Annotated in this window: 119 protein-coding genes, 2 tRNA genes and 4 pseudogenes (1 of these 125 only partly in view); 66 read left to right on the forward strand and 59 right to left on the reverse strand. The window is 59.9% G+C overall.

Going from position 1 to position 110,846, the window contains the following annotated elements; translation table 11 throughout:
• Nucleotides 1–211: 211 nt before the first annotated feature.
• The 3 genes from JFU58_RS28570 to JFU58_RS28580 all read right to left on the reverse strand — a co-directional run bounded on the left by JFU58_RS28570 (nt 212) and on the right by JFU58_RS28580 (nt 2,696).
• Nucleotides 212–1,147, reverse strand: coding sequence for a FecR domain-containing protein (locus tag JFU58_RS28570; protein WP_201142908.1), 936 nt, complete (start codon nt 1,145–1,147; stop codon nt 212–214).
• On the reverse strand, nt 1,144–1,662 hold the full coding sequence (locus JFU58_RS28575; RefSeq protein ID WP_063029981.1) for a sigma-70 family RNA polymerase sigma factor: 519 nt from the start codon (nt 1,660–1,662) through the stop codon (nt 1,144–1,146). Before JFU58_RS28575 ends, JFU58_RS28570 begins: the two co-directional genes overlap by 4 nt.
• Nucleotides 1,663–1,754: 92 nt before the next feature.
• A complete protein-coding gene (locus tag JFU58_RS28580) occupies nt 1,755–2,696 on the reverse strand; it encodes a LysR family transcriptional regulator (protein ID WP_093197183.1) in 942 nt (313 codons plus the stop codon).
• Nucleotides 2,697–2,812: 116 nt separating this feature from the next.
• Here JFU58_RS28580 and JFU58_RS28585 point away from each other — a divergent pair, with 116 nt between their 5' ends.
• The 8 genes from JFU58_RS28585 (at nt 2,813) to JFU58_RS28620 (ending at nt 10,733) form a co-directional block, all read left to right on the forward strand.
• Nucleotides 2,813–4,108, forward strand: a complete 1,296-nt coding sequence (locus tag JFU58_RS28585) for an MFS transporter (RefSeq protein WP_201142909.1) — start codon at nt 2,813–2,815, stop codon at nt 4,106–4,108.
• Nucleotides 4,109–4,123: 15 nt separating this feature from the next.
• A complete protein-coding gene (gene rhmD / locus JFU58_RS28590) occupies nt 4,124–5,308 on the forward strand; it encodes an L-rhamnonate dehydratase (RefSeq protein WP_063029975.1) in 1,185 nt (394 codons plus the stop codon).
• An 11-nt stretch (nt 5,309–5,319) separates the two neighbouring features.
• Complete coding sequence (locus JFU58_RS28595; protein ID WP_201142910.1) at nt 5,320–6,120, forward strand: HpcH/HpaI aldolase family protein; 801 nt, start codon at nt 5,320–5,322, stop codon at nt 6,118–6,120.
• 10 nt (nt 6,121–6,130) lie between these two features.
• The gene (aldA, locus tag JFU58_RS28600) at nt 6,131–7,564 is read left to right on the forward strand and encodes an aldehyde dehydrogenase (protein WP_201142911.1); all 1,434 of its coding nucleotides are present in this window, start codon (nt 6,131–6,133) and stop codon (nt 7,562–7,564) included.
• 70 nt (nt 7,565–7,634) lie between these two features.
• On the forward strand, nt 7,635–8,540 hold the full coding sequence (locus JFU58_RS28605; protein ID WP_201142912.1) for an amidohydrolase family protein: 906 nt from the start codon (nt 7,635–7,637) through the stop codon (nt 8,538–8,540).
• Complete coding sequence (rhaM, locus tag JFU58_RS28610; protein ID WP_177027553.1) at nt 8,516–8,836, forward strand: L-rhamnose mutarotase; 321 nt, start codon at nt 8,516–8,518, stop codon at nt 8,834–8,836. The genes JFU58_RS28605 and rhaM overlap by 25 nt, the downstream gene beginning before the upstream one ends.
• A gap of 40 nt (nt 8,837–8,876) precedes the next feature.
• A complete protein-coding gene (rhaT, locus tag JFU58_RS28615; RefSeq protein ID WP_177027554.1) occupies nt 8,877–9,935 on the forward strand; it encodes an L-rhamnose/proton symporter RhaT in 1,059 nt (352 codons plus the stop codon).
• A 27-nt stretch (nt 9,936–9,962) separates the two neighbouring features.
• The gene (locus tag JFU58_RS28620) at nt 9,963–10,733 is read left to right on the forward strand and encodes an SDR family NAD(P)-dependent oxidoreductase (RefSeq protein WP_201142913.1); all 771 of its coding nucleotides are present in this window, start codon (nt 9,963–9,965) and stop codon (nt 10,731–10,733) included.
• A 554-nt stretch (nt 10,734–11,287) separates the two neighbouring features.
• On the opposite strand, the pseudogene JFU58_RS28625 reads toward JFU58_RS28620, so the two are convergent.
• Nucleotides 11,288–11,898: pseudogene (locus tag JFU58_RS28625) on the reverse strand (LpxA family transferase).
• A gap of 114 nt (nt 11,899–12,012) precedes the next feature.
• Between JFU58_RS28625 and JFU58_RS28630 the strand changes: the two are divergent.
• Nucleotides 12,013–12,978: a threo-3-hydroxy-L-aspartate ammonia-lyase gene (locus JFU58_RS28630; RefSeq protein WP_201142914.1), complete on the forward strand. Its 966-nt coding sequence runs from the start codon at nt 12,013–12,015 to the stop codon at nt 12,976–12,978.
• On the forward strand, nt 12,975–13,352 hold the full coding sequence (locus JFU58_RS28635; RefSeq protein ID WP_093197208.1) for a RidA family protein: 378 nt from the start codon (nt 12,975–12,977) through the stop codon (nt 13,350–13,352). The genes JFU58_RS28630 and JFU58_RS28635 overlap by 4 nt, the downstream gene beginning before the upstream one ends.
• 1 nt (nt 13,353) lies before the next feature.
• Here JFU58_RS28635 and JFU58_RS28640 read toward each other — a convergent pair whose 3' ends face one another.
• Complete coding sequence (locus JFU58_RS28640; protein ID WP_093197212.1) at nt 13,354–13,980, reverse strand: helix-turn-helix transcriptional regulator; 627 nt, start codon at nt 13,978–13,980, stop codon at nt 13,354–13,356.
• Nucleotides 13,981–14,967: 987 nt separating this feature from the next.
• Here JFU58_RS28640 and JFU58_RS28645 point away from each other — a divergent pair.
• The gene (locus JFU58_RS28645; protein WP_201142915.1) at nt 14,968–16,371 is read left to right on the forward strand and encodes a sodium:solute symporter family protein; all 1,404 of its coding nucleotides are present in this window, start codon (nt 14,968–14,970) and stop codon (nt 16,369–16,371) included.
• Nucleotides 16,372–16,408: 37 nt separating this feature from the next.
• A pseudogene (locus JFU58_RS28650) lies at nt 16,409–17,329 on the forward strand (pyridoxal-phosphate dependent enzyme).
• A 32-nt stretch (nt 17,330–17,361) separates the two neighbouring features.
• Here the strand turns inward: JFU58_RS28650 and JFU58_RS28655 are convergent.
• From JFU58_RS28655 to aldA (JFU58_RS28670), 4 genes and pseudogenes are all read right to left on the reverse strand, one after another.
• Nucleotides 17,362–18,972 (reverse strand): GMC family oxidoreductase, encoded by a 1,611-nt coding sequence (locus JFU58_RS28655; RefSeq protein WP_201142916.1) that lies wholly within the window; start codon nt 18,970–18,972, stop codon nt 17,362–17,364.
• Nucleotides 18,973–18,999: 27 nt separating this feature from the next.
• Nucleotides 19,000–20,216, reverse strand: a pseudogene (locus tag JFU58_RS28660) (mandelate racemase/muconate lactonizing enzyme family protein).
• Nucleotide 20,217: 1 nt separating this feature from the next.
• Entirely contained in the window at nt 20,218–21,528 is a 1,311-nt protein-coding gene (locus JFU58_RS28665) for an MFS transporter (RefSeq protein WP_063029951.1), read from the reverse strand.
• A 76-nt stretch (nt 21,529–21,604) separates the two neighbouring features.
• A complete protein-coding gene (gene aldA, locus JFU58_RS28670; RefSeq protein ID WP_063029949.1) occupies nt 21,605–23,029 on the reverse strand; it encodes an aldehyde dehydrogenase in 1,425 nt (474 codons plus the stop codon).
• Between the two features lie 208 nt (nt 23,030–23,237).
• On the opposite strand from aldA (JFU58_RS28670), the gene ccoN reads away from it, so the two are divergent.
• Together ccoN and JFU58_RS28680 are read left to right on the forward strand one after the other, a co-directional pair.
• Complete coding sequence (ccoN, locus tag JFU58_RS28675; protein WP_063029947.1) at nt 23,238–24,665, forward strand: cytochrome-c oxidase, cbb3-type subunit I; 1,428 nt, start codon at nt 23,238–23,240, stop codon at nt 24,663–24,665.
• Complete coding sequence (locus JFU58_RS28680; protein ID WP_063029945.1) at nt 24,665–24,886, forward strand: cbb3-type cytochrome c oxidase subunit 3; 222 nt, start codon at nt 24,665–24,667, stop codon at nt 24,884–24,886. The genes ccoN and JFU58_RS28680 overlap by 1 nt, the downstream gene beginning before the upstream one ends.
• A 105-nt stretch (nt 24,887–24,991) precedes the next feature.
• Here the strand turns inward: JFU58_RS28680 and JFU58_RS28685 are convergent, their stop codons facing one another.
• Nucleotides 24,992–25,486: a hypothetical protein gene (locus JFU58_RS28685; protein WP_093197233.1), complete on the reverse strand. Its 495-nt coding sequence runs from the start codon at nt 25,484–25,486 to the stop codon at nt 24,992–24,994.
• A gap of 126 nt (nt 25,487–25,612) precedes the next feature.
• Between JFU58_RS28685 and JFU58_RS28690 the strand changes: the two genes are divergently transcribed.
• Nucleotides 25,613–26,308, forward strand: coding sequence for an aspartate/glutamate racemase family protein (locus JFU58_RS28690; protein WP_201142917.1), 696 nt, complete (start codon nt 25,613–25,615; stop codon nt 26,306–26,308).
• Here JFU58_RS28690 and JFU58_RS28695 read toward each other — a convergent pair.
• The 3 genes and pseudogenes from JFU58_RS28695 to JFU58_RS28705 form a co-directional block, all read right to left on the reverse strand.
• A complete protein-coding gene (locus JFU58_RS28695) occupies nt 26,305–26,817 on the reverse strand; it encodes a GNAT family N-acetyltransferase (RefSeq protein ID WP_201142918.1) in 513 nt (170 codons plus the stop codon). The genes JFU58_RS28690 and JFU58_RS28695 overlap by 4 nt on opposite strands.
• 77 nt (nt 26,818–26,894) lie before the next feature.
• Nucleotides 26,895–28,039, reverse strand: a pseudogene (locus JFU58_RS28700) (glycerate kinase).
• 91 nt (nt 28,040–28,130) lie between these two features.
• Nucleotides 28,131–29,237, reverse strand: coding sequence for a sugar diacid recognition domain-containing protein (locus tag JFU58_RS28705; protein ID WP_201142919.1), 1,107 nt, complete (start codon nt 29,235–29,237; stop codon nt 28,131–28,133).
• A gap of 160 nt (nt 29,238–29,397) precedes the next feature.
• Here JFU58_RS28705 and JFU58_RS28710 point away from each other — a divergent pair, with 160 nt between their 5' ends.
• Both JFU58_RS28710 and JFU58_RS28715 read left to right on the forward strand, forming a co-directional pair.
• On the forward strand, nt 29,398–30,708 hold the full coding sequence (locus tag JFU58_RS28710; protein ID WP_201142920.1) for an MFS transporter: 1,311 nt from the start codon (nt 29,398–29,400) through the stop codon (nt 30,706–30,708).
• 231 nt (nt 30,709–30,939) lie between these two features.
• Nucleotides 30,940–31,287 carry a hypothetical protein gene (locus JFU58_RS28715; protein WP_167410156.1) on the forward strand — a complete coding sequence of 116 codons (348 nt, stop codon included), beginning with the start codon at nt 30,940–30,942 and terminating at the stop codon, nt 31,285–31,287.
• A gap of 66 nt (nt 31,288–31,353) precedes the next feature.
• Here the strand turns inward: JFU58_RS28715 and JFU58_RS28720 are convergent, their stop codons facing one another.
• Nucleotides 31,354–32,058 (reverse strand): SDR family oxidoreductase, encoded by a 705-nt coding sequence (locus tag JFU58_RS28720; protein ID WP_201142921.1) that lies wholly within the window; start codon nt 32,056–32,058, stop codon nt 31,354–31,356.
• Between the two features lie 100 nt (nt 32,059–32,158).
• On the opposite strand from JFU58_RS28720, the gene JFU58_RS28725 reads away from it, so the two are divergent.
• The 3 genes from JFU58_RS28725 (at nt 32,159) to rarD (ending at nt 35,165) form a co-directional block, all read left to right on the forward strand.
• Entirely contained in the window at nt 32,159–33,061 is a 903-nt protein-coding gene (locus JFU58_RS28725; RefSeq protein ID WP_093197250.1) for a LysR family transcriptional regulator, read from the forward strand.
• A 75-nt stretch (nt 33,062–33,136) separates the two neighbouring features.
• Nucleotides 33,137–34,147 carry an aldo/keto reductase gene (locus JFU58_RS28730; protein ID WP_093197256.1) on the forward strand — a complete coding sequence of 337 codons (1,011 nt, stop codon included), beginning with the start codon at nt 33,137–33,139 and terminating at the stop codon, nt 34,145–34,147.
• Nucleotides 34,148–34,283: 136 nt separating this feature from the next.
• The gene (rarD, locus tag JFU58_RS28735; RefSeq protein WP_201142922.1) at nt 34,284–35,165 is read left to right on the forward strand and encodes an EamA family transporter RarD; all 882 of its coding nucleotides are present in this window, start codon (nt 34,284–34,286) and stop codon (nt 35,163–35,165) included.
• Between the two features lie 60 nt (nt 35,166–35,225).
• Here the strand turns inward: rarD and hppD are convergent, their stop codons facing one another.
• Together hppD and JFU58_RS28745 are read right to left on the reverse strand one after the other, a co-directional pair.
• Entirely contained in the window at nt 35,226–36,302 is a 1,077-nt protein-coding gene (gene hppD, locus JFU58_RS28740; RefSeq protein WP_063030425.1) for a 4-hydroxyphenylpyruvate dioxygenase, read from the reverse strand.
• A 245-nt stretch (nt 36,303–36,547) separates the two neighbouring features.
• Entirely contained in the window at nt 36,548–37,471 is a 924-nt protein-coding gene (locus JFU58_RS28745) for a DMT family transporter (RefSeq protein ID WP_177026565.1), read from the reverse strand.
• A gap of 77 nt (nt 37,472–37,548) precedes the next feature.
• Between JFU58_RS28745 and JFU58_RS28750 the strand changes: the two genes are divergently transcribed.
• From JFU58_RS28750 to JFU58_RS28760, 3 genes are all read left to right on the forward strand, one after another.
• Complete coding sequence (locus tag JFU58_RS28750; protein ID WP_201142923.1) at nt 37,549–38,421, forward strand: LysR family transcriptional regulator; 873 nt, start codon at nt 37,549–37,551, stop codon at nt 38,419–38,421.
• A 124-nt stretch (nt 38,422–38,545) separates the two neighbouring features.
• Entirely contained in the window at nt 38,546–40,090 is a 1,545-nt protein-coding gene (locus JFU58_RS28755; protein ID WP_177072092.1) for an EAL domain-containing protein, read from the forward strand.
• Nucleotides 40,091–40,286: 196 nt separating this feature from the next.
• Entirely contained in the window at nt 40,287–40,652 is a 366-nt protein-coding gene (locus tag JFU58_RS28760; RefSeq protein WP_017480385.1) for a histone-like nucleoid-structuring protein, MvaT/MvaU family, read from the forward strand.
• Between the two features lie 169 nt (nt 40,653–40,821).
• Here JFU58_RS28760 and JFU58_RS28765 read toward each other — a convergent pair whose 3' ends face one another.
• A complete protein-coding gene (locus JFU58_RS28765) occupies nt 40,822–41,358 on the reverse strand; it encodes a DUF4946 domain-containing protein (RefSeq protein ID WP_177026568.1) in 537 nt (178 codons plus the stop codon).
• Between the two features lie 194 nt (nt 41,359–41,552).
• Here JFU58_RS28765 and gloA point away from each other — a divergent pair, with 194 nt between their 5' ends.
• A complete protein-coding gene (gene gloA / locus JFU58_RS28770; protein ID WP_017480383.1) occupies nt 41,553–42,074 on the forward strand; it encodes a lactoylglutathione lyase in 522 nt (173 codons plus the stop codon).
• Nucleotides 42,075–42,125: 51 nt separating this feature from the next.
• Here the strand turns inward: gloA and ahpF are convergent, their stop codons facing one another.
• The 3 genes from ahpF to JFU58_RS28785 all read right to left on the reverse strand — a co-directional run bounded on the left by ahpF (nt 42,126) and on the right by JFU58_RS28785 (nt 45,446).
• The gene (ahpF, locus tag JFU58_RS28775; RefSeq protein ID WP_063030435.1) at nt 42,126–43,679 is read right to left on the reverse strand and encodes an alkyl hydroperoxide reductase subunit F; all 1,554 of its coding nucleotides are present in this window, start codon (nt 43,677–43,679) and stop codon (nt 42,126–42,128) included.
• Between the two features lie 127 nt (nt 43,680–43,806).
• Entirely contained in the window at nt 43,807–44,370 is a 564-nt protein-coding gene (gene ahpC / locus JFU58_RS28780) for an alkyl hydroperoxide reductase subunit C (protein ID WP_003173835.1), read from the reverse strand.
• Between the two features lie 149 nt (nt 44,371–44,519).
• Nucleotides 44,520–45,446: a site-specific integrase gene (locus JFU58_RS28785; protein WP_201142924.1), complete on the reverse strand. Its 927-nt coding sequence runs from the start codon at nt 45,444–45,446 to the stop codon at nt 44,520–44,522.
• Nucleotides 45,447–45,607: 161 nt separating this feature from the next.
• Here JFU58_RS28785 and JFU58_RS28790 point away from each other — a divergent pair, with 161 nt between their 5' ends.
• Nucleotides 45,608–46,615 (forward strand): DNA-binding protein, encoded by a 1,008-nt coding sequence (locus JFU58_RS28790; protein WP_201142925.1) that lies wholly within the window; start codon nt 45,608–45,610, stop codon nt 46,613–46,615.
• Here the strand turns inward: JFU58_RS28790 and gorA are convergent, their stop codons facing one another.
• Nucleotides 46,616–47,974 (reverse strand): glutathione-disulfide reductase, encoded by a 1,359-nt coding sequence (gene gorA / locus JFU58_RS28795; RefSeq protein ID WP_201142926.1) that lies wholly within the window; start codon nt 47,972–47,974, stop codon nt 46,616–46,618. It abuts the gene before it with no gap.
• A gap of 103 nt (nt 47,975–48,077) precedes the next feature.
• A complete protein-coding gene (gene galU, locus JFU58_RS28800) occupies nt 48,078–48,917 on the reverse strand; it encodes a UTP--glucose-1-phosphate uridylyltransferase GalU (RefSeq protein WP_003212579.1) in 840 nt (279 codons plus the stop codon).
• Between the two features lie 307 nt (nt 48,918–49,224).
• On the opposite strand from galU, the gene JFU58_RS28805 reads away from it, so the two are divergent.
• Together JFU58_RS28805 and JFU58_RS28810 are read left to right on the forward strand one after the other, a co-directional pair.
• Nucleotides 49,225–49,410 (forward strand): hypothetical protein, encoded by a 186-nt coding sequence (locus JFU58_RS28805; RefSeq protein WP_003212580.1) that lies wholly within the window; start codon nt 49,225–49,227, stop codon nt 49,408–49,410.
• A gap of 145 nt (nt 49,411–49,555) precedes the next feature.
• Nucleotides 49,556–49,840, forward strand: coding sequence for a hypothetical protein (locus tag JFU58_RS28810; protein ID WP_003212581.1), 285 nt, complete (start codon nt 49,556–49,558; stop codon nt 49,838–49,840).
• Here the strand turns inward: JFU58_RS28810 and JFU58_RS28815 are convergent, their stop codons facing one another.
• The 4 genes from JFU58_RS28815 to JFU58_RS28830 form a co-directional block, all read right to left on the reverse strand.
• Nucleotides 49,841–50,071: a hypothetical protein gene (locus JFU58_RS28815; RefSeq protein WP_003212582.1), complete on the reverse strand. Its 231-nt coding sequence runs from the start codon at nt 50,069–50,071 to the stop codon at nt 49,841–49,843.
• A gap of 63 nt (nt 50,072–50,134) precedes the next feature.
• Entirely contained in the window at nt 50,135–51,046 is a 912-nt protein-coding gene (locus tag JFU58_RS28820; RefSeq protein ID WP_201142927.1) for a c-type cytochrome, read from the reverse strand.
• On the reverse strand, nt 51,043–51,693 hold the full coding sequence (locus tag JFU58_RS28825) for a c-type cytochrome (RefSeq protein ID WP_242488344.1): 651 nt from the start codon (nt 51,691–51,693) through the stop codon (nt 51,043–51,045). The genes JFU58_RS28820 and JFU58_RS28825 overlap by 4 nt, the downstream gene beginning before the upstream one ends.
• A gap of 195 nt (nt 51,694–51,888) precedes the next feature.
• Complete coding sequence (locus JFU58_RS28830; RefSeq protein WP_017480375.1) at nt 51,889–52,239, reverse strand: hypothetical protein; 351 nt, start codon at nt 52,237–52,239, stop codon at nt 51,889–51,891.
• A 211-nt stretch (nt 52,240–52,450) separates the two neighbouring features.
• Between JFU58_RS28830 and JFU58_RS28835 the strand changes: the two genes are divergently transcribed.
• From JFU58_RS28835 to ada, 5 genes are all read left to right on the forward strand, one after another.
• Entirely contained in the window at nt 52,451–52,753 is a 303-nt protein-coding gene (locus JFU58_RS28835; RefSeq protein ID WP_003212586.1) for a DUF1883 domain-containing protein, read from the forward strand.
• An 11-nt stretch (nt 52,754–52,764) separates the two neighbouring features.
• Nucleotides 52,765–52,929, forward strand: coding sequence for a hypothetical protein (locus JFU58_RS28840; RefSeq protein WP_167410147.1), 165 nt, complete (start codon nt 52,765–52,767; stop codon nt 52,927–52,929).
• Nucleotides 52,930–53,011: 82 nt separating this feature from the next.
• Entirely contained in the window at nt 53,012–53,728 is a 717-nt protein-coding gene (locus JFU58_RS28845) for a 2OG-Fe(II) oxygenase (RefSeq protein ID WP_201142928.1), read from the forward strand.
• On the forward strand, nt 53,718–54,398 hold the full coding sequence (alkB, locus tag JFU58_RS28850) for a DNA oxidative demethylase AlkB (RefSeq protein ID WP_201142929.1): 681 nt from the start codon (nt 53,718–53,720) through the stop codon (nt 54,396–54,398). The genes JFU58_RS28845 and alkB overlap by 11 nt, the downstream gene beginning before the upstream one ends.
• Before the next feature lie 76 nt (nt 54,399–54,474).
• Nucleotides 54,475–55,539 (forward strand): bifunctional DNA-binding transcriptional regulator/O6-methylguanine-DNA methyltransferase Ada, encoded by a 1,065-nt coding sequence (ada, locus tag JFU58_RS28855; RefSeq protein ID WP_201142930.1) that lies wholly within the window; start codon nt 54,475–54,477, stop codon nt 55,537–55,539.
• A gap of 6 nt (nt 55,540–55,545) precedes the next feature.
• Here the strand turns inward: ada and JFU58_RS28860 are convergent, their stop codons facing one another.
• Nucleotides 55,546–56,130 carry a CGNR zinc finger domain-containing protein gene (locus JFU58_RS28860; protein ID WP_063030453.1) on the reverse strand — a complete coding sequence of 195 codons (585 nt, stop codon included), beginning with the start codon at nt 56,128–56,130 and terminating at the stop codon, nt 55,546–55,548.
• A 177-nt stretch (nt 56,131–56,307) separates the two neighbouring features.
• Here JFU58_RS28860 and JFU58_RS28865 point away from each other — a divergent pair, with 177 nt between their 5' ends.
• The 7 genes from JFU58_RS28865 to JFU58_RS28895 all read left to right on the forward strand — a co-directional run bounded on the left by JFU58_RS28865 (nt 56,308) and on the right by JFU58_RS28895 (nt 63,036).
• Nucleotides 56,308–57,186, forward strand: a complete 879-nt coding sequence (locus tag JFU58_RS28865; RefSeq protein ID WP_201142931.1) for an alpha/beta fold hydrolase — start codon at nt 56,308–56,310, stop codon at nt 57,184–57,186.
• Nucleotides 57,187–57,296: 110 nt separating this feature from the next.
• Nucleotides 57,297–58,361 (forward strand): NAD(P)H-dependent flavin oxidoreductase, encoded by a 1,065-nt coding sequence (locus JFU58_RS28870; protein WP_201142932.1) that lies wholly within the window; start codon nt 57,297–57,299, stop codon nt 58,359–58,361.
• 127 nt (nt 58,362–58,488) lie between these two features.
• A complete protein-coding gene (modA, locus tag JFU58_RS28875; protein ID WP_242488345.1) occupies nt 58,489–59,256 on the forward strand; it encodes a molybdate ABC transporter substrate-binding protein in 768 nt (255 codons plus the stop codon).
• Entirely contained in the window at nt 59,257–59,937 is a 681-nt protein-coding gene (gene modB / locus JFU58_RS28880; protein WP_063030461.1) for a molybdate ABC transporter permease subunit, read from the forward strand. It abuts the gene before it with no gap.
• Nucleotides 59,937–61,022, forward strand: a complete 1,086-nt coding sequence (gene modC, locus JFU58_RS28885; protein ID WP_081253150.1) for a molybdenum ABC transporter ATP-binding protein — start codon at nt 59,937–59,939, stop codon at nt 61,020–61,022. The genes modB and modC overlap by 1 nt, the downstream gene beginning before the upstream one ends.
• Before the next feature lie 203 nt (nt 61,023–61,225).
• Nucleotides 61,226–62,254, forward strand: a complete 1,029-nt coding sequence (locus tag JFU58_RS28890) for a DNA topoisomerase IB (protein ID WP_201142933.1) — start codon at nt 61,226–61,228, stop codon at nt 62,252–62,254.
• Nucleotides 62,255–62,331: 77 nt separating this feature from the next.
• A complete protein-coding gene (locus JFU58_RS28895) occupies nt 62,332–63,036 on the forward strand; it encodes a YoaK family protein (RefSeq protein ID WP_093197326.1) in 705 nt (234 codons plus the stop codon).
• Nucleotides 63,037–63,177: 141 nt separating this feature from the next.
• On the opposite strand, the gene JFU58_RS28900 is transcribed toward JFU58_RS28895, so the two are convergent.
• Entirely contained in the window at nt 63,178–63,531 is a 354-nt protein-coding gene (locus JFU58_RS28900; RefSeq protein ID WP_003212599.1) for a hypothetical protein, read from the reverse strand.
• A 109-nt stretch (nt 63,532–63,640) separates the two neighbouring features.
• Between JFU58_RS28900 and JFU58_RS28905 the strand changes: the two genes are divergently transcribed.
• Nucleotides 63,641–63,901 (forward strand): hypothetical protein, encoded by a 261-nt coding sequence (locus JFU58_RS28905; RefSeq protein WP_017480362.1) that lies wholly within the window; start codon nt 63,641–63,643, stop codon nt 63,899–63,901.
• A gap of 262 nt (nt 63,902–64,163) precedes the next feature.
• Here the strand turns inward: JFU58_RS28905 and JFU58_RS28910 are convergent, their stop codons facing one another.
• From JFU58_RS28910 to JFU58_RS28920, 3 genes are all read right to left on the reverse strand, one after another.
• Nucleotides 64,164–64,475 (reverse strand): AzlD domain-containing protein, encoded by a 312-nt coding sequence (locus JFU58_RS28910; protein WP_063030469.1) that lies wholly within the window; start codon nt 64,473–64,475, stop codon nt 64,164–64,166.
• Nucleotides 64,472–65,167 carry an AzlC family ABC transporter permease gene (locus JFU58_RS28915; RefSeq protein ID WP_093197331.1) on the reverse strand — a complete coding sequence of 232 codons (696 nt, stop codon included), beginning with the start codon at nt 65,165–65,167 and terminating at the stop codon, nt 64,472–64,474. Before JFU58_RS28915 ends, JFU58_RS28910 begins: the two co-directional genes overlap by 4 nt.
• 72 nt (nt 65,168–65,239) lie before the next feature.
• Nucleotides 65,240–65,455, reverse strand: a complete 216-nt coding sequence (locus JFU58_RS28920; RefSeq protein WP_003212603.1) for a hypothetical protein — start codon at nt 65,453–65,455, stop codon at nt 65,240–65,242.
• Nucleotides 65,456–65,632: 177 nt separating this feature from the next.
• Here JFU58_RS28920 and JFU58_RS28925 point away from each other — a divergent pair, with 177 nt between their 5' ends.
• The 10 genes from JFU58_RS28925 (at nt 65,633) to JFU58_RS28970 (ending at nt 75,374) form a co-directional block, all read left to right on the forward strand.
• Entirely contained in the window at nt 65,633–65,989 is a 357-nt protein-coding gene (locus JFU58_RS28925) for a metalloregulator ArsR/SmtB family transcription factor (RefSeq protein WP_063030473.1), read from the forward strand.
• Between the two features lie 18 nt (nt 65,990–66,007).
• Nucleotides 66,008–67,291 (forward strand): arsenic transporter, encoded by a 1,284-nt coding sequence (locus JFU58_RS28930; RefSeq protein WP_063030475.1) that lies wholly within the window; start codon nt 66,008–66,010, stop codon nt 67,289–67,291.
• A gap of 13 nt (nt 67,292–67,304) precedes the next feature.
• On the forward strand, nt 67,305–67,775 hold the full coding sequence (locus tag JFU58_RS28935; RefSeq protein ID WP_201142934.1) for an arsenate reductase ArsC: 471 nt from the start codon (nt 67,305–67,307) through the stop codon (nt 67,773–67,775).
• Nucleotides 67,776–67,855: 80 nt separating this feature from the next.
• Nucleotides 67,856–68,647: an AraC family transcriptional regulator gene (locus JFU58_RS28940; RefSeq protein WP_177072077.1), complete on the forward strand. Its 792-nt coding sequence runs from the start codon at nt 67,856–67,858 to the stop codon at nt 68,645–68,647.
• A 74-nt stretch (nt 68,648–68,721) separates the two neighbouring features.
• Nucleotides 68,722–69,333, forward strand: coding sequence for a LysE family transporter (locus tag JFU58_RS28945; protein WP_063030481.1), 612 nt, complete (start codon nt 68,722–68,724; stop codon nt 69,331–69,333).
• Nucleotides 69,334–70,529: 1,196 nt separating this feature from the next.
• The gene (locus JFU58_RS28950) at nt 70,530–70,823 is read left to right on the forward strand and encodes a hypothetical protein (RefSeq protein WP_093197355.1); all 294 of its coding nucleotides are present in this window, start codon (nt 70,530–70,532) and stop codon (nt 70,821–70,823) included.
• Between the two features lie 246 nt (nt 70,824–71,069).
• Entirely contained in the window at nt 71,070–73,784 is a 2,715-nt protein-coding gene (mgtA, locus tag JFU58_RS28955; RefSeq protein ID WP_201142935.1) for a magnesium-translocating P-type ATPase, read from the forward strand.
• 59 nt (nt 73,785–73,843) lie between these two features.
• On the forward strand, nt 73,844–74,047 hold the full coding sequence (locus JFU58_RS28960; RefSeq protein WP_207198547.1) for a hypothetical protein: 204 nt from the start codon (nt 73,844–73,846) through the stop codon (nt 74,045–74,047).
• Between the two features lie 31 nt (nt 74,048–74,078).
• The gene (locus tag JFU58_RS28965; protein ID WP_201142936.1) at nt 74,079–74,426 is read left to right on the forward strand and encodes a DUF2493 domain-containing protein; all 348 of its coding nucleotides are present in this window, start codon (nt 74,079–74,081) and stop codon (nt 74,424–74,426) included.
• 144 nt (nt 74,427–74,570) lie between these two features.
• Nucleotides 74,571–75,374: a hypothetical protein gene (locus tag JFU58_RS28970; protein WP_201142937.1), complete on the forward strand. Its 804-nt coding sequence runs from the start codon at nt 74,571–74,573 to the stop codon at nt 75,372–75,374.
• Between the two features lie 166 nt (nt 75,375–75,540).
• Here JFU58_RS28970 and JFU58_RS28975 read toward each other — a convergent pair whose 3' ends face one another.
• Nucleotides 75,541–76,260: a tellurite resistance TerB family protein gene (locus JFU58_RS28975; RefSeq protein ID WP_063030491.1), complete on the reverse strand. Its 720-nt coding sequence runs from the start codon at nt 76,258–76,260 to the stop codon at nt 75,541–75,543.
• A gap of 124 nt (nt 76,261–76,384) precedes the next feature.
• Here JFU58_RS28975 and JFU58_RS28980 point away from each other — a divergent pair, with 124 nt between their 5' ends.
• Nucleotides 76,385–76,912 carry a DinB family protein gene (locus tag JFU58_RS28980; RefSeq protein ID WP_063030493.1) on the forward strand — a complete coding sequence of 176 codons (528 nt, stop codon included), beginning with the start codon at nt 76,385–76,387 and terminating at the stop codon, nt 76,910–76,912.
• A gap of 1 nt (nt 76,913) precedes the next feature.
• Here JFU58_RS28980 and JFU58_RS28985 read toward each other — a convergent pair whose 3' ends face one another.
• The gene (locus JFU58_RS28985; protein WP_063030495.1) at nt 76,914–77,369 is read right to left on the reverse strand and encodes a GFA family protein; all 456 of its coding nucleotides are present in this window, start codon (nt 77,367–77,369) and stop codon (nt 76,914–76,916) included.
• 210 nt (nt 77,370–77,579) lie between these two features.
• Here JFU58_RS28985 and JFU58_RS28990 point away from each other — a divergent pair, with 210 nt between their 5' ends.
• On the forward strand, nt 77,580–77,864 hold the full coding sequence (locus tag JFU58_RS28990; protein ID WP_201142938.1) for a hypothetical protein: 285 nt from the start codon (nt 77,580–77,582) through the stop codon (nt 77,862–77,864).
• A 1-nt stretch (nt 77,865) separates the two neighbouring features.
• On the opposite strand, the gene JFU58_RS28995 is transcribed toward JFU58_RS28990, so the two are convergent.
• The 13 genes from JFU58_RS28995 to JFU58_RS29055 form a co-directional block, all read right to left on the reverse strand.
• Complete coding sequence (locus tag JFU58_RS28995) at nt 77,866–78,501, reverse strand: LysE family translocator (protein ID WP_201142939.1); 636 nt, start codon at nt 78,499–78,501, stop codon at nt 77,866–77,868.
• A gap of 207 nt (nt 78,502–78,708) precedes the next feature.
• The gene (locus JFU58_RS29000) at nt 78,709–78,900 is read right to left on the reverse strand and encodes a hypothetical protein (RefSeq protein ID WP_023658809.1); all 192 of its coding nucleotides are present in this window, start codon (nt 78,898–78,900) and stop codon (nt 78,709–78,711) included.
• 149 nt (nt 78,901–79,049) lie between these two features.
• Entirely contained in the window at nt 79,050–79,751 is a 702-nt protein-coding gene (locus JFU58_RS29005; protein WP_242488346.1) for a hypothetical protein, read from the reverse strand.
• Between the two features lie 112 nt (nt 79,752–79,863).
• A complete protein-coding gene (locus tag JFU58_RS29010; RefSeq protein WP_201142940.1) occupies nt 79,864–80,268 on the reverse strand; it encodes a TonB family protein in 405 nt (134 codons plus the stop codon).
• Nucleotides 80,269–80,329: 61 nt separating this feature from the next.
• Complete coding sequence (locus JFU58_RS29015) at nt 80,330–81,028, reverse strand: HAD family hydrolase (protein ID WP_017477634.1); 699 nt, start codon at nt 81,026–81,028, stop codon at nt 80,330–80,332.
• A 32-nt stretch (nt 81,029–81,060) separates the two neighbouring features.
• Nucleotides 81,061–81,483, reverse strand: coding sequence for a hypothetical protein (locus JFU58_RS29020; protein ID WP_201142941.1), 423 nt, complete (start codon nt 81,481–81,483; stop codon nt 81,061–81,063).
• Nucleotides 81,484–81,587: 104 nt separating this feature from the next.
• Nucleotides 81,588–81,956, reverse strand: a complete 369-nt coding sequence (locus JFU58_RS29025; protein WP_063030510.1) for a VOC family protein — start codon at nt 81,954–81,956, stop codon at nt 81,588–81,590.
• Between the two features lie 88 nt (nt 81,957–82,044).
• Nucleotides 82,045–83,226: an MFS transporter gene (locus JFU58_RS29030; protein ID WP_342215325.1), complete on the reverse strand. Its 1,182-nt coding sequence runs from the start codon at nt 83,224–83,226 to the stop codon at nt 82,045–82,047.
• A 70-nt stretch (nt 83,227–83,296) separates the two neighbouring features.
• A complete protein-coding gene (locus tag JFU58_RS29035) occupies nt 83,297–83,485 on the reverse strand; it encodes a DUF1737 domain-containing protein (protein WP_081253153.1) in 189 nt (62 codons plus the stop codon).
• A gap of 47 nt (nt 83,486–83,532) precedes the next feature.
• On the reverse strand, nt 83,533–83,949 hold the full coding sequence (gene arr, locus JFU58_RS29040; protein WP_017477629.1) for an NAD(+)--rifampin ADP-ribosyltransferase: 417 nt from the start codon (nt 83,947–83,949) through the stop codon (nt 83,533–83,535).
• 103 nt (nt 83,950–84,052) lie between these two features.
• Nucleotides 84,053–84,370 carry a hypothetical protein gene (locus tag JFU58_RS29045; protein WP_177071767.1) on the reverse strand — a complete coding sequence of 106 codons (318 nt, stop codon included), beginning with the start codon at nt 84,368–84,370 and terminating at the stop codon, nt 84,053–84,055.
• Between the two features lie 5 nt (nt 84,371–84,375).
• Entirely contained in the window at nt 84,376–84,537 is a 162-nt protein-coding gene (locus tag JFU58_RS29050) for a hypothetical protein (RefSeq protein ID WP_167410158.1), read from the reverse strand.
• Nucleotides 84,538–84,676: 139 nt separating this feature from the next.
• Nucleotides 84,677–85,699 (reverse strand): alpha/beta hydrolase, encoded by a 1,023-nt coding sequence (locus JFU58_RS29055; protein WP_063030516.1) that lies wholly within the window; start codon nt 85,697–85,699, stop codon nt 84,677–84,679.
• A gap of 281 nt (nt 85,700–85,980) precedes the next feature.
• Here JFU58_RS29055 and JFU58_RS29060 point away from each other — a divergent pair, with 281 nt between their 5' ends.
• On the forward strand, nt 85,981–86,412 hold the full coding sequence (locus JFU58_RS29060; RefSeq protein ID WP_093197396.1) for a hypothetical protein: 432 nt from the start codon (nt 85,981–85,983) through the stop codon (nt 86,410–86,412).
• Nucleotides 86,413–86,542: 130 nt separating this feature from the next.
• On the opposite strand, the gene JFU58_RS29065 is transcribed toward JFU58_RS29060, so the two are convergent.
• The 4 genes from JFU58_RS29065 to JFU58_RS29080 all read right to left on the reverse strand — a co-directional run bounded on the left by JFU58_RS29065 (nt 86,543) and on the right by JFU58_RS29080 (nt 89,094).
• Nucleotides 86,543–87,190 (reverse strand): hypothetical protein, encoded by a 648-nt coding sequence (locus JFU58_RS29065; protein WP_201142942.1) that lies wholly within the window; start codon nt 87,188–87,190, stop codon nt 86,543–86,545.
• 175 nt (nt 87,191–87,365) lie between these two features.
• Nucleotides 87,366–87,452: transfer RNA gene (locus tag JFU58_RS29070), tRNA-Leu, on the reverse strand.
• Nucleotides 87,453–87,806: 354 nt separating this feature from the next.
• Entirely contained in the window at nt 87,807–88,094 is a 288-nt protein-coding gene (locus JFU58_RS29075; RefSeq protein ID WP_093197406.1) for a helix-turn-helix domain-containing protein, read from the reverse strand.
• A gap of 391 nt (nt 88,095–88,485) precedes the next feature.
• Nucleotides 88,486–89,094, reverse strand: coding sequence for a LysE family translocator (locus JFU58_RS29080; RefSeq protein WP_093197411.1), 609 nt, complete (start codon nt 89,092–89,094; stop codon nt 88,486–88,488).
• A 210-nt stretch (nt 89,095–89,304) separates the two neighbouring features.
• On the opposite strand from JFU58_RS29080, the gene JFU58_RS29085 reads away from it, so the two are divergent.
• From JFU58_RS29085 to JFU58_RS29095, 3 genes are read left to right on the forward strand one after another with little or no spacing between them, the layout of a single operon-like run.
• Entirely contained in the window at nt 89,305–90,444 is a 1,140-nt protein-coding gene (locus tag JFU58_RS29085; RefSeq protein WP_063030671.1) for a hypothetical protein, read from the forward strand.
• Nucleotides 90,444–91,631: a DUF6384 family protein gene (locus tag JFU58_RS29090; RefSeq protein WP_063030672.1), complete on the forward strand. Its 1,188-nt coding sequence runs from the start codon at nt 90,444–90,446 to the stop codon at nt 91,629–91,631. The genes JFU58_RS29085 and JFU58_RS29090 overlap by 1 nt, the downstream gene beginning before the upstream one ends.
• Before the next feature lie 4 nt (nt 91,632–91,635).
• A complete protein-coding gene (locus tag JFU58_RS29095; RefSeq protein WP_201142943.1) occupies nt 91,636–93,009 on the forward strand; it encodes a hypothetical protein in 1,374 nt (457 codons plus the stop codon).
• Nucleotides 93,010–93,043: 34 nt separating this feature from the next.
• On the opposite strand, the gene JFU58_RS29100 is transcribed toward JFU58_RS29095, so the two are convergent.
• Nucleotides 93,044–93,367 (reverse strand): helix-turn-helix domain-containing protein, encoded by a 324-nt coding sequence (locus JFU58_RS29100; RefSeq protein ID WP_017477617.1) that lies wholly within the window; start codon nt 93,365–93,367, stop codon nt 93,044–93,046.
• A gap of 167 nt (nt 93,368–93,534) precedes the next feature.
• Here JFU58_RS29100 and JFU58_RS29105 point away from each other — a divergent pair, with 167 nt between their 5' ends.
• Both JFU58_RS29105 and JFU58_RS29110 read left to right on the forward strand, forming a co-directional pair.
• A complete protein-coding gene (locus JFU58_RS29105; protein ID WP_201142944.1) occupies nt 93,535–94,491 on the forward strand; it encodes a glycoside hydrolase family 6 protein in 957 nt (318 codons plus the stop codon).
• Between the two features lie 95 nt (nt 94,492–94,586).
• The gene (locus tag JFU58_RS29110) at nt 94,587–94,814 is read left to right on the forward strand and encodes a hypothetical protein (RefSeq protein WP_093197426.1); all 228 of its coding nucleotides are present in this window, start codon (nt 94,587–94,589) and stop codon (nt 94,812–94,814) included.
• Between the two features lie 98 nt (nt 94,815–94,912).
• Here JFU58_RS29110 and JFU58_RS29115 read toward each other — a convergent pair whose 3' ends face one another.
• The gene (locus tag JFU58_RS29115) at nt 94,913–95,053 is read right to left on the reverse strand and encodes a hypothetical protein (protein WP_157721253.1); all 141 of its coding nucleotides are present in this window, start codon (nt 95,051–95,053) and stop codon (nt 94,913–94,915) included.
• Here JFU58_RS29115 and JFU58_RS29120 point away from each other — a divergent pair.
• Complete coding sequence (locus tag JFU58_RS29120) at nt 95,052–95,432, forward strand: DUF1090 family protein (RefSeq protein WP_093197431.1); 381 nt, start codon at nt 95,052–95,054, stop codon at nt 95,430–95,432. The genes JFU58_RS29115 and JFU58_RS29120 overlap by 2 nt on opposite strands.
• 54 nt (nt 95,433–95,486) lie before the next feature.
• Here the strand turns inward: JFU58_RS29120 and JFU58_RS29125 are convergent, their stop codons facing one another.
• Nucleotides 95,487–96,431 carry a GlxA family transcriptional regulator gene (locus JFU58_RS29125; protein WP_063030677.1) on the reverse strand — a complete coding sequence of 315 codons (945 nt, stop codon included), beginning with the start codon at nt 96,429–96,431 and terminating at the stop codon, nt 95,487–95,489.
• Nucleotides 96,432–96,616: 185 nt separating this feature from the next.
• On the opposite strand from JFU58_RS29125, the gene JFU58_RS29130 reads away from it, so the two are divergent.
• From JFU58_RS29130 to JFU58_RS32485, 4 genes are all read left to right on the forward strand, one after another.
• Entirely contained in the window at nt 96,617–97,549 is a 933-nt protein-coding gene (locus JFU58_RS29130) for an alpha/beta fold hydrolase (RefSeq protein WP_242488347.1), read from the forward strand.
• A gap of 377 nt (nt 97,550–97,926) precedes the next feature.
• On the forward strand, nt 97,927–98,232 hold the full coding sequence (locus JFU58_RS29135) for a DUF6124 family protein (protein WP_201142945.1): 306 nt from the start codon (nt 97,927–97,929) through the stop codon (nt 98,230–98,232).
• Nucleotides 98,233–98,426: 194 nt separating this feature from the next.
• Nucleotides 98,427–99,119, forward strand: a complete 693-nt coding sequence (locus JFU58_RS29140; protein ID WP_093197435.1) for an SOS response-associated peptidase family protein — start codon at nt 98,427–98,429, stop codon at nt 99,117–99,119.
• Between the two features lie 27 nt (nt 99,120–99,146).
• Nucleotides 99,147–99,437, forward strand: a complete 291-nt coding sequence (locus tag JFU58_RS32485; RefSeq protein ID WP_331717200.1) for a hypothetical protein — start codon at nt 99,147–99,149, stop codon at nt 99,435–99,437.
• A gap of 1,916 nt (nt 99,438–101,353) precedes the next feature.
• Here the strand turns inward: JFU58_RS32485 and JFU58_RS29155 are convergent.
• Both JFU58_RS29155 and pvdQ read right to left on the reverse strand, forming a co-directional pair.
• Nucleotides 101,354–101,427 (reverse strand) — tRNA-Cys (locus tag JFU58_RS29155).
• Between the two features lie 214 nt (nt 101,428–101,641).
• On the reverse strand, nt 101,642–103,939 hold the full coding sequence (pvdQ, locus tag JFU58_RS29160) for a bifunctional acylase PvdQ (protein ID WP_201142946.1): 2,298 nt from the start codon (nt 103,937–103,939) through the stop codon (nt 101,642–101,644).
• A gap of 244 nt (nt 103,940–104,183) precedes the next feature.
• Here pvdQ and JFU58_RS29165 point away from each other — a divergent pair, with 244 nt between their 5' ends.
• On the forward strand, nt 104,184–104,561 hold the full coding sequence (locus JFU58_RS29165; RefSeq protein ID WP_063030685.1) for a hypothetical protein: 378 nt from the start codon (nt 104,184–104,186) through the stop codon (nt 104,559–104,561).
• Nucleotide 104,562: 1 nt separating this feature from the next.
• On the opposite strand, the gene JFU58_RS29170 is transcribed toward JFU58_RS29165, so the two are convergent.
• Nucleotides 104,563–104,757 carry a hypothetical protein gene (locus tag JFU58_RS29170; protein WP_010171562.1) on the reverse strand — a complete coding sequence of 65 codons (195 nt, stop codon included), beginning with the start codon at nt 104,755–104,757 and terminating at the stop codon, nt 104,563–104,565.
• A 173-nt stretch (nt 104,758–104,930) separates the two neighbouring features.
• Here JFU58_RS29170 and JFU58_RS29175 point away from each other — a divergent pair, with 173 nt between their 5' ends.
• Together JFU58_RS29175 and JFU58_RS29180 are read left to right on the forward strand one after the other, a co-directional pair.
• Nucleotides 104,931–105,068, forward strand: coding sequence for a hypothetical protein (locus tag JFU58_RS29175; protein ID WP_010171564.1), 138 nt, complete (start codon nt 104,931–104,933; stop codon nt 105,066–105,068).
• A 146-nt stretch (nt 105,069–105,214) separates the two neighbouring features.
• Complete coding sequence (locus JFU58_RS29180; RefSeq protein ID WP_242488348.1) at nt 105,215–108,739, forward strand: membrane-targeted effector domain-containing toxin; 3,525 nt, start codon at nt 105,215–105,217, stop codon at nt 108,737–108,739.
• A 47-nt stretch (nt 108,740–108,786) separates the two neighbouring features.
• Here the strand turns inward: JFU58_RS29180 and JFU58_RS29185 are convergent, their stop codons facing one another.
• The 3 genes in view from JFU58_RS29185 to JFU58_RS29195 are tightly spaced (at most 14 nt apart) and all read right to left on the reverse strand, a layout consistent with a single transcriptional unit that may run on beyond the window.
• Nucleotides 108,787–109,539 carry an ABC transporter permease gene (locus tag JFU58_RS29185; RefSeq protein ID WP_172834573.1) on the reverse strand — a complete coding sequence of 251 codons (753 nt, stop codon included), beginning with the start codon at nt 109,537–109,539 and terminating at the stop codon, nt 108,787–108,789.
• Between the two features lie 14 nt (nt 109,540–109,553).
• Nucleotides 109,554–110,753: an ABC transporter substrate-binding protein gene (locus tag JFU58_RS29190; protein ID WP_063030691.1), complete on the reverse strand. Its 1,200-nt coding sequence runs from the start codon at nt 110,751–110,753 to the stop codon at nt 109,554–109,556.
• Nucleotides 110,740–110,846: the final stretch of an ABC transporter ATP-binding protein gene (locus tag JFU58_RS29195; RefSeq protein WP_201142947.1), read on the reverse strand. It continues 697 nt past the right edge of the window; only the last 107 of its 804 coding nucleotides appear in the window; its start codon lies off the right edge, out of view; the stop codon is at nt 110,740–110,742. Before JFU58_RS29195 ends, JFU58_RS29190 begins: the two co-directional genes overlap by 14 nt.

Raw genomic sequence — 110,846 nt, forward strand, 5'->3', positions numbered from 1 at the left:
GGATGGCCCGTCGCGGCGGCCCGCGGAGCCGAGCCGGAGTGCGGGCATGCCGAGCCTAGGCGAGGCACCGAGTGGTGGGGCAAAGACCTTTTGGTTACTTTTGGGGCGTTTGCCAAAAGTGACCCGCTGTAAGAGCGGAACCCTAAGTCGCCGTTACCGCAGCAACGGATATGTACGCAGCGCAACGCAACAGAGTCCTACACAGACCGCATCAAACAACCGTCTTGCGCGGCACCAGCGTCACCCAATACCGCGTACGAAACTGCACCTCCAGCGCCATCGTCGACGCCAGCAACGCAAGAATGCGATCCGTATCCGCCAACTGAAAGCTCCCAGTCACCCGCAACGTCTCCAGGCTCGAGTCCCAACGCATCACCCCTGGCCGATACCGCTCCAACTCCCGCAAAAAATCACCCAACAGCTGGTTCTGCGCAGTCAGCACACCGTCGCGCCAACCCAATTGCAACGCATCAAACCCCACCGCAGCACCCATCCCCGACGCCTGCAATCGAGCCTGCTGCCCACCGTGCAATGTCGCCATCTGCCCACGCAGGTCCTGCACCTGCACTACGCCCTTGAGCACCGACACCAAACACCCGGATGACAGCTGCCGCACACACACCTCAGCCTGGCTGACGATCACCTGGCCATAACGCGTCTGCACCGTCAGCGCGCCAGCCCCCGGCACCGTCAACGCCATCTCCCCTTCCACCAGCGTCACACGGCGCCGGGCCGCATCCACATCCACCGCACTCGCGGTATTGAGTTGCAGGCTGCTGCCATCCGCCAGCGTCACCCGCTTACGTTCGCCGGTGGCGGTGTGCAAGTCGGCGCGCCATGCATCGATCGGCAATTGCCGGCTAAGCAACCACGCAGCCGGCACCAACGCCGCCACGCCCAACGCACGCTTGAGCACCGCACGCCGCCCCGGTTGCGGGCGATCGAGGCTGGCCATGGCCAATGCTGGAGGCAAGTCGGTAAAACGCTGGCGCAGTAACTGGGCTTTTTGCCAGATCTGTTCGTGTTGAGGATGGCTGTCACGCCACTGCTGCAGGCCGGCATGATCACGCTCGGTGGCGGTACCGGATTCCAGCAACGCCAGCCAGTGCGCCGCCGCACGAGCCAGATCCGGTGCAGTACGGCTCACAGTTCCACCAGCAGGCAATGCTCATAGGCCTGGGCCATGTAGCGCTTGACCGTACGCTCGGACACCTTGAGCCGCTCGGCGATCTCGCGGTAGCCCAGCCCTTCCAGCTGGCTCCAGAGAAACGCGCGACGCACCACCGGTGGCAAACCGTCGAGCAGCTCATCCAGGGCTTGCAGGGTTTCCAACAGCAGCCAGCGCTGCTCCGGCGACGGCACGCAAGCCTCCGGCAACTGCATCAACGCATCGAGATACGCCTGCTCCAAGCTGCGCCGCTGGTGAAAATTCACCAGCAAGCGCTTGCCCACGGTCACCAGATAGGCCCGGGGTTCCTGCAATTGCGCAATCGGCTGGGCGCTGGCCAGCACCCGCAGGAACGTGTCCTGGCTCAGGTCTGCGGCATCCCAGGCGTTGCCCAGACGGCGCCGCAACCAGCTTTCCAGCCAGCTGCGGTGGTCGCGGTACAAAGTGTGAAGCGTCGGTTCAGCGCGGTGCGTCGGCAATACAGCATCATTCATGGCAAGTAACCTGCGCGGCGCGAGTCAGTCTCAAATGAGATTCATTCTATTTAATATCCCGCCGGCATACCACGTTCTTTTGCACAGGATGTTTAAAGCATCGCCGCCTTTTGCCTGAGCATTTCGATAAACATCCCTAGCTCGCGACTCACCGGGTCACCCCGGCGCAGCAGCATGCCGAACGGCGCGAGCTGCACCTCCAGCGCCACCGGCAGTGCGACCACCAGGCCCATTTTCAGGTAATCCCGCAGGGCGCTTTCCGAGAGCACCATGATTGCGTCGGTCAGTTGAATCAGTTGCTGCATGGAATACACCGAGCTGCATTCGATGATGTCTGCCGGCTGCGGTAACGCAAGGCGTTGCAGCGCTTCGTCGAAGCCGATGCGCGCCGGGCTGGTTTCCGGTTGCAGGATCCACGGCCAGTCGCTGACCAGCTCCGTCAACGCCAGGTCATCACGCTGGGCCAGGGGATGGCCGGCGTGCACCACCACCAACAAACGCTCGTTGCCCAAGGGTTCGAAGGTGTAATGCTCGCTGTCGGTGGCGGCATTGCGCCGCGCGATGGCCAAGTCGATGCGGCCTTGTTCCAGCAACTGGATCACCTGGTCGCTGGTGTCGCCCATGATGCGAATGCGCAGTTGGGGATTGAGTGTCTTGATCTGGGCGATGGAGTCCATCACCAGGTCCGGGGCCGCGCCCATGATGGTGCCAATCGACAAGTAGCCATAGCCGCCCTGTTGACGTGCCATCAGGTCTTCGGCGCAGCGGTCGAGGCCACTCAGCGCCGACTCGGCAAAGCGGATCAGTTCCTTGCCCAGCGCCGTCGGGCGCATGCCCCGGGGCAGGCGCTCGAACAGGTCACAGGCAAACATGTCCTCGATCTCGCGCAACATGCGCGTCGCCGCCGGCTGCGACATGTTCAGGCTTTGGGACGCACGGTGCAGGTTCTGGCTGGAACTCAAGGCCACCAGCATGTGCAGATGCTTGTAGCGCAGGCGGTTGAACAGGCTGCGGGAGATCAACGGACTACTCATTTTTATCCTTGTTATCGATACCCTGAGGTTATCAGTTGTAAGCGAGATTCGATTTGTAGCGCATGGATTGAGCGCCGTACAGTCCTTCCCATAAGAACAAAACACCGGACTGAACAATGAAAACCCTGCCCGCACCTCTGCTCGCCAAAATTTCCTGGCGGCTGCTGCCCTTCCTGCTGTTGATGTACATCATGGCCTTCCTCGACCGCGCCAACGTCGGGTTCGCCAAGCAAACCTTCCAGGCCGACACCGGCCTCAGTGACGCCGCCTTCGCCTTTGGCGCCGGGGTGTTTTTTGTCGGCTATGCGCTGCTGGAAGTGCCGAGCAACCTGATCATGCATCGCGTCGGTGCCCGCCTGTGGATGTGCCGGATCATGGTCAGTTGGGGCCTGGTGTCCGCCGCCATGATGTTTGCCCACAACGAAACCAGCTTCTACGTGTTGCGCTTTCTGCTGGGCGTGGCCGAGGCCGGGTTTTTCCCCGGGGTGATTCTCTACCTCACCTACTGGTTCCCCTCCGCCGTGCGCGGCAAGGCCATGGGCTTCTTCTACTTTGGCGCGCCCTTGGCCTTCATCTTCGGCAGCCCGCTGTCCGGCCTGTTGCTGGAGCTGGACGGTTTCTCCGGGCTGCATGGCTGGCAATGGCTGTTTGCGGTGGAAGGCTTGATGGCCACCGCGGTTGGCATTTGGGCCTACTGGTACCTGGACAACCGCCCCGCCGATGCCAAATGGCTGAGCGTTGCAGAGCGCCGCCAGATCCAGGACCTGCTGGACCGCGAAGACCAGCAAAAAACCTCCCACGGCCGCAGCCTGCTCACGGTGTTGTGCCAGCCCAGCGTGCTGTACCTGTGCCTGGTTTACTTGCTGATCCAGGCCAGCGTGTACGGCGTGGTGTTCTACTTGCCAACCCAAGTCGGCGGGCTGCTGGGGACCAAGGTCGGCTTGATGGTGGGCCTGGTCTCGGCGATTCCCTGGGTCTGCGCACTGTTCGCCGCGTGGTGGATTCCCGGCTACTCCGACCGCACCGGCGAGCGCCGCAAAACCGCTTCCCTGACCCTGTTGATGGCCGCCGCCGGGATCGCCTGCTCAGTGACCTTCGCCAACCCGCTGCTGGGCATGCTCGCCCTGTGTTTTGCCGCCTCGGGTTTTATCGCTGTACAACCGGTGTTCTGGACCTTCCCGTCCAGCTACCTGGCCGGCAGCGCAGCGGCGGCCAGCATCGCCCTGATCAACTCCTTCGGCGCCCTCGGCGGGTTTATTGCCCCGGTGCTGAAGAACTGGGCAGAAACCGCCTTTCACTCCCCTGCGGCCGGCCTTTACCTGCTGTCCGCCACCACCGTACTCGCAGCGTTGCTGGTACTCGGTATCCATTCCCCAGGCCAAAAAGCGACGAACACGCCGGCCACTGTTTAATCAAGGAGTCACACCATGGGCAACCTCACTATCAAGCACGTCCGCGCCTTTGTGCTGCGCGGCGGCGGCGCGGACTACCACGACCAGGCAGACGGCCACTGGATCGACGATCACATCAGTACCCCCATGAGCAAATACCCCGAGTACCGCCAGAGCCGCCGCAGTTTCGGGATCAACGTACTCGGCACACTCGTGGTGGAAATCGAGGCCAGCGACGGCACCGTCGGGTTCGCCGTGACCACCGGTGGCGAGCCCGCCGCGTATATCGTCGAGAAGCACCTGGCGCGCTTCCTGGAAGGCGCCCGCGTCACCGATATCGAGAAAATCTGGGACCAGATGTACCAGTCCACCCTGTACTACGGCCGCAAGGGCCTGGTGATCAACACGATCTCCGGTGTCGACTTGGCGCTGTGGGACCTGCTCGGCAAAATTCGCCAGGAGCCGGTGCACCAGTTGCTCGGCGGCGCGGTGCGTGACGAATTGCAGTTCTACGCCACCGGCGCCCGCCCCGACCTCGCACAGAAGATGGGCTTTATCGGCGGCAAGATGCCCCTGCACTACAGCCCATCGGAAGGCGAAGAAGGCCTGCGCAAAAACCTCGAGGAACTGGCGACCATGCGCGAACGGGTCGGCCCGGACTTCTGGCTGATGCTCGATTGCTGGATGAGCCTGGACCTGAACTACGCCACCAAACTGGCGATCGGCGCCCATGAATACGGCCTGAAATGGATCGAAGAAGCGCTGTCGCCCGACGACTACTGGGGCTATGCCGCGCTGCGCAACAACGTGCCCAAAGGCATGTTGGTCACCACCGGCGAACACGAAGCCACCCGCTGGGGCTTTCGTATGCTGCTGGAGATGGGGTGCTGCGACATTATCCAGCCGGATGTGGGCTGGTGCGGCGGCCTCACCGAGCTGGTGAAAATCTCGGCACTGGCCGATGCCCATAACGCGCTGGTGGTGCCTCACGGCTCGTCGGTCTACAGCTACCACTTTGTTGCGACCCGCCATAACAGCCCGTTCGCCGAATTCCTGATGATGGCGCCCAAGGCCGATGAGGTGGTGCCGATGTTCCACCCGCAACTGCTCGGTGAACCGGTGCCGGTGAATGGCCGCATGCGCCTGTCGGTGCTCGACAAACCCGGGTTTGGCGTGGACCTCAACCCCGATTGCCAACTGCATCGTCCGTATAACCGCTGAGGACTCCTGCCATGAACATGCCCCACAACGCTTTCAAGGCTGCGCTGCGTAAAGACGCTGCGCAATACGGGATCTGGGCCGGCTTCGCCACCGCTTACGCCGCCGAAATCGTCGCCAGCACCGGTTACGACTGGATGCTGATTGACGGCGAACACGCCCCCAACACTGTGCCCAGCGTGCTCAACCAGCTCCAGGCCGTGGCGCCCTACGCCACTGCGCCGGTGGTGCGTGCGGTGAGCAGCGACGCCAACCTGATCAAGCAACTGCTGGACGTCGGCGCGCAAACGCTGATGATCCCGATGGTCGAAACCGCCGAGCAAGCCCAGGCCCTGGTGCGTGCGATGCGTTACCCGCCTCACGGTATTCGTGGCGTTGGCGGCGGCCTGACCCGCGCCACCCGCTGGGACGGCGTGGCCGACTACCTCAATACTGCCCATGAACAGCTGTGCCTGATCGTGCAGGTGGAGTCGCGCCTGGGCGTTGAAAACGTCGCGGCGATTGCGGCGGTGGAAGGCGTGGACGCGGTATTTATCGGCCCCGCCGACCTGTCCATCGGCCTCGGTCACGCCGGCAATCCCGGGCACCCCGAGGTGCAGGAACGCATCCAGCACGCGGTCAACGCCACGCTGGCGGCCGGCAAGGCCTGCGGCATTCTTGCGCCCAACGAAGACGATGCTCGCCGTTATCAAGCCTGGGGCTGCCAGTTCATTGCGGTGGCCATCGATATCAGCCTGCTGCGCCAGGGTGCCATGGCGACCCTGGCCCGCTATCGCCCCGCCGCAGACACCAAAGCACCGTCACGTACTTACTGAGGAGCCAAGCATGTCATCCGTACCGGTCTACCAGAACTTCATCAACGGCCGCTTTACCTCCAGCGATGCGCACCTGGATGTATTGAACCCGGCCACCGGCGCCCTGTTGTCGAAGGTCCCGGCGTCCACCTCCGAAGACGTCGACCAAGCCTTGGCTGCCGCACGTCATGCGCAAAAAGACTGGGCGCGCAAACCGGCGATCGAACGTGCCGGGCACTTGCGCCGCATCGCCGCCAAGCTGCGGGAAAACGTCGCCCACCTGGCGCGCACCATTACCCTGGAGCAAGGCAAGGTCAGCAGCCTGGCGGAAGTGGAAGTCAACTTCACCGCCGACTACCTCGACTACATGGCCGAGTGGGCGCGCCGCATTGAAGGCGAGATCATCACCAGTGACCGCCCCAACGAAAACATCTTCCTGTTCCGCAAACCCCTGGGGGTGGTGGCCGGTATCCTGCCGTGGAATTTCCCGTTCTTTTTGATCGCCCGCAAGATGGCCCCGGCATTGCTGACCGGCAACACCATCGTGATCAAACCCAGCGAAGAAACGCCGAACAACTGCTTCGAGTTCGCCAAATTGGTGGCCGAGACGGACCTGCCAGCCGGGGTATTCAATGTGGTGTGCGGCGATGGCCGAGTCGGTGGCGCCCTCACCGCCCATAAGGGCGTGGACATGATCAGCTTCACCGGCAGCGTCGCCACCGGCTCGCGGATCATGGCTGCTGCGGCACCGAATATCACCAAGCTCAACCTGGAACTGGGCGGCAAGGCACCGGCCATTGTCCTCGCCGATGCCGACCTGGACCTCGCGGTAAAAGCCATTCGCGACTCGCGGATCATCAACAGCGGCCAGGTGTGCAACTGCGCCGAACGGGTGTACGTGGAGCGCAAAGTCGCCGACCAGTTTATCGAGCGCATCAGCGCCACGATGGCCGCCACCCGCTACGGCGACCCCATCGCCCAGGCCGATGTGGAGATGGGTCCGCTGATCAACCGCCAAGGACTGGACAGCGTCAATCGCAAGGTACGCACCGCCTTGAGCCAGGGTGCATCGCTGGTCACCGGTGGGCAGATCGCCGATCTGGGCCAGGGGTTTCACTTCCAGCCGACGGTATTGGCCGGTTGCCACGCCGACATGGAAATCATGCGCGAAGAAATTTTTGGCCCGGTGCTGCCGATCCAGATTGTCGACGACCTGGATGAGGCGATCGCCATGGCCAATGACTGCGACTACGGCCTGACGTCCTCGATCTACACCCGTGACCTGGGCAAGGCGATGCAGGCGGTGCGCGAATTGTCGTTCGGCGAAACCTACGTCAACCGCGAGAACTTCGAGGCGATGCAAGGCTTCCATGCCGGCGTGCGCAAATCCGGAATCGGCGGCGCCGACGGGAAGCACGGCCTGTATGAGTACACCCATACCCATGCGGTGTACCTGCAGGGCTGAGGTGGTGCAACGGGCCCTGGCGCGGTAGCGTGCGGGCCCTTCCCTATCCATTGTTCCGAAGGATTGCGCTATGCCTCTTACCCCTTACAGCGGCCCGATCATCGACAGCCATTTGCACCTGTTCGACCCGCGCCGCCCCCAGGGCATTCCCTGGCCCGAGCCGGGCAACGCGCTGTATGCCGCGCATTTGCCGGCGGACTATTGGGGGCTGGCAGGCGAACATAACGTGATCGGCGCCATTGCCGTGGAAGCCAGCCCATGGCGCGACGACAACCGCTGGTTGCTGGAGACCCTGCGCAGCGACCCGCGCATGCTCGGTTTCGTCGGCAACCTTGACCCGCTGCACGGTGACTTTGCGGCAGACCTTGAGGCCTTGGCCCAGGAACCCCTGTTCCTCGGTTTGCGTTACGGCAACCTGTGGGACCGCGACTTGCTCGAAGACCAGACCCGCCCCGGCTTCATCGATGGCCTGCGCCGGCTTGCCAAATGCGGGCGTGGCCTGGACAGCGCCAACCCCAATCCGCGCCTGATCAAAGGGCTGCTGCACCTGAGCGACGCCTTGCCCGAGCTGCGCATCATCGTCGATCACCTGCCCAATGCCAGCGTGCCCGCCGGCGAAGAATCCGCGTATCACGCCGACCTGATGCGCCTGGCAGAGCGGCCGAATGTGTTTGCCAAACTGGCGGAAATCCCCCAGGTCGGTCCACGTGGATTGATCATCGACCCGGCGTTCTACAACGACCGCCTGGCTGTGCTGTGGGAAGCCTTTGGTGAAGACCGCTGCTTCTTCGGCAGCGACTGGCCCAACAGCGATCATCTGGCCAGTTTCGCCACCACCCTGGACCTGGTGAAAGCCTGCATGGCGGGCAAACCCGAGGACGTACAGGGCAAGTTCTTCCTGCACAACGCGGTGCGCATCTATAGCCCCACGCCCCCCCACGGAGGTCAGTCATGCAGACCCGAGCCTTTCGCATGAACCTCAACCCTGGCCAGCACGCCGAGTACCGTCGACGTCATGACGAGATCTGGCCCGAACTGGCCCAGGCCCTGCGCGATGCCGGGGTGGTGGATTACCGGATCTTCCTCGACGAGGCCAGCAACGCCTTGTTCGCCGTGATGACCCACGAACACCAGCACGGCCTCGACGCGTTGCCGGGCACCGCGCTGATGCAACGGTGGTGGCAGTACATGCAAGACATCATGCCCAGCCATCCGGACGCCTCGCCCGTCAGCGTGGATTTAATCCCGATGTTCAGCCTTACCCCAGGCTGAAACAGCGCGCTACCACAACAATAAAAAAGGATTCGACTACGTGGAAATCATTCTCTTCGGTGTGATCCTGCACTTCATCGGCGGCTTCGCCTCCGGCAGTTTCTACATCCCTTACAAGAAGGTCCGTGGCTGGGCGTGGGAAAGCTATTGGATCACCGGTGGCCTGGTGTCATGGCTGATCGTGCCGCTGATTGCCGCGCAACTGACCGTGCCCGGCTGGGTCGACATCCTGCGCCAGGCCGACAGCAGCACCTTGCTCTGGACCTACCTGTTCGGCGTGCTCTGGGGCATCGGCGGGCTGACCTTTGGCCTGACCATGCGCTACCTCGGGCTGTCCCTGGGCATGTCGCTGGTACTGGGCCTGACCTCGGCCCTTGGCGCCTTGATGCCGGCGCTGTACCGCGACCTGTTCACCGACGCCACCGAAGGCACCCTGACCTCGATGCTCGCGTCTCAGGGCGGGCATTGGGTGCTGTGGGGTGTAGCGGTTTCACTGGTGGGCATCGCGGTGTGTGGCAAGGCCGGGTTGATCAAGGAGCGTGAAGTGCCGGAGGCGGTGAAGTTTGCCAGCATCAGCGAGTTCTCGGTGGCCAAGGGCATGCTGGTGGCGGTGATCTCCGGCGTACTAAGCGCGTGCTTCAGCTACGGCATTTCCGCCGGTCGCCCCTTGGCCGCAGCGGCCGTGGAGCACGGCGCCAACAGCCTGTTCCAGAACAACGTGACCTTCATGGTGATCATGTGGGGTGGCCTGACCACCAACGGCCTCTGGTGCCTGTGGCTGAACTGGCGCAACCGTACGTTCCACAACTACACCGACCGCAGTACGCCGCTGCTCGGCAACTACCTGCTGGTGGCGTGCGCTGGCACCCTGTGGTTCCTGCAGTTTTTCTTCTACGGCATGGGCGAAAGCCGCCTGCAGAACGACGCCAGTTCGTGGGTGTTGCACATGTCTTTCATCATCATCGTATCCAACTGCTGGGGCCTGTATTTCCGCGAATGGCAGGGCACCAGCGCCACTAACAAAGGCGTATTGGTCGCGGGTATCGCGGTCATTCTCGGTGCTATCGCCATGGTTGGTTACGGCAACTATCTCGGCTGAGGCCGCTTTTTTTCCAGGAGTCCACTTATGTTACTTGCAGACAAAACCGTGATTATTACTGGCGCCTCCCGTGGTATCGGCCGCGCCGCCGCCCGGGAATGTGCACGCCAGGGTGCCCGTGTGGTCATCGGCCACAGTGGTAGCGGCCAGGGTACTGAGGCGGCGCTTTCGTTGATTGAGGAGATCAAGGCGTTCGGTGGCCAGGCGGTGGAAGTGGGCGGCGATGCGGCTGATCCGGACACCGGCGACAAACTGGTGGACGGCGCGCTCAAGGCGTTCGGCAGTGTGGATGTGTTCGTCAACAACGCCGGGATCTGTCCGTTCCACTCGTTCCTCGACATGCCGCGGGAGGTGTATCTGAAGACGGTCAACACCAACCTCAACGGCGCCTACTTCGCCGTGCAGGCGGCGGCGAACCAGATGAAAAACCAGGGCAAGGGAGGCGCGATCATCGCGGTCAGTTCCATCAGTGCGCTGGTGGGTGGAGGGATGCAGACGCACTACACGCCGACCAAGGCCGGGCTGCATTCGTTGATGCAGTCCTGTGCGATTGCGCTGGGGCCTTATGGGATTCGCTGTAATTCGGTGTTGCCGGGGACGATTGCTACCGACATCAACAAGGAGGATTTGGCGGATGAGGAGAAGCTGGCGTACATGACTTCGCGTACGCCGCTGGGGCGCCTGGGTGAACCCGACGATGTTGCGGGGCCCATTGTTTTTCTTGCTTCGGATATGGCGCGGTATGTGACCGGGGCTTCGTTACTGGTGGATGGGGGGTTGTTTGTCAACTTGCAGTAGCTTTCGGGGGGCATATCCGTTATTTGGGTGATGGCTTGTATTGGTTCCGCTCTTACAGCGGCTCACTTTTGAACAGCGCAAAAGTAAGCAAAACGCTCTTGCCCCACCACTCGGCACCTCGCCTAGGCTCGGTGTGCCCTCACTCCGGCTTTGGACCGTGGGCCGCCGTCATGGGCCATCCTTGGCCCAGGACGGCTAACCTGGCGTCCTGCCAGGTTACCCACGCTCCAAAGCCTGCGTTCGGCCAGCGTGGTTTAACGGGGCGCCTAAGATCAAAAGCAGATCAAGAGCACAGCGGCCTACCGGCCGGCTTGAGTGTTGAAGAGCTACATCAAAAGCTAAAGCGGGCATGGTCAAATGTGGGAGCAGGCTTGCCTGCGATGGCATCACCTCGGTGTATCTGAAAAACCGAGTTGTCTGCATCGCAGGCAAGCCAGCTCCCACAGAAAAGCAGAGCCACCCCGCCCGTAGCAGCTGTCGAGCTGCCAGCGAGGCTGCGTGCTTTTGATCTTGATCTACGGGCCCCATTACCGCAGCAACGGATATGTACCCCCTTACTCCTCACAATCAAAAACCTCCCCCGCCTGACCACACTACCCGCCGCAAGCAACGCCCCCGGTGCCAACACCCCATTGGCACCCACCCGACACTGATCCCCCAGCAACGCGCCAAACTTGTCACAACCAGTACCCTGCAACTGCCCGTCAACGCGCACCTGCACCTCCTTGTCGTCACGCTCGTTCCGGTAATTGGCGACGATGCTGCCGGCCTCCAGGTTAACCCCGCGCCCCAGAACCGAATCGCCGACAAAGTTGAAGTGCGCCAGCTTGCTGCCGCTGAACACGAAGGACGTCTTGAGCTCTGCACCAGGCCCGAAGATGCAATATTCATCCACCCAGCAGCCGCCGCGAAGGTAAGCACCGGCGGCGATAAAACAGTGGGCACCGATGATCAGCGGGGCTTTTAAAACAGCGCCCGCTTCCACAACAGCAGTACGGTGCACCGCAATCTCATCATGAATCTCATAGTCATCATCAGAAAGCCCCGCCAACAACTGACGCACGATGCCAGGCGCTTGGGTGACCAGTTCCCAGGGCGCAAGATCAGCCCAGGGTGACAGCGGCGAACGGGAAAAGTCAGCGATGTAATCGGTGAGTCGAATCAATGTCGAGCCCTCTACAGATCAGAGAAGCCCGAAACGCTAGCATGAAATGCATCTTTACAGTTTGTATAGATATGGATATTTTATCCACAACAAGACATTCGAGAGATCCCTTCCATGCAACTGTCTTCGTACCAAGACGTGATCAACGCCGCCGAACGCCTGGAGGGCTTTGCCAACCGCACGCCGGTGTTCACCTCGCGCACCCTCGATGCCGAGACCGGCGCCCAGGTGTTTATCAAGTGCGAGAACCTGCAGCGCACCGGCTCGTTCAAGTTTCGTGGGGCGTTCAATGCGCTATCGCGGTTTGATGAGCAGCAGCGCAAGGCTGGCGTAGTGGCGTTTTCCTCGGGCAATCATGCGCAAGGCATCGCGCTGGCCGCACGGTTGTTGCAGATGCCGGCAACCATCGTCATGCCCACAGACGCCCCGGCCGCCAAGGTCGCCGCCACCCGTGAGTACGGCGCGACCATGGTGTTTTACGACCGCATCACCGAAGACCGGGAGCAGATCGGTCGCACTCTGGCCGAGCAACACGGCATGACCCTGATCCCCTCCTACGACCACCCGGACGTGCTGGCCGGCCAGGGCACTGCCGCGAAGGAGTTGCTGGAGTTCACCGGCCCGCTGGATGCGCTGTTTGTCGGCCTCGGCGGGGGCGGCATGCTCTCCGGCACGGCGTTAGCGACCCGTGCGCTGGCACCCGATTGCCTGTTGTACGGGGTCGAGCCCGAAGCCGGGAATGACGGGCAACGCTCCTTCCAGATTGGCAGCATCGTGCACATCGACACGCCCGCTACCATCGCCGATGGCGCCCAGACCCAGCATCTGGGCCATCACACCTTCCCGATCATCCGTGAGCAGGTCACCGACATCCTCACCGTCTCGGATGCCGAATTGGTGGCCTCGATGAAGTTCTTCATGCAGCGCATGAAAATGGTTGTGGAGCCCACCGGTTGCTTGGGCCTCGCTGCCTTGCGCAACCTGAAGGACCAATACCGGGGCCAGCGCGTGGGCATCATCGTGACTGGCGGTAACGTCGATCTCCAAACGTATGCGGCGCTGCTGAGCACTCCGCAATGAACATCATCCACACTCGCGCAGCCTCGGCGCCTGCCGGTCACTACGCCCAGGCCGTGAGTCATCAGGGCACGCTGTACATCTCCGGGCAATTGCCAGTGAGCCCTGACGGGCGTCATAACTTCGAGGCTTCGTTTGCCGAACAGGCTCAAGTGGCCCTGGACAATCTGCTGGCGATCTTGAAGTCGGCAGGCGGCTCACCCGCAGACCTGGTGAAAGTCACCGTGTATGTGGTGGGCGTGAAGCACTGGCCTGAATTTGACGGTTTGTATGCCGCCGCGCTGGGGGAGCACCGCCCTGCCCGCGCGGTGGTGCCGGTGCCGGAATTGCACCACGGCTACCTGATTGAAATCGAAGCCGTGGCGCGCTCGGCATAGGTCATTTGGCGTAGGTGTAGACCGCCGCCCGCGAGACGCCAAGGTGCGAGGCGACCGTTTCCATGGCACGTCGAATGTCCATCACACCCGCCTCTTTCAGCTCTTGCATCAGCAAGCGCCGGTCGGCGGCCTTGAGGGCACGTGGGGTGGTCGCCAGGCGTGCGGCAAACTGGTCGATACGCGCGCGAATGGCATCCGCGCCGGACGGGTCGAGGGACTCGGCGAGCCGGTCGCCGCTGACCGAGCCGAACTGTTCCAGCATGCCCTGCAGGCCCCGGAACAGCGAGAGGTCGACGTTCATGCACAAGGCCGCCACGTACTTGCCGGTGGAGTCCTTGATGCCGATGGAGGTGCTCTTGACCTGGCGGCCGTCGGCGAACTGGTTCTGGTAGTTGGCGATCACCTGCGGGTACTCGGGATCGGCGATCCGCGCCAGGCCCAGCTCGGTGGCCGGGTCACCCGGTTGACGCCCGGAGAGGTTGTTGTGGATGGCCATGATTGCGTGCTGCGGGTCGCGCAGGTCGTGCAGCACGACCTCGCAAAACGGGCTGAAGGTTTTGCTCAGGCCTTCGGCAATCTGTTCGAGTTGGCTGATCAAGGCGGCTTGTTCGGGAGTGTGTTTTTTCATTCAGACAACATATCCAGTAGTGGATAGACCGTCAATTTGGCTTTTTGCGGTGTGCATGGTGGATAGCCTGACAGCCTTGCTGGATGTGGGCTGATATCTTGGGCGTTAGCTTGATCGGGGTCATATCCGTTATTTAGGTAACGGCCGCTTATGGTTCCGCTCTTACAGCGGCTCACTTTTGAAAAGCGCAAAAGTAAGCAAAACGCTCTTGCCCCACCACTCGGCACCTCGCCTAGGCTCGGTGTGCCCTCACTCCGGCTTTGGACCGTGGGCCGCCGTCATGGGCCATCCTTGGCCCAGGACGGCTAACCCGGCGTCCTGCCGGGTTACCCACGCTCCAAAGCCTGCGTTCGGCCAGCGTGGTTTAACGGGGCGCCTAAGATCAAGATCAAGATCAAAAGCAAGAGCACAGCGGCCTCCCGGCCGGCTTGAGTGTGGTGAAGCAAAAGCCAAATCAAAAGCTAAAGCGGGCACGGTCAACTGTGTGGCTTGCCTGCGATGGCATCACCTCGGTGTGTCTGATGCACCGAGTTGTCTGCATCGCAGGCAAGCCAGCTCCCACAGAAAAGCAGAGCTGCATCAGCTTCAGATTTGGCTTTCGCTCTGGATCTTGCCTTTGCTTTTAACACTCAAGCCGGCCGGGAGGCCGCTGTGCTCTTGATCTGCTTTTGATCTTGATCTGACTGCCCCAATAAGCCCGAGGCCGAACGCAGGCAGTGCGGAGCGGCGGCCCGCGGAGCAATGCCGGAGTGAGGGAACGCCGAGCCACAGCGAGGCGCCGACAGGCGGGGCAGAGCCCTTTGCTTACTTTGGGGCTTTTCCAAAGTGAGTCGCTGTAAGAGCGAAACCCTAGGTGGCCGTTACCTAAATAACGGATATACACCCATACCAAAAGAGTATCAAACCATACCAACCCGATATTAGACGAAAGCAAAACCAGCAGAGGAAACTACCCACAATTACAAAAATACCTAAAGAGTATAAAAAATGCCCACCCACTCCTCCTGGATCGTACTGTCCATCACCGGCCTGTACATGCTCAGCCTGGCACTGATCAGCTACGGCGTTCGCCGCCACTCCCGCAGCGCCACCAACTACACCACCGGCGGCGGCCACTTCCCGGCGTTCCTGATCGGCTTCCTGATGCTCTCGGAATTCATCGGCACCGCGGTCAGCATCGGCACCGCTCAAACCGGTTTCAAGGTGGGCATCTCCGCCGCATGGAACCTGTTCGCCCTGGCCCTCGGCTTCGTACTCTTCGCCTGGCTACTGGCCCGCAAATACAAGGACCTGGGCGACAACACCATCTCCGGCGTACTCGCGCGCAACTACGGCCAACGCACCCGCTTCGCCACATCGATCATCACCATCTTTGCCCTGGAAATCGTCGCCGTCTCGATCTACGCCAGCGGCGGCGCCGTATTAGCCAGCGTAATGCAAGTGGACCGAACCCTGGCGATCGTGATCGTCGGCGTGGTCTCGGTGGCGTACGTGAGCATCGGCGGCATGCGCTCGGTGATCTACACCAACTTCGTCCACGCCGCCCTGAAATACCTGGGCGTCGGCCTGGCACTGTGGTTTGGCTTGAAGCAGGTGGGCGGCATCGGCCAGTTGCAAGCGCAATTGCCCGCCAGCATGTTTGACTGGACCACCGTGGGCTGGGGCCAGATCATCGCCTGGATGATCGCCGGTATCGGTTCAATCTTCTCCACCCAATACGTGATTCAGGCGGTGAACACCGTCAGCCATGCAGGCAAGGCCCAGCGCGCATGTTTCTACGTGGCGGTGCTGATGGTGCCGTTCGGCATCGGCGCGGCATTGATCGGGATGTGCAGCGCAGTGCTGTTCCCCAATGTCGATTCGCTGCAAGCCTTCCCCACCCTGATCGCCAGCATGGACCAACTGACGGCCGGCCTGGTGGTGGCAGGCCTTGCCGGCTCGCTGTTCGGCACCATTTCAGCGGTGAGCATGGGCTCGGCGACGTTGCTGTTGCGGGACTTCTACGAGCCGTGGTTCAACCCGGAAAAAAGCGACGCCAAGTCCCTGCGCTTCGTGCGCCTGGCGACCATCGCCGTCGGCCTGTTGCCGATTGCCCTGGCGCTGACCTCGGACAAGGTGCTGATGATCGCCTTCCTCGGCAAGGCGTTGCGCGCCTCCCTGGCGGTGCTGGTGTTGATGGTGTTCTACGCGCCGAAATTCGGCACGGCGGCCGGGGCATTCCTGAGCATCATTGCCTCGTTGCTGGCCACCGTGGGCTGGTTCCTCGCCGGTAATCCATGGGGCATCGACAACGCTTACATCGCCCTGTTCACGCCGCTGATCATCATGGGCATCAGCCATGTGACACGCCGCAAGACACCGGCCGAACCGCTGGTGGCAGTCACAAGCTGAGGTAGGATGGCAGCCCAACCAATAAGGAAGTTGTGAAATGCTGCCGATCCGCACCCCGTTGATCCTGCACCCCGGCTTGTCCACCGCTACCCGGCGAGTCTGGCTGAAGCTCGAGAACCTGCAACCCTGTGGCTCGTTCAAGTTGCGCGGGATGACCACGTTGTGTGCCTACGCGGCCAGCCAGGGCAAGACCACCGTGGTGTGCCCGTCCGGCGGTAATGCCGGGTTGGCGACGGCCTTTGCGGCGCGGGGCTTGGGGTTGCAGGCGCGAATCGTGGTGCCCTCCACCACCCCCGAAGCCACCCGTGCGCGCATCCGCCAGGCTGGGGCCGAGGTGGTGGTGCACGGTGATCTGTGGGATCAATCCAACGAACTGGCCCTGCAACTCGCCGAAGCACCGGACGCGTTGTATGTGCCGGCCTTTGATCACCCGTTGTTGTGGGAAGGTCACAGCAGCATGATCGACGAGATTCTCGAAGACTGCCCGCAGGTGGGCTCCATCGTGACGTCGGTGGGTGGCGGTGGATTGCTCGCGGGTGTATTGACCGGGCTGGAACGCCATGGGCGATTCGACTGCAAAGTGATTGCGTGCGAAACGGCGGGCGCGGCTTCGTTTGCGGCCGCAGTGGAAGCTGGAAAACCGGCGCGGCTGGCGAAGATCGATACCGTGGCCAAATCGTTGGCGGCAACCTAGGTGGCGGCGTGGCCGGTTGAGCATATCGGCCGGTTTGCCCATCAGTGCGTGGTGTTGAGCGATGCCGACGCGATGATGGGCGTGGCGCGGTATGCCGATGATCTCAGGCAGTTGGTGGAACCCGCGTGTGGGGTTTCGTTGGCCGTGGCTTATTTGGAGCATGCCGCGATTGCCGGGGTTGAGGATGTGGTGGTGATTGTGTGTGGCGGGGTGAGCATCAGTGCGGAAACGGTTGCTCATTGGCAGAACACGGTCTCTCTATGATCGTTCCCACGCTCCGCGTGGGAACGATCAATTCAGGCATCCTGCAGGATCAGATCCGCGCCCTTCTCCGCCACCATCAACACCGCCGCATGGGTATTGCCCGAGGTCACGTTGGGGAAAATCGATGCATCGACAATCCGCAGTCCTTGCATGCCGTGCACCTTCAGGCGCTTGTCCACCACCGACACCTGCGGGTCCGAACCCATGGCGCACGAGCCGCACAGGTGATAGATCGAGCCGCTGTTCTCGCGGAAGTACTGCAGCATTTGCTCGTCGGTTTCCACCGCCGCACCTGGCAACACTTCAGCCACCGTCACGCCCTTGAGCGCCGGTGCCTGCATGATCTTGCGCATCAGCCGGCTACCCTGGATCACCTCGTCGATGTCCTTTTGGGTACTCAGGTAGTTGGGGTCGATCAAGGCCGCATCCCGTGGGTTTTTCGAGGCGATGCGAATCGTCCCGCGGCTGGTGGGCCGGCACGGGTTGAAGCACAGCAGGAAGCCTGAATACGGCTCGGGCTTGAGGCTGGCCTTGTTGTTTTTCGGGATCTGGTACGACAGCGGGTTGAAGTACAGCTGCAGGTTCGGATGCGCCTGTTCAGCATTACCGCGAAAGAACCCGCCAGCCTGGTTGACGCTCATGGCCAGCGCGCCCTTGCGGGTCAGCAGGTATTTGAGGCCCAGTTTGAACTGGCCGAACAGCGAGCTGAGCTGGTCGTTCAAGGTCGGGATATTGGCCTTGTAGTAATAGCTGGCGCACAGATGGTCCTGCAGGTTCTGCCCCACCGCCGGCAGGTCCTTGACCAGAGGGATGTTGTGTTCGGCAAGCAGTTGCTTGTCCGCCACTCCCGAGAGTTGCAGGATCTTCGGCGTATCCACCGCACCGGCACACAGGATCACTTCCTTGCGCGCGATAAAGGTCCGCACCACGCCGTGCTGGGTCACGCTGATGCCGGTGGCGCGCTGCTGGTCGTCGAACAGCACACGGTCTACCAGTGCATGCAATTCGACGGTCAGGTTCGGCCTACCCAACGCCGGATGCAGGTGCGCAAAGCTGCTGGAGCAGCGCTCGCCGTTGCGGGTGTTGACGTCGTAGAGGCCCGCGCCTTCGAAGTTCGGCCCGTTGAAGTCATCGCTCAGGCCATAGCCCAATTGCTCGCAGCCCTTGAGGAACACGTCGCAGATGGCGTGGGTCTGGCCCTTCATCGGGGTGATGCTGATGGGGCCGCTGCTGCCGTGGTATTCGGTGTCGCCCAGGGGGTGGTTTTCCAGCTTGCGGAAGTACGGCAGCACGTCCTTGAAGCCCCAGCCGTCGTTGCCATTGGCTGCCCAGTCATTGAAGTCATGGGCCTGGCCGCGCACGTAGATCATGGCGTTGATCGAGCCGGAACCGCCTTGCACTTTACCCCGTGGGGCATAGATGGCGCGGTCGGCCAGCTGTTTTTGCGGCTGGCTGTAGTACATCCAGTTGAAGGTCGGGTTGTAGTACATCTTGGCGAAACCGACCGGAATCTTGAACCACCAGGAACTGTCCTTGCCGCCGGCCTCCAGCAGCAACACCGAATGCTCGCCCGAGGCGGAGAGTCGGTTGGCCAGGACGCAACCTGCGGCGCCGGCGCCGGCGATGATGTAGTCGTATGTCATTCACGGTTACCGCATAAGTCGTTTTTTTTAGCCCTTGGCGGGCGAAGTGTCTTTCACATCAGCAGGCGTGGGCGCCATTTGCAGGTGCAGGCGTTCGCCGGTGTATGGCGTGTGCTTGCGCACCACGTCCATGTTCAGCTCCACCCCGAGGCCCGGCTCGGTGGACGGGATGATGTAGCCGTCCTCCCATTGCAGCGGCTTGGTCAGCACTTCGGCATGGAAGCCGCCCCAGGTCATGATGCTTTCCTGGATCAGGAAGTTCGGCGTGCACGTGGCCAACTGGAAACTCGCCGCCGCGCCAATCGGGCCGTTGTACAGATGCGGGGCGATCTGCGCGTAGTAGGCCTCGGCCATGCTTGCGATTTTCTTGGCTTCCAGCAGGCCGCCACAACGGGCCACGTTCATTTGCAGGATCGACGCACCGCCCGCCTGCAGGAGCTTGAAGAACTCGTACTTGGTGGTCAGCCGCTCTCCGGTGGCGATGGGGATGCTGGTCTTGGCCGCGACCTGGGCCATGGCCTCTTCCTGGCCCGGTGGCACCGGCTCTTCGAACCACAGCGGGTCGTATTTCTCCAAGCGCTTGGCCAGGCGGATCGCCGACGACGGCACCATCTGCCCGTGGGTGCCGAACAGCAGGTCGCACTTGTCCCCCACCGCTTCGCGGATCTTGCGGCAGAAGGTTTCGCAGCGCTCCAGCACTTCCAGGGAAATCTGGTGGCCGGAGTACGCGGTGTAAGGCCCGGCCGGGTCGAACTTCACGGCGGTAAAGCCTTTGTTCATGTTCTCGACGGCGCACTCGGCAGCCAGGTCCGGGTCGTCGTAGTCGTACTCGCCCTGGCTGTTGACCGGGTACAGGTAGGTGTAGGAACGCAGGCGCTCGTTGACCTTGCCCCCAGCAACTCGTAGACCGGCTTGTTAGCGGCCTTGCCGATGATGTCCCAGCAGGCCATTTCCAGGCCGCTGACCACGCCCATCATGGTCAGGTCGGGGCGCTGGGTGAACCCGCTGGAATACGCCTGGCGGAAAAAACGCTCGATGTGGTGCGGGTCGTGGTTGAGCAGGTAGCGCTCAAACACATCCTCAATGATCGGCAGCATCGCCTTGGGCCCGAAAGTGGCGGCGTAGATCTCGCCCACGCCTTCAATGCCGCAGTCGGTTTTCAGTTTGACGAACAGCCAGTACATCCCACCGATGTGCGGTGGCGGTACGGCAACAATATGGGTTTCAAGGGCGACGATTTTCATCTCAGGCACCTGTCTGGTTGAATTTTTTACGATTGATTCGAGCGCGCAGGGTCAGGGCCGCGAGGGTCCCGAGCACGCCGATGAAGGCGATGTAGCCGAAGTACAGGTTGTAGCCGACCTGCCCCGGGTAGGTGTCGGTGAGGTAGCCATTGATCAGCGGAATAAAGGTGTCCGGCAGGTAACCCACCACCGAGACGATACCGATGGCCAACCCGGTGATGCGCAGCGGGATGTTGCAACTGTCGAGGATCGCCCAGTACAGGCCGCGAATCGCGTAGGTCATCAGCCCGATAAAGATCACCGTGCCAATCAGCAAGCCGAGGCTGCCAATGGCCGGGAACACGATCAGGCCGACCATCGCCAGGGTCACCAGCACCAGCGCGACGATCAGCACCGAGATGTTCGAAAACTTGTCCCCCAGCCAGCCGCCGCCGATCCCGCCGATAGGTCGCATCCACAGTTTGATGGTGGTGATGGTGCCGGCCATCACGGCGGTCATGCCGCTGCCTTGCAGGTAGTCGGAGAAACTGTAGGTGGCCCAGAACATGTGATAACCGCAGAACACGATGGCGGTCACCAGCCACAGCTCGGGGATTTTCACCAGGGTGGTGAGGTCGGCGACCAGGTTGAACTTACCCTTCTCCACCGCGGCGGTTTCGGCCATGGATTTAGGGTCCTTGAGCAGCACCAGCACACAACCGATGGCGATGCACACGAACGAATACAGGTACACCACATGCTTGAAGCCTTCGGCGGCCGTCTGGCTGCGGGTCTCGGTGGCATAGGCAAACAGCCCCAGGGCCACGGTTGCCAGCAAGGCTTCCACCAAACCACGGCCACCGTCGAGGATGCCGAAGAAGCGGCCCTGCTCACTGTGATGGGCGATCATCTTCACCCGCTTGAGCACCGAAGCCCAAAAGGTCAGGCCGGTGGTCAGGCCCCAGCAGCCGAAGATGATCATCAGGCCAGTCATCGACGGTACGGTGGAGTACCAGATGCCCAGGGCCCCGGTGGCCACCAGCGAAAAGAAGATCAGGAAGCGTGGCGGCAGGCGATCGGCCAACCAGCCGCTGGGCAGGTAACTGAGCAGGAAGATCGTACCGAGCATCGAATACAGATAACCCAGCTGGCTGTGGTTGATCTGGAACACCTCGAGCATGGTGGTCTGGTAGACCTGGCGCAGGTAGAGGATCGGGTAGATCGCCCCGGCGGCCAGTACCAGCAACATCAATTGGAAGTAGCGACTGGCTTTGTCGCTTTTGGCCGCGGACACGGCATCGAAACCCTGGGCAACGGGTGCAGGCTTGGACATCTTGTAGACCTCGGGCACCCACTGTGCAGGTGCCCCGATAATTGTTTTTATTGAGGTGAAGCCGGTGGTCGGTGAATCAGTACTTCATGACCACCAAACGGGTCTGGGTGAACTCAAGCATCCCGTGCTTGCCGTCATCGCCGCCCAGCCCTGAGCGTTTCCAGCCGGCATGGAAACCCTGGTAAGGGTCAGCCGGGGTGCGATTGACGTACAACTCGCCGGCCTCAATGGCGTTGGCGACTTTCATGGCCGTGCGGTAGTTCTCTGTGTAGAGCACCGACGACAGGCCGAACTGGTGGTCGTTGGCCATGGCCAGCGCTTCGTCGATGTCGCGGTACTTGAGCACCGGCAGCACCGGGCCGAAGATTTCTTCCTGGATGATTTCCATGTCCTGGCGGCAGCCGCTGAGCAGCGTCGGCGGGTAGAAATGGCCCGGGCCTTCGGGGAGTACGCCGCCTGCTTCCAGTACAGCACCGTCGGCGATGGCGCGCTGGACCATGGCATGAATATTCTGCTGCGAACTGGCGTTGACCAGCGGGCCCATCAGGCCTGCGTCCGTGGCACGGTCACCGAATTTGACGGCACTGATCTTGGTCTTGAGCAGGGCCAGGAATTGGTCGTAGACGCTTTCCTGCACGTACACCCGCTCGACCGCCGTGCACAACTGGCCGCAGTGGGTGGTCTTGGACGCGATGATTGCGCTGGCGGCCTGTTCAAGGTCGGCGTCGGCTTCGATGATCGCCGGGGTCTTGCCGCCCAGCTCCAGGGACGGCTTGGCGATGTTGGCCTTGCAGTAGTCGAGGACGATGCGCCCGGCGTTGACGCTGCCGGTCAGGGTAATCAGGCCCACGGCCTTGTGGGTGCACAGGGCGGCGGCGGTGGCGTGGTCCATGGTCAGGATATTGATCACACCGGCCGGCATGCCCGACTGCTCGACCGCACGGGCGATTTCAAAGGCGGACAACGGCGTGTTGTTGCTTGGGCGCACCACCACGGTGTTGCCGGCAATCAGCGCCGGGGCGATTTTGCGCAGCAGGGTGTAGACCGGGTAGTTGAACGGAATCAGGCAAGCCACCACGCCAATGGGCTCGCGCTGCAGGAACAGGTTTTCGTCCGGGGTGTCGCTGGGGATGATTTCGCCTTCAATGCGGCGCGCCCATTCAGCGTGGTAGCGGGTGATCTGAGCGGCGTAGCGGGCTTCGTTGCTGGCGTCGTCGAGGCTTTTGCCGGATTCGCTGGCAAGCGCCTTGCCTATGCTTTCAGCGCAGGTTTCGAGGGCGTCGGCGAACGCCCGCAGGTGTTCGGCGCGCTGGATGCTGGTGAGTTTGCCCCAGGTCTTTTGCGCGGTAGCGGCGGCCTCGACAGCAGCAGTGGCCTCATCAGGTGTGGCGGCGGAGACCAGGCCGACCTGAGCCTCGGTCGCGGGGTTGTAAACCGCGATCTGGGCGGTGCTGGCAGGTTCGGCGAAGTGGCCGTTGAAAAAGTTGCGCTCGATTTGCATGTGGTTTTTTGCCCAATCGTTGTTGTTTTGCGAGTGACTTGCAGTTTTGTCATTGGGCGGGGGTTGGACAAATGATTTATTGACGGGGGTAACGTGCAAAAAACGCAGGTTAGTGGCTGATCCGTATTAATGACCCGGGTCTGAGTCTGTATTGTTCTGCCCATACTTCCTACAGTGCCGCCCACTTGGAACCGTGGGAGGACTAAGCATGCAACCACCATCAACCGCACAGGCCTACAACTACAAGGTCGTGCGTCAATTCGTCATTGCAACCATCGTTTGGGGCGTGGTCGGCATGGCCATGGGCGTGTGGATCGCCTCGCAACTGGTCTGGCCGGAAATGAACCTCGACCTGCCGTGGACCACCTTCGGCCGCCTGCGCCCGCTGCACACCAGCCTGGTGATTTTCGGCTTTGCCGGCAGCGCGCAATTCGCCGCCAGCTACTACGCAGTACAGCGCACCTGTCAGGTGCGGCTGTACTCGGACAAGCTCGCCGCCTTTACCTTTTGGGGCTGGCAGTCGGTGATCGTGATCATGTTGGTCAGCCTGCCGCTGGGCTACACCACCACCAAGGAATACGCCGAGATCGAGTTCACCGGCGCCGTGTGGATGACCGTGGTGTGGGTGGCTTATGCCATCGTGTTTTTCACCACGGTGGTGCAACGCAAGACCCAGCATATCTATGTCGGCAACTGGTTCTTCGGTGCGTTTATCGTGGTGATCGCGATGCTGCACGTGGTCAATCACCTGTCGATCCCGGTGGACTGGTTCAAGTCCTACCCGGTGTACTCCGGCGCCACTGATGCCATGGTGCAGTGGTGGTACGGGCACAACGCGGTGGGTTTCTTCCTGACCACCGGTTTCCTGGGGATGATGTATTACTTCGTGCCCAAGCAAGTCGGGCGGCCGGTGTATTCCTATCGTTTGTCCATCGTGCACTTCTGGGCGTTGATCACCCTGTACATCTGGGCCGGCCCGCACCACTTGCACTACACCGCGCTGCCGGACTGGGCGCAGTCCCTGGGCATGGCGATGTCGCTGATCCTGCTGGCGCCCAGCTGGGGCGGGATGATCAACGGCATGATGACGCTTTCCGGGGCCTGGCATAAATTGCGCACCGACCCGATCCTGCGTTTCCTGGTGCTGTCGCTGGCGTTCTACGGGATGTCGACGTTTGAAGGGCCGATGATGGCGATCAAGACCGTCAACGCCCTGTCCCACTACACCGACTGGACCATCGGCCACGTCCACGCCGGGGCCTTGGGCTGGGTGGCGATGATCACGTTTGGCTCGCTGTACCACATGATCCCGAAAATATTCGGGCGCGTGCAGATGCACAGTGTGGGGCTGATCAATATGCACTTCTGGCTGGCGACCATTGGCACGGTGCTGTACATCGCATCGATGTGGGTCAACGGCATCACCCAGGGCTTGATGTGGCGGGCGGTGAACGATGACGGCACCCTCACCTACTCCTTTGTGGAAGCCTTGCAGGCCAGCCATCCGGGGTTTGTGGTGCGCTTTGTCGGCGGGGTGTTCTTCCTCAGCGGCATGTTGCTGATGGCGTACAACACTTGGCGCACGGTGCGCGTGGCGGATCTGAAAGTGGCGCAGCTTGAAGCGCAGATCGCCTGATGTGGGAGATAGCGCTGAACCTGGCGGCGGTGATTGGCCTGTATGGCGCGGTGGAGTATTGCTTGCGGGGCCAGTCGAAGGAGAGCCTGGATGAGGCCAGCCTGATGCCGTTTGCCGATGACCCGGAGGTGGCGCGGCGGGTGGAGTTGGCCACGGGCAAGCGGGTCAACGCGGTGGCGCCGCAAGCAGCAAAACCCGGCTGGGGCAATGTAGATATCTGATAAAGGAATGCGGTCAGTGTGGGAGCTGGCTTGCCTGCGATGGCATCACCGTGGTGTTTCTGAAGCACCGAGTTGCCTGCATCGCCGGCAAGCCAGCTCCTACAATCATCCGCGTTCGCGGGGAATCAGGCTCTGCAACTGCAAGGCCAGGAAGTTGGCATCGAAACCGAAGGTGTCCGGATCTTTCAGGCCGTTGGTTTTCTTCCACAACCAATCGTTTTTCCCCGGCAGCAGCACCAGGGAAATACTGCCGTAGCGGGCGGCGGTCAAGCCCATCACCGACAACGAAATCAACCCACCGGCGCCCATCACATCCGGCACGAACTCCACCGGTTTGCCGGCGATATGGATGGTCAGTTTCTCGGTCTTGAAGGTGGAGGTCTCCACCGGCACGCTAGGGCCGGAAGCCACGTACGCCTCGCGCTGCACTTCCAGCAAGCCGACGGTCTTCACCGGTTCCAGCCACTGCTCGATCTGGTCGAACAAGTCGACGATCTTCTGCGCCCAATGGGCCGACTGCACTTCGAACTGCTGCTTCTTGTGGGCTTCGCTGTCGGCGTAATGACGCAGCATCTCGCCCAGTTGTTGTACATCGTCCATTGCCGTGTTCCTTGGGTGACCCATGTTGCGAACCTTGATCATGGCAGATGCCGCACGCTGGCGTATGACTAAAGCGCGGCGCTTGGGTAATGTGGTGCCCTCGCCCGTCCAATTCAGGAGCATCGCATGCGCACCATCGGCCTTATCGGCGGCATGAGCTGGGAGTCCAGCGCCGAGTATTACCGCATCATCAACCAAAGTGTGCGCGACCAGCTCGGCCCCCTGCGTTCGGCACAACTGTTGATGTACAGCGTCGACTTCGGCCCGGTGGAGCAGGCCCAGCACGCCGGGCGCTGGGATGACGCCGCACTGATCCTCGAAGACGCAGCCCGCCGCCTGCAAGCCGGTGGCGCCGAATGCATCGTGCTGTGTACCAACACCATGCACCTGGTGGCGCCGCGTATTGAAGCGGCGGTCTCCATACCGTTTCTGCATATTGCAGACGCCGCCGGCGCAGCGGCCGTGGATGCCGGCACTCTGACGGTGGGCCTGCTGGGCACCGCATTTACCATGGAGCAGGAGTTTCTCAAGTCGCGTTTGGCCGCCCAAGGGCTGACCGTGCTGGTGCCGGACGCCGACGAGCGCCAGGCCGTGCACCGGATCATCTATGAGGAATTGTGTGTCGGGGTGATCAGCGACGCATCGCGTGAGGTGTACCAACGGGTGATCGAGTCCCTGGCGGCGCGTGGCGCCCAGGCCATCATCCTTGGCTGCACGGAAATCAGTCTGTTGATCAAGCCGCAGCACAGCGACCTGCCACTACTGGACACCACCGAGCTGCATGCGCAGGCTGCGGTGGCGTTTGCCTTGCAGGACGACTAGGCAGGCTTGCGGACGCGCGCCATGGTCAGGGTGTCGACGAATGCGCCGTCACGCACGGCGTAATCGCGCAGCAGGCCTTCGGTCTCGAAGCCGAACTTGTGGTACAGGCGGTGGGCGGCTTCGTTGTCGGCGTACACCGTCAGTTCCACCCGGTGCAGGTTCATCCAGTTATCCGCCACCTCCAGCGCCGCACTCAGCAGCCGGGAGCCCACGCCCTTGCCCTGCCAGGCGGTGGCCACGCCCATGCCGAATGAACCGACATGGCTGCGGCGCACACGGGAATATTGCTCAAGCCCCAGGTTGCCAATCACTTCACCCGCATGCACGGCCACCAGTTGTAGCCGCCGTTCATCCCCGGGTGCCAGGCGTGCGCGCCAGGCCTCGATCGACTGGAAAGGCATTTGCAGCACCTGACGGCAGACAGCCGGGTCGTTGTAGAGCGCAGCGACGCCGTCAAGGTGGGCCTCGGTGAAGCGCGTGATCACGATTTTGGGTTCAGGTGTGTGCATGGTGTTTCATCCTTTGAAAACACATGGCGGGCCAGTGTAGGCGGCAAAGCCTCAGGATGGCGAGCCCAGCACCGCAATTATCGGGGCCGCGCAGCAACCAGTTTCCAGACCCGGGCGATGTCCGAGGCGCGCTCGCGCAACAGGCGCGGCGCCTCGCTGCAGGCCTGTTCCAGGGTAGTCGGGCCGGACGGCAAGGCGAACGCGGCATCCACACCGTGGGCGTACATCTGCTCGTAGCCATCACCCAAGGTGCCGGCGATCACAATCACTGGCACGTTGTGCTGTTTGGCGATCCGCGCGACGCCAAACGGGGTTTTGCCCCGCAGGGTCTGGGCGTCGAAGCGGCCTTCGCCGGTGATGACCAGGTCAGCGCCACGCACGGCCTTTTCGAGCCCCACCAGCTCGGCGACCACTTCAACCCCTGCACGAAACTGTGCGCCAAGGAACGCCTTGGCGGCAAAACCCAGGCCGCCGGCGGCGCCGCTGCCGGGTTCGTCGCGTACATCTTTGGGCAAGACCTTGGCGCAGTGATCGGCGAAATGGCCGAGGGCGGCATCCAGTTGTTCGACTTGCTGGGGATTGGCGCCTTTTTGCGGGCCAAAAATCGCCGAGGCACCGTGGGGGCCGCACAGTGGATTGTTCACGTCGGCGGCAATTTCGAAGCGCACCTGGGCCAGGCGTGGGTCCAGTTGCTCAAGGCTGATGCGCGACAGCTTGGCCAGCGCCAGGCCCCCAGGGGCAATGCAGCCTCTTCGGCATCAAGCAATTGCACACCGAGAGCCAGCATCGCCCCCGCGCCGCCATCGTTGGTGGCGCTGCCGCCAATGGCCAGGATGATGCGTTGGGCACCGGCATCCAGGGCGGCGCGGATCAGCTCGCCAGTGCCGAAGGTGCTGCTGGAACACGCATCTCGCTGACCCGGTGGCACGAGTTGCAGACCGCTGGCCTCGGCCATTTCGATGATTGCGGTGTGGCTCTCGGCCAACCAGCCCCAATGCGCGTCGACACTGCCACCCAATGGCCCTTGCACACGGGTGGTGCGCAGCTCGCCCTGGCAGGCCGCGAGTACCGACTCCACCGTGCCCTCACCACCGTCCGCCATCGGGCACTTGATCAGCTCGGCGTCGGGCCACACGCTGGCCAACCCCTCGGCAATGGCATTCGCCACGCCTTCAGCACTCAGGCTGTCCTTGAACGAGTCGGGGGCGATGATGATTTTCATGGGCTTTCTCCGGTTTTTATAACGCCCATGCTGCCAGTTGGCACCGGCAATAACGCCGGTCCATTGCACAAGAGTGGCTGGGGTTTGTTGTTCATTTCGACAAAGCCTGAGGCAATAGCTGTACGCCCAGGTACAACGCAAGCATGCCGTCGAGGGTCAACGGGTCGACGCCGCTCAACTCGGCGATGCGCTCCATGCGATAGCGCAGGCTGTTGCGGTGAATGCCCAGGGCGTCGGCGCAGGCCTGGCTTTGACCGTCGTGATCGCACCAACTGCGCAGGGTCGCCAGCAACTGGCCGTTGCTGTCCTTGGCCAGTACCTTGCGCAGCGGGTTGAGCAGTTCGTCGAGGGCGTCGTCGTTGCGGTGGCGCCAGAGCATTACCGGCAGGCGGTATCGATTGAGGGTCAGCAACCGCGACTCGGGCAGCACATCGCGGCCATAGGCAAGCAGATCGCCGACCCGCCGGTAGCAACGGCGTAGCCCGGCCAGGCCGTCTGCTTGCCCGCCGACGGCGACCCGCAGGATGTTCCAGCCCAGGCCGTCGAGTTTTTCCAGCAGGCGCGGGTTGTCGACTTGCACCGACGCCGGTCGGCACCACAGCAGGGAAAACTGTGCGGAGCTGACGCACCAGCTGTCCGGGTAGCGCGAGGTCAGCCAGGTGCTCAAGGCTTCCGCCGACTGGCCGCTGCCCAGTTCAAACAGGTACGGCGTACGTGCCATCTGCGGTTTGAGGCCCAGTTGCTGCGCCTCGTCCACCAGCCGCGGCGAGTCGCCGGTCTCGGCCAGAAGGAGCGCCAGCAGGTCATCGCAACGTTGGCGCCGCCATTGCTGCTCGGCTTGCTGGTGACGCTGGCTGACCAGCATTTCGGCGGTCATGCGTACGAGTTGCGCATAGGTACGCAGCAATTCCGGCTCGCCGGTAATGCCCAGCACGCCGATCAGGCGCTGGTCGTGCAGCAGCGGCAGGTTGATCCCGGGTTGCACGCCCTTGAGGTGCTTGGCGGTCTGGCTGTCGATCTCCACCACGCGCACATTCGCCAGCACCAACTGCGCGCCTTCATGGCGGGTGTTAATGCGTTCGGGTTCGCCGCTGCCGAGGATCAGGCCCTGGCTATCCATGACGTTGACGTTATAGGGCAGGATCGCCATGGTGCGATTGACGATATCCTGCGCCAAGTCATGATCCAGCTCGAACATGGGGCTAAATTCCTGAAAAAACCGGTTGTTCATAGGCACAGCGCAAACGATGCTTGACTGTGCGCGAGCACAAAGACATCACCCCTTGAGGTGGCCGAGACTCATTGGGCGATCAACGTTACCCTCGCATCGCGAAAAATCATAATAAAGAGAGACTGCCATGTCACAGAGCGCCGCTGTTACCCAGGCCACCGATGACGATAAAAACGCCGTATACAAGCGCATCACCCTGCGCCTGATCCCCTTCATTTTCATCTGCTACCTGTTCAACTACCTCGACCGCGTCAACGTCGGCTTTGCCAAGCTGCAGATGCTCGACGCCCTCAAATTCAGCGAGACCGTGTACGGCCTCGGTGCCGGGATCTTCTTTATCGGCTACGTGCTGTGCGGCGTGCCGAGCAACCTGGCGTTGACCAAATTTGGTCCACGGCGCTGGATTGCGCTGATGATGATCGTTTGGGGCACCCTGTCCACCTGCCTGCTGTTCGTCAGCACGCCAACGCACTTCTATGGTTTGCGCCTGCTGACCGGTGCCGCCGAAGCCGGGTTCTTCCCGGGCGTGGTGCTGTACCTCTCGCAGTGGTTCCCGACCTTCCGCCGTGGGCGGATCATGGCGCTGTTCATGTCGGCGATTCCGGTGTCCGGCCTGCTGGGCAGCCCGTTCTCCGGCTGGATCCTCAACCACTTCGCCGCCGGCCAAGGCGGGCTTGCGGGCTGGCAGTGGATGTTCCTGCTGCAAGGCGTGCCGACGGTGATCCTCGGTGCCCTCGCCTACTTCCTGCTCAGCGACAGCTTTGCCAACGCCAAGTGGCTCACGCCCCATGAGCGCGCGGTGCTGGAAGCCGACCAGGCCACCGACCTGGCCAACAAACCGAAGACCACCAGCGACTCGCTGCTGGAAGTGTTCAAGAACCCGGCCATCTGGGCATTCGGCCTGATCTACTTCTGCATCCAGAGCGGTGTGTACGCCATCAACTTCTGGCTGCCATCGATCATCAAGAACATGGGCTTCAGCGATAACCTGGTAATTGGCTGGCTGAGTGCGATCCCGTACCTGCTGGCGGCGGTGTTCATGTTGCTGGTGGGCCGCTCTGCCGACCTGCGCAAGGAGCGTCGCTGGCACTTGGTGGTGCCGATGTTGATGGGCGCGATCGGGCTGGTGATTGCGGTGAACTTTGCAACCACCCCGGCCATTGCGATCCTTGGCCTGACCATCGCCACCATGGGCGCCCTTACCGGCCTGCCGATGTTCTGGCCGGTGCCCACCGCCATGCTCAGCGCAGGTGCGACAGCGGGTGGTTTGGCGTTGATCAACTCCATGGGCCAGATGGCGGGTTTCCTCAGCCCGTATATCGTCGGGTTTGTGAAGGACGCCACCGGGTCTACGGACATTGCGCTGTACCTGCTGGCGGCAGTGATCGTCGCGGGCAGTGTGTTGGCGTTGCGCATGACGCGCACACTCAAGGGCTGACATCAGGGTAGACCGGTGCCGTCGATCTCCATGACGGCGCCGGTGTTTTTATAGCTAAAGTACCGCCGGAAACCCGTCTTAACCTGAACGCCAAAGCCAAGTAACAAACAGGCTACAAACCTTACCTAACCTTTACTCTGGCGCCGCGTCATCCCCTCAAAAAGTGCTGTCTGAAACGTATGCCCGGGAATATTATTAAAACCGGTTCGATGCATAGGTAGAGGACTTGTCATGATCAGTCGACTCTCAAAAATGAAAGTAGCCATCGTGCTTATTGCCACCCTCGCCATCGCAGGGCAAGCAGAAGCCCGTGGTGGGTACGGCTATGGATGGGGTCACGGTGGTTACCATGGTGGTTGGGGCTGGGGTGGCCCGGCCCTGCTGGGCGCAGTGGTGGGTGGATTGGTAGTGGGCTCGGTGGTCGCCAACTCCCAGCCACCGGTCTACGTGCAGCAACAACCGGTTTACGTACAACCGCAGCCGGTGTACATCCAGCAACCGCCGCCGGTCTACTACCAGGCGCCGCCTCCTCCGGGCTATTACTACCCGCCGCAACCGATTCCGGCACCGCGTTATTAACGCGCGGCCCGATTACTGATAATGCAGGTCCCGCCTGAAAGCGGGACCTTTTTTATTCCGCTGCCTTTAGAGCAATCCACCGCCGTCGACATCAATCACGCTGCCAGTGATAAACCCGTTCTCCATCGCCAGTACGTACCCGGCAGCCACTTCTTCGGCCTGCCCCACTCGCCCCACCGGCAATGCCCCGCCCGCCTTGGCAAACATTGCCAGTCGCTGCTCCTCGGATAAGCCCGAATACGCCTCGGTATCGATCACCCCAGGACTCACCACATTGACCCTGCGTGGCGCCAGTTCCTTGGCCAGTTGCTTGCCCAGCGCTTCAGTGGCCGCATTGATCCCGGTCTTGATGAATTGCCCTGCAACCGTTTTGCGCCCCAACTGTCCCGACGTCAGGGTGATGCTGCCGTGCTCGGCGAGAAAGGGCAGCGCCGACTGGATCGCCCGCAGCGAACCCCAGAGTTTTACGTTGAAGTTGTCTTGCGCCAGGTTCAGGTCCGTCTCGATCAATGCCTTCGCCTGTACCGCAGGGCCTGCGGTATAGACCAGATGATCAAACGGCCCCACCGTTTCGAACAACCGCTGCAACGAGGCCGCGTCGGTCACGTCTACCTGCTCGCTGCGCATGCCGTTCTCCACGGTTGAAGACAAGCGTCGCCCGGCCAGCACCACGTGGGCGCCGCGTGCCACGGCCTGCTTGGCCACGGCGGCTCCAATGCCGCTGCTACCGCCGATGACGATGATGGTTTTGCCGCTGAGGGGAGAATTCATGAAGAACTACCTGGTTGAGAAAATGAGCTTTCATCTTCCCAGCTTGGCAATCGTTGAAAAATCCCGGTAAAACGACAAGATCTTTAAAGGATTTTTACAGATGAGTTCAATCCTCGACCTTGAAGTCTTCGTGCGCACCGCCGACACCGGCAGCCTGTCCGCCGCCGCCCGTAGCCTCAGCCTGACCCCGGCGGCCGCCAGCATTGCCCTCAAGCGCCTGGAAACCCGCCTGGGCATTCGGCTGCTGGCGCGCTCCACCCGCAGCATGCGCCTGACTGAAGAAGGCCGGCGCTACCTGGACAGCGTGCGGGTGGCCCTGGAGGCGTTGTCCGAAGGCGAACAGGCGATCAAGCAACAAGGCCAAAGCCTCAGTGGTTTGCTGCAATTGGCCGCGCCCTCGGATTTCGGGCGCAATGTGCTGCTGGGCTGGCTGGATGAGTTCAAGCTCGAGCACCCGAACGTTCGCCTGCAATTGCTGCTCAACGACAGCAATGCCGACCTGTTTCGCGAAACCGTCGACATCGCCCTGCGTTTCGGCGTACCACGGGACTCCAGCCTGGTGGCGCTGCCGGTGGTGCCCGATCACACACGGGTAGCGTGTGCCAGCCCCGACTACCTCGCGCGCCACGGCACGCCACGCATCCCTCAGGACCTGGCACAGCACAGCACGCTGCGCTATATGCGCCAGGGGCGCGCGAACAACACCTGGTACTTTCGCCAGGGTGAGCTGCTGCAGGAAGTCGAGGTCAGCGGCGACTACTTGAGTGATGACGGCGAGATCGTGCGGCGTTGGGCATTGGCCGGCCATGGCATTGCTTATAAAGCGCGACTGGATATAGCCCGCGACATCAAGGCCGGACGCCTGGTGCCCTTGCTCACCGATTGGCAAGGCGAGCCGACGCCGTTCAACCTGATGTGCCCGCATCGGCTGCAAGTGTCGGAACGGGTCAAGGTACTGCACCGCTTCCTGCAACTGCGCTGCGCCGAACTATTACCGCAATAACCGTCCCAGGGCTTGTTCCAGAGCCTTGCTGTCTGGTATTGGATAGGTCTGTCTCCCCCTTTTGAGGTGTTCACGATGATTTACCGCACACTGGGCCAGTCCGGGTTGAAGGTCAGCGCACTGACCCTGGGCAGCATGATGTTTGGCGAGCAGACCAACACCGAGGATTCGCTGCGCATCATCGACAAGGCCTGGGATCAAGGCATCAATTTTATCGACACCGCCGACGTCTACACCGGCGGGCGCTCCGAGGAGATCGTCGGCGAAGCCATCGCCCGCCAGCGCCAGGATTGGGTGCTGGCCTCGAAAGTCGGCATCGGCCCGGTGGACGGACTGCCCAATCGCAGCGGCCTGAGTCGCAAGCGGATTTTCAACGCGTTGGAAGCCAGCCTGACGCGCCTCGACACCGATTACCTGGACATCTATTACCTGCACCGTGAAGACCACAACACCCCGCTGGAAGTCACGATTTCAGCGATTGGCGACTTGATCCGCGAGGGCAAGATCCGCCATTGGGGCTTGTCCAACTACCGCGGCTGGCGGATCGCCGAAGTGATCCGCGTGGCCGAGCGCCTGGGGGTGGACAAGCCAATCATCAGCCAGCCGCTGTACAACATCGTCAACCGCCAGGCCGAGGTGGAGCAGATCACCGCTGCCGCCGCCTATGGCCTGGGCGTGGTGCCTTACAGCCCACTGGCCCGTGGCGTGCTCAGCGGCAAGTATGCGCCGGACGTAACGCCTGAGGCCGGCAGCCGTGCCGGGCGCCAGGACAAGCGCATCCTGGAAACCGAATGGCGCGTTGAATCCCTGCGCATCGCCCAGCAGATCCAGCAATACACCCAGGGCCGTGGCGTGGGAATTGTTGAGTTTGCGATTGCCTGGGTGCTGAACAACTCGGCGGTCAGTTCGGCGATTGTCGGGCCGCGCACCGAGGCGCAGTGGGATGCCTACACCGGTGCGCTGGAGGTCAAGATCACGGCAGAAGATGAAGCCTTCATCGATTCGCTGGTCACTCCGGGCCATGCCTCGACGCCAGGGTTCAATGACGTGGGCCACTTTGTCTCGGGCCGAATTGCCCGGCCATAAGCACACTTTATGGGAGGAGCCGAGCGTTCCTCCCATAAACTGCCCCAAAACAGAGCAAACATCTCACCTTAAAAGCACTATATTCCCTCCCTGAAATCTCCCCTCTTTTGTATGAATCGGTTTTCGCGAGGACAGTGTGTCTAAAGGTGTTGTGTTATCGGTCTTGGCCTCGGTGTTGTTTGCCGTGATGTATTACTTCACCTCGCTGCTCACACCCTTGAGCGGCCTGGAGATCTTCGGCTGGCGGATGCTGCTGACGGTCCCCTGCATGACGGTGTTCATGATCGTCAGCGGCGAGTGGCGGCGGGTGTGGGAGTTGGTTCGGCTGGTGGCGGCCAAACCCGGGTTGATCGGCGGGTTGCTGTTGTCTTCGGCCTTGCTGGGGGTGCAGTTGTGGCTGTTCATGTGGGCACCGCTCAACGGGCGTAGCCTGGATGTTTCCCTGGGGTATTTCCTGCTGCCGTTGACCATGGTGCTGACCGGGCGCCTGGTGTATGGCGAACAATTGTCACGCCTGCAAAAGGTCGCGGTGTTTTTTGCCGGCGTCGGCGTACTTAACGAGTTGTATCAGGTCGGTGGTTTCTCTTGGGCCACGTTAGTGGTGATCATCGGTTACCCGATCTACTTCATCGTGCGCAAACGCCTGAAGACTGACCACCTGGGCGGGCTGTGGCTCGACATGGCGCTGATGTTGCCGGTGGCGTTATGGTTCGTGCAAAGCGGCGAACAGGGGTTTGCCGTGCTCGATGCCCACAAGGGCTTGTATGCCTTGATCCCGATGCTGGGCTTGATCAGTGCCTCGGCGCTGGTGTGCTACATCGTTGCCAGCCGCTTGTTGGCGTTCAGCCTGTTCGGGCTGCTCAGCTATGTGGAGCCGGTACTGTTGCTCGGGGTCGCCTTGTTGCTGGGAGAAAGCATCAAGGCGGGAGAATGGCTGACCTATCTGCCGATCTGGCTGGCCGTGATGGTGCTGGTATACGAAGGTTTCAAGCACCTGGTTCGCCAACGTAAAGCCTGATTCCAGGCGAAAAAAAGCCCGGTCGCGGATCCCCACGACCGGGCTTTTTTACATCAACGATCAGTCAGCGGTGAGCACACCACGGCGTACCTGGTCGCGCTCGATGGATTCGAACAGCGCCTTGAAGTTACCTTCGCCGAAACCGTCATCACCCTTGCGCTGGATGAACTCGAAGAACACCGGGCCCATCAGGGTTTCCGAGAAGATCTGCAGCAGCAGGCGCTTGTCACCCGCCACCGACGAGCCGTCCAGCAGGATGCCCCGCGCTTGCAACTGGTCCACCGGCTCGCCGTGGTTTGGCAGGCGGCCTTCGAGCATCTCGTAGTAGGTGTCTGGCGGCGCAGTCATGAAGCGCATGCCGATTTTCTTCAGCGCGTCCCAGGTCTTGACCAGGTCATCGGTGAGGAACGCCACGTGCTGGATGCCCTCGCCGTTGAACTGCATCAGGAACTCTTCGATCTGCCCGGCGCCTTTGGACGACTCTTCGTTCAGCGGGATGCGGATCATGCCGTCCGGGGCGCTCATGGCCTTGGAGGTCAGGCCGGTGTACTCGCCCTTGATATCGAAGTAACGCGCCTCACGGAAGTTGAACAGCTTCTCGTAGAAGTTCGCCCAATAGACCATGCGCCCGCGGTACACGTTGTGGGTCAGGTGATCGATGACTTTCAGGCCGGCGCCCACCGGGTTGCGTTCAACGCCTTCGAGGTACACGAAGTCGATGTCATAGATCGAGCTGCCTTCGCCGAAGCGGTCGATCAGGTACAGCGGTGCGCCGCCAATGCCCTTGATCGCTGGCAGGTTCAATTCCATCGGGCCGGTTTCGATATGGATGGGCTGGGCGCCCAGTTCCAGGGCCCGGTTGTAGGCCTGTTGCGAGTCTTTCACGCGAAACGCCATGCCGCACACCGACGGGCCGTGCTCGGCCGCAAAGTAGGAGGCGATGCTGTTGGGTTCATTGTTGAGGATCAGGTTGATCTCGCCCTGACGGAACAGGTGCACGTTCTTGGAACGGTGCGTCGCGACTTTGGTGAAGCCCATGATCTCGAAGATCGGCTCCAGGGTGCCCGGGGTTGGCGAAGCGAATTCGATGAATTCAAAGCCCATCAGGCCCATTGGGTTTTCGTATAGGTCTGTCATTTTCGGTGCCTCATCATTCTTGTAGTTACACATGTTTATTTGCGAGCAAGGATGAGGTCAGCGGGTGGCGCACAGGAGATACCCCGCACGCTGCGGGCGAGGAAGTCACCAAAGATGAGGGGGGACCCGAGTAGCTTCATGGTTACATCAGTCTCTTACGGGCGAGGCTTGCGTTAGCGCAAGTCCTTATTCTTGTATGCGTAAATCGATTCTACACAGCGTAAACAGATTTGTCCGTACTCTTATCAAATCCCCATTGCCCTCACCCGCGCAAGGGGTTTGTTGCACAGGTAGATGCCCAGCAGGATCACTGCCCCGCCCAGTAGCATCGGCGCGGTGAGTTGCTCGCCGAGCAGCAATGCACCGCAGATCACCGCCGTCAGCGGATTGAGAGCGATGAACACACCCGCCCGGGTGGCGCCGATGCGGCGCAGACCATCGTAGTAGCCGATGTAGGCCAGTGCCGATCCCAGCACGCCGAGGTACAACAAGCTCAGCAGTTGGGGCAGATCGATGCGGCTCACTGCGGCGACCGTCAATCGTCCGGTCACCAGTGTGGTGATCGTCAGCATCAGCGTGCCCAACAGGATCGACCAGGTCACGGTTTGCAACGGCCCCAGGCTTTGGTTGAGGCCGCGAGAGAACAGCGAATACACGCCCCACCCCACCACACAGCCAAAGATCAACAGATCACCGATCCAGGCATTCGCGGTGCCCTGCAACAGCTGCGGGTTGCGGCTGACGATCACCAGCCCCGCGCCGCCCAGGCACAGCGCGATACCCAACAGTTTCACCTGCCCCAGCCGCTCCTTGAACAGCAGCCACGACGCCAGGCCAATCACCGCAGGGTTCAGTGCGACGATCAACGATGCCCGGGACGCATTGATGTAATGCAGGCCGTAGAAAAAGCACAGGTTGTAGAAAAAGATCCCGAAAAAACCGAGTACGGTCAGTTGCGCAAGCTGTGCGTTGGTCGGGCGCACCAGACGAATACGCGCTACACCCAGGAAGACCAGCAACGCGAGGCTGGCCAGCACAAAGCGCACGGTCGCCGCCAGCAGCGGGTCCAGGCCTGCGGCCAGATAGCGCCCGGCCACGAAGGTGCCGCCCCAGATCATGGTCACCGCCGCCAATTTCAAATACGTGAGACGGTCAGAAGTCGGGGTCATCAGATTTCTACTCAAGAAACGTGGGATTGGTTTATTGTTTAGCTAATCTTTTGTCATCGTAAAATGAGTAAATACTCATGACCCTTACCCAGCTGGAAATCTTCTCCCTGGTGGCCGAATTGCAAGGCTTCACCAGCGCCGCCAATCGCCTGGGCATCAGCCAGTCGGCGGTGTCCCATGCGATCAAATCCCTGGAACAGGAACTGGGTGTGGAGTTGATCCGCCGCCATCAGTCTCAAGTCGAACTCAGCGATATCGGCCAACAACTGCTGCTGCGCGCCCGGGCCATGCTCGGGCTGGCCAATACACTGCAACAGGAAGCCGCCGATGCCCGCGGGATGAAGCGCGGCACGCTGCGCATCGGTTCGTTCGGGCCAACTTCATCGATTCGTCTGTTGCCGAAGATTTTGCAACGCTTTCGCGAGCTGCATCCGGGCATCGAGGTGCACGTCGACGAAGGCCCTGATCGGCAGGTGATGCAGTGGCTGGAAGAGCGGCGCGTCGACGTTGGGTTTGTGGTGCTGCCTGAAGAGCGCTTCGATACGTTCCCGTTAATTGAGGATCAGTTGGTCGCACTGTTGCCATCGGGGCATCACCTGGGCGCGCAGCCGAGTGTCAGCCTCAAGGCGCTCTGCGGCGAACCCTTTATCCTGACCCAGGCCGGCTCGTCCGAACTGGTCTCAAGGCTGTTCGTCGGTGCCGGGCTGCAGCCGGATGTGCGTTACCGCTGTTCACAGTTGCTCAGCACCCTGGACACCGTGCGCCGGGGCGACGGCGTGACCATTGTTGCCGAGCTGTCATTGCCTGAATCCGCAGCGCCGGATTACCTGGTCAAGCCGCTCAAGCCTGCCGTCAAACGCCAGGTCGGGCTGGCGGTTCTGGATCGACGACAGTCCTCGCCGGCGACCCTGGCATTTATTGAACTGGCCACACGCTTGACGCTTTATTGAACATGCACAGTCCCCTGCCGCCATCTATCATGGCCAATACCAATACGCTTTGTTGGACGGCTGCCGTGGTTGTCCCGACCGCATTTGAGCGTCTTATCGCCCCCTCCCGCTACAGGCTGCACAGATGCCACTGACCGTCAAAGGCCCACGAAAAGCCAGCACCCGCCTCCTGATCACTCTGCTCAGCGGCGCACTGCCGATTTTGCTGGGGGTGCTGATCCTGTACTGGCAAGCGGGGCGCACCCTGGAGCACAGCACCGCGCAAACCGCCCGGGAAGCCGTGCGCCAGTTCGACCTGATGCTCGACAATACCGCACTCGCCGCCAAGGACTTGCTGCCGCTGGCCGGCCATGAATGTGATAACCCGACACAACTGGCGCTACGGGAACAAGTCACCCGTCGGCCTTTTGTACGCGCCACGACCTTGTCCTGGCAGAGAAACATCTATTGCAGCTCGTTGTTTGGTGGCAACTACCAGTCGCCGGTCAACCCTGAAGACTACGTCGATGGCCGCCTTTGGCTGATGAAAGGCAACCCGGTGACACCTGACACCGCATTGCTGGTGTATCGCCTCACCGAGGGCGACCGTGGGGCCTTTGCCTCCATTGATGGCTACCACTTGACCAACGCCTTGCGCCTGATCAGTCGATATACCGACCTGGTGTTGCAAGTGGGGCCTAACTGGCTGGCGTCGGATGGCAAGGTGCACAGCACAGCGCTGCCGACATTTTCCGTCGCGCACCATCATCTCGACTCCACGCGGTATACCTACAGCGTGGAAGCCGGGATGCCGGAGGGCGAAACCTGGCGCTACATGCAAGCGCGGTATCCTGCGCTGTTCATCCTGGTGGTGTTTTTCGGCGTGTTGGCGGGCATCCTCGCCCACTGGCTGCAAAAGCGCTCATCGGCACCGACCCTCGAGCTGCAACGTGCCTTGGGCGCCAATGAATTCGTGCCCTATTACCAGCCGGTGGTACGTGGCCAGGACATTCGCCAGTGGGCCGGTTGTGAAGTGTTGATGCGCTGGAATCACCCCAAGGAAGGCCTGGTGCGCCCCGACCTGTTCATTCCCCTGGCCGAGCATTCCGGCCTGATCGTGCCAATGACCCGCGCCCTGATGCGCCAGACCGCCTTGCAACTGGCGCCCCACGCCGAGCAGTTCGCGGATGGCTTTCATGTCGGGATCAACATCACCGCCCGCCATTGTCACGACCTGGAACTGGTGGAGGACTGCCGGGAATTCCTCGCCGCCTTCCCGCCGGGCAAGGTGATTCTGGTGCTGGAATTGACCGAGCGCGAGTTGATCGAACCCACGGATGTCACCCGCCAACTGTTCCAGGCGCTGCACGAAATGGGGGTAATGATTGCGATCGACGACTTCGGTACCGGTCACTCGAGCCTGGGTTATTTACGCAACTTCAATGTCGATTACTTGAAGATAGATCAAAGCTTTGTGGCGATGATCGGGGTTGATGCACTCTCGCGGCATATACTCGACAGCATCATTGAACTGTCTGCCAAGCTCGACTTGGGCATCGTTGCCGAAGGTGTCGAAACACCAGAACAATGCGAATATCTTGCCGCTCAAGGTGTTGATTTCTTGCAGGGCTACCTGTTTGGCAAGCCTGTACCTTGCGATGAGTTCATTAGATTCCTGAATAGCCATTGAATAGCCAACCACTTCAACGGAAATATTGTTATTTATACAAAAGACATGATTTACTCATGGCTGATTAACTACTACAATTTTTCCTGCCTGTGCTGAATTGGCAGGAAGGCCACTTTTGTTGAGTCGCCTTAAGGCTCTTGGCTTATCGCTTTGTTTGCAGTAGATATCAGCCAAATACACTATTGGAGTATAGATTTTGTCCAGACTCGCCGAATTTCGCGCAGCAGAAAAAGCCCTTCAAGAGCAGCTTGCCCAGCTGGAATCCCTGAAGAACGACGCAGGCCTGAAGAAAGAAATCGAATTCGAAGAAAAGCTGCAAGGGCTGATGAAAACCTACGGCAAAAGCCTGCGCGACATCATCTCCATCCTGGACCCTAACCCGAGCAAGTCCGGCGCTTCCGTCGCAACTGCACCAAAACAGCGCCGTGCACGTGTGGTCAAGGTTTACCACAACCCGCACACTGGCGAACTGATCGAAACCAAAGGCGGCAACCACCGCGGCCTGAAGGCATGGAAAGAACAATACGGCGCGGCCACTGTAGATTCCTGGCTTCGCGGCTAATGCTTTGCAGCTAGTACAAACGCACTAAGAAAAGCCCTGCACATGCAGGGCTTTTTGTTTACAGGCATCGATATTGAAACAAAACAGGACCCGGACACTTTCAAAAACGAACTTTAAAAAACATTTCACTTTGTTCAGATCGAATAATTCCCTGCTTTGCCTACAGCGCTCAAAGTTTCAGGCTGTCACGCACCGAACTGACTTCATCCTTGCTTGATTCGTAAGCCTGGGCCTGGCCTGCGTATGAAAATACATAGGCTTTATCGGTGTCGACCGCTCCCACCAGGGTTTGCGACAGCACATGCCGACCGTTCTCGGTGATTACACAAGTAGTTTCCAACGCCTCAAGGCGGCTCAATGTTGTGGGGTGCATCTTGGTGCACACACTTTGATAACCGCCTTGGGCAAAGTCTTTCTGGATGGACTTGCGCATTTCCAGCAGCACACCTTGAAGATTGACCGTATGCCCCGCTTCGATCGGAGTGCCTGTCAACTCCATGACCATCAAGGTCGTGCCATTTTCATCATTCTTGATCGCACGCTGGCGGGACACTGCCGAAGGCTGCGCCGGAGCCTGATCGTCGGGCACCACCTCCTCCACCTGCCAGCCGCTGGGCCAGTGAACTTCCGGGTCAGCCGCCCATGCAGCAGTGCTGCCCAACAACAGGCCCAGGGTACTTAACAGCGGTGCGCGAAATCCGATCATTGCGAAAAACACTCAAGGTTCAAGCCACAAAGTTTGGGCCTCTACACCCGCTGCTCGCAAGGGCTGCGTGACCTTTTTCATTTGGCGCAACCGGCAGGGCTGCGTATCATGGACCGGCTGCACGGATGCCAGCCGCAAGCCAAGGGATCGCTCGAACTAGAGCCACGTTTGCCCCATTCTTCTCTGGAGGGCCCATGAGCCTGCACGAACTGAACACCTTCCCGGGCGTCACCGCCCAACCTGACACCGCCACCGCGAACTTCGTGTTCAACCACACCATGCTGCGGGTCAAAGACATCACCAAGTCGCTGGACTTCTACACCCGCGTATTGGGTTTTTCCCTGGTTGAAAAACGTGACTTCCCGGAAGCCGAATTCAGCCTGTACTTCCTGGCCTTGGTGGACAAGGCCCAGATCCCGGCCGACGCCGCCGCACGCACCCAGTGGATGAAGTCGATTCCGGGCATCCTGGAACTGACCCACAACCACGGTACCGAAAACGACGCGGACTTTGCCTATCACAACGGCAACACCGACCCACGTGGCTTTGGCCATATCTGCATTTCGGTACCGGACATTGTTGCGGCCTGCGCGCGCTTTGAGGAGTTGGGCTGCGACTTCCAGAAGCGCTTGAGTGATGGCCGCATGAAGAGCCTGGCCTTCGTGAAAGACCCGGATGCGTACTGGGTTGAAATCATTCAGCCAACGCCGCTGTAACAAAAAAACCCCATGATCACTCATGGGGTTTTTCGTTTCAGGGCCGGCAGCTTAGCTGCGGATCAGGTGATCGAAAGCACTCAGGGAAGCCTTGGCGCCCTCGCCCACGGCGATCACGATCTGCTTGTACGGCACGGTGGTGACGTCGCCGGCAGCAAAGACGCCTGGCAATGAGGTCTCACCCCGGGCATCGACAATGATCTCGCCACGGGGCGACAGCTCGACGGTACCCTTGAGCCAGTCGGTGTTGGGCAGCAAACCGATCTGGACAAAGATCCCTTCCAGGTCGACGGTCTTGAACTCGCCGCTGTCACGGTCCTTGTACGCCAGGCCGGTGACCTTCTGGCCATCGCCTTTGACTTCGCTGGTGAGCGCACTGGTGATCACGTCAACGTTGGGCAGGCTGTACAACTTACGTTGCAATACCGCATCGGCGCGCAGTTTGCTGTCGAATTCCAGCAAGGTCACGTGGCTGACAATACCGGCCAGGTCGATGGCCGCCTCAACGCCGGAGTTACCGCCGCCGATCACCGCCACACGCTTGCCTTTGAACAGTGGACCATCGCAATGCGGGCAGAAGCACACGCCCTTGGCCTTGTATTCCTGCTCGCCCGGCACGCCCATTTCACGCCAGCGGGCGCCGGTGGCCAGGATCACGGTCTTGGACTTGAGGGTCGCACCGCTTTCGAAACGGATTTCGTGCAGTTCACCCGCGTTCTTGGCCGGAATCAGCGCGTTGGCGCGTTGCAGGTTCATGATGTCCACGTCGTACTGTTTGACGTGTTCTTCAAGGGCACTGGCCAGTTTCGGCCCTTCGGTTTCCTGCACCGAGATAAAGTTCTCGATCGCCATGGTATCCAGCACCTGGCCACCAAAACGCTCAGCGGCCACACCGGTACGAATGCCTTTACGGGCCGCGTAGATCGCCGCAGCGGCACCGGCTGGGCCACCGCCAACGACCAGTACGTCAAAGGCCTCTTTGGCGCTGATTTTCTCGGCTTGTTTTTCAATGCCGCTGGTGTCGAGCTTGGCGAGGATCTCTTCCAGGCCCATGCGGCCCTGGCCGAAGCTAACACCGTTCAGGTAAACGCTCGGCACAGCCATGATCTGACGATCATCGACTTCGGCCTGGAACAGCGCACCGTCGATGGCGACGTGGCGGATGTTCGGGTTCAGTACTGCCATCAGGTTCAGCGCCTGGACCACGTCCGGGCAGTTCTGGCACGACAGCGAGAAGTAAGTTTCGAAGCTGAACTCGCCTTTAAGGGCACGAATCTGTTCAATCACTTCGACACTGGCCTTCGAGGGGTGGCCGCCGACTTGCAGCAGTGCCAGCACCAGCGAAGTGAATTCATGGCCCATTGGGATGCCGGCGAAACGCAGGCTGATATCGGCACCCGGGCGGTTGATGGAGAACGATGGCTTGCGCGCATCATCGCCATCGCTTTTCAGGGTAATCAGCGTTGAGAGGCTGGCTACATCCTGCAAGAGGGCAAGCATTTCCTGGGATTTCGCACCGTCGTCGAGGGAGGCAACGATCTCGATCGGCTGGGTGACCCGTTCCAGGTATGACTTCAACTGAGCTTTAAGATTGGCGTCCAACATACGGGCGATTTCCTATTAATTCGGTTTATTGCAGACAAAAAAACGCCCGAGCGAATCTCGCCCGGGCGTTTTGAGGGCGGATGCAGCTTACTTAGGTGCGGTCATCCGCCCTTGGTACTTCACAGACTTAGATCTTGCCGACCAGGTCAAGGGACGGAGCCAGGGTGGCTTCGCCTTCTTTCCACTTGGCTGGGCAGACTTCGCCCGGGTGAGCAGCAACGTACTGGGCCGCCTTGATTTTGCGCAGCAGCTCGGAAGCGTCACGGCCAACGCCGCCATCGTTCAGTTCAACGATTTTGATCTGGCCTTCCGGGTTGATCACGAAGGTGCCACGGTCTGCCAGGCCAGCTTCTTCGATCAGTACGTCGAAGTTGCGGGAGATGGTCAGGGTCGGGTCACCGATCATGGTGTACTGGATTTTGCCGATGGCTGGCGAAGTGTTGTGCCAGGCTGCGTGGGCAAAGTGGGTATCGGTGGAAACGCTGTAGATTTCGACGCCCAGTTTCTGGAATTCGGCGTAGTTGTCAGCCAGGTCTTCCAGTTCGGTTGGGCAGACGAAGGTGAAGTCGGCTGGGTAGAAGAAGACGACAGACCATTTGCCTTTCAGGTCAGCATCAGTCACGTCTACGAAGTTGCCGTTTTTGTAGGCGGTAGCTTTGAACGGTTTTACTTGGCTGTTGATGATAGGCATCGTTGACTCTCCGTCAGGTTTGTAGAAGGGCTTAGAAAGTTGATGAGGTGAATCCTACCCACTCTCCCGGCCGATGGCTCATTGGCAAACCTGATGCTGACGATTGGTTTTCACTATCAAGGGACTGTATTAATAGAAGAAACCTTAAATCACTCGAGGGATGCTCGGGCCATGCCGAGAAAGGGTGTCGCTTCAACATAGCGCATGGCCGATTTCATGTCTTTCCAGCCGACGTAAGTCATCAATGACTTCAAGTCCCAGCCGCTACGATGGGCCCAGGTGGCAAAGCCCCGGCGCAGGGAGTGGCTGGTGTATTGATCCGCTGCAATGCCGGCGCGCTCCAGGGCCTGGCGCAACAGCGGGATCACGCTGTTGGGGTGCAAGCCCTCCTCTCCCAGGTTGCCCCAGCGGTCTATGCCGCGAAATACCGGGCCACGTACCAGCGCTGAAGCACTGAGCCACTCGCTGTAGGCCTGGACCGGGCACAGGCGCAGCAACGCCGGCGTCTGGTAAGTGCGACCCAAATTCTCCCGATCGTTTTTACTGCGCGGCAAATACAGGGTGATGCCCGAACCGGGTACTGCCTGCACGTGCTCGATATTCAACCGGCACAGCTCATCACTGCGAAAGCCGCGCCAGAAACCCAGCAGGATCAATGCGGCGTCACGTTTGGCACGCAGCCAGCGGGGATGGTCTTCTGCGCTTCGAGCGTCGCGACCTTCCTGATCGAGAAACTGGATCACCTGCTCCAGGTGCTGAAGCTGCAATGGCTCGGCCTGTTTTTCCTGAGCCGGGTGCACGGCGCGAATCCCTTTCAGGACTTTACGCACCACCGGCGCCTTGGTCGGATCGGGAAAACCCTGGCTGGTATGCCACTGGGCCAAGGCCGACAAGCGCAGCTTCAACGTGTTGACCGATAACACCCCCGCATGGGCCACCAGGTAGCGCGCCACGCTGTCGCTGGTGGCCGGCAGGAATCCACCCCAATTCACCTCGAAATGTTCGATTGCCGCTCGATAACTGCGGCGGGTGTTATCGCGGGTGGCCGCATTCAGATAACGGTCCAGTTCACTCATACCTGTACTGCCATTGGGCGCTGTCCACTTCAAAACCTTGATCACACGGGATAATACGCCAATATCCCATCTGTTAAATCATCAATTTCAGGGTAAATATAATCGTGATATAGTACGTATATACATACTACGTACCACAGTACTAAATCGACGGAGACTCCATGGCTCGCGGCGGCATCAATAAAGCAGTAGTTCAAACGGCGCGCCTGGCGATCCTCGCCCGCGGCGAGAACCCAAGCATCGATGCAGTACGCATCGAGATGGGCAATACCGGCTCGAAAACCACGATTCACCGCTATCTGAAGGAGCTGGACGAAAGCGAAACCCGCCAGACCATCACCGAAGCGCCCATCGATGACGAGCTGGGCGAACTGGTGGCACGGCTGGCCCAGCGCCTTAAGGAAAAGGCACAGGAACCTATCGACCTGGCCCTGGCGCAGTTCCAGCAACAGAAAGCCGCCCTGCTCGCCCGGGTTGAAGAACTGGAAGCCACCCACAGCCAGCTCAAGCAACAGTTCGATATCCAGGCAGCCGCCCTGGCTGACGAAAGCGCGGCGCTGCAAAGCACCCGCTCCAGCCTGCAAACCGAGCAAACCCGCAACGCCGGACTGAGCCAGGCGTGCAGCGATTACGAGTTGCGGATCAACGACAAGGACGAGCAGATTCGCTCATTGGAAGAGAAGCACCTGCACGCCCGGAATGCTCTTGAGCATTACCGCAACGCAATCAAGGATCAGCGTGAGCAGGAACAGCGTCGCCATGAGGGTCAGTTGCAGCAGGTACAGGCAGAACTACGTCAGGCTCAGCAGAGCGCGATGGTGCGCCAGGACGAGATCACCCAATTGCATCGCGATAACGAGCGCCTGCTGATTGAACACCGAGTGACGGTGAAGGAATTGAGCGCACTGCAGGAACAGGCCCGCCAGGACCGCGATCAGCAACGCCAGCTTAGCGAACAGGTGAATGTGATCGACAGCGAACGCACCTTGCTGCAGGAACGCTTACGGGTTGCACTGCTGGAGAGTCAGACGCGCCAAGAAGCGCTGGCCGAGCATCAGCAGACCAACAAAACCCTGGAGCTGGACCTGGTCAAAGCCCAGGCCAGCATCGAGGCGTTGCGCCTGGCGGCCGTCGTTGCGACGGTGCCAGAGGCAACTACCGAGGGCTGATTACTGCGCCACCGGCGTGCGCATGGTGACGAACTCTTCCGCCGCCGTCGGATGCACGCCGATGGTTTCGTCGAAATGCTGCTTGGTCGCGCCCGCCTTGAGCGCGATCGCCAGACCCTGCACGATCTCCCCGGCGTCAGGGCCGACCATGTGGCAACCCAGGACCTTGTCGGTCTCGGCGTCCACCACTAGCTTCATCAGGGTCTTTTCCTGGCACTCGGTCAGGGTCAGCTTCATCGGCCGGAAGCGGCTTTCGAACACCTGCACCTTGTGCCCGCCTTCACGTGCCTGCTCTTCGCTGAGGCCCACGGTGCCGATGTTTGGCAGGCTGAACACCGCCGTCGGGATCATCGCGTAATCCACCGGGCGATATTGCTCAGGCTTGAACAGGCGACGTGCCACGGCCATGCCTTCAGCCAGCGCCACCGGCGTCAGTTGCACGCGACCAATCACATCACCAATCGCCAGAATCGACGATTCCGCAGTCTGGTACAGGTCATCCACCTCGACAAAGCCACGCTTGTCCAACTTGACGCCCGTGTTTTCCAGCCCCAGGTTATCGAGCATCGGGCGCCGGCCGGTGGCGTAGAACACGCAATCGGTTTCCAGCACCCGGCCGTCTTTCAAGGTGGCCTTGAGGCTGCCGTCGGCCTGCTTCTCGATACGTTCGATGTCGGCATTGAATTGCAGATCCAGACCACGCTTGGTCAGCTCTTCCTTCAAGTGCGTGCGCACCGAACCGTCAAAACCGCGCAAGAACAAGTCGCCGCGATACAACAGCGAGGTCTGCGCACCCAAGCCATGGAAAATCCCGGCAAACTCGACAGCGATGTAACCGCCGCCAACCACCAGCACACGCTTGGGCAACTCTTTGAGGAAGAACGCCTCATTGGAGCCAATGGCGTGCTCGCGCCCCGGGATTTCCGGGATCTGCGGCCAGCCACCGGTGGCCACCAGAATGTACTTGGCGGTGAAGCGCTCACCGTTGATTTCCACCTGATGCGGGTCCACCAACCGCGCATGGCCTTCATGCAGGGTCACGCCGCTGTTGACCAGCAGGTTGCGGTAGATGCCATTGAGGCGGTTGATCTCGCGATCCTTGTTGGCGATCAGGGTCGCCCAATCGAAGTTTGCTTCGCCCAGGGACCAGCCGAAACCGCTGGCCTGCTCGAAGTCTTCGGCGAAATGCGCGCCGTACACCAACAGCTTCTTCGGCACGCAGCCCACGTTCACGCAGGTACCGCCCAGGTAGCGGCTTTCAGCCACTGCCACCTTGGCGCCAAAACCTGCGGCGAATCGTGCAGCGCGCACACCGCCGGAACCGGCACCAATTACATAAAGGTCAAAATCGTAGGCCATTTCACTCTCCTCGGCAGGACAACAGCATACCTGCTTACATGGGGCCGAAAAACGAAAAAGCCACCCGAAGGTGGCTTTCCCAGATCAAGCAGGCAACCGTGAATCAGTAAGCCTTGCCAGTCTTGTAGAAGTGCTCGTAGCAGAAGTTGGTTGCTTCGATGTAGCCTTCAGCGCCACCGCAGTCAAAACGACGGCCCTTGAACTTGTAGGCAATCACGCAACCGTCTTTTGCCTGCTTCAGCAGGGCGTCGGTGATCTGGATCTCGCCACCCTTGCCCGGCTCGGTTTCTTCGATCAGCTTGAAGATGTCCGGAGTCAGGATGTAGCGACCGATGATCGCCAGGTTCGACGGAGCATCTTCCGGCGCTGGCTTTTCAACCATGTCGCGTACGCGGATCAGGCCGTCACCGATATCGTCGCCGGCAATCACGCCGTACTTGTTGGTTTCCTGAGGATCGACCTCTTGAACCGCGACGATGGTGCAACGGTACTTCTGGTACAGCTTGACCATCTGGGTCAGGACGCCGTCGCCTTCCAGGTTTACACACAGGTCATCCGCCAGTACCACGGCGAAAGGTTCGTCACCGATCAGCGGGCGACCGGTCAGGATCGCGTGACCCAGGCCTTTCATTTGGGTCTGACGGGTGTAGGAGAACGAGCACTCGTCGAGCAGTTTACGGATGCCGACCAGGTATTTTTCCTTGTCGGTGCCCTTGATCTGGTTTTCCAGCTCGTAGCTGATGTCGAAGTGGTCTTCCAGGGCGCGTTTGCCACGGCCGGTCACGATCGAAATTTCGTTCAGGCCGGCATCCAGTGCTTCTTCCACGCCGTACTGGATCAGTGGCTTGTTCACCACCGGCAGCATTTCTTTGGGCATGGCCTTGGTCGCTGGCAGGAAGCGAGTGCCGTAACCGGCTGCTGGGAACAAGCATTTCTTGATCATATGAGTCCTTACAAAGGGCTGTGCGTACGAAATTCGGCGCAGTCTAATCAGGCCGCAGTCACCTTACAATGGGTCCTGCTGGCGTTGCGATGTCAACATAGAGGAAAAATGTCGGCGTAAGTTCCGCCGGCATTCAATCCAGTACCTTCGCCGCTGTTAGAAATCGTCGACTTGTGCCCGTCATTTAAAGGGCTTAAACCTTTTTAGCACGCTTTATGGCGATCGGCACTGACCTGCAACATCTTGCGCCGCCCCGCGCCGTTTGGCGCTATCATTACCGCCTTGAACCAGACAACGAGATTGATAGATGTCAGAACCAAAAGGCGTGAACGGCTACCTGATCACCAAGCGAGCAGATGGCTGGCACTTGATCAACTTCCACGGCGACAGCGTTGCCGGGGCATTCGCGACCGAAGCTCAAGCCTGTGCCGTGGCCGAAGTGTTTGTGGATGAAGCGGGCCATGCGTCGAGCAAGCGCCCCAAAACCAAGTAACACCCGCAGAAACGCCAATCAAGCCTCGTTTATCGGGGCTTTTTTGTGTTTGTCTGTACCTTGATGGCGGTTCGCTATAATCTCGCCTGAAACGCCCCACGACAGTGTCAGCGCTTCCCTCCAACACCCTAATGACGACTCCTACATGAACAAGATCCTGGCACTGATTGCGGTACTGGCGCTTACCGGTGGCTGCACCACCACTTCCGACACCGTGCTGAAAAACGGCGAACAAGGGCTGGCCATCGATTGTTCCGGCGAAGCCAACTCTTGGGCCAGCTGCTATGAAAAGGCTGATGCGTCCTGCGCAGGGACCGGTTACCGGATTGTCGGCACCGAAGGCACACCGGCCCTGAAAGAAAGCGACAAGACCCTGGGCAAGGATGTCGGCAACTACAAGACCCGCAGCGTGACCGTGGTCTGCAAATAATTACATGTGAATTTCGGCGAATTTGATGCCCAGGCCGCGAATGGTCTCGATTAAGTCGTCCAGGCGAGAAAAGGATTCGACTTCGTCCTGGTCATCCACCAGGAAATAGCTGCGGCCGCCGCTCTTCTTGAAGAACACGATCCACTCGCCCGTATCCGCGGGATTTTGAATCACATGGGTCGCAGATATATGCCCCCCCGCATGCTGTTCTCTGACTTGCTCACGCTTCATGACTGAACTTCCGAAAAGACAATGCCGCTGATTCAGCGGCATTTTTTGTGGGTGACCGACAGTTTAACGGATGCCTTGGCCGATCAGTACGCCGTCGACCGTCTGCCCGTAAAGATTGATGCCGTCATTGGCGTGGAACTTCAGCCGGGTTTTCTCCACGGAGCCCTCCACCAGGCGCGGGTCCTGGGGTCGCTCATGGCGGTTGACGTAAGCTGCGACGTCCCAGGCTTGCTGGTCGCTCAGGCTGCCGCCCTTGCCCAGGGGCATGTTGTGCTTGATGAAGGACGCGGCGGTGTTGATCCGGTGCATCCCGGCGCCCCAGTTGTAGGAATCTTTACCCCAAAGCGGCGGCATCACGTAGCTGTCACCGACTTTCTGGCCCTGGCCTTCGGCGCCGTGGCACACCGCGCATTGGCCCTTATAGACGTCCGCGCCCTGGGCCAGGTCGTAACCCTTGGCAGGTGTCGGCACGTCCGGATAACCACGCCCCGGTAACTCGACGCCCAACGGCGCCTTGCTCGACAGCCAATAGGCATACACCGACAGCGCAGTAATTTCCGGGCTGTCTGCGGCCGGTGGCGTGCCGCCATTCATGCTGAACTGGAAACAGCCCTGCAAGCGCTCGGCGAAGGTGTTGACCTTGTCGTTCTTTTTTCGATACGCCGGATACATCGGATAGGCACCCCACAGCGGCGCGGAATTGGCCAGGCGGCCCTGGTCCAGATGGCAATTACTGCAATTGAGACCATTGCCGACAAATTGCGGCGCCAGGCGCTTGGTGTCGACAAACAGGGCGTAGCCCTGCTTCACCAGCTTGCCGTAGGCGTTGTCCGGCAGCTCGCTCTCTTGCGGCGGCTGGAATTGCGCGGCAGCCGTCGAACGGGCGACTGGCTGCAACTGTGACTGGTCTTCCATGGCGATGGTGGCGGCATGGACAGGCACACTGGCAAGGGTTGCCAATAAGAAAAGCTTCATGGCTTGGCCTCCTGGCCGCTCAACGACGCAAAATAGGTGGCCACGGCCTGTGCTTCTTCAGCGCTGAGGGATTTGGCGATATGGCCCATCAAATCGTTCGGATCGTTATGGCGGGTGCCACTGCGCCAGGCATTCAACTGCGCCGCCAGGTAGGCCGCGGATTGCCCGGCCAGGGGCGGAAATGCGTCGCCAACACCCACGCCAGCCGGCCCATGACAACTGACACACGCCGGAATCTGGCGCTCCCACGCGCCTTGCAGGGCAATCCTTTGCGCAGCTTCGGTTGGCATTTCGCTACGGTGCACCGAAACGGCCACCGGCGCAGGCATTGCCGCCAGCTCCCGGGTCACAGCATTGATTTCCTCTTCCGTCAGGGCGTTGGCCAGCGGCTGCATCACCGGGCTGTTACGGGCGCCGCTTTTAAAATCCTGCAGTTGCTTGCGCAAATACCCCGCTGGCAAACCGGCCAAGCGCGGAAAGCCGGCCGCTGCCAGCCCCAGCCCATCAGCCCCGTGACAGGCTACGCACGGCGCAGCTCCCGGCTGCGAACCACCCTGCGTAAATACGTTTTTCCCCTCTAGCGCGTGGGCATTGCCCAGCATCAGCAGCAGCACACTACCCATCAGAACTCGTTCCAGAGACATCATCACGACTCCATTTTTATAGTTATATGCTTAGGCGAATTAGGCATAAGCCTACAAATGGTAGGGTAATGATTAGATCGCCACAACACCCAGCACTGAAGGAAAAGGGCTACTTACTGAAAATCCCACACAAAAAACCCGACACTGCACTGGCAGGTCGGGTTTCTTGATCGGATTCGAAAGTGGGCGGCTATAGACTCAGCCGGAAATGCAAGCCTCCCCTGCCGCCTTCACGTCACCCGGACGAATAGGCACATTGGACATGCTCTCGTAGAGTTTGATGCTGCTACCGCTGGAGCGCTCTTCAATTTCGAAAATGGCAGACGGATCAGCAGAAAACTTCTGCGGAACGATCACCTGAACGCCATCCTTGTGGGGCTCGATCTGCGATGGCCTACGGGTTTTCGACAGTTTCTGGACGATACACGCCGCGTATTCCTGCGGCTTTTTCCCGGAGATCACTGCCAGTGTCGGTGGGGTCTGCTTGATATCCGCCACCGAAGCACATCCACCCAACGCCAAGGCCAGAACCAACACACTCCACTTCATAAAAAACCTCCGATAAAGACCCTACGACAGCAAGAAAGGTATTTTTCTCCCGCCAATGTAGGATTTATCCCTGATAACTCGGTAAATAACTGTTTTAAATTGTCGAACTCGTCGACGACGGTCCGATAATAAACGTGCTGGGGCTGATAAACTCCATCTTATCCTACGTATCGTTCTGATTTTTCAGAAAAAACCCTTCTGGAGACACCTCATGAAATTCATCCACCAGCGCGAACACCTCAATGAAGGAGACATTGTCGTCATTGAATGTTCGCAAACGTGCAACATCCGCCTGATGAGCGACGCGAACTTTCGCAGCTTCAAGAACGGTGGCCGCCACACTTACCACGGCGGCGCGTTCGACAAATTCCCGGCAAAAATCACCGCGCCGAGCACCGGCTTCTGGAACATTACCCTGGACGTGGTTACCCGCCGCGCCATCAGTGTGACCAAAAAGCCGACCTTGTCCCACAAGATCCGCATCGTGCGCCGCACCAATTCGAAACTCAGCTGACAGGAATGCCCGTGACTACCACCAAATATGTGATCAAGTACAAACTCAACGGTGAGCGCCGCTTCGAATTCGCCCAGCTGCAAGCGGGCAGCATTGAGGAAGCCAAGGAAGCACTGGCAAAAATGCACGATGCCAGCGATGAAATCACCGATATCAATGTGAGCAAGGCCCTGTAATTCGAGCGCAAGCATCGGAGTGTCGTAACGCTGGCGACTTCCTAGACTGGCAGCCCTTATCCGCTGCCACAGGAACTCGTCGATGCCTTCTACCTCACTTAAAGAGCGCCTGGCCAAGCTGGACTGGCGCGCGATCGAGCAAGACCTTGACCAACAGGGCAACGCAATTATTCCAGCGCTGCTGGATCAGCAAGAATGTGCGGAGCTCTGCGGCCACTATCCGCAGCACGAACGGTTTCGCTCCCACGTGCTGATGGCCAGGCACGGCTTTGGTCGGGGCGAGTACAAGTATTTCCGCTATCCGCTGCCCTCCCGGGTCAGCGAGTTGCGTGAAGAGCTGTATCAGTACCTGACCCCCCAGGCCAATCGCTGGAACGAACAGATGAACCTGCCGATCACTTACCCGGCACGCCATGCCGACTTCATTACCCGTTGCCACGCTGCGGGCCAACAGCGCCCTACCCCGTTATTGCTGCAATATGGCCCCGGCGACTACAACTGCCTGCACCAGGATCTGTACGGCGAACATGTGTTTCCCCTGCAAGTTGCCATTCTGTTGTCGCAGCCGGGAGAAGACTTTCGCGGCGGCGAACTGGTGCTGACCGAACAGCGGCCACGCATGCAATCCCGGGCCCAGGTCGTGCCGCTGAACAGGGGCGACGCTGTGATCTTCGCGGTCAATCAGCGACCCATGCCCAGCGTGAGAGGGTTTCATCGGGTGACCTTGCGCCATGGGGTCAGTGTTCTGCACAGTGGTACGCGGCATACCTTGGGAGTGATTTTTCACGATGCGCAGTAAGACCGATCCTGGAGCAACCGCCGATTTGTTCGCCGACGAGGCCTTGCAACAGCCTCCGGGACGCGAACAAATCGGTGAGCAATCCTACGTTCTCAGAGGCTACGCCCTGCCCTGGGTCGAGCGCTTGCTTCCGGAACTGCGGCGTGTGCTGGCTCAATCGCCGTTCCGGCAAATGGTCACGCCGGGCGGCTTTACCATGTCCGCCGCTTTGAGCAGCTGCGGTGAACTGGGTTGGACGACCGATCCCACCGGCTATCGCTACTCTGCGATTGACCCCAACAACCAGCAACCCTGGCCAGCCATGCCCGAGGCGCTACGCCAATTGGCGGTCATGGCGGCGGCAGACGCGGGTTTCAAGGATTTCGAACCGGATGCCTGCCTGATCAACCGCTATGTGCCAGGCGCGAAAATGTCCCTGCATCAAGACAAGAACGAGCGCCGCTATGCTGCTCCAGTGGTCTCCGTGTCACTGGGTTTGCCGGCGATCTTTCTGTTCGGCGGCCATGAGCGGAGCGACACAGCGCAAAAAGTCTCGCTGTTCCATGGCGATGTCGTGGTATGGGGCGGTGTGGATCGCCTGCGCTTTCACGGCGTGATGCCGATCAAGCCCGGCACTCATCCGGTCATGGGGCCGCAGCGCATCAACCTGACGTTTCGCACAGCCGGATGAATTTGACCGCAAGCATCGGAGTGATGGGAATGCCACCGGGGACTAAGCTGGCATTCTTCAACCAGGAGCCACCACCATGACCGCGCGCCACGCCACCGAACAAGACCCACGCTGGGCCGCCATCGTCGCCCGCGACGCCAAGGCCGACTTGACCTTCGTCTATGGCGTGAAAACCACCGGTGTGTACTGCCGCCCCAGCAGTTCCGCACGGCGGCCGCGACCGGAGAACGTCGAGTTCTTCGATACTCCGCAACAGGCCGAAGCCGCGGGCTACCGACCCAACAAACGTTCGTCGGGCGACCAGACCCAAGTGGCCGCACGCCACGCGCAACTGGTGGCAGCCGCCTGTCGGCACATCGAACAGGCCGAAACCCTGCCAGCCCTTGAAGACCTGGCCACCCTCGCCGGCCTGAGCCCGTTTCATTTCCATCGGGTGTTCAAGGCGGTGACAGGCCTCACACCCAAGCGCTACGCCAGTGCCCATCGCTCGCGCAAAGTACGCGACGGGCTCAAGGACCAGCATTCGGTGACCGATGCGCTGTACGAAGCCGGCTTCAATTCCAACAGCCGTTTTTATGAGGCCGCCGACCAGTTGCTTGGCATGAAGCCTGGCGACTACAAGGCGGGCGGCACTAACACGGACATTCGGTTTGCCGTCGGCCAATGCTCGTTGGGCGCAATTCTGGTGGCGCAGAGCAATCGCGGTGTGTGCGCAATCCTGCTGGGGGACGACCCGGACAAACTGGTGCGTGACCTGCAGGATCAGTTTCCCCGCGCCAATCTGTTGGGCGCCGATCACGACTTCGAACAATTGATCGCCCAAGTGGTGGGCTTTATCGAGGCGCCGGCCCTGGGCCTGAACTTGCCCCTGGATCTGCGCGGCACTGCGTTTCAGGAACGGGTCTGGCAGGCCTTGCGAGAAATCCCGGTGGGTTGCACCGCCAGCTATGCAGAGATTGCCCAGCGCATCGGCGCCCCGACCGCCTATCGCGCCGTGGCACAGGCGTGCGGTGCCAACAGCCTGGCCGTGGCGATTCCCTGCCATCGGGTGGTGCGCGCCGACGGTAATCTATCGGGCTACCGCTGGGGCGTTGAGCGCAAGCGGCAGTTGCTGGAGCGCGAAAGCCCGGCCGGCGCCTGACGACCGCTACAAGAGTTTGCGCTTGCGAAACTCGGCCACCTTATGCCGGTTGCCACACAGCGCCATGCTGCACCAGCGGCGCTTGTGGCCCTTGGTCCGGTCGTAGAACCACAGCACGCACTCGGGGTGTTCGCAGGTGCGGATCAAACCGAAATCCCCTTCCACCAGCAACGTCGCCGCGGCTTCGGCGATCGGTGCCAGGAACTGCTCAGCGGTTTGCTGTTTGCGCTGGCGCTCCAGGCGCAACTCGCCCGGCGCCGGCCAAGCCAGCTGCGGATGGCTGACGGCCTTGCGCAAAAATGCATTCAACGCAGCAGGATCACCCTGCTGGCCAGCCTTGCGTTGCTCCAGCAACAGCCGGATCACTTCCCGCAATCCCCTCGCCGCGCCCAGTAAAGCGCCCTCCTCGAATACCGGCACCGCGCCCTCTTCGCACCAGCCCAGTCGCACCAGCCAGCGCTGCACATCGGCATCGCCTTGCCAGAACTCAAAGGGCACACCGTCGACATTCGCCCGGGTGTTGAGCATGTCCAACACCGGATGGTCGGCTAGAACGTAGGGATCCATCGGGGATGGTGTGATGACGGTCATTGGCGAATCCTCTTCAAGTCCGCGACATCGTAACCGCTGATAATGCTTTTGGATAGTTACTAAACACTCCGAAAAGTAACCCATTAAATTAATTTGACAGGTTACTTTTTCGAGCGCAGCCTGCGAGACCAGTAACCCCACAAATCAACTTATCCAGTTACAAAGAGGATTCCGATCATGTCGATTTCAGCCCCCGTTGTGCGCTACCAGCATGTTGATGCCGATGGCGTGCGCGTGTTCTACCGCGAAGCTGGCGACCCTTCTGCGCCCGTGCTGTTGCTGCTGCACGGTTTTCCCAGCTCGTCCCATATGTACCGTGACCTGATCCCGCTGCTCGCCACCCGCTACCGGGTCATCGCCCCCGATCTGCCGGGTTTCGGCTTCACCGAAGTCCCAGCCGAACGCAATTACCGCTACAGCTTCGACAACCTGGCGATTACCGTCGGCCATTTCGTCAACGCCCTGCAGCTCAGCCGTTACGCCCTTTACGTGTTCGACTATGGCGCGCCGGTAGGCCTGCGCCTGGCGGTGGCACATCCGGAACGGGTCAGTGCGCTGATATCGCAGAACGGCAATGCCTACCTGGAAGGTCTGGGTGACGCCTGGGATCCGATCCGGGCCTATTGGGCCGAGCCGAGCCCAGCCAATCGTGAGGTCATTCGCAACGCCGTCATCAGCCTGGAAGGTACGCGCTATCAGTACCTGCACGGGGTACCGCAACCGGAGTTGGTTGCGCCTGAGTCCTACATGCTCGATGTGCTTCTGATGCAGCGTCCCGGCAACGACGAAATCCAGTTGGACCTGTTTCTCGACTACCGCAACAACCTGACGCTGTACCCGGCGTTCCAGGGGTTTTTCAAGGCCACGCAAGTGCCGGCGCTGGTGATCTGGGGCCAGGACGATCCCTTCTTCATCCCGCCGGGTGCCCATGCTTACAAAGTCGATAACGCCAACGCCGTGGTGGAATTGCTCGATACCGGCCACTTCGCCCTGGAAACCCACGCGGCGCATATTGCCCAGCGGATTCATGAGGTACTGGGCGAAGCTATCAACTGATGGCCGCCCACGAAACCCTGGATTCGTCCAGTGAATAATACAGACTGGCCTGGTGCTGCATGGCCCTGCTAAAACGATGGAACAGCATTCCACCGTTGGAGAAGCGTCCCATGAGCACCTGGCCAGACACCCGAATTCTTGACCTGCTGGGCATTGAGTTGCCGATCATCCAGGCGCCCATGGCGAATGCCACGAGCACGGCCATGGTGATTGCCGCCAACCAGGCTGGCGCCCTCGGTTCGATGCCGGCAGCAACGCTCAGCATCGAGCAACTGCGCGAAGCACTCACCACCATTCGCCAAGCCAGTTCACGGCCGCTGAACGTGAATTTCTTCTGCCATCAGCCGCCGGCGCCGGACGCTGATCGCGATCTTCAGTGGAAGAAACTGCTGGAAACCTACTACCGCGAACTGGGCGCCGACTTTGACGCCCCGACGCCCGTCTCCAACCGTGCCCCCTTCAACGACGCTGCCTGCAAAGTGGTGGAAGAGTTCCGCCCGGAAGTCGTGAGTTTCCACTTTGGCTTGCCGGAAAAATCCCTGCTGGACCGGGTCAAGGCCACCGGGGCGAAAATCCTGTCATCGGCCACCACGGTGGAAGAAGCCATCTGGCTGGAACAGCACGGCTGCGACGCAATCATCGCCATGGGTTTCGAAGCCGGTGGCCATCGCGGGATGTTCCTCAGCGACGACCTGAATAGCCAGATTGGCACCCTGGCGTTGGTGCCACAGATCGTCGACGCCGTGAAGGTGCCGGTGATCGCAGCCGGCGGCATCGGTGATGCGCGGGGCATCGTCGCGGCCTTCGCCCTCGGCGCGTCGGCGGTACAGATCGGTACCGCTTACCTGTTTACCCCCGAGGCCACCGTCTCGAAGTCCCACCACCACGCGTTGCGCAACGCTCAGGCCAGCGAAACCGCGCTGACCAACCTGTTCACCGGCCGCCCTGCGCGGGGCATCATTAATCGGGTGATGCGTGAACTGGGCGCGATCAACCCGACAGCGCCTGTGTTTCCCTTGTCTGGCGGTGCGTTGATGCCACTCAAAGCCAAGGATGAAGCCGGATTCAGTAACTTGTGGTCGGGCCAGGCGTTGCGCCTCGGCAAGGACATCTCCACTTATGACCTGACGCTGGAGCTGGCCGCGCAAACCCTGGAAAAAATCGGCCGACGCTGAACCTGAACTCCCGGGACAACTTTGCACTGTACCGGCAGTGGCCAACCGCTATATATTCTCATACATAGCGATAGCCACCTCTGCCTATAACAAGCCGCAAAGTCGGTAACCCCCAAGGAGCTTCTTGATGATGATTCGCGCCTCACGCCTGGCCCCCACGGCCCTCGCCACCCTGATCGCCGCGTTTACCTTTTCTTCGGCGAATGCCGATGAAGTCCAGGTGGCCGTGGCCGCCAACTTTACCGCCCCGATCCAGGCAATTGCCGCCGACTTTGAAAAAGACACCGGCCACAAGCTGGTCGCCGCCTACGGTGCCACCGGCCAGTTCTACACCCAGATCAAGAACGGCGCGCCGTTTGAAGTGTTCCTCAGCGCCGACGACACCACCCCACAGAAACTCGAAGCCGAAGGCGACACCGTCAAAGGCTCGCGCTTTACCTACGCAGTAGGCACCCTGGCGCTGTGGTCCGCCAAGGAAGGCTACGTGGATGCCAAGGGCGAAGTGCTGAAGAAAAACCAATTCCAGCACCTGTCCATCGCCAACCCGAAAGCCGCGCCTTACGGCCTGGCCGCCACCCAGGTACTGGCGAAGGAAGGCCTGACCGAGAAGGTCAAGGACAAGATTGTCGAAGGCCAGAACATCACCCAGGCCTATCAGTTCGTGTCCACCGGCAATGCCGAGCTGGGTTTTGTAGCGCTGTCGCAGATCTACAAGGACGGCAAGGTCACCAGCGGTTCCGCCTGGATAGTGCCGTCGTCGATGCATGACCCGATCAAGCAGGATGCGGTAATCCTCAACAAGGGCAAGGACAGCGCCGCTGCCAAGGCCCTGGTTGAATACCTGAAAGGTCCGAAAGCCGCCGCGGTCATCAAGTCCTACGGTTACGAGCTGTAAATGCCGCTGTCGAGTGCTGATTTTTCCGCGATCTGGTTGACCCTGAAGCTGGCGTCACTGACCACGGTCATCCTGCTGATCATCGGCACTCCGATCGCTCTGTGGCTGTCGCGCACCCGTTCTTGGTGGCGCGGCCCCATCGGCGCGGTGGTGGCCTTGCCGCTGGTGTTGCCGCCCACCGTGATCGGTTTCTACCTGCTGCTGACCATGGGGCCCAACGGCTACTTCGGCCAGTTCACCCAATGGCTGGGCCTGGGCACTCTGACCTTCAGCTTCGCCGGGCTGGTGATTGGCTCGGTGATCTATTCCATGCCGTTTGTGGTGCAGCCGTTGCAAAACGCCTTCTCCGCCATCGGCACTCGACCGTTGGAAGTGGCCGCCACCTTGCGGGCCAATCCCTGGGACACTTTTTTCAGCGTGATCCTGCCCCTGGCGCGCCCGGGTTTTATCACCGCGTCGATTCTCGGCTTTGCCCACACCGTCGGTGAGTTCGGCGTAGTGCTGATGATCGGCGGCAATATTCCAGACAAGACCCGGGTAGTCTCCGTGCAGATCTACGACCACGTCGAAGCTATGGAATATGCCCAGGCCCACTGGCTGGCCGGCTCGATGGTGGTGTTTTCTTTCCTGGTGTTGCTGGCGCTCTACTCCAGCCGTAAAACCAAAGCGGGCTGGAGCTGATGTCGATGATCGAGGTGCGCCTGCAACTGAAGTACTCCGGGTTTGCCCTGGACGTCGACCTGCAACTGCCCGGTCGCGGAGTGACGGCGCTGTACGGTCATTCCGGCTCCGGCAAGACCACCTGCCTGCGCTGCATCGCCGGGCTGGAACGGGCTGAAGAGGGCTTCGTGCAAATCAACGACGAAGTCTGGCAAGACAGCCGCAAAGGGCTGTTTGTGCCACCCCACAAGCGCGCCCTGGGCTACGTGTTTCAAGAAGCCAGCCTGTTCCCGCATTTGTCGGTGCTGGCCAACCTGGAATTCGGCCTCAAGCGCATCCCGCGTCAGCAGCGGCGGGTGGAGATGGCCCATGCCACCGAGCTGTTGGGCATCGGCCACCTGCTGGACCGCCATCCGCAGCACCTTTCCGGCGGTGAACGCCAGCGCGTCGGCATCGCCCGCGCCCTGCTCACCAGCCCGAGCCTGTTGCTGATGGATGAACCGTTGGCTGCGCTGGACAGCAAACGCAAAAGCGAAATCCTGCCATACCTTGAACGTTTGCACGACGAGCTGGAGATCCCTGTGCTGTACGTCAGCCATGCCCAGGACGAAGTGGCGCGCCTGGCTGATCACATCGTGTTGCTCAGCGAAGGCAAGGCCCTGGCCAGCGGCCCCATTGGCGAAACCCTGGCTCGGCTCGACCTGCCCATGGCCTTGGGCGACGATGCCGGCGTGGTGATCAACGGTACGGTCTGCGCCTACGACGAGCACTACCAGTTGCTGACTCTGCAACTGCCCGCCAGCCAACTGCAAATGCGCGTGGCGCATGCACCGCTGGCGTTGGGCAAACCGTTGCGCTTCAAGATCCAGGCGCGGGACGTCAGCCTCAGCCTGCAGGCCGAGGAACACAGCAGCATCCTCAATCGCCTGCCGGTGACGGTGACCCAGGCAATCCCGGCGGACAACGCAGCCCATGTGCTGGTGAGCCTCGATGCAGCCGGCACGCCACTGCTGGCACGCATCACCCGTTACTCACGGGACCAGTTGCAACTGCATCCCGGCCAGACGTTATGGGCGCAAATCAAGGCGGTGGCGGTACTGGCCTGACAGCCCGACACGCCGTCCCGTAGCAGCTGTCGAGCCCCAGCGAGGCTGCGTTGGCAGCACCTCCATTACCAGCCAGGCGCTGAACCGAGGCGCGCCTGACGCAGCCTCGCTGGGGCTCGACAGCTGCTACGGGGGAGCAAACTTGTTGGCACGACCGCAACACCCTGCGGTCAATCAGAAATACCTGCCAAGGAATTTGCGCCATGCCCGATCCTGCGTTGCTTGCCGACCTGCCCCGCGACCTGCATTACGTTGACGACACCCAGCCCGGGATCTCCCGGAAAAAGCTGCGGGGCAAGTTCCAGTACTTCAAGGCCGACGGCACCCGCATAACCGATGCCGACGAAATCAAACGCATCAACGCCCTCGCGGTGCCGCCGGCCTATACCGATGTGTGGATCTGCGCCGACCCGCGCGGCCACCTGCAAGCGACCGGCCGTGATGCCCGGGGGCGTAAGCAATACCGTTATCACCCGCGCTGGCGCGAAGTGCGTGACACCGATAAATATTCCCGTCTGCAACAGTTCGGCAGCGCGCTGCCCAAATTGCGCAAACAGTTGGAAGCGCAGATCGCGGCGCCCGGGTTCAATCGGGAAAAGGTCCTGGCCACGGTGGTGATGCTGCTCGACGCCACCCTGATCCGCGTGGGCAACACTCAGTACGCCCGGGACAATCGCTCCTACGGCCTGACCACCCTGCGCACCCGCCATGTGGACATCAAGGGCAGCGAGATCCTGTTCCAGTTTCGCGGCAAGAGCGGCATCGAGCACCAGATCACCGTCAAGGACCGCCGCCTGGCCACGGTGATCAAGCGTTGCCTGGAATTGCCGGGGCAGAACCTGTTCCAGTACCTGGACGAGAACGGCGAGCGCCATACGGTCAGCTCCACTGACGTGAATGCCTACCTGCACAGCCTCACCGGCGCGGATTTTACCGCCAAGGATTACCGCACCTGGGCCGGCACGGCCCTGGCGTTGGCGGTATTGCGCGAGCTTGAATGGCAGCCGGAATCCGACGCCAAGAAGCATGTGGTGGAGATGGTCAAGAACGTCGCCAAGCAACTGGGCAACACCCCGGCGGTGTGCCGCAAATGCTACATCCACCCGGCTGTGCTGGAGCATTTCAGCCTGGGCGAGCTGGCAAAGCTGCCCAAGCCACGGGTGCGCAAAGGCCTCAAAGCCGAGGAAGTGGGGTTGGCGATGTTTCTGGAGCAACTGGCTGAACGCCTGTGAGTGCGCCAAGTCATTGCAGCTGGGGGCAAAGCGCCCTACGGTAGTGGCCGGATAATCTCGCCGAGGAACCCGGCCCCATGCTGCCTTCATCCTTGAAGCCCTACACCAACGCCGCCTTATTGCATCGCCACAAATGGCGCGGGCGTGTCGGACTGATGCTGGTGGCCAGCCTTTCCGTGCTGGCGGGCATGACCGACGCCATTGGTTTCATGGCCAGCGGGGATTTTGTCTCTTTCATGAGCGGCAACACCACGCGCCTCGCCGTGGCGATCAGCGAAGGCGACCTGGGCCTTACCGGGCGCCTGACGCTGCTGGTAGCGACGTTTATCGCCGGGAATGCGTTGGGCGTGATGGTCAGCCGCGTCAGCCGGCGCCATGCCCTGCCTTTGTTGCTGTGTATCGCGACCCTGCTGTGTGGGGCCGCCGCCTGGCCGTTCGACGATCAACTGCCGGCGTTGCTGGCGGCGATCATCGCCATGGGCATGTTGAATGCTGCCGTCGAAGAGGTGAACGGATTACCGGTGGGGCTTACATATGTCACCGGGGCGCTGTCGCGATTTGGTCGCGGGCTGGGCCGCTGGATGCTCGGTGAACGCCGCAATGGCTGGCGCGTGCAACTGATCCCCTGGGCCGGGATGTTTGCCGGTGCGGTGATCGGTGCATTACTGGAGCATCAGATGGGGATTCGTGCGCTGCTGGTCAGCGGGGTGCTGTCGGCGCTGTTGGGGTTGGTGTCGCTGAAGATTCCCCGGCGCTGGCACCTGGGGTATATGCCACGCTAGAAAAGAGTTGCCCGCCCGGCGCTCCGGCCTCGACGTCCATGTACCGGTAAAGAGCCGTCACGCCGGGCGAGCAGGAAAATACTAAAACAATGCCCGCGAAGCTGTCCGCAGGCCATTTCTGAACTTTTCTAACGCAACGGATTACAGACAAGTCGCCAGTGCGGCGAGGCGACGCTTGGCCGGGTAGTCATCCTGGGCAGCATAATAGTTGACGCTGGCACCCGCGCCGGCGCTGCGCACGTCGACAAAGTAATCACCTGCCGTGGTGTAGATGGTGAACCCACCCGCCTGTGCAGGCTCCATAAAGCCACCGGCGTCCACGCCGAATACCGCTTCGTCCTGCCAGCCGAACTGGATGCATTGGGCAACCACCAGCGGGGCCTTGTCCGAGGCCAGGGTTTTATAGGGCGTACCGGTACGCGCCTCTTTCATCTTCGAGCCCGCGCAACCGGCCAGCGATGCCAGTACCAAAGCGCCAATTACCACCATCCGCATACCGAAGCTTCCTTGGAAAAAACGCGACTGTACCATTAGCAGGCGACACCGAATGATAATTGCGTCACCCTGCCGCCTACTTACGAACCCGCTTTTACCCGGAACCCCCATGACACCCAACGCCGAGCGCTACAACCCCTCCACCGACTACGCCGACAAGCTGATCAGCCGCATCGGCCAAACGCCTTCGTGGATCGCCAAACGCATCGGCGTGACCGACAAGCGCATTCGCTACATCCTGGATGGCGAGCGCACCGTCAAGGGCGAAAGCACCCCGATCCAGATGACCTACACCGAGCAGTTTGCCCTGGAATGCCTGGCGGCCGAAGCCAAAGCCAACAAAAAGCCCGCCAGCCCGGTTGCTGAATAGCTGACAGATTCATGAACTTTGTTTCACTGTGAAGGGAGACCTTGCCGCCTATAGTCGACAGGCTCATTTTTAAGAAGTCTCCCTTCCAGCCTGCCCTCCCGCAGGCTTTTTTTTGCCCTGGTTTTGCTCCCCCCGTAGCAGCTGTCGAGCCCCAGCGAGGCTGCGTTGGCAGCACCCCCATTAACCAGCCAGACGCTAAACCGAGGCGCGCCTGACGCAGCCTCGCTTGGGCTCGACAGCTGCTACGGCAGGAGTTTGCTGTTCAGAGCAGCCAGCGGAACAGATAGAACAGCGCCATGCTCAGCAACACGGTGATCAGCACGCTGCGGGTCCAGAACATCAACGCCACGGCGCACACCCCCGCCAGCAGGTAAGGGTTGCTCACGCTCAGGTTGAGTTTGTGGTCGGCCAGAAAAATGATCGGCCCACAGATGGCGGTGAGCATCCCCGGTACGGCAAACCCGAGAAACTCCCGCGCCCCGCGATTGAGGCGCACCGGCAGGCGCGGCTCGATGAACAGGTAGCGGTTGAGAAACACGATCAAACCCATGCCAAAAATCATCACGAAGATCATCGCTGCCCTACTCCCAGCCGCTTGCACGCAAACCCCGCGCTCATCCCCAACACTCCGGACACCACCACCGCCGACTCCCAATGCAGGTAGCTCAGCCATACCGAACACAACAACGACACGGCGACGCAGACGATGGTTGGCACGTCGCGTACAACGGGGGTGATCAGGGCGATAAACGTCGCGGCAATCGAGAATTCCAGACCCAGCTGATCCAGCCCGGGAATGCTTTTACCGAGCACGATGCCGGCGAAGGTGAAGACGTTCCAGATGATATAGAACGTCAGGCCGACGCCCAGGGCGTACCAGCGGTTGAAGGTCTGGCGGTCATATTGGCTGACCAGGGCGAAGAATTCATCGGTCAGCAAAAAGCCCAGGCTCATGCGCCACCTGGGTTTGAGCGGCGACAGCGTAGGGCGCATGTGCATGCCATAGAGCAAATGCTGTGAGGTCAGCAGCAAGGTGGTCAGCAGGATCGAAATCAGGCTGGCGCCGCTCTTGACCATACCGATGGCCACCAGTTGGGCGGCACCGGCAAACACAATGGTCGACAGCCCTTGGGCTTCCAGCGGAGTGAATTGGGCATCAATTGCGGTGGAACCGGCCAGCAATCCCCAGGGCGCACAGGCCAGGGACAATGGAATGATCGCAATCGCGCCACGGGAAAAGGCGTTCAGAGGCAGGGCGTTAGGCATACACAACAGGCTCATCGACAGTCAGTCGACAAGCATGCCAGCGGTATCAGGGATTGTCTTGAACGATCGTGCTCAGGCCAGTTTGACCGACACCCGCTCCACCGCGTCCCGGGCTTCGCGCAGTTCGTGGGCGTCCTGGTTGAGCCGGTGGATGGTATTGAGCAGACGCTGGCGCAGCACTTCATCGCTGAGCTTTTCAACGGCGCGCATCAGGTCAAAGGCCGCGGTTTCGTTATTGTCCGCGACGGAATCGAGGGTCTTGCGCAGGTTGCGAGTGGCACGGGTCACACGTTTTCTTCCTTCATCACCATTGGGCAGGCACTTTAGGACATTTGTGTTTCAGTTTAATTTCAACCACTTGTCGTCGATTGCCCGGCCGTTGACGCAGGTCAATCGAAACAGGATTTGACCGAAACATATGGAAATACGTATATTCGTATTTCCATATATATGAGGCCGCTGACCATGTCAGATCTCTTCTCCCCACCCAACGTCTTCAAATGCCTGGCCGACGCCACCCGCGCACGGCTGACGTTGTTGATCCTGCGTGAAGGCGAACTTTGTGTGTGCGAGTTGATCCATGCTCTGGACGACAGCCAGCCGAAAATCTCCCGCCACCTGGCGCAACTGCGCAGTTGCGGGTTATTGCTGGACCGTCGCCAGGGCCAGTGGATTTATTACCGCCTCAACCCGGCCTTGCCAGCATGGGTGACGGCGGTGCTCGACACCACCCTGCAAGCCAACCAAGCCTGGTTAAACACAGACGCCCAGCGTTTGGACACCATGGGCGACCGACCACAACGGGCCAGCGCCTGCTGCTGATCCTGCGGAGAGCTTTTCATGCTTGTAGCCGTTGCTATCTTTCTGTTCACCATCATCCTGGTCATCTGGCAGCCCAAGGGCCTGGGCGTTGGCTGGAGCGCCACCATGGGCGCGATCCTGGCCCTGGCGTGTGGCGTTATCAGCCTGGTGGATATTCCGGTGGTGTGGCACATCATCTGGAACGCCACCGGGACGTTCGTCGCGTTGATCGTCATCAGCCTGCTGCTGGATGAGGCGGGCTTTTTTGCCTGGGCCGCCTTGCATGTGGCGCGTTGGGGCCGTGGACGCGGTCGGCGGTTGTTCGCGTATATGGTGCTGCTGGGCGCGCTGGTGTCGGCGTTGTTCGCCAACGACGGCGCGGCGCTGATCCTCACGCCCATCGTGATGTCGATGCTGTTGGCGTTGCGCTTTTCTCCGGCGGCGACCCTGGCGTTCGTCATGGGCGCCGGGTTTATCGCCGACACCGCGAGCCTGCCACTGGTGGTCTCCAATCTGGTGAACATCGTATCGGCCGACTACTTCAAGATCGGCTTTAACGAATACGCCGCCGTGATGGTGCCGGTGAACCTGGTGAGCGTCGCCGCGACCCTCGCGGTATTGATGTGGTTTTTCCGCCGCGATATTCCGCAAACCTACGACCCGGCCGACCTCGACGACCCTGCCAGCGCGATCCACGACCGCGCCACCTTCCGCGCCGGCTGGTGGGTGCTGGGCATCCTGCTGGTGGGCTGCTTCGCCCTGGAACCGCTGGGCATTCCCATCAGCGCGATTTCCGCCGCCTGCGCCACCTTGCTGCTGGTAATCGCCGCCAAGGGCCACAAGATTTCCACTCGCAAGGTGCTGAAGGAAGCGCCCTGGCAGATCGTGATCTTCTCCCTGGGCATGTACCTGGTGGTCTACGGCCTGCGTAACGCCGGGCTGACCAACTACCTTGCGACCTGGCTCGACACCTTCGCCGGTTACGGCGTGTGGGGCGCGGCATTGGGCACTGGCGTGCTGACCGCCCTGTTGTCTTCGGCGATGAACAACCTGCCGACCGTGCTGATCGGTGCGCTTTCCATCGAAGCCAGCCACGCGGTAGGCGTGGTCAAGGACGCGATGATCTACGCCAACGTGATCGGCAGCGACCTCGGCCCGAAAATCACCCCCATCGGTAGCCTGGCCACCTTGCTCTGGCTGCACATCCTGGCGCGCAAAGGCATCAGCATCACCTGGGGTTACTACTTCAAGGTCGGCATTGTGCTGACCCTCCCGGTGCTGTTGATCACCCTCGCCGCCCTCGCCCTGCGCCTGAGTTTCTGACGGAGTCCGCTTGATGAAAGTCCTGTTCATGTGCACCGCCAACAGCTGCCGCAGCATTCTCTCCGAAGCCTTGCTCAACCATCTGGCGCCGGACGGTTTCCATGCCATCAGCTCCGGGAGTTTCCCCAGGGGCCAGGTGCTGCCCCGCACCCTGACCACCCTGAAGGCCGCCGGCATCAGCACCGAAGGTTTGTACAGCAAGGGCAACGACGCCTTTGAAGGCAGCCCGCCGGACTTCGTCATCACCGTGTGCGACAAGGCCGCCGGGGAGGCCTGCCCGGTGTATTTCGGCCCGGCCATCAAGGCGCATTGGGGGTTGGAGGACCCGTCGGATGTTCAAGGCGATGAAGCCCAGGTCGACGCCGCGTTCCGCGCCACGCTGGCAATCATTGAACGGCGCTGCCGGGCTTTTTTCGAGATTCCGTTCGCCAGGCTGAACCCCATCGAACTCAAGGCCGAGCTTGATCGCATCGCCGCGTTGTAACCGAAGAGCCTGGCGAGTAGTCGATCTGAAGCCCTCTTCCGGCGTATGCTCGCGGGCAACCGTCACTGCGAGCCCCCTCAATGAGTTCCATGCAGCACGCCTGGCTGGGCAACTACGAAGTCAGCAGCACATCGTGCACCGGCCTGACGTTTGCCCGCCACAGCCATGATGAATGCGTGATCGGCGTCAACCTGCTCGGCGAGGAACAGGTGTGGCTGGACCGCCGGACGTTCGAAGCCGGCCCCGGCAGCATCACCTTGTACAACCCAGGGCAGATTCAGGGCGGCGGCGCGGCCGAGGGGCAGCCGTGGCGGTTTGTCAGCCTGTATGCGACTGCCGATCAATTGGCGGCTGACCTGGGTCTGGCACACCTGGAGTTCGACCGTTCGCTGTGCTTCCAACCGGAGCTGGCGATGAAACTGGCCGGTGCGATTGAAGGTTCGCTGAGTGCCGATGCGATCGCCCGGGAGCTGAGTGAGGAAGCCTTGGTGGTGCTGCTCGGCGAGGTGGTCAGTTGCAGTGGCGTGCGCCTGCCTGGCAGCACGGCGGTGGGTCGCGGGCTGGTGATCAAGGCTCAGGAGTTGCTGGCGGAAAACCTGCACCAGGCGGTTGCCCTCGAGACTCTCGGCGACGAGCTGGGCCTATCGAAATTCCATCTGCTGCGAGCTTTCCAGAAAGAAACCGGACTGAGTCCTCGCCAGTGGGCGATGCAACTGCGCACTCGTCGCGCCAAAGGGCTGTTGCGCTCAGGCGTGGCGGCGTCGCAAGTGGCCCACGCCCTCGGATTCGCCGATCAGAGCCATCTGAACCGGCATTTTCGTGCGGCCTACGGCATTACGCCGGGGCGCTATCAAAGCGTGCTCAAGGGCTGAAAAGCGCAATCTGGTTCAAGACGAACTCTCCACCCTCCCCCAAACTACCGGCCATCCATTGAAGGAAGGCAGGCATGTTGACGATCTTTTTTTCAGCGCTGGTGTTCGGTTTTGTGTTTTGCCTGTCTCCGGGGGCGGTGCTGGCGGAAACCCTGCGCCGTGGGCTATTGCACGGGTTTACGCCTGCGTTGTTGGTGCAGATTGGCTCGTTGGTGGGCGATGCCGTGTGGGCGGTGATTGGGCTGACCGGCATGGCGTTGTTGATCCAGCATGAGTCGGTGCGGGTGCCGCTGACGGCGGTGTGCGGGTTGTATCTGGCGTGGCTCGGGGTGCGCAGCTTGATGGATGCCTGGCGGCTGCCGGAATCCGACAGTGCGCCGGCCAGGTCCGGGCAGAATGCGCTGATGGTGGGGGCAGCGATTTCCCTGGCCAATCCGAAGAACATTGTTTATTGGGGGGCCTTGGGCAGCGCGCTGTCGGGGATAGTTGGGGCGACGCCGAGCCATGGGCAGACGCTGATGTTTTTTGCGGGGTTCATGGTGGCGTCGGTGCTTTCGTGCTTTTTGATTGCGGCGTTGGTCAACCTGTTGCGCCAGAATGCGTCGCCTATGTGGCAGAGGGTTAGCTATGGCGCTTGCGGTGTGGTGCTGCTGTATCTGGCGGTTCTGGCTTTGCGGGCGATTTGAGGGTGGGTGATTGAGTACATATCCGTTATTTAGGTAACGGCCACCTATGGTTCCGCTCTTACAGCGGCTCACTTTGGAAAAGCCCCAAAGTAAGCAAAGGGCTCTGCCCCGCCTGTCGGCACCTCGCCTAGGCTCGGTGTTCCCTCACTCCGGCACTGCTCCGCGGGCCGCCGCGACGGGCCATCCATGGCCCGGCGCGGCTAAACCGGCGTCCTGCCGGTTTACCCGCTCCGCACTGCCTGCGTTCGGCCTCGGGCTTATTGGGGCAGTCAGATCAAGATCAAAAGCAAGAGCACAGCGGCCTCCCGGCCGGCTTGAGTGTTAAAAGCAAAGGCAAGATCCAGAGCGAAAGCCAAATCTGAAGCTGATGCAGCTCTGCTTTTCTGTGGGCTTGCCTGCGATGCAGACACCTCGGTCTTCCAGATGCACCGAGGCGATGCCATCGCAGGCAAGCCAGCTCCCACAGTTGACCGTGCCCGCTTTAGCTTTTGATTTTGCTGTTGCTGTTGCTTCTAAACACTCAAGCCGGCCGGTAGGCCGCTGTGCTCTTGCTGTTGATCTTGATTTTGATCTTAGGCGCCCCGTTAAACCACGCTGGCCGAACGCAGGCTTTGGAGCGTGGGTAACCCGGCAGGACGCCGGGTTAGCCGCGCTGGGCCAAGGATGGCCCATCGCGGAGGCCCACGGTCCAAAGCCGGAGTGAGGGCACACCGAGCATTAGCGAGGTGCCGAGTGGTGGGGCAAGAGCGTTTTGCTTACTTTTGCGCTTTTCAAAAGTGAGCCGCTGTAAGAGCGGAACCAATATCAGCCATGACACAAATAACGGATATGTACCCCACCCATCCAACAGGCACAGATCATTTATCAATTAGCACACTAACCACAGCAACTTCCCCCTCCACCATCTATCTGAACAAACTCTGAACCAGTAACAAATTAAGTCATTAACCGTTGACATCCGGCAACTGCCTGAGTAAATTCCCCGTGCCTGCAACTCAGGGCCATTTTTCAACCTCACAAAAGAAGCCAATGGACACAGTATCTAGTCGCTGTCCGATCACCGTGAATACGGCAAATCGGGCACCAAACCCAGAAAAAATGACGGGACTCGCCTTTCCGGCCGAGTAAGCTGCGCTAGAGCCTGACGCTCCAACGTAACTGCCTCACCGGATGCCAGTCCGGTCCCGAGGTGTGTTATGACCTTTCAACTGATTGTTTTGCCTGATCTGCGTACGCTGGCTGCCGCCCTGCGTGCCAAATTGTGCCGCGAGCCCGTAGGCTTTTCCCCTACCCGCAGCACCTTTGTGACCTCATCCCCCCGCGTGTGCCCGACTCCCCGGGCCCACTGGCGTATCTGCCCCACCACCGGCCATCTGGTCCAGCAATGGGATCACGCCGACCCTCAAGACCCACAGAGACGGAACGTTTCCAGCCTGGTCGCGCAAGCGAGCCTGATGCTAAGCCTCTATGTGGACGCTCGCACGGCGTAAGCCGGCTGGAAACAGCAACTTTCTGATTATCCGTTAATTATTTAGCTGGAGTTCTCTATGGACGAAGCCAGTAGTAGCCCGCTGCGCGCTAGTTAACTAACGCGCTGTTAGCGGGCCCATAGAAAGTTACTCAACACTTTATTTAAACCGATCGCGAAGTCAGCGACTCGGCATGCTTTCGCTCGCCTGTCATCAGGTAAGTACCGGGTATGTTTTGTCGAAAAATTGGCGACAGGAGTACACACAATGAGCGCAGTAAAAAACCCGAAACTGCACAAGAAAAACGGCACGGACACCGACACCAAACTGTCGATGCGTGCCGCCCGCGAAGCCCAGAACGGCCTCTCGGCAACCCTCGCCAATGTCCGGGCAACCAAGGATGGCCTGACCGAACTGGATGCCTCTGCTCGCCTGCAACGTGAAGGCTACAACGAGGTGGCTCACGACAAGCCGCCTCACGCCATCGTGCAATTGCTCCAGGCCCTGAACAACCCGTTCATCTATGTGCTGCTGACCCTGGGCGCCATCAGCTTCGTCACTGACTACTGGCTGCCACTGCAGGCCGGTGAAGAAGCCGATCTGACCAAGGTCATCATTATCATGACCATGGTCATGCTCAGCAGCCTGCTGCGGTTCTGGCAGGAACACCGTTCGGCCAAGTCCGCCGAAGCCTTGAAGGCCATGGTGCGCACCACCGCCACAGTGCTGCGCCGTGAGCAAGTGGGCTCCAAGCCAACCCTGCGGGAAGTGCCGATGCGCGACCTGGTGGCTGGCGATATCGTGCAACTGTCTGCCGGCGACATGATCCCGGCCGACATCCGCCTGATCGAGTCCCGTGACCTGTTCATCAGCCAGGCCGTGCTCACCGGCGAAGCCTTGCCGGTGGAGAAGTACGACACCCTCGGGGACGTCACGCAAAAATCCGCTACTTCCACAGCCGCGGACCAAGGCAACCTGCTGGACCTGCCGAACATTTGCTTCATGGGCACCAACGTCGTCAGTGGCCGGGCGCAAGCCGTGGTGGTTGCCACCGGCCCGCGCACCTACTTTGGCTCCCTGGCCAAAGCGATTGTCGGCTCCCGGGTGCAAACCGCGTTTGACCGTGGGGTGAACAGCGTCAGCTGGCTGCTGATCCGCTTCATGCTGGTGATGACGCCGATCGTGTTCTTCCTCAACGGCTTCTCCAAGGGTGACTGGAGCGATGCCCTGCTGTTCGCCCTGGCCGTTGCGGTGGGCCTGACCCCGGAAATGCTGCCGATGATCGTCAGCGCCAACCTGGCCAAGGGTGCAACCGCCATGGCCAAGCGCAAGGTGGTGGTCAAGCGCCTCAACGCGATCCAGAACTTCGGTTCGATGGACGTGTTGTGCACCGACAAGACCGGCACCCTGACCCAGGACAAGATCATCCTCGAGCACCACGTCAACGCCTTCGGCAACCGTGATGATTCGGTGCTGACCCTGGCCTGGCTGAACAGCCATCACCAAAGCGGCATGAAGAACCTGATGGATCAGGCGGTCGTCCAGTTCTCGGAGCAGAACCCGAAGTTCCAGATACCGTTCGCCTACAGCAAGGTGGATGAACTGCCGTTCGACTTTATCCGCCGTCGCCTGTCGATAGTGGTCAAGGACGCGCAAAACGATCACCTGCTGGTGTGCAAGGGCGCGGTCGAGGAGATGCTGAGCATTTCCACCCACGTGATGGAAGGTGACGTTGCCGTCGAGCTGGATGATCGTCGTCGCAACGAGTTGCTGGCGATTGCCCAGGACTACAACGAAGACGGCTTCCGGGTACTGGTGCTGGCCACCCGCAACATTCCCAAGGCCCTCGCACGCAAGCAGTACACCACGGCCGATGAGCGCAACTTGGTGATCCGTGGTTTCCTGACCTTCCTTGATCCACCAAAGGAAACCGCAGGCCCGGCGATTGCTGCCCTGCGCGAGATCGGCGTAGCGGTCAAAGTGCTGACCGGCGACAACGCCATCGTCACCAGCAAGATCTGCCGTCAGGTCGGCCTGGAGCCTGGCGTACCGTTGCTGGGTGTGGAAATCGAAGCGATGGACGACGCCACCCTCAAACTACGGGTTGAGGAACGCACAGTCTTCGCCAAGCTGACGCCTCTGCAGAAGTCGCGGGTGCTCAAGACCTTGCAGTCCAACGGCCACACCGTGGGCTTCCTCGGCGACGGCATCAACGATGCACCGGCCCTGCGGGATGCCGACGTGGGTATCTCGGTGGACAGCGCGACGGACATCGCCAAGGAGTCTGCCGACATCATCCTGCTGGAAAAGAGCCTGATGGTGCTGGAAGAAGGCGTGCTGAAAGGCCGCGAGACCTTCGGCAATATCATGAAGTACCTGAACATGACCGCCAGCTCCAACTTCGGCAACGTGTTCTCGGTGCTGGTGGCCAGTGCGTTCATCCCGTTCCTGCCGATGCTGTCGATCCACCTGCTGCTGCAGAACCTGATGTACGACATCTCCCAGCTGGCCTTGCCGTGGGACAAGATGGACAAGGAATACTTGGCCAAGCCACGCAAGTGGGACGCGAAAAACATTGGCCGTTTCATGATCTGGATCGGGCCGACCTCGTCGATCTTCGACATGACCACCTTTGCCCTGATGTGGTACGTGTTCTCGGCCAACAGCGTGGAAATGCAGACCCTGTTCCAGTCCGGCTGGTTCATCGAGGGGCTGCTCTCGCAGACGTTGGTGGTGCACATGCTGCGCACCCGCAAGATCCCGTTCTTCCAGAGCAACGCCGCATGGCCGGTGATGATGATGACCTGCATCGTGATCGGCCTGGGCATCTACGTACCGTTCTCGCCGCTGGGCGCGATGGTGGGCCTGGAGCCGCTGCCACTGGCGTACTTCCCATGGCTGGTGGGCACTCTGGTCGCCTACTGCTGCGTGGCTCAACTGATGAAAACCCTCTACATCCGCCGCTTCAAGCAGTGGTACTGATCAACCGCCCCTGAAAACGCTGGCTATCGATGGATAGTCAGCGTCCGCGGAGACAGACAATGGCCCGACTCATCAGCTACCTCGACAACGCCGCACGCGCCGTATTGGTATTCGCCCTCGCCCAAGCCGCCAAGACGGTGATGGTGCTGGGCGTGCGGCTCTACGCGCGCAACGTGCTCAGCGCCGTGGAAATGCGCTTCATGCTGGGTTTCTCCAGCAGCTTGAACAGCACGTGCATCCGCTTGCTGCGCCCGCGTCGATAAATGGCAATACGCAATACAAGGAAACATCACCATGCGCGTCTTGATCTGTGCAGGTCGTCATTACGCCGATACAAAAATGTCCCGCCAGGTGCTGGACGCCTACCACCGCCTGCGCCCGGTGCAGGTGTTGATCCACGGCGGCAGTCAGTTCCTGGGCAGCGAAGTGGAGGACTGGGCCCGGGAAACGGGGGTGGATGTGGTGCGTTACCCACCCAACTGGCAACGCCATGGCAAGCAAGCCGAGCGTCACCGCAACCAGTTCATGCTCACGGACAGCCGCCCCGACGTGATCATCGCACTGCCCGGCGGCGACGACACCTTGGAGCTGGTGAGCCAGGCCAAGGCCAGTGGCATTCATGTGCTGACCGTAGACAGCTGAATCAACCTTTATTGGAGCATCCAGACATGAACGAAGAACCCCGTTGTAGCGGTACCCAGCTGCACACCTTTTTTTATTTGAATCACGGCGCGTCCCTGCCAAGTCCGGTCGGGACACGCCACCGGCTGTTGATCGAGGTTCACCATGTACAAGAAGCACACCCCTGACGGTTTCACCAAATACCGCAACCGCAGCACCCACGTAACCTTCCATCCCCTGCCCGCTTCCAAGCGTCGGGCGGTGCGGCGCAACCTGATTTTTGTCGGCGCGACGCTTGGCGTCGTGCTGGTGCTCAGCCTGATGTCGAATGCCTATGCGGCCGGCGGTTCCTATGTGGTCGACGACGGCGCAATCAACGCCCCGGGCGAATGCAATGTCGACGCCTGGTTCACCGCCAATCGGCACGACGGCTCTACCCACAGCGAAACCCTTTCGCCCGCTTGCACCACCGCCGCCATTCCCTGGCTGCAATGGACCGCCGCTGTGTCTCGGGCCAATCATGATGGCGATGGGGAAACCCAAGTGAATCCGCAACTCAAGGCCCAGTTATGGACCCGGGAAGACCTGGGCCTGGAACTGGGCGCGTCTGCCGGTGTGCACTACGCATTGAACCGTCAACATTCGTTTGATGGCGCAGATTTGAATGTGCCATTCACCTGGCAGCCCATGGAAGCCCTGCGGCTGAACTTCAACGCAGGCTGGAGCCACGCCTATAACGACGGCGACCAAACCCATCGACCGACCTGGGGTACCGGGTTTGAATACAGCGTGATGGACTCGCTGACACTGATCGCCGAACGTTACGGCCAGCAAGGTGGCGACCAGGCGTGGCAGGCAGGGCCGAGGGTGCATATCGGCAAGAATGTGGATGTGGACCTGGTGGTAGGGCGCAGTTTGATCGGGGATCAGCATCAATGGCTCACGACGGGGGCCACGTTGCGGTTCTAATCCGCAGACGATCATCAATCTGTGGCGAGGGAGCTTGCTCCCGCTGGGGCGCGAAGCGGCCCTGAAACCTGCGACCGATTTCTATCTGAAAGCACACGGTCGATTGTTTTGGGTCTGCTGCGCAAAGCTCCTTCGCCACAGGTTTGGTATGACAGTCAATAGTGATTTAAACCTGGCCCTTGGCCTGCTGCTCCAGATGCACCTGCAACGCAGGATCAATCTTCAGCTGCGCCGCCAGTTCATCCAGGTAATTGCGCTCCGCGTCCTGCTGGTCATCCACCAGCAGCACACTGACCAGGTACACCTCGGATGCCACCGCCGGGTCCCCGGCAAACTCGGCAAAATCCGCCGCATTCAGCGGCTTGGCCACCTCGGTATCCAGCCACGCCTGCAATTGCGGGTCATCGGTGTGCTTGCCGATCTCGGCCGAGATCATCTGCTGCTCACGCTCATCAATCTCACCATCTGCCTTGGCTGCCGCGATCAACGCGCGCAGCACGGCATGGCTGTGTTCTTCGACCTGCGCGCCGGACAGCTGGTCAACCGTTTGCAACGCCTGCTGCGGCGCCGATGCCTGTTGCCGCTGCCAGGCCTGATAGGCCTGGAACGCCATCATGCCCAGGGAAGCCAGCGCCGCGTAGTTGGTGCCGCCGGTGCGCCCTTGCGGCGCCGCACGGGTTCCGCCGAGCATGCCGCCCAGTCCACCGAGCAAACCACCGAGGCCGCCACCGCCTGAAGCCGAAGCACCGCCGCTGCCCAGCAAACCGCCCAGCAGCCCGCCCAAACCACCCAGCCCGCCTTGAGCCGCCGGTGCGGAGCCGCCCTGCTGGCTCGTTGAGGCTTGGCCCGCTCGCAGCAATTGTTCCAGAAGATCGCCGGTATTCATGGTGTCACCCTCCCAGGGCGCAGAGTTCCAGATCAACAACAATAGACCCGCTGCGCCAGAACACCATGACCGCCCGGCAGGCACGCTTTATCATGGCGCCATCGCACCCGGAGGAAGCCCCGACATGACCCGTACCGAGCATATCGCCCTGATGGCGACCTACAACCAGTGGATGAACCGCAAGGTGTACGACGCTGCCAATGGCCTGAGCGACGAGGACCTGATTGCCGACCGTGGTGCGTTCTTCGGTTCGATCCTTGGCACGCTGAACCACCTCGCCCTGGGTGACCGCGTCTGGCTCAAGCGTTTCGCCGAGCATCCGGCAGGCTTTGCCGCGCTGGCACCGCTAAGCGCTTTGGCGTTGCCGCCACGCCTGAATCAACTGGCCTTCGCCGATATCCGTGAACTGTCGGCCCATCGTGCCTGGCTCGACCAGATCATCATCGACTGGGTGCAATCCATCAGCGAGCCGGAGCTGGATCAGCCCCTGCAGTACCACAACATGGCGGGCACACCGATGAACAAGAATTTTCATGCACTGCTCGTGCACTTCTTCAATCACCAGACCCACCACCGGGGACAGGTGACAACCCTGCTGACGCAGGCCGGGCGCGACGTGGGCGACACCGACCTGCTGGCGCTGATGGACTAGTTCAACCGCCGCTGTACTCGGCATACGCCTGTATCAGCGCGGGGAAATTCTCCCTCTCCGGGAGCTGCGCAAAGCTGTGCTGCGCCGGGGTAGTCGCCCACGGCAGCTTTTCACTGGTCCAGGTTTCAATGAATGGCACATAACCGCTGGCATCATCCAGCATGGTGGGGCGCAGGTTGATCAGATCTTCCACGCCATTGGGGCGGGAAAACATCCAACTCATGCAGTGGGGGCAGCAGTAGTGGCGGTCGACGCCATGCAGTCCGCCGATCACCGGGTTGCCCTGGGTGATGGTGAATCCGTGGCTGGGGATCAGCGCGCTCAGCGAGAACGCGCTGGATGACATCTTCTGGCACCCGGTGCAATGGCACGCCATGGTGATCAGCGGTTTTTCGGTCACGGTAAAACGTACCCGATCACAACGGCAGCCGCCTTCCTGGGACTCTTGATGACTCATCTTCCACTCCATTCACATTGTGTGTGTGCCTGGAGAGTAAACGAGCAGGCGCGTCACGAACAGCGTTGCCAACCCGCACAAACGAACGCCTGTGACAGCAAACTGTCATAAAAGACAGAGCGGTGAAAACCAGCCAATGGCTGCCCCGCCCTGCCCGCGCGCATCAGCAGATTACCGATGCGACGCATCCCCCAAGAAGGAGACGCTTACATGGTCATTCACTTCAAGGTCGCCGGGCATCTTGCCTGCGGTCATCACGGCAACAACCTCCCCTCCAGCACCGAGCTGAAACGGGTCAAGTGCCGTACCTGCCGTAACACCGAAGTATTCAAGGAAGCCCGTCGCACCCAACGTAACGCCGCTCGGCGTGCCGCGCGCAAGTCCAAAACCGCCCATGCCGCCGGTGACTGGCGCAGTGCCTGGACCCAGCGCCTGACCGACCTGCCAGGCCGTCAGCGCCTGCCACGCGGGTTCCACGGCCAGCCATTCGTTTAGGTTAAGCAGCCGGGGCACGACGGTAAGCGGCCAACAGCACCCCCATCGTCATCAACAACCCACCCGCCCCACGGTTGAAGTGCTGCAAGTGTGCGGGCCGCAGGCGACTAAGCAAGCGTGCCCCGCATACCGCATAGAACATCATGATGCTGACGTTCAGCACGCAGAGTGCTAACAACAGGCACGCGTACTGCGGCAGTTGTGCTTGGGTGCTGTCGACAAATTGCGGCAGGAATGCCGACATGAACAACAATGCCTTGGGATTGGAAATCGCCACCAGGAAACTGCGGGTGAAAATACTCGCCGAGCGGGTGCCGCCGTCCTCACCTTCGCCCACCGACGGCAACGCCGCCTGGGGTGATCGCAACATCTGCCAGCCGATCCAGATGAGGTACGCCGAACCGATCCATTTCAGTGCCTGAAACAGCCCTTCGCTGGCCGCGAGCAGCAAACCCAGGCCACACGCCACCGCCGTCACCAGCAAGGCGTCGGCCACCACCGCCCCGGCCATGCCCCAGAACGCCGCCTGCAATCCATGGCGCGAACCATTTTGCAGGGCCAACAGAACCGTCGGGCCGGGAATCGCGATAATCGCGGCGCTCATCATGACGAACAGAAATAAGGTTGCCAGGGACATGACAGGTTCCTACGGGCTAATCAGCTGCGAATCATCCCAAAATATCCGCTGTGTGGCGAGGGAGCTTGCTCCCGTTGGGCTGCGCAGAGGCCCCAAATCCTGGGAGCGCTTCGCACTCCAGCGGGAGCAAGCTCCCTCGCCACCGTTTATGTATTGCTCAAGCGAGACCCAATAAAAAGCCCCGGACTGACCGAGGCTATTGAGGGTTCAAGCATCATTGGCCACCGGCCTCGACCGCGCCTTGTACCCCGGCAGCGCTGCGGCGTACGCCAGTGCCTGCTCACGGGAGCCAAAGGATGCCAGGCGGTCGGCCTTGGTACAGACCCGCCACGGGCCGCTGTTGACCTGCACGATGTCATAGCCGTTGAGATGCAGCTTGTTCAGCATGGGAGTGCTCATAGTCACCTCTCTCTCCAGAGATAATCCAGGTGTTTGACCGGTCTACCATACACCCGGGTAAAGCGGTGTAACCTACCGGGCGTCGCACAGGCGTGCGCTTCAAGCTGCAAAATCTGCTCCTGCCCGGCAAAGGCCACGGCCCCCCTCTGTTACTTCACCTTGCTGCTGAGGTTGTCGACACTGCGCTTGAGGTCTTCAAGGCTGCGCTTCTGATCACTGACGGTGCTTTTGAGGCTGGACAGTTCGCTGGAGCTGGAGTTTGAGCTGGAACTTGAATTGCGCTTGAGGTCTTCAATCTCGCTCTTGAGCTTATCGATGGTGTTTTTCTGATCGGATACGGTGCGCTTGAGCTCGGACAGCTGGCCGTCACTGGAGCTGGAACTTGAGCCGGTGTTTTTCTTCAGGTCTTCAAGGGCGCGTGCCTGGCCTTCCAGCTTGCTTTCCAGACTTTGCATTTCGCTGTCATTGCGCTTGAGCGCGTCGCGCATGGCCTGAATGTCACCTACCGAAATATCCGACGGATGCAGGAAATATTCGCCACCTGCGCCCGAACTGCTCGCGGTGAGTCTGTTACCGGCCGACGCACCGAAATCCCCCCACCGAGCGGGACTCGCCGCCTGAACTGACGGTGCCATTGCACCTATCAACAACGAAGCGACAACAGCGAGCGATGCTTTACCCACAATGGACATCAGTTGATTCCTTTCTGACTGGCCGAGATGGCACATCGCTATGACTGCATTTCTGAACACTTGTTCCCGTAAAGAGTTGCAGCCCCGCATACGAAAAAGCCCCGGCAAATGCCGGGGCTCGAAATATCCAACAGCCGGTGCGATGTGCTGTCCTTTCACACACCTTTCACAGTCGGGCACCTATGGTCATCTCAGCTCCTGGTGAAAACCTTTAAGCCCGCGACCCCCATCGCGGGCTTTTCTTTGCCTGTCATTTGGCCGCAGGTTGTCGCTAGATTCGCTGCGGCGGTGAGCCGGTGCAAGCGCCCTGCTCCATGCAGAATACAAAGGGCGCCACCACTTCAACTTCGCCTTTACGCAGCATTGAGGGCGGGGGCGCAGGCACTGGCGAGGCCGCCGGAATAAATGCCTCCACTGCCCCGACGAAAAGATCCGAGCCTGTGTGGCTGACGATTTTGTGGCGTATCAGGTTGCCTTTGGCGTCGACGACAAAGGCCACTCTGACCATGCCGGTCAGCCTTTGCAGGCGAGCGTCTTCAGGGTAGGACTTGAAGTGGTTGAGGTGAGTGAGCAACTGATATTCCCATAAGCGCTTCTCTACCAGTTGCTCCTGGTGGTTGGGGCCGCTCGTGCAGGCACAAAGCAGTAAGACAAGTGCGATCCAGCTGTATTTCATAAACGCAGTTCCGTTGACGTTTGGTTTGCGAAGTGAGGCTAATTATCCGGCGTTATGCTGGCTATCGCTTTGCGATCAGAGCGGGTAGCTCGTCGAGCGATTTTATAGTGTCTTGCGCGGGAGCAAGGCCTGCGGGCCATTGATGAAACCCCTGAAACCATACAGCGTACATCCCGGCGGCTTTTGCCCCTTGGTAGTCGTTTAGAGGGTGATCACCGACAAACCAGCAGTGCTCGGGAAGAACGCCTAACCGTGCAGCCGCCTCATGGAAGATTTCCCGTGCAGGTTTGGCTGTCCCGAACGCTTGCGAACTGACAACGGTACCAACCGACTGAGCGAAGGGCAATGCAGCGATGGTTTTCCTTCGCGAGTGCTCGGCGCCATTGGAAACAATCCCGACCTTGATGTGTCTGTGCTCCAGCGCCTGAATCAACGCTGCAGCGCCCGGCATTGGCACGGCTGCGGCCGGAAAATGGCTGACCCAGTGCTCGACCAGGACCTCAGCCGGCTGCGGCACTCGCCACGGCAGTTGGTTGGCAAGGGTGTGGCCTACAGCTTCGCGGATCGAAGAGAATGCGGACTGCGGGGAAAGATAGCCGCCGCTGTCTTCCCGCAAAATCAGGTGCGTGATGTCGTCCAGCGTCGCGGGCCTGATGTGCTCGCCGAACTCAGCCAGGAACCGTTCGGCGTAGCGTCGGATACTCAAGGCGCGATGCGTCAGTGTGTTATCCAGGTCGAACAGAATGGCGCGCGGGTACACGAATGTTCCTCGTGGAAAACAAAATCTGCCTGTCAGGCGGTGGCACTGACGAGTGAACCGGTACCGCTTCCACCTTCAGAAGTCAGCGCCTGCAACAAAGCCGAGGAAGCAGACTGCAACGCTGCTGCCGTTGCGGCAATCTGCGTCTGGGCTGCTGCCACGGCGGCCGCCTTGGCGTCTGCGCTTTGATTGCTGGCCTGTGCCTTTTGCATGTTTTGCTGCTGCTCTTGAAGTTGCTTTTGCAACTCCGCAATTTGCTTTTTCAGCTCCTTGACGGTGTCGGACTCCTGCGACGTCGATGCGGCCTGGCCGGCCCCTGCGCCGGAAGCACTTTTGGTATCGGTGGTCGGGCCGGGGCCCGAGGTGCCGGAAGCTTGCGTCTTGGAGCCATCACTGACACTGGCGGAGCTTGGACTGGTGGGCACAGAAGCAAGACTGCTGACGTTAGTGATCATGTCAAATATCCAATTCCGGTATAGATCTTAACTGATCGGCGCTTTAGCCGATTACTTTAACGCGTTATCGACCTTACTGAACTTGGCTACAACGATGAACCGATTCAGCGCCAAGGCCTCGAAAAGACGTTAACCAGGCTTCCATCAGGATCACGCAGCAATACCGAAGTGTTGCCCCATGGCATGACCGTCACCGGCATCACCACGTCTGCGCGACCGATACGCAGCAGGACGGCCTCGACATCATCCACTTGAAATTCCAGGATCGCCGAACGGTTGCTGGCGGCGACTGCCAATCCATCGTTATGAAGGCGGATCAGGCGTTCATCGGCTATGGCCAGGACCACGCCGTCGAGGTGAATTTCAGCGAACCCCTCAGCCAGATGCCTTGGCTCGACAGTCGTGAGGTTTTGATAGAACTGAACGAGCCGTTCAAAGTGGTTGGTAACGAGACGAACAGACGAGAATTTCATTATTTGACCTGGCGGGAGTGAGAGAGCTCACCTTAGTTCAAGCCTGCGTCAGTTCCTGACAGGAGTGTTTCGCCAGAGCGCTCCCGCTTTACGAAAAAACCGGCTCTGCCCGGGCGCGAAGTCCTGCGGCAATCATCAGGATAATGGCCGGGACGATCACTACGCTGGCCGACAGCATCGCCCCCTTGAACCCCGCCACATCCAGCGCACCGCCACCGATAATCACACCCAGCCCGATCGCGCTGTTGAGCACAGCTGTGTGGATGGCGGTCGCAGGCACCATGTGATCACCGGCGATCCTCAAGACCCACGTCTGCAGACCGGTAAACAAAGCGGAAATGGCCACGCCCCAGACCACCAGCAGGATAACCACGGACACGAGCCCGAGTGGCGGACCATAAATACCCAAGGTCACCAACGCCAATGCCATCGCAACCAACGCCAGCAAAATGAACGCTTTCAAGTAGCGATCAATCAACAGCGCACTCAAGAGGTTGCCCAGGAAACCCGAGGCCCCGAAGGCAAACAGCAACACCGCAATCATGTACGAGGTAATTCCAGGCACCTGGCCAATAAACGGCTCGACAAAGGTGTAGGCGCCAAAATGCGCGGCCGCCGTCAGGCCCGTGATGACGTAGGTGATCAAGAGGTCCTTGCGCCGCAGCACCACCGCAAAGCCCAGACCTTTGGCCAGCGAGGGAATATGCAGGGAAGGCAGCACCAGGGCGATCGCACCGGCGCTGGCGACACACATCACGGCGAGGCACACAAAAGCCGTGCGCCAACCATCGTATTGGCCCACCAGATTAATCAGCGGTACGCCCATGACCGTGGCGATCGTGATGCCGCCCAGCACAATCGAGGTGGCCAGTCCCACGCGGTGCGACGGCACGATATGCGCGGCGGTGGCTGCCACGATGGCCCAGAACACGCCATGGGCCAATGCGCCGACGGCGCGGGCACCGAGCAGAGAGGAAAATTCAGGGGATAACGCTGCCAGGCCGTTTGATAAGGCCAGTATCAACATCAACGCAATCAGCAGCGCCTTGCGGGGAACCCGGCGGTTCAACCAGTTGGATAGCAAGCCGCTGACCGCCCCGATCCAGGCGTATAGCGTTACGGTCAGCCCGACGGTAGACGGGGCTTGATCCAGGTCGGCGGATATTTGCGACAGCAAACCAATGGGGGCGAACTCGGAAGTCACCATGGTAAAGGAGGCGATGCACAGCACACTGACTGCACACCATACCCGCAAGGCTGAATTGATCACCGGCAATGTCCGTCCCTGTTCATGGCTGAGTCGTCGTGACTCCACCTCGCGCGTCGCTCACTGAGACCGGCTAGTTATCGGGATTCCAAACGACGGCCTGTGCCACGACAACGTATTCGCCGTTAAAAGTTGCCGCTGGCGAACCATAAAGCTGGTAGCCCAGAGCAAGGGCCTCAGAGACGCGGTGACAGAAGGAGGCATCGTCCTTGCCTGTCAGAATCCGATAGGTGGGTAAGCCTTCAGGAGGAGAATGCTGCATGGGGGCACCTGCTGGAACAATTGAAGAAAACCACTGGGCAATCTATATCAGTCGATGATCACATCGCGACCCTCGGCCTTTAAACGGGCGAGGTTGTCCTTCATCTGCTGCAACCGCTCAGGCGGATGTCCTTGCCACTTCGTCACCTCAGCCACCACCCGCAACGGATCGCCGGAGCGATAGGACAGCGTGGGGTTGCCGGGAAATTTCTTATCCGTCACGTTGGGATCATCCATGATTGGCCCCGTTGGCTCAACGACATAAATCCGTTCCCGCTCACTGCCAAGCGCCAGCTCAGCGCCCCAGATGGCGGCATCCAGGGTGCCCGCGAAGTAGACCCACGACAGTGGTTTACCCTGCGTGAAATTGGAGGGGTAGCCGACGCGGATCAGATCGCCCGGTTCCAGATCGGCCCGGGTGCCGTGAAAGAACTGACGGGTAAACATGCCAGCGGTGTTTGACATGGGCTCGCTGCTCCGAGGATGAATTACAAAATCACTAAGGGTTGCACGGAACCCAGTGGCGGTGAACTGGCCCGGCGCTTGATCGCCAGGCCAGAGGGCTGAGTTAAAGCAGTACAGTGGAAAGCATACCCAAGGCTCCCAGGACGAACCCGATGAGTGCACCACGCCCTGGTGCCTCATGGAACAGCGACCAGACCACCACGGGTTCAAGCAGCAGCAAAGAGGTGACTGAGACCACGGTGACGATCCAGATATCACCGACAGCCACATACCCCAGCCAATACGCACCCAGCAGACAGAGCCCGGCAAAACACATAAGCACAACGGGAATGACGAACCCTTCCCAGGAGCTAGTCCCTGTCTGGGCAAGCTTGGCGGTCACCACCTCACTGTAGATTGCACAAAACTCACCGAGCACCATCAACCCTAGAGCAGAAACTCCGAGTAGTTCTTTGGACATATCAAAAACTCCTTCGTATTCAACGCAATATTTTTCAGCTCCCAGCGAGCGATGCCGCTGTCCAGGAGCGTGTTGCAGTGATACGAAGCAGCCTTGAACAGGCCTGAATTACCGAAGTGCTTTTCCATGCTCATGTCCTTCAAAGGGTGTGAGTCTCTCAGCGCCCGGATGAGGGCACTCGTGGCGATCATACGTTCCGTTAGACACTGCGAACAACCCGGCCACCATAAGCAGGGGTATAGGGATCTCAAAGACACCAAAGGAAGATCAATTACGCAGCTCTCTACTTTGTAGCCAGGTACTTATGGCCTCAACGAGCTCTGCCTTGCACTCCACTGGAAGCCAGTGCCCGCCAGACACGCTCGTCACGCTGAGATCTGCGCAGGCCGCACGCATTGGATCGCCCAGCTGATTGCCCTTGATGGTATTCATCTGGTCGTAATCGCCGTTCACAAACAGTACGGGCAATGACAGGCGTCCACCGTTGGGCGCTCGGTGGGCGTAATCGATGTTGGCATCGTCGTTCAGATACCAAGCGCAGGGCGCGCCAAAACCATGCTCTTCGAACGTCCGCACCAGCACAGCGAAGTCCGCCTCGGGCCAAAGCGCGGGGTCTGGTTGGGTGGGTGGGGCTCGGTGCGCTTCGCCAAACCGGCCGCCTTTCCTGGTCACTTCTGCATTGGATGCAACCTTGCCGATGCTCGCTGGGTTTCCTTGTCGATAGATCGACGCCAGCGAGGCTGCTTTGTCCGCATCAAGATCAGCGACGGCGGACGCAAAGTGCGTGTTGTAGTAGCGGTAATAGTCCCATTGACCGTCTGGATACTGGTCCGCCGGATAAATCCCTCGGTCAACCAGCGGCACCAGCGTCGGCAACGCGTTCGTGGAGGGGAAGTACGGGACCGAAATCAGCACCACGCCGCGGCTGCGCTGAGGTTCATGAGCGACCAATTCACCCGCCACAACGCTGCCCCAATCGTGGCCTACCCAGATTGCGGGCATTCCGCCGAGATGGTCATGAAGTTCTGCCATGTCTGCCACGATGTTTTCAATCGTGTACGCATCGATGGCGGCTGGCGCAGAGGAACCACCATAACCGCGCATGTCGGGTGCGACGCAGTGCCAGCCCTGGGCAGCGAACGCTTCCATCTGCGCACGCCAGATCAAACTGAGCTCAGGCCAACCGTGCAGGAACATCATCAATGGCCCATCGGCAGGCCCCTGCTCTACATAATGCGTCGTATGACGGGGCGTACTGAAGACGCGCGGAGTGAGCGTGGAAGTGGACATAGGATCTCCTCATGCTAGGCCGGCCGACATAAGCGCCATATCGGCAGAATCACCGTTGGATCTGCACCCTAGAGTAACGATCTCTATGATGCTTGCCAGCTTCCCGTCATATTGTCAGCCCTGTACCTGCCAACTGCAGCCAGACCCATCACGGCATATCTTGTTACAACCATTCGCCCGCAGGCCCTGCCCTTAGAGAACTACAAACTTTCACTCCAGTCCTAATGCCAGGCGTGCTTTAAACCGTGAGCGCCTGCTGACAACCCATAGAGGTTCAAAAAATGAAAATGACACTACCCGCCCTGGTTCTGGGTGTCCTCATTTCGCAAGGCGCAATGGCAGCCGGAGATGGCACCGCCGCTCTTGGAGGCGGCGTTGGTGGTGCACTTGGCAATATCGTAGGTCAACAGCTCGGCGGTTCAACGGGCGCGGCGGTAGGCGCAGGCGTAGGGGGTGCTGCCGGCAGTGCTGTCGGCGCTCAAAGAGGCAACAGAGCGGAAGCCGCGTTAGGTGGCGGTATCGGATCAGCTGGCGGGTCACTTATTGGTAATCGCCTCGGCGGCTCCACGGGCTCGACGATCGGTGCAGGTCTCGGCGGCGCCGCGGGTGGCGCGCTAGGAAACAACCTGGCGGACGATGAGAGCAATCATCGATCTGATGGCAAGAAGCACAATGGCAAGAACAAGCATAAACACAAGAACAAGCATCGTTAGTTTCTGACGCTATTACATCGAAGCCCGGCCCAGCGCCGGGCTTCTTATTTCTGGCGCCAAAAACGAAAAAGCCCAGCAATCGCGCTGGGCTTAGATATGGAAACCGGGTAACCAATATGAGCCTTGCTACTTAACCCTTGCAAAGCTTCTGTGGCGACTCCGTGCCCCCGAGTTTTTTCGGCCATGCAATCGGCAGGTTAGGAACAGAGATAAGCTCGACGACGCCAAACATGCACATAATCACCGCTTTTCCATCCGCGCTGGGTACGCTGCTGAGTCCGACCAGAATCTCGTAGTCTTTCCCGGGCTCCAGCTTGAATACTTTCGCCTGGCCTGGGCACATAGCGTAAGTGCTGCCGTAACTGCCGGCCGACGCACCTAATGTCGCAACCTGAAAGGGTGCATCTGTTTTAACGCGGTACTCAGCCACAATCTCGGTGTACAAGCCTTCGGCCATCCGAACGGCTCCGATGTACTGTTGAAGCTTGGGTGAAACCCTTCCCGGCATTCCAAGATTGGCCGGCTTAAGTGGGTACTGAAGGTAGTTAATGCTCGGCTGCCCGTCCTCTGAGAAGCGACCCGCTTCAGCCATTTTGTGGCGAGTATCCGGTGCACAGCTGCCAGTTACGCTGTCGCCAAACACATTAGAATTGGTGATCACACGAACTCGGGCCGTATTGTCGTCCTGAGGTGGATCGACATAGGGAACAGAGGGGATCCCGCCACAACCAGCAAGGGTGATAGACGAAACAAGCAGGAGCAACCAGGTATTACGCATCTACTACATCCTTGAGTTTACCTAAGATCCATCGTGTGCGAACCAGACTAAAAAACCTCAGCAAAAAGCCTGACTGGCGTCCGCCAACTAAGTGAGTTGAGAAGCAACATTTGAAATTGCGAAGCGGAAACAAAAAAGGACCTGCCTGATAAATCACGCAAGTCCTTGAATATTGTGGTGCCCGAAGCCGGAATCGAACCGGCACGCCCTTACGAGCGGGGGATTTTAAGTCCCATGCGTCTACCAGTTTCGCCATTCGGGCGGTAGCGCTATACAGCGAGCCAAGCAGCTTCAAAAGCCCTTGAGCGTTGCAGCAGGCTAGGGAATATATAGATCCAGCCCCCTCGATGCAAGGTCGGGCGCGGGCTTTTTCAAACAAACCAGCGGCTCCTCTGCAAACAAAAAAGCTCGCCAGATCAGTGATCTACAGATTTCAGCCGCAGTGCTGAGCAATAGCAGCACCCACCGCTTCGGCACCTGCGGCACTCGCCACCAGGCGCATCAGGAAAAATAAGTCATGACGGCAATGACCACTGAAACCCAAACCAGGGTCATCAAAAACGACAGCGCAGCCAATGTTTTGCCCATTTGCCTACTCGCCCCGATGAAAACCGCTTCAGTGAATCAACTCTTTTGCCTTCTCCAGGCACTCCGTGGCGCTGTCCAGTGCTTCGGCCGCTTTGGCTGAGGCAGAATTGCCATTTTCAGCGCGATTGCCGGTGATGACAAACAACACATCGACACCGACCTTGGCAATCGCCGCCAGGTAATCTGCCCGTGGAAAACGCACACCGTTTTCATAACGCCCCTGGGCATTGGTCTCAACGCCTCCGACCTTGCCCAGCGCCGCTTGAGAATAGCCAAGCCTGACACGCTCTGCCTTTAACCTCGCCCCAATGCTCATAAACAACCTCCTTTGTGGGATCGTGGATACGATACTGCGCACAAAAGGTTAGTTCCTTGACCGAACTGAGCCGCTATTTATTGCCTGATCCTAGAAAACCATCACCCCTTGTTATCCGGCACCTGCGGCGCCTGAGGGCATCTGATACGCTTTTTTCTTCTGCATCTGACCCTGTAACGAAACCCGTCCTGGCCTGACAATACACCCACTCCCGACACGCCCGTGGAGCCCGACAGGAACCGTCCTGCCGGCCCGTTCATTTCGGAGGCCTTATGGCTAAGATGGCATTTTTCCTGTTCGGTTTTCTTGCGCTGACCATCGCGATTGGTCTGCTTGCCACCATCTCACCGGTCTAGCATCCACACCCCGCCGCCTAAGTTCAGCGGTAGTTTCAGCCGGCAAAAAACATCGGATACAACGACACCACCAACAACCCCGCCATCGACCAGTTGAACACCCGCAACCAGCGCGGCTCGCGCAATACATTGCGCAAGCCGCTGCCACAGCCGGCCCATACACAAACGCTGGGCAGGTTCACCAAGGCAAACACCGCAGCAATCAACAGCACATTGGTGACATAACCGTCGGCAGGCGTGTAGGTGGTGATCGCGCCCAGCGCCATGACCCAGGCCTTGGGGTTGACCCACTGGAATGCCGCCGCGCCGAGAAAAGTCATGGGTTTGCGCTTGTCATCGGTGTCATCGGACATCGCGCTGGAGGTTGCAATCTTCCACGCCAGGTACAGCAAATACGCCGCCCCCACATAGCGCAATACGGTGTAGGCCCACGGCAACGCCTTGAATACCTCACCCAGCCCCAAGCCCACGGCGATCACCAACAACATAAAGCCAATGCTGATCCCCAGTGCATGGGGAATCGAGCGAATAAAACCGAAGTTCACCCCGGACGCCAGCAACATGGTGTTATTGGGACCTGGGGTGATTGAGGACACAAAGGCGAACAGCGCAAAGGCTGACAACAGGCTTGAAGACATAAGCATGGCGCGACATCCGAACGAGTACTGTGGCCGTGACAGTAGAACGTTGCGCCAGCCTGCGCCCCGTACAGCTACGGGTAGATACAGGCATACACTTCGTCAGCCCCCCAACAAGCGCCTTCGAACCAAACTGCCATTGGTTTGCCTTCATTGATCGGTATACTTGCGCCCTCCTCTGCACCCTGTGCTGAACACATCCTGAAAGGACACTCGATGAGCAACTACCTCGACCGCGCGCTGACGGGCCTGCGGACCCTGGGCATCAATCTTCTGCAGCCGGTTCCAGACGCACCGGTACTGGTATTGCTGGACCGCGTTGCCCAGTACGACACCGCCAAAGTCACTGCTATCGCTGCCGTGCTGCAACAGTCGACCACCTTCAACAGCGTGGTTCGCGAACAGATTGCCGGCATGGATATCTCCACACGCTTCATGGACATCACCCAGAGCTTCACCTCGATTCGCGAAGACGCCGCCGCCATGGCCGGCTGGATGGATGACGGGCGCCTGGATACGCTGGAGAAGCTCAAGCTGAGCTGGATGAACCTGCGTCGTGGCTCGATCCCCAGCCGCTTCAGCGAGATCCGTGAAAACTACCTGCAGGTGTGCAAGTCGGCCAATGACCAGATCTCCCGGGAAACGGTGATTCTGGAAGCCTACCTGGACTTCCGCATGGCCATGAAGGCGGCCGAGGTCGATGCCCAACAAGTGCTTGCCCTGGCCGGCCAGGTCCTGGAGCAGCGTACCCAGGCCTTGAACGAAGCCAACGCCCAAGTTACGGCTGCCGAAACCCTGGCGCCGGCCGAACGCGCGGCCCTGGAGTTGCGTCGCGATGAAGCCGTACGCGCGCTGCAGGACGAAGACAAGCGCTACCAGATCGTCAAGGACATCGCCGATGACCTCAAGGTCGGCTACAACACGGCCGAAATGGTCTTCGCCCGGATCAACCAGGTGCATGTGATCAAGGAGCGCCAATACCAGCGCATGGTCTCGTTCTTCTCCACCAACGAAGTGGTGTTGACCGGCCTCGCGGTATCGTTCACCAGTAACAGTGGCCTGGCCGAAGCCACCAACACGCTGAATGCCACCACCGACGGCATCAGCAAGGGCCTTGAAGCCCTGGGCAGCACCGGCAACACCCAATTGGAAGCGGCGGTCAAGGCCAGCTATGGCTCCACCATCAAGGTCGACTCGGTGCGCGCCCTGGCCGAAGCCACCCTGAGCTTCCAGACTGACATGCACGGCCTGACGGAAACCTACCGCGCTGAATCCAGCAACGCGTCCCGTGACATCGCCGAAGCCGTCGAAGAGGCCAAACGCAAGTTCGCCGCATTGCTGACAAAGGCCGCTTGATGAGCGACATTCTTCTCTCCGAGCAACTCGGCGCGATGGCGCTGGTGGATCAACTGCGCCACCAGCAGATGGCGGTGGAAAAGGACTTGAGCCTGCCCCAACGCCGTGCCGAAGTGGCGGCGCGCATCCGCGAGTATTACCAGAACAACGGCATTCAATTTACCGAAGCGCAGATCGACCAGGGCGTGCGCGAATTCTTTTCCAAACGCCTGGTGTTCGAGGCCCCGGAACTGAGTGCGCTTGACCGTTTCTGGAGCAACGTACTGCTCAGGCGGCATCGCGGCATACTCGTCATCCAACTCATCGCGGTCACCTTGCTGGTGGTGCAATGCAGCCGGGTGATGGTCGCCAGACACGAAATCCAAGAAGCTCAAAGAGCGGCCATCGCCGTCGAGACGAGCGCGGCACAAAAACAATCAGACATCGCCCACCTGAAGGCTCGCCTGAGCGCCGTGCAACAGGACCCGGCCTATATTGAGGGCGGCGACCTGTTCAGCGCCCTGCCCCGCCTGAATACCAAGGCCGAACATGCCCTGGCCATGGTCGATACCTCCGGGGTCGATTACGCCAGTGAGCAGATCGGCGTGCTTGAGGCGTTTTTAGCCAAGGTCAAGGCAGTCCAGCCGATGACCGATCAGCTCAACGAGTTGACCCGCAAGGTCGCCGACATTCACCTGCCCGCCGCCGACAGTAAAGCGACGCGGGGCATGCAGGCCGAATTGGTCATGATCAAAGACCTCATCGGGAAATTCGAGATCGAAAAAGCCGGCGGCCAACTCAGGGCCCTGCGTGCCAACACCGAACTGATCCCCAAGGAGGTGACCATTCGGGTTGTCGACCGACCCGGCACGCCGTCCGGTGTCGAGCGCTGCTACGACAAGGCGCTGTGTAATTCCAATCCTGGTTCGACCCAGGGCAAGAGCTGGTATTTGGTTGTTGAAGCCGTCGACCTGTCGGACAGGCCGGTGCTGCTGCCCACCGTCAGCAGTGAGACCGGCACCGGCGCCTGGGCCAGCCAGTTCGCTGTGCGGGTACCGCAGGCCGAATACCTGAAGGTCAAGGCCGACAAACTCGACGACGGCCACCTGACCAACCGAGTAGTCGGCCGCAAGCCAGCCGGCAGGATGGAAGTCACCTATTTGAGCCAACGGACCACCGACCCGCTCGAAACGATATTGGAGTGGTGAAGACATGACGCCTGACACCCTGATCGGCATCACCGAACGTAACTCCCGCAACGCCGAATTGATGATGCGCACGGCCGAGCAACACCTGTCTGAACTGCTCGGCGAGCAACTGGCGCTGGAGCAGGACATTACCCAGCGCCTGGGTAAAATCGCGGCCCTGCACCTGGACCAGGGCAACACGCAGAACGAGCAAGTCGCCGTCGCCCTGAACCTGCGCCAACAGTCCCAGGACCTGCTCCACCAGCAACTACGCGACGCTGAGCAGGCCGTGGCCCAGGCGCTGGCGGGCAAGGAAAAATTGCAAGCGCGAGCCGACACCCTCGACCAGCAAGCCCGGCAATCCCTGGAGCAAAACCCTGACTACGCCCGCCAGGTCGAGCAACTGGACCTGGCCCAGGCTGCCCACCGAGAACACGTCAGCGGTTATGAAGACCTGCGCCAGGAGTGCGCACTGAAGCGTCCGACCTTTGATACCAACCTGGTCTACGTCTACCTGCGCGGACACGCCTTCGGCACCGACCAATACCGACGCAACCGTCTGAACCGCTGGATGGACAACTGGCTGGCGACCAAGGTGAACTACCTCGCCAACCGTAAGAACGAGCTGAGCCTGATCGCCCTTGGTGAGCGAAACGAGGCCTTGCAGGCCGAGCGCATCGCCCTGATCAGCACCTTGAGCGCAAGTGTCGATGCGCAACTCGCTCAGGCACGTGACCAGCACGGACAGGCCTCAATACAACCCGAGCTCGATACCCTTCAACGCGTGGTCGACAACGCCAAGCGCCAGGCCAATGCCATCCAGGAAAAACTCGGCAGCTACTCACGCAACGAAGACCCGCAGTACCAACGCGCTCGGCAGTTGCTCACTGACCAGTTGAAAACCCAGAGCATTTGCGAATTGATCGACCTGGCCAGCCACACCCCGGGCGACGCCGACGACCTGATCGTCGAGCAGCTGCAAACCCTGAACCTGCGCTTGAAAGCGGTGGTACAGCAACTGGCGCAGACCCAGGAAGAAGCCGTGGTGCACCAGAGCAGCTACCAGCGTGCCAAAGACCTGGAGCGCAAAGTTCGCAACGATGCCTTTACCGGCCGCGATGTTTACTTTGACCTGTCGACTGACTTCGAGCGTCTGGTAGAGAGCTACATGACCCAGGGCGCAACCCTTGGCCAGGTTGTGGATGTGCTAAGCCGGGGCCTTAAAATCGTGCGCCGCAGCCAGGTAGCGGCAGGGGCGACGCGAGGCTATGTCAGCGCATCGATCAGCCCTGTCGTCCTAGGCGTCGCCACCGTCGAAAGCAGCAATAACAACACAGCCAGCTTTTCGACGTCAGGCAGTACAGGCGGCGGCAGCTTCAGGACGACCGACAGCTTCTAGCCTGGCGCGAAGCAAATCCGGGACTTCCTCGTTGCTAGCTGTCAGACAACGAGGAAGTGATCTGCGCAATCGCATCCTGATCCAGCCCGTCCAGCGTGCGGTAGTGGTTGATGATCAACGTCTCCTTGTCACTCAGGGTGGCCTGGTTGATAACCGCCCTCTCCCCCGTCAACACGTAAAGCACGTCCACGCCTTTATGCCGGAGAGCAATCAGGTAATCGGTCTTGGGCGCCCGCGCGCCACTTTCGTAGTGCACCTGAGCATTCGCACCCACACCGCCAATCGCACCAAACTCCTGTTGGGAGAGCCCCAGGATCTTGCGTTCTTCCTTCAGGCGGATGCCGAGTTTATCGTCCATGGTGGGTACCTCAATAAACGTGTTTAACACCCACCATACGCTTATGTGCCGGAGCGGGGTCCATTCATTCGGAAGGCTTACCGGCAGACAATATTCATCAGGGTTCACGTGACGTCAGCGGCGAGCCGACTTACCTTGGCCACCCGCCCCTCTTACTGGTGCAGAGCGTGCTAAAGATCGCCACCCTTGCCGCCGGGTTTATCTGCCTGTCGATGCTGCCTGCTGCCCAGGCGAGTGATGGGTTCTACGTCAACCCGCAGTCCACCGCCGCACAGTGGGTCCAGCAGCACCCCGATACGCCTGCCACTGCAAGTATCCGCTCAACCATCGCCGAGGTGCCCAGTGCCCTGTGGCTGACCGGCACCAGCCAGGCTGCGGGCACGCTCCCGGCTCGAGTCAATCGTTACGTATCGGCCGCTGCCGGCGCGGATAGAACGCCGATCCTGGTGGCCTACAACTTGCCCCATCGCGACTGCAGCGGCGGCGCGTCTGCAGGGGGCGCACCGAATGCGACAGCGTACCGGGCCTGGATAGACCAACTGATCAACGGTATTGGAGACAAGCCTGCGGTGGTTATTCTGGAGCCGGATGCACTGGCCGATATGCAGTGCCTGGACAAGGACAAGCGCTCCGAGCGGCTGGAGCTGTTCAATTACGCCGTGTCGGGGCTCAAGCAGCGCGCACACCATGCGGATGTTTATCTGGACGCCGGCAATCCAGGCTGGAAATTCCCAGGCGCCATGGCCGAGACGTTGAATGCAGCCGGTGTAAAACAAGCCCGCGGGTTTGCCCTGAATATCGCCAACTTCTACACCCTCGCCCAGGTGCGCAGTTACGGTGACGCGATCAATGCCAGGCTGTTAAGCGAATACACCTATACAAAAGCCATCGCGGTAGACACCAGCCGCAACGGCAACGGCGCAACGCCTGGTGACTGGTGCAACCCCACGGGTCGCAAGATCGGTATGACACCGCAAGTGCTTTCGCCACAGTTGGTTGCCCTATGGATCAAGCTTCCGGGCAACTCGGACGGGGCGTCTTCGACAAAAACCGATTGTCACGGCGGCCCGGCGGCAGGCACGTTCAGCCCCGAACTGGCGTTGCGCCTGATTGATGGGAACTGAGAGCGCCCCTTGCATCGCGCTGCCCCATTGCCCAGGATGGCCCTCTTGAGCTCAACACCGGCAAGGAAGCATCACGTTACCGAGGCCGAACGAACATGACGCTCCCTGAAGATAACCCGTTGAAGACAGAGGAGTATCAGCGCCAGGCGAATCTCTGGTACTGGCTTCCCCTTGGTTTATTGGTGGTTTTTTTAACGATTACTTCGATGATTTTCCTGGGGGCAAATCCACCAGAATGGATGTTTGTCGCACTCAACGTTGGCTGGGCCATCGTCGCATTGACGCTGCTGGTGCGGCTATCGGGCGTGTACTGCGCCAAGTGACGTAGCACGGCGCGTCGCCATCCTGGTACTTCGTCTCGAGTAGATGCTCGTCTTAAAAACCCATCAATGTGCGAGAAACAACGTGAAACAACTCACATTTATGGTGTTTCGCTGTTGAAGGTCAAAAATTGACCAAATATATTTCGCTGCACCCGAGCGCTCACTTCTATACGGATATTGTTCTGCGCTTGCTCGGGCCCCCGGATCTGCGCAGGCAATAAAACATTGAGGTTTGCCATGCGCCTTTCCAGACTCGCACCCGCCGCCGCCCTGTTCAGCCTGTTCACCCTCACCGCCCAAGCCGCCGACCTGTCAGCCCTCACGGGCGCCCTGTCATCTGCCCTGGGTGGCGCCAGCAACAGCAACAACACCGTCAACGCCAATAACGCCAACTGCCAACAACAGATCCGCGACCTGCAGACGAATATCAATGCGGCCAACGCCAAGGGCGATACCCTGCGCGCGACCGCGTTCCAGGCAGCGCTGACTCAAACCAACAAAAGCTGCAGCAACAGCGCTTACAACGCTCAGGCGCAGGTGGATACCAATCCCCAACGCCAGCAAAACGTGAACAAGGCTGCGGATGCGATCAACGCCATTGGCGGGCTGTTCAAGTAAGTTGGAATGCCCTGTGAGAAAGGCCCGTGATTGCGGGCCATTTTTCTGCCAAGCCTATCGTTGATAAGCCTTTCGGTATGTTGTTGGGCTCACGCCCACGATCGAGAAAAAGTGCTGACGTAACGACAGGCTTGTACCAAACCCGCAGGAACCGGCGATCGTCTCAATGCTATGGTCGGTTGTTTCTAGCTGCAGTTGGGCTGCCTTGATTCGCTCGTTCGTAAGCCACTTCCCAAACGTCGAGCCGGTGAGTTGCTTGAAGTGTCGAGTGAAACTACGCCGACTCATCGCCAGCCTCGTCGCGACTTGATCGATTGACAAAGGTTGGCCCAGGTTTGCCCGAAGCCAATCCAGCAACTGGCCGAGGCGCTGGTCGCTTGCGCCTTGAGGAACAGGCTGACTGATGAACTGAGCCTGGCCGCCGTCCCGATGTGGGGAAACAAGCAGCTGTCGCGCCAATGCGTTGGCAACTCCCCGCCCATAAATGCGCCTGACGATGTGGATACAGCAATCGAGCCCCGCGGCCACGCCCGCCGAGGTCAGGATTTGCTCCACCTCGACATAGAGCACTTTGGGGTCTACTTCGATGCGTGGGAAATCTCGCGCCAGATGCGCCGCCCAAGCCCAGTGCGTGGTTGCCCGCTTGTCGCTCAGCAGCCCCGCATGAGCAAGCACGAACGCCCCCAGACACAGGCCGACGACCAGCGCGCCTCTTGCATAAGCAGCCTGAAGCGTTTCGAGGAGTGCTGTCGGCGGCGTTTCGGTGACATCCCGCCAGCTTGGAACAATCACGATATCGGCCCCGGCCACCTGATCCAGACCATGGTCGCAGTGGATGGCGAAACCGGCGTTGGTAACCAGCACGCCCTCCTCGCCCGCACAGACCACCAGATCGAACCAAGGCGAATCCCCCACTCTGCGATCTTTACCAAACACCAGGCAGGGCACGGACAGGTGAAAGGGGCTGATGCGGTTAAACGCGATGACTGCAACGCTCACACTTTTTTTCACGGCGGCTGGCCTGATCAAGATTGGCCCGATTCTAATGAAAAATGGTCATTGGGCCAATGGTGCCCATTCTCGGATACGTCCACTCTGATCCCAGCTGCATTTCGCCGGGAAATGCGCAAATCAGAGCCCAGGCCTCAATGAACATCGCGACCTTTTGCACCCTAGGAGCACTTATGACGACGCTCTCGATGACCGAACCGACATACGCTGCCGAACCGGTGCCCTCCATCCCCTACACCACCGAGTCCACTGGCTATCACTGGACCAGCGTGGAAAGCGTGAAGGTTTTCTATCGTGAGGCCGGCCCCAAAGGCGCGCCGACCCTTGTGCTGCTCCATGGCTACCCTTCTTCGTCGCGCATGTGGGACTCGTTGATACCGCTGCTTGCTGATCGGTATCACGTGATCGCACCCGACTACCCTGGGTTCGGCAGAAGCGACGCACCCTCTGTGGCGACCTACGCCTACACGTTTGACCATCTGGCCGACACCATGAGCAAGCTGCTCACGCAATTGCGCATCGATGAGTACACCCTGTTCATGCAGGACTACGGCGGCCCGATAGGCTTCCGGATGATCCTCAATGCGCCGCAAAAACTGCACGGCATCATCATCCAGAATGCCAACGCCTATAACGAAGGCCTGGGAGCCAAGTGGGCGAACATCGCCAAGTATTGGAAGGCCCCTTCCGAACACCCCGAGCAAGTCGATGCGTTCATCGGATACGAAGGCACGAAGCAGCGCCACTTGGGCACCAGTCCTCATCCCGAGCGTTACAACCCTGATGCCTGGGAAGACGAGTTTGCCGCATTGTCCCGCCCGGGCCAGCGGGCGATACAGTCGGCGTTGTTACTGGACTACCAAAACAACGTCGCCTCTTACCCAAAATGGCAGCAATGGTTGAAAGACCATCAACCGCCCATGTTGGTCATGTGGGGGAAATACGACCCGTCGTTCATTGTGCCGGGGGCCATGCGTTACAAGGATGATGTACCGGGTGCAGAGGTTCATGTTCTGGATGCGGGGCATTTCGCACTGGATGAGAAAACTGAACAGATTGCCAGGCTGACGCGGCTGTTTATGGCGCGCATTACCGGCGGTAAATAGTCAGTGCCGCCACTTTTCCAAGCCCAATAAAAATCGCTTCCACTGTTTAAAATCTTCTCGGTTTTTTAAGGGCCAGCAAGGCAAATCGCTTTAACTTGCGGGACGTTTCCTAGAGAATCCTTCGGCCTTGTGCCCGCTGGAATCACTGGCTAGTCTTCGCTTCGTCGCTGCATATCAGCGATCGGGTGTGAGAATCCGGAACCAGTAGGCGCCAAGCGCCACTACCGTCTGTAGCATGCTCTATGGCGGCTGTGTGCGGGCAGACTTCGGTCTGGCCGGAGTCCTACTGTCCGGTATTCTCACCCTGCACATAGCTGCCACCTTTTGTCGAGTGAGACCGACACCAGGATGGCTCCCCCCTCAGTAGGAGCTTATGCATGGACAAGATCGTTCCAGACCCACCTCGTACCACCCGGGACCGCGAAGCCTTTGATCGCGCCTTGAGTCACTACCTCCAACCCGATCCCGTCTCCCACCCAATATTTACCGTTCACCAAGACGTCAGCTTTGAAGACGCAATCGCCCAAATCTCTGAATTGCTGCGTTGTGCAGCCGCAACGGCTGAGGGTTCTGTGCAGGGATCATCTGGAGAAAACCGCGATATGGCGCGTTCCACCGTGCACCTGATCGACATGGCCAGAACTTTGGCAGATCAGGCGTTGGATTGTTTAAAACCGCACTAACGCAGTATGGGGGCTGATCAAATCAGTCCCGTCTATCCCAGGGGCTGCGCCCAGACGCCTTCAGCGGAATTACGAGGTCATAAATCCGGTCATTCGGTAGCGTTTCTACCGAAAAGACCTCATGCCAATCCAGCTCGGCTGAGCCAAACCACGATCAACAACTAACCTTGAGTTGAACCTCAGAGGTTTTGACCATGTGCGGAAGACTTTCCCAGTACAGCGGGATTCACGACTTCGTTGCAGCGCTGAGCATGCCCAATGCGCTTGTGAGTTCCGTGGGTGAGCTGCCGCTGGAGCGCTACAACGTGGCGCCTTCAACCAAAGTCGCCCTACTCCACCTGCAGAGCGAACTGCTTCACGCCGACAGGGTGCGCTGGGGATGGCGTCCACACTGGGCCAAGGATCGCGCCGCGCCGATCAATGCCCGCGTCGAAAAGGTGGCCCACGGCCCGTTCTTCCGCGCGATCTGGCCGCACCGGGCAATCACGCCCATCGATAACTGGTTTGAGTGGGTGGACGAAGGCGGGACGAAGAAGCAGCCCTACCTGATACGCCGGCGAGATGGAGCGCCCGTGCTGTGCGCAGCCGTTGGCCAATTGCCCGACAGTGATCAAGGACCTGGCGATCAGGATGGCTTCGTGATTATCACCGCCGACAGCGCTGGCGGCATGGTAGACATCCACGACCGACGCCCCGTGGTGCTGACGCCTGACCTCGCCCGGGAATGGTTGGACCCGGCCACACCCAAGGAGCGCGCCGAGCAGATGGTGCTCCACCAAGGCGAACCAGCCGAGGCCTTCGAATGGTTCAGGGTAGATACTGCCGTGGGCAATGTGCGGAACAACGGGACGGCGCTGATCCAACCTATCAGCGCGCAATGGCCCTGACGTACATGCATTTACCATTGCACGCGAATGGGACTGACTGAAAAAGCAAACTCTTGCTTTGGCGTTCGCCGCAACAAGGAAAAGCCACGGGACTATTATGCCGGTGAAACCGTATGGAACGCGGTATATGCGGAGGCGGTACAGGAGCTCAAGGACGCGATGGATCTGGCCTACCTGACCGGTCAACGTCCCGCCGATGTGCTCAAGATTGCAGCCACCGACTTGGAACAATGGTTTTTTGCTGATTGGTCAGGGCAAGACCGAAAAACGTCTCCATCTTCGTTTGGAGGATGCCGGAATTCAATCCGGCCTGAGTAGCTTTATCGACGACCTGCAAGAACGCAGAGCCGTCAATGGAATCCGCACGTCAACGTTGATAACAAACGCGTCTGGACTTCGGATGAGCCAGCAGATGTTGCGTAATCGGCGGAACTACGCACGAGAGAAGGCAGCAATCAAAGCATCAGATGATGGTGATCCTGCGCTGGCAACGAGCATTAGTCAGTTCGAGTTCTAGGATATCCGGCCAAAAGCTGCTAGTGAGATCGAGCTGACGCAAGCGAGCCCCCTACTAGTTCACTCCACAGAGGAAATGACCAAGAAGGTATATCGGCGAGTCGGTGAAATTGTGAAGCCTACGAAATGACCCATTGCTACCCGTACGACAGGCAGAAAACGGCCAAGAGGGGCCGCTCGCCCCCGGCGACCGATTCCAGTAGTAAAGATGTGCCCCGTAAAACATATGTTGCATTACCGTCTATGCTCGACTCATGGAGACCGATGACGACATACTGACAATGACAAGTAAAATAGATGATGTGCTTTACATTTCAGAAAGCAGCTTTGATAGGCAAATCCAATTGCTTTCCGAATTTGCGAGTCAAACACCACTTGAGTTGGTTGTTTGGCTTTATCCGGACTCAAGTGCCAACAGCATAATGGGTTTTGACGTTCATTCGCCCACTGCAGTCAATGCAATATCCGTTACAACTTACTCCGACGGAATTATCGGCAGATGCACTCAACGACTCCCAATAACTGACGATCTAATTAAAAGAATTGCCCTCAATGAATGTGCTTTTATGAAAAGTTGCGACAGTCTATGCGTCTACTATCTTGAAAATTTCAACTGGCAAGCGAGTGTGATATTTCACGAAGGAGTTATCTTGGTTAGGGATCACTCACTACTTGTTAACCTAAAATCTTTTGATTTCAAAGCCTCACCAAATGCCCCCTCTTGGTGGTGATAGACGTCGGCCCTCTAACGGCAGGCATTTCCTACAAGGGGGCGACAGGCAACGCCATCACGAACAAAGTAGGTGGTCGCTTTGGCAGTCCATCGGTCGTATTTTCTATTGATCCTAACGCAGTGAATTGGGGCGGACGTTGGGGTACTAATATAAACGTAGAATTTGGTGGTTATAACAATTCTTAGGGGGTGGGTATGCGTAGTTTAAAAAGCCCGAGATTCAAAAAAATCAGGCCTCTAATTGCGATAGTGTTGATCGTCGTGATCGCAGGATTTGTGCTGAGGTACTACGAGGCAAAGGATGAGGCTAATATTGCGCTTCAAGAGTATTTACGCTCAAACCAACAGATCGCTACTCAGATAGGCAATGTCGCTTCCTTAACATTGCTGAAGCGGTTCACATATTATAAAAGTGACACTGAACCAGGTTTTCATCAGTACCTTTACTTGGTCAAAGGCGAGCATGGGTGCATGACTGTAGAAGTCAGAAGGATCGAGGGGAGTTCGCAGATTGTGATCAGTGATATACAGCAGTAGCAGTGCTGTTGAGAGCAGTAAGGAAGCTGAATTAATGCCTGTTTTGATTCTGGACTGGCAGTAAACACTCTTCTTGGCTTGCCAGCCATCTTTGAGGGGCCGGACAGATTGGAGGCTCATGCTTTGCGTACCGGTCTTTGTCGGATGGGTGAGCGCATGTTTTCCATGCCCACTCTCCCCGGAATTAGCGCGGTAGTTGAGATGGGGCGAATCGGCTCTAATTTTGTAGAGCATTGAATGACTGCTTTTGGCTGTTGGTGGACGCTGATGCTCCTTAGTCTCGAGCATAATCCCACGTCCAATCGAGGAGAAGCACAGCAATAACGGTGTCTTGAATTTCCCGAAAAAAGGCAAGGTTGCGGAAGCGATCCGAAAAATTGCGGAAGCAATGACCAAATCGCAGGCAATAAAAAACCCCGTAGACGTTAATCTACGGGGTTTTTAAGAGTGGAGGCCGAGGTCGGAATCGAACCGGCGTAGGCGGATTTGCAATCCGCTGCATAACCATTTTGCTACTCGGCCTCAAACGATCAATGCCTTACAACCGACATTAACCGCATACAAACTTGAGTGGGCTATGTGAAGCTTGCCTCTACTCTATCTCATTGAAAACATTGAAGTTTTTAATGCTTCAGTGCGTTCGATGGGCGCAATTATGTACTCATTTGCCAGGGCTTGCAACCCCTTGATTTCAAAAAATATTCTCTCAAGGGGCTTCGTTTCCCGGTGGGCTACCCTACCGCCCGGCTTCTTCCTTGTCACGGATAACCTGCAATTGGTACTGCGGGTCCGCCTTGATCTGCTGTTCGGTAAACGGCAGTGGGCTGAGTTTTTTCTCGGAAAACGCCTGGGTCTGGTCCTTGTAGTATTTCGACGCCGGGTCGCTGGACAGGGAGAACGCCAGTACGCCTTCGGCATTGGGGCCCTTCTCGTCGAAGGTCACGATCTGCAAGTAGCTGCTGCCGCTGACGACTTCGCGCTTGCCGTCAGCCCTTGGCACGCTTTGCATGGCGTTATACACGCCCAGCTCTTGCGGCCCGCCGTGGATCGGGGTCTGGCCCGAGACCTGTATGTCACCCCAGCGGCTGTCGGCGGTCAGCCCGCGTTTCGCAACGTCGGCGGCTGAGGCAAGCATCGCTTCATGCAGGGCATTGGCCACGCCTGCGCGTTCAATTGCCAATCCACGAGGCGTGGTTAGTGGTTGTGCCGGGTCGAAACCCACCTTCCATGCGTCGGGCGCTTGCGCCAGTTGCTCCGCGAGATTGATGAAGTGCACCAAGCCCAGGCCGCTGTCGAGGTTGGCGCGTTGGTCCCAGCTTTTCAGGCTGTCGCACACGGACTTCACGGCGGCGTCGGCGCCCGCGCAGTACTTGAGCAGGTCCGGCATGACTTGGCTGGCAAGATACACCTGGTTGTCCATGACCATCTTCTGCAAGTCGGCGGCCTTGATCGGCTGCTTGTCGAGTTCCTGCAAGCGCTGCAAGGCGAAACGGGCACGTGGGCCCAGGCCGATTTTCTCCTGGCTGATCACCGGCGAGAATCCGGTCAGCGGCGCCTTGGGGTTGGCCATCCACGCCGAGTCATTGGAGTGCTGCACGTAGTCGGTGCGCTGCAGTTGCGGCAGGTGATCGGCCGGGAAGATTCCGGCCTGGGCGGCACGCGGGTCTATATCCCAGGCGCAGGCGCTGCGGGAGCCGTCGAGCATGATGAATTGCAGGCCAACCCGGGGATCACTGCACTGCGCGAGTTTTTTCGCGCTGACGTTCGGTACCACCGACAGGTTCATGTACAGGCTCTGGCCCTGGTCGTCCGCCGCCAGGGTGTTGACCCACGGGATGCCTTGCAGGGTGTGCACCGAGTCTTGCAGCTCCTTGAGGTTGGCGGCGCGGTTCATCGCGTACCACTGTTGCAGAACGCGGTCGTTGCCCAGGTTGGCGTCTCGCAGGCTGAAGGCGTATTTGTTGTCCCAGTCCAGCTTGCCCGGCCACTGCACCACCGGGCCGAACTGCGAGCTGTAGACCGTGCGGGACTCTTCCTTGGTGCTGCCGTCGGCGGCTTTGACCTGCACCTTGATGCTGGTTTTATCCATGGGCACGGATTTGCCATCCAGCAGATAGCGGGTCGGGTCTTTCGGGTCCAGGGTCAGGCGGTACAGGGTGAAGTGCTTGGACGTATCCACGGTGTGCGTCCAGGCCACGTGCTGGTTGAAACCGATATTGATCACCGGCAGGCCCGGCAAGGCGGCGCCCATTACATCCAGCTGGCCGGGAATGGTCAGGTGCATCTCGTAGAAGCGCATGCCGCCAATCCATGGAAAATGCGGGTTGGCCAGCAGCATGCCGCGACCATTGAACGAACGGTCGCGGCCGACGGCGACGGCGTTGCTGCCGCGGTCGAGGGCAAAACGCTGTTGATTGGCTGCTGCGACCTCAAATGCCTTGGCATCCACCTGGGCGACGGCATTGGGCGGCGTGGCGCCCACCAGCGCTTCGGCAAACTGCCCGACGCCACCTTCCACCAGCAGCCGGCGAGTCACCTTGACCAGGTCTTCAGCCGTGATCGGCCGTACCCAGGCCGCCTGGCACTGCGCCGGCAAGCCTTGGGCGGTACGCTTCTTGAGGTAACGGTTGTAGCCGGCGACATACCCTTCAATGCGCTGCTGCATTGCCGGGGGTTGCGCCTTCCAGAATGCCGCAACGGCCTCGGGTGTGTTCAGCCAGGTGAAGAACACGTCGTTGGTCAGGTTATTGCGCCCTTCCTGGGTCGCCTGCTCGGGGCCAAAGTACTTGGCGCGCTCGCCGTTGACCGTCACCACTTCATTGGCCAGCAGGCACAGGTTGTCCTGGGCATAGGCATAACCGATGCCAAACCCCAGGCCGCGCTCATCGTTGGCGCGGATATGCGGGACACCAAAGCTGGTACGCCGAATCTCGGCGGTGGTCTGCTGCTCCTGCACCCGCGCCGTGGCCGAAACACTCAGCCCCAGCAACGCCCCAGCCACGCACACCCTGAACAACCCGTTGGAAATAATCACGCAGACTCCACAGCCAAATTAAAAACACCGTGACGAGGGACAGCTTCGCCAACACCTCAGTTAAGACGTAAATACCGGGAATAATTTAGCAGCCGCAGATGGTTATTCGGACATGCCGGTATGTCTCCAGGATGTTACCGACAAAATTTCTACATCCCGCGCTTCATGATTTCGGCTGCTCGTACGTCTTATTAACTAAGAGCGCCATCATTTTCCTGATCAGGCTCTGATAAGGAGTTTTTGCATGTACAACCCGCAACTGCCCACGGAAGGACACTCATCCATGCATGACGGAGGTTTTGGCTCCGGTAACCAAGCGTTCGGCAAAGCGCCGGAACATGGCAACCAGCGCATTCGTCATTTGCTCAAGTGTTTTGGCCTGCGCACCAGCCTGATCCGGCTGAAGGTCATCGACGCCCTGCTGACGGCCGCCGACAACCAGCGCACCCTCGGCGTGCGCGGCGTGCACAGCCATTTGCTGGAGCTGGGCATTCCGTTGTCGTTTCTCAGCGTGCGGGAGGTGCTCAAGCGCCTGTGCACCGAAGGCGTGATTACCCTGAACGCCGACAAGAGCTACAGCCTGCACGAGCAGGCTGCCAAAGTCCTGGAAGGCCGGGCCTGACTCAGAGGTTAGGCTTGACCTTGCGGCGCATCACACCGTTGATCACCACCACGGTGACCGCTACGGCAATCGCGATGTACTGGAACGTCTTTTCGCTGATGACCCCATTGTTCTGCAGGTAGGACAGGCCAAACATCGTCCCCAGCACCACCAGGGAGATCAGAATCGAGTATTTCAAACGTTGCTTTTGGGTCATGACGGGTTCCTGAAGCTAAAAAATTGTATCCACTTTGTATCGACTGCCACACCAAGCACATACCCATTGGCGGGGATGGATTGGGGTCGGCGGGGTCTCATGTTACAGGCGATGAAAAACTTTGGCTTGCCCAACGCCTGATTGAACCTGTGAGTACCCTAGAGGATTTTGAAATGCTTCGTCGAATCACACTGCTGATTCCCTTGCTGATCATGTTGAGCATGAGCGGCTGCATTATTTTCCCCCACGGCGGCGGCGGTTGGCATGACCATCGCTACTACGACGGCGGACCGGGGTATTACCATCGCTGATCGGTGATCCGTACATTTTCTGACAACTTGAACACTGTCCAGGCGGAGCCGCCCCCTGTTTCCGACACTCAGGAAGAGCGTCCAGGAAGCAGGGAGGTTTTCCTGAAAGGCGCATTCCTGAATGAGCGTGCCTCAAGGTGTTCACGATGACCTCAATAGTCAGCAACTCTGTTCTTTCCTCCACTACTTATCCGCCACCTCCCCCACCTCCGATACCACTCCCCGATATTCCGCCTTATCCCGATGAAACATTGCAAAGCGCAACGGAGGTTGAGGATCCCGCGGCTGACCCACCGCCCCCCGATGGCCCGAAAGCCCTGAAGGCCGCGCTGGCCGACCGAAAAAACTGGCAAACACTGGCGCAGCAGCTCACTGATGTCGCCACGGTGGTAGGGCCAAACCCGCCTTTTTTGGCGGTGCAGTCTGCGCTGAGAAGCCGGCTGATGGACCTCGCCCCCAGCTCTTCGTATCCCCCTCATAGTGCTAACGCCGTCAGTCTTGCGAACTTTCTCAAGGCTAATGGCCTGCCCGAGCCAACCACCCATGACGAGCTGCTGACCCTGGCGCGGGCATCGCTTGCAAGCTCACACCCCCATCCATGGGGAAATCTGGGCGGTGCCTTGTCTTGGCCCCTGCCCTTGAGCACACACCAGCAAAGCGAATTGCTGACAGCCGCCAGAGAGCATGTCGGTAGTTTTCAGCAAGCTAGCCATCAACGGGGACTCCTGGAGTTTCTGAACAGCAACCTGCCGCTCTCCGCCGACACCTCAAGCGATCCGGCCAAAGCACTGGAAGCCCTCATCGGCGCCCCCCGCGGCCAAGCGTTGGGAGAGGCCTTGCAGAACAAGCTGGAGAGCATTTCGACTGATAGCAGTGTGAATGATCACGTCCTGGCAGCCATCAACCTCGACCTGGATCAGGCGTCCATCACCCAACCCCGCCGCAACAAGGTGGCCGGATTCGACCTGTCACATAACCAATATTGGGGCAAACCCACCTCGGCGATTGTCGCCGGCCTGCACCAACACTTGATTGATACCGGTAAAACCTCACCTGCCAACGCCTCGCTGGGTGCCCACCTGCTGTTGATGCGGGCGGCGCCGCAGTTGCTGATCAAGGATATTCCCGACAGCGTGGTCTACGGCAGCCAGGCCTGGGCCAACTTGTGCATCGCGGCGGCCGCCGTCGAAGCCAAGTCTCCTGGAAGCGTCGCGAATATGAGCTTTGCCAAGGTGATGATCGCCGCTGATTCAAGTGGGCCCGCTCCCGAGTCAGCGCAAACGGCGGCGCTGTTGGATTGGGCCTTGGTCAACGGGGTGCTTGAGGCGAAAGACGACAGGCTTTACGAAAAGGCAGACATTGATACCGCCATGGACGCGTTCAACTATCAATTGGGCAAGCTGAAACACGCTTCCGGCCTGCTTGACGCCCCGGTACCCAGTCGCAAGCAGATGGCGCTGGACGCGCTCAAGGAAAAATTCGGCGAAGACGTGCCCTTTGAAGAGAAGGTCTTGCTCAAACCCAACAAAACCGCCAATAAAATGATCCCTCCTCGCGGTCCTTATTCCATGCTGGACCTGACCATGCAGGGCGAGAAAATAACGGCATCAGACTGGACACTCAAACCTGGCACGCACGGTGTCAACCTTGACGCCTTCGCCGCCTTTACCCAGGACCCCGGCGTCAACGTCCCCGTCACCTTTGACAACGCCATAAGCCAGACCATAAGCGACTATAAAACCGTCAAGAAATATTCCATCTTGAATGCCCTCGCCAACCTTCCACCGGAGGACAAAGAAAACCTGCGGCTAGGCAAGCTGAACTTCTACCAAGAAAAATCCTACAGAGTCAGCTGGACGCCATTCGCAGGCAAAACTCTCTTCCATACAAGCAAAAAAATACTGGTAACCACAAAACACCAGAACAAGCCGTCCACCTATGAGTTCGATACCGAAAAAGGCAGCATCAGAAAAGTCAGCAACACCCTCATCACGCGCCAGGACCAGAAGATCGCCAACGAAGTAACCCGAATAGAAGAGTTCTCCACCTTCGATTCCAAGCGCGACTACATAAAGCAAGAGAACCCGCGGGAGGGCTTCAACCCCAACCTGTTCAAAAACTTCCGGGCAGACTACCTCGCGGATTCAATCGTCGAGGGGCTCGATCTGGATGCCATCAGGCATCAAGCCGCCGGGACCACTCCGGATGAGCATAGAAGAGCCGTCGCCGACACCATCGGTAACTTTTTCCTCGACCTTATCCCTCTCAGGTCAGCCATCGTCAACTTGAGCAACGGAAACTATAAGGACGGGTTCTCTGACCTGGCATTTGATGCGTTTGGCTTTCTCACGGCAGGTGCGGGCGTCGCCGCCAAGGTCGGGAAAACCCTGAGCACTGCCAGCAGCGCGGCCAGCAAAGCCCTCAAGCTGAGCAAGATTTTCGGGGTTACCGCACTCTCGGAACTCAATCCGCTGAGCGGTCTTGGCGACTTGGCAGTCGGCGCGGGCAAACTCGCCATCAGCGGCGCAAACGCTGCCACCCAGGGCTTGAAGACACTCAAAGGCACTGCGAACAGTCGGGAGCTCGTCGCCGCTGGTAATCGATATGAGGCAGCCGCCACCGGCTCATTCCAGATGGGCGAGCAGACGGTCGAAGGCAGCGCGGTGCAGATCAAGGGCAAGTGGTACGCTTTCGACGCACAAAAGCACCAGCCGTACGGCAGCCCCCTGCAAGCGTTCAGTAGCGCTGATACGCTGGAGCCTTCCCCGAACGCCTATGCCACTTCGAGCCGGAACACTCATCGGTTTAACCCGATAAATACCGTTAACCGCCCACCTCGAATCAGGACATCGTTACCCGACGGTCAATACGTGGAAAGTTTGAAAGGAAGGCTCGAAGTAGACCATTTCAAGCCCGACACCCGTCAGGCAACGCTGGATAAGTTTCGGGTGGAAATGGAGGAATATTATGATGCGATCAAAGAGGGAGGCCTTCCGCCACGCCCGGTAATCCCCAATGTTCCCGTACCGATCCCCGCAGCCGCTCTCCTCACAGAAGCATTGAAAGCATCAAACGGCGTGGTGTTTGGAGAGTCTCACTCGCAGATGGCCAGCTTCAAGCTGCTCTACGACAACGTGGGCACGTTGAAGAGCCAAGGGGTAAAGAAGGTCTATTTCGAAGGGTATATCGACATGCCTGGAGGCGCGAAGGACGATGGTATCGGCATGCTTGGAAAATCCGGAGTTCCTCGCACGAACCCATCACTGGCGCAACTCAAGCAAAAACTTGAGGTTAACGGCATAGAGCTTTTACCGATTGATCATTATTATTTAACGCGACATAAACATGACAAGTCGCGCAGCACGACACAGTCGGGCGTCAACTCTGAACAACGGCTCAAGGAGTTCAACTACTACGCTGCAGAAACCATCCTGGCAAACTCGGGCACCGAAAAGTGGGTCGCGTTAGTGGGGAGCGCGCACATGAACACCTCCGAAGGTGTTCCCGGCTTGGCGGAACTCACGGAAGGCATTGGCATCGGGGTCTTTGACAACAAGAACATGACCTACAGCAACATCGGGCTTAAAGCAAAAAACCCTGTGCCAGACCCGAACCGGCCATTACAGCCCAACGATATTCCAGGCGACCTGCGCATCTACGTGAAACCCTGAGCACATCGCAAAGGCCCGGAAAGCCTCCGAGCCTTTGCATAAGGTGTTCACCCTCCATGCACCCAACGCTGATGCAACCACCGCGCAAACGCATCCAGGGCAAACCCCAACAGGCCGATCAGCAGCACCATCGCCATCAGCTCCGAGTAAGCCAGTCGGTCGCGAGTGTCGAGGATGTAATAACCCAGCCCGGCACTGACCCCGAGCATCTCGCACGGCACCAGCACGATCCACAGGATCCCGATGGCCAGCCGCACACCGGTCAGCACGTGCCCCATCACGCCGGGAATAATTACCCGGCGCAAGGTTTCCCAGCGTGTCGCGCTCAAGCTCTTGCTCAGTTGCAACCAGCGTGGATCAAGCTGACGCACACCCGCCGCGGTATTCAGCAGAATCGGCCACACCGCCGCGAACGCCAGCAGGAAGTAGATCGGCTGGTCGCCCACCCCCATCAACATCACAACGATGGGCATCCACGACAGCGGCGAGATCATCCGCAGAAACTGGAACGCCGGCGTGGTCGCCGCCTCCAGCTTGCGCGAACTGCCCACCAGCAAGCCCAACGGCACGCCAATCAGCAATGCCAGGAACAGCCCGACGAAGATCCGCTTAAGGCTCACGGCAATGTTCAGGTACAGCTCGCTGCGCCCCAGCAATTCCCACAGGCTGGCGAGGGTCGCCGACAGCGAAAACCGCGCAGACAAACCGTCCGCGCTGCCGAACACCTTCACCCCCAGCCACCAGAGCAACAACAATCCCGCCAGCCCACTCAAGCCAAGCAACCAGCCCGGCAAGCCCAAGGTTTTGCCGTTATTCAAACGCCAATCTCCTCGTGCCGCTCGAAGCCTTCCGGTAAGCCGAAGGTCTTCATGCCGCCCACCGCTGCGATGGCGTTGCGCACGAAGCGGTCGTCCACCAGGTCCTTGGCGACAAACGCCGGGTCCAGGTCGGCGAGGAATTTCTTGTCGCCCTCGATCAGCGTGTCTTTCAGGCGGCGCACCAGTTCCTCGGTGTAGCTGGGGAATGGATACGGTTGGAAGTCGATGCGGTGCTCGTCCCAGTTGGCGTGCTGAATCGCGCCGTCGGCCAAGTACGCCGCACGGTCGCTGGCAGCCGGTGCCAAGACTTTACGCAGCACCGGTTCAGCATGCGGGGTGTAGCGATTTTCGCCGTCCTTGGACAGCAGTTTCACCGCCTCTTCACGGTTGTCGCGGGTCCAGACCTGGGCCTTGACGATCGCATTCACCACCTTCTGCGACCATTCCGGGCGGTTGGTCAGGTCGTGCTCGTGCATGAACACCACGCAGCACGCATGGTTGCGCCACACGTCGCCGGTAAAGCGCTGCACCCGACCCACGTTGAGGTTTTCCGCCAGGGCGTTGAACGGCTCGGCGACGATGTAGCCGTCGATGCGTTTGCTGGCCAGGGCCGGCGGCATGTCCGAGGGCGGCAACACGATCAGGTTGACCTCGTTGGCGGCAATCGCGCTACCCGCCGCACGGGCCACCGGGGTCAGGCCGTTGTCACGGAACAGCTGCTGCACCACGACGTTGTGGATCGAGTACCAGAACGGAATCGCCACCGACTTGCCGCCCAGTTGCTTCACATCGGTAATGCCCGGGGACACGGTCAAACCCGAGCCGCCCACGTGGTTCCAGGCCACGACCTTGGCCGGGACCTTGCTGCCGTAACGCGCCCAAACCGTCATCGGCGACAACAGGTGAATCACGTTGACCTGGCCGGAAATAAACGCCTCGATCACCTGGGCCCAACTGCGCAGCAACACCGGGCGCTCGGCCTTGATGCCTTCGGCTTCGAACAGCCCGTTGTTGTGGGCCACCAGCAGCGGCGTGGCGTCGGTGATCGGCAAGTAGCCGATGCGTACCGGTGCGTCCGGCTCACTGGCCGCGCGAGCCTGCAAACTGCTGAGCAGTGGCAAGGCACCGGCGGCACTGAGCACGGCCGAGAGTTTGAGAAAGTCACGGCGCGAGTGAGTGAGGTCATCCAGACACATGGCAAGGCTCCAGCAGTTCAGGGGGTTGGGGTTCGGTGCGGCTCGCCCGCCGTAGGGTTTTGAGAATGTCGATGCGCAGGGTGCCGATGGCTT

Source organism: Pseudomonas sp. TH34 (genome assembly GCF_016650865.1).
In the GTDB taxonomy this organism is placed as follows: domain Bacteria; phylum Pseudomonadota; class Gammaproteobacteria; order Pseudomonadales; family Pseudomonadaceae; genus Aquipseudomonas; species Aquipseudomonas yamanorum.

Coding starts and splice junctions, on each gene's coding strand:
- JFU58_RS28575 (WP_063029981.1), bottom strand. CDS start 1,662: ATGAATGATGCTGTATTGCCGACGCACCGCGCTGAACCGACGCTTCAC.
- JFU58_RS28580 (WP_093197183.1), bottom strand. CDS start 2,696: ATGAGTAGTCCGTTGATCTCCCGCAGCCTGTTCAACCGCCTGCGCTAC.
- JFU58_RS28585 (WP_201142909.1), top strand. CDS start 2,813: ATGAAAACCCTGCCCGCACCTCTGCTCGCCAAAATTTCCTGGCGGCTG.
- rhmD (WP_063029975.1), top strand. CDS start 4,124: ATGGGCAACCTCACTATCAAGCACGTCCGCGCCTTTGTGCTGCGCGGC.
- JFU58_RS28595 (WP_201142910.1), top strand. CDS start 5,320: ATGAACATGCCCCACAACGCTTTCAAGGCTGCGCTGCGTAAAGACGCT.
- aldA (WP_201142911.1), top strand. CDS start 6,131: ATGTCATCCGTACCGGTCTACCAGAACTTCATCAACGGCCGCTTTACC.
- JFU58_RS28605 (WP_201142912.1), top strand. CDS start 7,635: ATGCCTCTTACCCCTTACAGCGGCCCGATCATCGACAGCCATTTGCAC.
- rhaM (WP_177027553.1), top strand. CDS start 8,516: ATGCAGACCCGAGCCTTTCGCATGAACCTCAACCCTGGCCAGCACGCC.
- JFU58_RS28620 (WP_201142913.1), top strand. CDS start 9,963: ATGTTACTTGCAGACAAAACCGTGATTATTACTGGCGCCTCCCGTGGT.
- JFU58_RS28630 (WP_201142914.1), top strand. CDS start 12,013: ATGCAACTGTCTTCGTACCAAGACGTGATCAACGCCGCCGAACGCCTG.
- JFU58_RS28635 (WP_093197208.1), top strand. CDS start 12,975: ATGAACATCATCCACACTCGCGCAGCCTCGGCGCCTGCCGGTCACTAC.
- JFU58_RS28640 (WP_093197212.1), bottom strand. CDS start 13,980: ATGAAAAAACACACTCCCGAACAAGCCGCCTTGATCAGCCAACTCGAA.
- JFU58_RS28645 (WP_201142915.1), top strand. CDS start 14,968: ATGCCCACCCACTCCTCCTGGATCGTACTGTCCATCACCGGCCTGTAC.
- JFU58_RS28655 (WP_201142916.1), bottom strand. CDS start 18,972: ATGACATACGACTACATCATCGCCGGCGCCGGCGCCGCAGGTTGCGTC.
- JFU58_RS28665 (WP_063029951.1), bottom strand. CDS start 21,528: ATGTCCAAGCCTGCACCCGTTGCCCAGGGTTTCGATGCCGTGTCCGCG.
- aldA (WP_063029949.1), bottom strand. CDS start 23,029: ATGCAAATCGAGCGCAACTTTTTCAACGGCCACTTCGCCGAACCTGCC.
- ccoN (WP_063029947.1), top strand. CDS start 23,238: ATGCAACCACCATCAACCGCACAGGCCTACAACTACAAGGTCGTGCGT.
- JFU58_RS28680 (WP_063029945.1), top strand. CDS start 24,665: ATGTGGGAGATAGCGCTGAACCTGGCGGCGGTGATTGGCCTGTATGGC.
- JFU58_RS28685 (WP_093197233.1), bottom strand. CDS start 25,486: ATGGACGATGTACAACAACTGGGCGAGATGCTGCGTCATTACGCCGAC.
- JFU58_RS28690 (WP_201142917.1), top strand. CDS start 25,613: ATGCGCACCATCGGCCTTATCGGCGGCATGAGCTGGGAGTCCAGCGCC.
- JFU58_RS28695 (WP_201142918.1), bottom strand. CDS start 26,817: ATGCACACACCTGAACCCAAAATCGTGATCACGCGCTTCACCGAGGCC.
- JFU58_RS28705 (WP_201142919.1), bottom strand. CDS start 29,237: ATGTTCGAGCTGGATCATGACTTGGCGCAGGATATCGTCAATCGCACC.
- JFU58_RS28710 (WP_201142920.1), top strand. CDS start 29,398: ATGTCACAGAGCGCCGCTGTTACCCAGGCCACCGATGACGATAAAAAC.
- JFU58_RS28715 (WP_167410156.1), top strand. CDS start 30,940: ATGATCAGTCGACTCTCAAAAATGAAAGTAGCCATCGTGCTTATTGCC.
- JFU58_RS28720 (WP_201142921.1), bottom strand. CDS start 32,058: ATGAATTCTCCCCTCAGCGGCAAAACCATCATCGTCATCGGCGGTAGC.
- JFU58_RS28725 (WP_093197250.1), top strand. CDS start 32,159: ATGAGTTCAATCCTCGACCTTGAAGTCTTCGTGCGCACCGCCGACACC.
- JFU58_RS28730 (WP_093197256.1), top strand. CDS start 33,137: ATGATTTACCGCACACTGGGCCAGTCCGGGTTGAAGGTCAGCGCACTG.
- hppD (WP_063030425.1), bottom strand. CDS start 36,302: ATGACAGACCTATACGAAAACCCAATGGGCCTGATGGGCTTTGAATTC.
- JFU58_RS28745 (WP_177026565.1), bottom strand. CDS start 37,471: ATGACCCCGACTTCTGACCGTCTCACGTATTTGAAATTGGCGGCGGTG.
- JFU58_RS28750 (WP_201142923.1), top strand. CDS start 37,549: ATGACCCTTACCCAGCTGGAAATCTTCTCCCTGGTGGCCGAATTGCAA.
- JFU58_RS28755 (WP_177072092.1), top strand. CDS start 38,546: ATGCCACTGACCGTCAAAGGCCCACGAAAAGCCAGCACCCGCCTCCTG.
- JFU58_RS28765 (WP_177026568.1), bottom strand. CDS start 41,358: ATGATCGGATTTCGCGCACCGCTGTTAAGTACCCTGGGCCTGTTGTTG.
- gloA (WP_017480383.1), top strand. CDS start 41,553: ATGAGCCTGCACGAACTGAACACCTTCCCGGGCGTCACCGCCCAACCT.
- ahpF (WP_063030435.1), bottom strand. CDS start 43,679: ATGTTGGACGCCAATCTTAAAGCTCAGTTGAAGTCATACCTGGAACGG.
- ahpC (WP_003173835.1), bottom strand. CDS start 44,370: ATGCCTATCATCAACAGCCAAGTAAAACCGTTCAAAGCTACCGCCTAC.
- JFU58_RS28785 (WP_201142924.1), bottom strand. CDS start 45,446: ATGAGTGAACTGGACCGTTATCTGAATGCGGCCACCCGCGATAACACC.
- JFU58_RS28790 (WP_201142925.1), top strand. CDS start 45,608: ATGGCTCGCGGCGGCATCAATAAAGCAGTAGTTCAAACGGCGCGCCTG.
- gorA (WP_201142926.1), bottom strand. CDS start 47,974: ATGGCCTACGATTTTGACCTTTATGTAATTGGTGCCGGTTCCGGCGGT.
- galU (WP_003212579.1), bottom strand. CDS start 48,917: ATGATCAAGAAATGCTTGTTCCCAGCAGCCGGTTACGGCACTCGCTTC.
- JFU58_RS28805 (WP_003212580.1), top strand. CDS start 49,225: ATGTCAGAACCAAAAGGCGTGAACGGCTACCTGATCACCAAGCGAGCA.
- JFU58_RS28810 (WP_003212581.1), top strand. CDS start 49,556: ATGAACAAGATCCTGGCACTGATTGCGGTACTGGCGCTTACCGGTGGC.
- JFU58_RS28815 (WP_003212582.1), bottom strand. CDS start 50,071: ATGAAGCGTGAGCAAGTCAGAGAACAGCATGCGGGGGGGCATATATCT.
- JFU58_RS28820 (WP_201142927.1), bottom strand. CDS start 51,046: ATGAAGCTTTTCTTATTGGCAACCCTTGCCAGTGTGCCTGTCCATGCC.
- JFU58_RS28825 (WP_242488344.1), bottom strand. CDS start 51,693: ATGATGTCTCTGGAACGAGTTCTGATGGGTAGTGTGCTGCTGCTGATG.
- JFU58_RS28830 (WP_017480375.1), bottom strand. CDS start 52,239: ATGAAGTGGAGTGTGTTGGTTCTGGCCTTGGCGTTGGGTGGATGTGCT.
- JFU58_RS28835 (WP_003212586.1), top strand. CDS start 52,451: ATGAAATTCATCCACCAGCGCGAACACCTCAATGAAGGAGACATTGTC.
- JFU58_RS28845 (WP_201142928.1), top strand. CDS start 53,012: ATGCCTTCTACCTCACTTAAAGAGCGCCTGGCCAAGCTGGACTGGCGC.
- alkB (WP_201142929.1), top strand. CDS start 53,718: ATGCGCAGTAAGACCGATCCTGGAGCAACCGCCGATTTGTTCGCCGAC.
- ada (WP_201142930.1), top strand. CDS start 54,475: ATGACCGCGCGCCACGCCACCGAACAAGACCCACGCTGGGCCGCCATC.
- JFU58_RS28860 (WP_063030453.1), bottom strand. CDS start 56,130: ATGACCGTCATCACACCATCCCCGATGGATCCCTACGTTCTAGCCGAC.
- JFU58_RS28865 (WP_201142931.1), top strand. CDS start 56,308: ATGTCGATTTCAGCCCCCGTTGTGCGCTACCAGCATGTTGATGCCGAT.
- JFU58_RS28870 (WP_201142932.1), top strand. CDS start 57,297: ATGAGCACCTGGCCAGACACCCGAATTCTTGACCTGCTGGGCATTGAG.
- modA (WP_242488345.1), top strand. CDS start 58,489: ATGATGATTCGCGCCTCACGCCTGGCCCCCACGGCCCTCGCCACCCTG.
- modB (WP_063030461.1), top strand. CDS start 59,257: ATGCCGCTGTCGAGTGCTGATTTTTCCGCGATCTGGTTGACCCTGAAG.
- modC (WP_081253150.1), top strand. CDS start 59,937: ATGTCGATGATCGAGGTGCGCCTGCAACTGAAGTACTCCGGGTTTGCC.
- JFU58_RS28890 (WP_201142933.1), top strand. CDS start 61,226: ATGCCCGATCCTGCGTTGCTTGCCGACCTGCCCCGCGACCTGCATTAC.
- JFU58_RS28895 (WP_093197326.1), top strand. CDS start 62,332: ATGCTGCCTTCATCCTTGAAGCCCTACACCAACGCCGCCTTATTGCAT.
- JFU58_RS28900 (WP_003212599.1), bottom strand. CDS start 63,531: ATGCGGATGGTGGTAATTGGCGCTTTGGTACTGGCATCGCTGGCCGGT.
- JFU58_RS28905 (WP_017480362.1), top strand. CDS start 63,641: ATGACACCCAACGCCGAGCGCTACAACCCCTCCACCGACTACGCCGAC.
- JFU58_RS28910 (WP_063030469.1), bottom strand. CDS start 64,475: ATGATCTTCGTGATGATTTTTGGCATGGGTTTGATCGTGTTTCTCAAC.
- JFU58_RS28915 (WP_093197331.1), bottom strand. CDS start 65,167: ATGCCTAACGCCCTGCCTCTGAACGCCTTTTCCCGTGGCGCGATTGCG.
- JFU58_RS28925 (WP_063030473.1), top strand. CDS start 65,633: ATGTCAGATCTCTTCTCCCCACCCAACGTCTTCAAATGCCTGGCCGAC.
- JFU58_RS28930 (WP_063030475.1), top strand. CDS start 66,008: ATGCTTGTAGCCGTTGCTATCTTTCTGTTCACCATCATCCTGGTCATC.
- JFU58_RS28935 (WP_201142934.1), top strand. CDS start 67,305: ATGAAAGTCCTGTTCATGTGCACCGCCAACAGCTGCCGCAGCATTCTC.
- JFU58_RS28940 (WP_177072077.1), top strand. CDS start 67,856: ATGAGTTCCATGCAGCACGCCTGGCTGGGCAACTACGAAGTCAGCAGC.
- JFU58_RS28945 (WP_063030481.1), top strand. CDS start 68,722: ATGTTGACGATCTTTTTTTCAGCGCTGGTGTTCGGTTTTGTGTTTTGC.
- JFU58_RS28950 (WP_093197355.1), top strand. CDS start 70,530: ATGACCTTTCAACTGATTGTTTTGCCTGATCTGCGTACGCTGGCTGCC.
- mgtA (WP_201142935.1), top strand. CDS start 71,070: ATGAGCGCAGTAAAAAACCCGAAACTGCACAAGAAAAACGGCACGGAC.
- JFU58_RS28960 (WP_207198547.1), top strand. CDS start 73,844: ATGGCCCGACTCATCAGCTACCTCGACAACGCCGCACGCGCCGTATTG.
- JFU58_RS28965 (WP_201142936.1), top strand. CDS start 74,079: ATGCGCGTCTTGATCTGTGCAGGTCGTCATTACGCCGATACAAAAATG.
- JFU58_RS28970 (WP_201142937.1), top strand. CDS start 74,571: ATGTACAAGAAGCACACCCCTGACGGTTTCACCAAATACCGCAACCGC.
- JFU58_RS28975 (WP_063030491.1), bottom strand. CDS start 76,260: ATGAATACCGGCGATCTTCTGGAACAATTGCTGCGAGCGGGCCAAGCC.
- JFU58_RS28980 (WP_063030493.1), top strand. CDS start 76,385: ATGACCCGTACCGAGCATATCGCCCTGATGGCGACCTACAACCAGTGG.
- JFU58_RS28985 (WP_063030495.1), bottom strand. CDS start 77,369: ATGAGTCATCAAGAGTCCCAGGAAGGCGGCTGCCGTTGTGATCGGGTA.
- JFU58_RS28990 (WP_201142938.1), top strand. CDS start 77,580: ATGGTCATTCACTTCAAGGTCGCCGGGCATCTTGCCTGCGGTCATCAC.
- JFU58_RS28995 (WP_201142939.1), bottom strand. CDS start 78,501: ATGTCCCTGGCAACCTTATTTCTGTTCGTCATGATGAGCGCCGCGATT.
- JFU58_RS29000 (WP_023658809.1), bottom strand. CDS start 78,900: ATGAGCACTCCCATGCTGAACAAGCTGCATCTCAACGGCTATGACATC.
- JFU58_RS29010 (WP_201142940.1), bottom strand. CDS start 80,268: ATGAAATACAGCTGGATCGCACTTGTCTTACTGCTTTGTGCCTGCACG.
- JFU58_RS29020 (WP_201142941.1), bottom strand. CDS start 81,483: ATGATCACTAACGTCAGCAGTCTTGCTTCTGTGCCCACCAGTCCAAGC.
- JFU58_RS29025 (WP_063030510.1), bottom strand. CDS start 81,956: ATGAAATTCTCGTCTGTTCGTCTCGTTACCAACCACTTTGAACGGCTC.
- JFU58_RS29035 (WP_081253153.1), bottom strand. CDS start 83,485: ATGCAGCATTCTCCTCCTGAAGGCTTACCCACCTATCGGATTCTGACA.
- arr (WP_017477629.1), bottom strand. CDS start 83,949: ATGTCAAACACCGCTGGCATGTTTACCCGTCAGTTCTTTCACGGCACC.
- JFU58_RS29045 (WP_177071767.1), bottom strand. CDS start 84,370: ATGGTGCTCGGTGAGTTTTGTGCAATCTACAGTGAGGTGGTGACCGCC.
- JFU58_RS29050 (WP_167410158.1), bottom strand. CDS start 84,537: ATGGAAAAGCACTTCGGTAATTCAGGCCTGTTCAAGGCTGCTTCGTAT.
- JFU58_RS29055 (WP_063030516.1), bottom strand. CDS start 85,699: ATGTCCACTTCCACGCTCACTCCGCGCGTCTTCAGTACGCCCCGTCAT.
- JFU58_RS29060 (WP_093197396.1), top strand. CDS start 85,981: ATGAAAATGACACTACCCGCCCTGGTTCTGGGTGTCCTCATTTCGCAA.
- JFU58_RS29065 (WP_201142942.1), bottom strand. CDS start 87,190: ATGCGTAATACCTGGTTGCTCCTGCTTGTTTCGTCTATCACCCTTGCT.
- JFU58_RS29075 (WP_093197406.1), bottom strand. CDS start 88,094: ATGAGCATTGGGGCGAGGTTAAAGGCAGAGCGTGTCAGGCTTGGCTAT.
- JFU58_RS29080 (WP_093197411.1), bottom strand. CDS start 89,094: ATGCTTATGTCTTCAAGCCTGTTGTCAGCCTTTGCGCTGTTCGCCTTT.
- JFU58_RS29085 (WP_063030671.1), top strand. CDS start 89,305: ATGAGCAACTACCTCGACCGCGCGCTGACGGGCCTGCGGACCCTGGGC.
- JFU58_RS29090 (WP_063030672.1), top strand. CDS start 90,444: ATGAGCGACATTCTTCTCTCCGAGCAACTCGGCGCGATGGCGCTGGTG.
- JFU58_RS29095 (WP_201142943.1), top strand. CDS start 91,636: ATGACGCCTGACACCCTGATCGGCATCACCGAACGTAACTCCCGCAAC.
- JFU58_RS29100 (WP_017477617.1), bottom strand. CDS start 93,367: ATGGACGATAAACTCGGCATCCGCCTGAAGGAAGAACGCAAGATCCTG.
- JFU58_RS29110 (WP_093197426.1), top strand. CDS start 94,587: ATGACGCTCCCTGAAGATAACCCGTTGAAGACAGAGGAGTATCAGCGC.
- JFU58_RS29120 (WP_093197431.1), top strand. CDS start 95,052: ATGCGCCTTTCCAGACTCGCACCCGCCGCCGCCCTGTTCAGCCTGTTC.
- JFU58_RS29115 (WP_157721253.1), bottom strand. CDS start 95,053: ATGGCAAACCTCAATGTTTTATTGCCTGCGCAGATCCGGGGGCCCGAG.
- JFU58_RS29130 (WP_242488347.1), top strand. CDS start 96,617: ATGACGACGCTCTCGATGACCGAACCGACATACGCTGCCGAACCGGTG.
- JFU58_RS29135 (WP_201142945.1), top strand. CDS start 97,927: ATGGACAAGATCGTTCCAGACCCACCTCGTACCACCCGGGACCGCGAA.
- JFU58_RS29140 (WP_093197435.1), top strand. CDS start 98,427: ATGTGCGGAAGACTTTCCCAGTACAGCGGGATTCACGACTTCGTTGCA.
- JFU58_RS32485 (WP_331717200.1), top strand. CDS start 99,147: ATGGGACTGACTGAAAAAGCAAACTCTTGCTTTGGCGTTCGCCGCAAC.
- JFU58_RS29165 (WP_063030685.1), top strand. CDS start 104,184: ATGTACAACCCGCAACTGCCCACGGAAGGACACTCATCCATGCATGAC.
- JFU58_RS29170 (WP_010171562.1), bottom strand. CDS start 104,757: ATGACCCAAAAGCAACGTTTGAAATACTCGATTCTGATCTCCCTGGTG.
- JFU58_RS29175 (WP_010171564.1), top strand. CDS start 104,931: ATGCTTCGTCGAATCACACTGCTGATTCCCTTGCTGATCATGTTGAGC.
- JFU58_RS29180 (WP_242488348.1), top strand. CDS start 105,215: ATGACCTCAATAGTCAGCAACTCTGTTCTTTCCTCCACTACTTATCCG.
- JFU58_RS29190 (WP_063030691.1), bottom strand. CDS start 110,753: ATGTGTCTGGATGACCTCACTCACTCGCGCCGTGACTTTCTCAAACTC.